This is a genomic window from Curtobacterium sp. MWU13-2055 (assembly GCF_023242305.1).
Taxonomy (GTDB): Bacteria; Actinomycetota; Actinomycetes; order Actinomycetales; family Microbacteriaceae; genus Curtobacterium.
Map to the genome: position 1 here is coordinate 167,783 of NZ_JALLIO010000005.1, position 81,917 is coordinate 249,699.

Consider the following 81,917-nt stretch of genomic DNA (forward strand, 5'->3'; position numbering starts at 1 on the left):
CCGGCTGTCAGGATGGGGGCATGTCCTCCGACGACCGGCCCGTACGCCCCGGCCGTCCGCGGGCCGTCCCGAACGCCGACTCGGCGCTCAGCCCCCGCGACCAGATCCTCGACGCAGCCGCTGCCCTGTTCGTCGAGAACGGCATCAGCGCGACCTCGACCCGGGCCATCGCGGAGCGGGTCGGCATCCGGCAGGCCTCGCTGTACTACCACTTCGCCGGCAAGGACGACATGTTCGTCGAGCTCCTGACGACCTCGGTCCGGCCGAGCCTCGAGGTCGTCCGCGGCCTCGAAGCCCGGGTGCCCTCGTCGGCATCGGCCGCCGGTGCCCTGGCCGCGCTCGTCCTGATCGACGTGGAGACCCTCGCCCGCACCCCGCACAACATCGGCACGCTCTACCTGCTGCCCGAGGTGCAGGGCGAGCGCTACGACGGGTTCCGCGCCGAGCGGATCGAGCTGCGGGACGCCTACGGGCGCCTCGGGTCGCTCGCCGCCGACTCCGACGTCACCGTCGCGATCCCGCCGGCACGGCTCGGTGGGATCCTCATCCAGCTCGCCGAGACCGTCATCCAGCTCCGCCGCGTCGGAGGTGTCGAGGAGGCCGACCGCGACGCCATCGTCGCGACCTGCCTGCGGGCGTGCGGGCTCGACACCACTGCCGTGGCGGATGCCCGCCGCGAGGCCGAGTCACTGCTCGCCGCCGTCACCGTCTGACCAGCTCTTCCGTACGTCTCCGTCGCCCCATCTGGAGGTTCTGCCATGACCGCGCTCTCCCCCACCGCACACCGTCCGCTCGCCGACGCCCTGCTCCCCCGCACCGCGGTCGTGAGCACGGCACTCGTCCTCGGCGGCGCACTGCTCACTGCCGGCGCCGCACAGGTGTCCGTCCCGCTCTGGCCCGTCCCGATCACCGGGCAGACGCTCGCCGTCCTCCTGGTCGGCAGCGCCCTCGGTGCTCGCCGCGGTGCCCTGTCGATGCTCGTCTACGCGCTGCTCGGAGTCATCGGGCTGCCGGTCTTCGCGGGTGGCTCCGCCGGGTTCGGCGTGCTCGTCAGTCCCTCCGGCGGGTACATCGTCGGGTTCATCGCCGCCGCTGCCCTGGTCGGGTGGATCGCCGAACGCTTCGGCGACCGCCCGCTGCGGAACTCGGTGCTGTCCTTCGCGCTCGGCACCGTCGTGACGTTCGCCATCGGCATGGGCTGGCTCGCGGTGTCGCTCGGGCTCGACCTGCAGCAGACGCTCGAGTTCGGGCTGTACCCGTTCGTCCTCGGCGGCGCGGTGAAGGCGCTGCTCGGTGCCGGTGCCATCTCGCTCGGGTGGACGGCGGCGGTTCGGCGACGCGTGGCTGCGCGGGACGCAGGCCGCTGAGGCGCATTCGGCGGGCCACCGTGTTAGGTTGTGCACAACATGATTGCGCACAGCCGATGATCCGGTCCGCCGGCATGCTCCTCGCCCTGCACGGAGCAGGCACGTCGATGACGCGTCCCCTGCCGGTCCGGGCGCACCGGATGCAGGAACGCGGTTTCGTGCCCGGCCTCCCGCACGCACTCCTGGTGCCGCTGCTCGAGATCGCAGCCGGCGCAACCCTCGCGCAGGGCGCACGTCCGTGGACCACGGCTGCCGCTGCCGCAGCGACGGCACTCGGAGCGGTGCGCACCGGCCTCGACCTCGAGGACCGCACCGTCACCGTAGGAACCGTCGCCGCCGCAGCGCTGGCCGTCTCCGGCGCGACGGCGGTGGCCCGCGCGCATCGCGTCGGCCTGCTCGCGGCGACCGGTGCAGTGATCGTGTTCGAACTCACCCGCCGGCGTCGCATCCGCAGCGTCGGTTGACGCACCGCTCCACCCTCCCCTGTGAAAGGCACGTGCCCCTGATGACCTCCCGCCGCCGCACTTCCCGCTCGACCAAGCCCCGCACCGTCGTCCGCATCCTGCTGGGCGCCGCCATGACCTGGGCCGGCATCAGCCACCTCACCGTCGCACGCCAGGAGTTCCGGGCCCAGGTGCCGGAGTTCGTCCCCCTGGACCCGGACGTCACGGTCCTGGCGTCGGGCATCGCCGAGATCTCCCTCGGCGCCGCCCTCGTGCTGCTGGTCCGTCGGCAGGCCACCGTCGGGTGGGTCGCAGCGGTGTTCTTCACCGCGATCTTCCCGGGCAACATTGCACAGTGGATGCACCACCGGGACGGCTTCGGCCTGGACACGAACACCAAGCGGTTCGTCCGGCTCCTGTTCCAGCCCGTGCTGATCGCCGTCGCGTTGTGGGCGACGAACGCAGTCCGCAAGCGGCGCTGAACCCGGCTGCAGAGCGCCCCGGTCGCTCACGCCCTCGAGGGCGATCGGTGCTGCACTTGGAAATGCAGAAAACCCCCGCGTGAACGGGGGTTTTCTGAGAAGTGGCGGTACCGGTGGGATTTGAACCCACGGTGGAGTTGCCCCCACACATGTTTTCGAGACATGATCCTTCGGCCGCTCGGACACGGTACCGGGAAAGAGTTTACACGATCCGGGAGGCCCGCCACGCCACCCGACGTCGGCTCGCCCTCCACAGGCGGTCACCCCTACGGCTCTTCCCACACCCACAGGCCGCCCACGTCGTCGACTCGGCCTGCGGGCGTACCGTCCACGGCATGAAGACCCGCACGCTCATCGCACTCCTGACGTCCGTCCTCGGTGGGGCCGGTGTCCTCGGGGCAGCCGCCGTCGGGGCCCGGGCCGGCGTCAAGGGCCAACGGGCGGCTGCGCAACGGGTGGTCGACATGCTGCCGATCCACGCCGACTGGTGGCACGAGCGACAGCAGCACGAGGGGCAGCTCCTGTACGTGGCGATCGGCGACTCGGCGGCGCAGGGCGTGGGCGCAACGGTGCCGTCCCGCGGGTACGTGGGCCTGTTGGCGCGACGGATCCGGCACCGTTCCCACGAGTCGGTGCGGGTCGTGAACCTGAGCGTCTCGGGCTCGACGACCTGGGGTGCCAAGCGCGACCAGTTGCCGAAGCTCCGGCAGTACACACCCGACATCTGCACGGTGTCGATCGGGGCGAACGACATCGCGGACTTCGACCCGGACAAGTTCGAACGGAACATCCGGGCGATCTACGGCGCGGTGCCGTCGCACGCCGTGGTGTCCGAGCTGCCGTGCATGTTCGTGCCGGACCGTGAGCGCAAGGTGGCGGTGGCGAACGAGATCGTGCACCGTGTGGCCGCCGAGTTCGGGCTGACCGTGGCGCCGCTGCACACCATCACGAAGCGGGTGGGGGTCCGCCGCACGTTCTTCAACAGCTACGGCGACCTGTTCCACCCGAACGACCGGGGGTACGAGGTCTGGGCGAGCGCGTTCGAGCCCGCAGTGGACGCTCGGGTCGACACGGTGGCGGCGATCCGCCACTACCTGTCCGCGCGTGAGGCGGAGAACCTCGGGCGTGAGGCCGGGGCCGTCGCGAACGCTCGTGCCGAGCAGGACACCGACGGCGCCGAGGCACTCGACCACGCCAACCGGCCGAGTCCCGTCGAGCGGATCCGCAACCGGGTGACGGGGTCGGTCGCCCTGCCCGACGAGCCGGTGCACCGCTCCGGCGATGTCGGCGGCACGGCCTAGCCTCGACGACATGGCGCGCCCGCAGTCCCTCTACCGATGCACCGAGTGCGGCTGGACCAGTGTCAAGTGGGTCGGCCGGTGCGGCGAGTGCCAGACCTGGGGCACGGTCGAGGACTCCTCGGCGGTCTCGGCCAGCACACGTGGCACCGCGGCCGTCGCCGTCACGGGTGCCCGAGCGGCACGGCCCATCACCGAAGCCCGCGGCACGACGGTGCAGCGCTGGCAGACCGGCATCGGCGAGTTCGACCGCGTGCTCGGCGGCGGGGTCGTCCCCGGCGCTGCGGTGCTGCTGTCCGGCGAACCCGGTGTCGGCAAGTCCACGCTCCTGCTCGAGGTCGCTTCGCGCGCGGCGTCGTCCGGCAAGCGCGTCCTCTACGTCAGCGCGGAAGAGTCGGTCGACCAGGTCCGGCTCCGCGCCGAGCGCACCGGGGCGATGCACGACGACCTCTACCTGGCGAGCGAGGTCGACCTCGGCGTCATCATCGGCCAGATCGACCAGGTCAAGCCGGACCTGCTCATCGCCGACTCCGTCCAGACCATCTCGTCCAGCTCGATCGACGGCATCGCGGGCGGGACCTCCCAGGTGCGCGAGGTCGCCTCGACCCTGATCCGCATCGCGAAGGACCGCGCCCTCCCCGTCCTGATCGTCGGCCACGTCACCAAGGACGGCACGATCGCCGGGCCACGCCTGCTCGAGCACCTGGTCGACGTCGTCTGCCACTTCGAGGGCGACCGGCAGACCGCGCTCCGCTTCGTCCGGGCTCTGAAGAACCGCTTCGGCCCCACGGACGAGGTCGGGTGCTTCGACATGGGCGGCGACGGCATCCACGAGGTCCCCGACCCCAGCGGCCTCTTCATGTCCAAGAACGCGACCCCGGTCTCCGGCACGTGCGTGACCGTGGCGCTCGAGGGGCGTCGGGCGCTCCCGGTCGAGGTCCAGGCACTCATCGTGCCGAGCTCCGCGCCGCAGCCCCGTCGGGTCGTGAACGGCGTCGATGCCTCACGCGTGGCGATGCTGCTCGCGGTGCTCGAGCGCCGAGCCGGCCTCAAGCTCTCCGATGCCGACGTCTACGTCTCGACGGTGGGCGGCATGAAGCTCACCGAACCCGGCGCCGACCTGGCGATCGCCCTGGCCCTGGCGAGTGCGGCACGTGACCGCCCGTACCCGCACACGCTCGCGGCCGTGGGCGAGATCAGCCTGGCGGGCGAGATCCGTCCGGCCACGGGCACGAAGCAGCGCGTGAACGAGGCCACCCGCCTCGGGTTCACGACGGTGCTCGGCTCGGACTCCGGTCATCTGCGCGAAGCACTGCGGGTGGCGTTCTCGATGACGCAGTCAGCTCGCGAGCGCGAGCTCGACCGCGCGTTCTGAGCCGACGGCGCACCACGGACAGCCTGACGGCCCACCGCGGACAGCCCGACGGCCAGTCCTAAGCGCGCAATGCGGCCAGCAGGTCCCCCGGGGTCGCCTGCATGGTGTTCGGCCCGGCGATGTCGAAGAACACGCCCTCGAGCATGTCGAGGTGGGCGGCCAGGAACTCCTCGAGCCGAGGCCCGTCGTAGACCATGACCTGCCGGATCTTCTCGTCCGGCACCATCGCCGTGTAGGCGTCAGCCGACGAGAACAGCAGCAGGATGCGCTTCTCGGAGCCTTCGCGCCCGAACACCCGCACCTGCATGTCCTTCTTGCCGGTCACGAGCCGGGGGACGATCACGATGTCGTTGCGCAGCGCGAACGCCACCGCAGCGACGTCCTGCTTCGCGAGGGCTTCCTCGAGCTGCTCGCTCCGGAAGCGCTGTTCCTTGTCTGCCATCTGATCAATTCCACCAGATTTTCGCCGTTCCGTGACGCACGGGTAGCCAGTCGGCCCTGAGCACGCTAGCCTGATGGAACCGCTTCGGCGGCGCTCAACGTTCGGGCGAGGTGGTTTGCCCCTCAACTCGGACTACCAGGGTCACTGGCCATCAGGCCTGACCCCGAACCCGTCCCGCCGGCACCTGCCCGCGTGGCGCATCACCCCCGTCGACGTACGTCGGGGCTCCGCAGGTGCGATCGCACCATGGCGGAACGCAAGAAAGCTAAGGAAACGCCATCATGGCATCTACCGGTACCGTCAAGTGGTTCAACAACGAAAAGGGCTTCGGCTTCATCGCCCCGGACGACGGAAGCGCTGACGTCTTCGCGCACTTCTCCGCGATCGCCGGCAACGGCTACAAGTCGCTGGAGGAGAACCAGAAGGTGGAGTTCGACATCACCGAGGGCCGCAAGGGCCCGCAGGCGGAGAACATCACCGTCCTCGGCTGATCACATCAGCTTCGAACGGCCCCGTCGTCCTCTGGACGGCGGGGCCGTTTGCTGTTCCCAGGGTCGTTCCTGCTCCGAGAACCAGGTTCCCGCTGGCCCGAACCGCGCACCCCCGCGCGACGCCCGGGCTACTGCAGGATGAACTGCACCGAGGCCTTCGACTCGAGGTTCCCGACCGCGACCTGCAGGTGGTAGCTGGCCCCGTCGGCCGAGACCGCCGGGCGGGACGCATCGCACGTCGTGGTGGACGACCGGGTGCGGTCCCAGGCGATCGCGGGCGTGGTCAGAGTCTGCCCGGACTTGATCGTGACGTCCTGGTTCGTGCCGCCGGTCTGGCAGTCCTTCGACGACCAGTACTGCTCCTCGCCCGAGCTGATCGTCAGGACCTGCTGCGCTGACCCGAGGTCGAGGTGGCACGAGTTCGTGCCGGTGTTCTTGATCGACATGGCGATCTTCGGGTCTTCGGTGGGGCCGTACGCCTCCTTGTCGAGCACGGGCGTCAGGACGACCTGGTCCTTGCTGCACGTCGACCCGTCGGCAGCGCCGGACCCAGACGCCGACGCAGATGCCGACGCCGAACGGGACGGGGCAGCGGACGAAGCACCACCGGCCGAAGCCGAAGTCGAGGCGGACGGCGAGGACGTGGGCGCTGCCGTCGGCGTCGACGCGCTCCCTCGTCCGACGACGATGAGCACGACCACCACGATGATGATCACGAGCGCGCCGAGCACAGCTGCACGACGGCGCCAGTAAACGACCGGCTTCTCGGGCCCGACGGGGTGGCGCAACGACGACATGCGCACAGGGTAGACAACCGCGGATGCCCGGTGCGGGACCCCCGCCGGGTGCCGCGCGAAAGCGTCAGAGGATCTTCAGCATGCGGGTGTTGCCGAGGGTGTTCGGCTTGACCCGGGCGAGGTCGAGGAACTCCGCGACCCCTTCGTCCGACGAGCGGACCAGCTCGGCGTAGACCGCCGGTTCGACGACCTGCTCGCCGATCTCCAGGTAGCCGTGCTTCGCGAAGAAGTCGACCTCGAACGTCAGGCAGAAGATCCGCGCGACGCCGAGTTCACGGCCGTCGTGTTCGAGCGCCTCGAGCATCCGGTGTCCGACGCGCTTGTGGATCCAGTCGGCGTCGAGGGCGAGCGTGCGCACCTCGGCGATGTCGTCCCAGAAGACGGCGAGGGCACCACAGCCGATCGGGACGCCGTCGGGACCCTCGGCGATCCGGAACTGCTGGATCGAGCCGTACAGCGCGACGTTCTCCTTGCCGAGCAGGATGCGCCGATCGACGTAGGGGGCGATGAGCCGCTGGATGTGCGGGACGTCCGAGGCGAGTGCCGGACGCACCAGGATCCCGTGCTCGTCACGTTCGTGGAACGCGTGCTTCCCGTGCTCTGTCATCCCGACAACCATAGCCGCGCGTGGACGAGCGGCAGCCGACCGCTCCGGGGGACATCCCGCTGTACTGCGCCCAGGCGCGGCCGCCTACCGTCCACACCATGCCTCAGATCATCGAAACCGTCGACGTCAACGTCCCCGTCTCCGCAGCGTACGGTCAGTGGACCCGCTTCGAGGAGTTCCCGCACTTCCTCGACGAGGTCGAGAAGATCGTCCAGGTCGACGACAAGACCACCGACTGGACCGTGAAGGTCGCCGGCCAGGAGCGCGAGTTCCGCGCCGTCATCACCGAGCAGCACCCCGACGAGCGTGTCGCCTGGACCGTCAAGGACGGCGAGACCGACCACGCCGGCGTCGTCACCTTCCACAAGCTCTCCGACGACGAGACGCGCGTGACCGCGCAGATCGACTGGGAGCCGTCCGGCTTCCTCGAGAAGCTCGGCGCTGCGGTCGGCGTCGGTGGCCACGCCATCAAGAAGGACCTGCAGAACTACAAGGAGCGCGTCGAGTCGGCTCCGACCGATACGGGCTGGCGCGGCGACGTGCAGGCGTGATCACGGCCTGACACGTCCGCACACGGACAGACGGGAGGCCCGGTGCCAGCTGGCACCGGGCCTCCCGTCTGTCTGGTGTCGGGTCCTAGGACTCGATCTCACCCTGGGGCGCGTCGGTCGCGGTCTCAACCGCGGCTGCGCCGGCGAGGACCTCTTCGCGGCCCGGCTGACGCCCGGTCTCGAAGTGGAACGCACCGTCGACGAAGTCGACCTTGACGTGGTCACCGGCGGTGAGCTCACCCTGCAGGATGTGCTCGGACAGCTGGTCCTCGACCTCGTGCTGCATCGCGCGACGCAGCGGGCGTGCACCGAGGGACGGGTCGAACCCGACCTTGATGAGCTGCTCCTTGGCGGGGAGGGTGAGCTCCACCGTCATGTCGCGGTCGAGCAGACGGTCGGCCAGGCGCTTCACGAACAGGTCCACGATCTGCAGCAGCTCGGGCTGCGACAGCTGCGGGAACACGATCGTGTCGTCGACGCGGTTGAGGAACTCCGGCTTGAAGTGCTTCTTGAGCTCCTCGTTGACCTTGCCGCGCATGCGGTCGTAGCCGACGGCCGAGTCACCCTCGACCTGGAAGCCCACCGGGCCACCGGCGATGCCCTGCGAACCGAGGTTCGTGGTCATGATGATGACGGTGTTCTTGAAGTCGACCACGCGGCCCTGACCGTCGGTGAGACGGCCTTCCTCGAGCACCTGCAGCAGCGAGTTGAAGATGTCCGGGTGGGCCTTCTCGATCTCGTCGAACAGGACCACGGAGAACGGCTTGCGGCGCACCTTCTCGGTGAGCTGGCCGCCCTCCTCGAACCCGACGAACCCGGGAGGGGCACCGAACAGACGCGAGACGGTGTGCTTCTCGCCGAACTCCGACATGTCGAGGGAGATCAGTGCGCCCTCGTCGTCGAACAGGAACTCGGCGAGCGCCTTGGCGAGCTCGGTCTTGCCGACACCCGTGGGCCCGGCGAAGATGAACGAGCCCGAGGGGCGGTTCGGGTCCTTCAGACCGGCACGGGTCCGGCGGATGGTCTTGGACAGGGCCGAGATGGCCTCTTCCTGACCGATCACGCGCTGGTGCAGTGCCTTCTCCATGAAGACGAGACGCGAGGTCTCCTCTTCGGTGAGCTTGAACACCGGGATGCCCGTGGCCTGCGCCAGGACCTCGGCGATGATGCCCTCGTCGACGGTGCCGGACGCGGCGACGTCACCGGCACGCCACTGCTTCTCGAGGCGGAGACGCTCACCCAGGAGCTTCTTCTCCTCGTCGCGCAGCGAGGCGGCCTTCTCGAAGTCCTGCTCCTCGATGGCGGCTTCCTTCGACCCACGGACCGTCGAGATCTTCTCGTCGAACTCGCGGAGCTCCGGGGGCGCCGACAGGATCGAGAGGCGCAGGCGTGCGCCGGCCTCGTCGATCAGGTCGATGGCCTTGTCCGGCAGGAAGCGGTCCTGCACGTAGCGGTCCGCCAGGTTGGCGGCCGAGACGATCGCACCGTCGGTGATGGACACCTTGTGGAACGCCTCGTACTTGTCGCGCAGGCCCTTGAGGATGTTGATCGTGTGCGGCAGCGACGGCTCGTTGACCTGCACCGACTGGAAGCGACGCTCGAGTGCTGCGTCCTTCTCGAAGTGCTTGCGGTACTCGTCGAGCGTGGTGGCACCGATGGTCTGGAGCTCACCGCGGGCGAGGAGGGGCTTGAGGATCGACGCGGCGTCGATCGCACCTTCGGCAGCACCGGCACCGACGAGCGTGTGGATCTCGTCGATGAAGACGATGATGTCGCCGCGGGTGCGGATCTCCTTCGTGACCTTCTTCAGGCGCTCCTCGAAGTCACCGCGGTAGCGGGAACCGGCGATGAGCGATCCGAGGTCGAGCGAGTAGAGCTGCTTGTCCTTCAGCGTCTCGGGCACGTCGCCCTTGACGATCGCCTGGGCGAGCCCCTCGACGACGGCGGTCTTGCCGACGCCGGGCTCACCGATCAGGACGGGGTTGTTCTTGGAGCGGCGGGACAGGATCTGCATGACCCGCTCCATCTCCTTCTCGCGCCCGATGACGGGGTCGAGCTTGCCGTCGCGCGCGGCCTGGGTGAGGTTGCGACCGAACTGGTCGAGGACCTGCGAACCCTGCTGCGCGTTCTGCTGCTGCTCGCCGCCGACGGCGACCGCTTCCTTGCCCTGGTAGCCGGACAGGAGCTGGATGACCTGCTGGCGGACCCGGTTGAGGTCGGCGCCGAGCTTCACGAGCACCTGGGCTGCGACGCCCTCGCCCTCGCGGATCAGGCCGAGCAGGATGTGCTCGGTACCGATGTAGTTGTGGCCGAGCTGCAGCGCCTCGCGCAGGGACAGCTCGAGCACCTTCTTGGCACGCGGCGTGAACGGGATGTGCCCGGTCGGCTGCTGCTGACCCTGGCCGATGATGTCCTGGACCTGCTCGCGGACGGCGTCGAGCGAGATGCCGAGCGACTCCAGCGCCTTGGCAGCAACGCCCTCGCCCTCGTGGATCAGGCCGAGGAGGATGTGCTCGGTGCCGATGTAGTTGTGGTTGAGCATCTTCGCTTCTTCTTGAGCGAGGACGACAACACGACGGGCTCGGTCGGTGAATCTCTCGAACATGTGCTCTCCCTTGGCCCTTTCTGACGGAGCCGACAGCTGGTCCGGTCTCGTCTGAGTCCGGTCACGTACTCCGAGAGTAACCAGCGCTCCCCGTGCGGGCTGCCCCTGTTCGCCGTGGGCGTGACCTCACTGCGCGATGTGCGCAGTGAGCGAACGGAACAGACGACGGGAGGCCCGTGGCGGCGTCCGCCACGGGCCTCCCGTCTCCTTCCCCGGTCGCGTGTCAGGCACGGCGCGCTGCCCGGCGCAGGGCGCGCCGGAAGCGGCGCGGCTCGACGCCCAGGGCGTCGAGGACGTCGTGCGCCGAGCCCATGAAGGGGTCGTCGACGCCGTCGAGGATGGCCAGCACGACGTGCACCGGGCGGACGCGCTCGGCCGGACCGGCGAGGACGGCTGCTCGTGCGAGGACCCGGGCGGCCGCCGGGGTGCAGGCGACCCGGTCGTGCTCGTCGGGGCACGCGGCCCGCGCACCGACGAAGACGCTGATCTCGGAGCGGACGGCTTCGGGGCTGACCCCGTGCGCCTCGAGGACCGGGCGGAACCGGGGCATCCCGTTGCAGAGCGTGACGGCGGCGAGCAGGAGGTGCTCCGCGTCGACGAAGCCGAAGCCCGTCTCGTGGGACTCGAGGTCGGCGAGCAGCACGATCTCGCGACCCAGCCGGACGGTGAGGAGGGCGACGGACAGCTGAGCGATCTGCATGTATTCAGAATATCGCATGCGATGGCAATTGAACAGCCCTCGGTTCAGCGCGGCTCGGTACCATCCGGTCATGGATCAGCCCGTCGTCGGCCTCGTCGTCCACCCGACCAAGAACGTGCAGGAGTCCGTCACGACCCTGCAGCGATGGAACGCGTCCGGCCGGGGCGAGCTCGTCGCCCGCCGAGCCGACGCACAGCGGATCGGCGGGGGCATCACCGCGGTGGAGGACGACGACTTCACCGCACGCGTCGACCTCGTCGTGGCCCTCGGCGGCGACGGCACCATGCTCGGCGCGATGCGACTCGTGGCGAAGCGCCCGGTCCCGGTGCTCGGCGTGAACTACGGCAACGTCGGGTTCCTGGTGGAGATCGAACCGCCCGAACTCGAGGCAGCGCTCGACCGGCTGTCGGCCGGCGAGTACCAGCTCGAGCCGCACCACGCGCTCGAGGCCCGGCTGTCCTGGAGCGGCGCACGCACCGACTACCTGGCGTTCAACGACCTGACGATCGTGCGGCGCCCCGGTTCCGGTCAGGTGTCGGCGGACCTCAGCGTCGGCGGGCTCGGCTACGGCTACTACCGCGCCGACGCCATCGTCGCCGCGACCCCGGCCGGCTCCACCGCGTACAACTACGCCGCGGGTGGCCCGGTGCTCTCCCCCGCGCTCTCCGGGTCCGTCGTCACCCCGGTCGCCCCGATGGCGGGCATCGACCGCGCCGTGGTGCTCGCCGCCCGCGAGCGCTACCGGTTCGACATCGCCGAGGGCACCAGGAGCGCCGCACTCGAGGTCGACGGACTCGTCGTCGGCGAGGTCGCCACCGGAGCGCAGATCGACGTCCGCCTCCGCAAGGACGCCGGCAGCGTCGTGCGACTCGACGCCGAGCGGCACGGACGCACCGGTCGGGTGAAGCTGAGCCTGCTCGACCTGCCGGTACGACCCGACCAGCTCATCGAGCTGATCCCGAGCGACCTGCGGCAGAAGCTCGGGCGCGAACTCGACCAGTAGCGGTCCGGGCAGGCGTCCTCTCCCGCGAACGTGAATGGCCCGCTCGAGCAGTGCTCGAGCGGGCCTTCCCATCACCCCACCGGATCGTCTTCCCACAGACCGACCCGGGTTCCCCTGCCGACGCGAACGCCGGCCGAAGCCTGCTGACCTCAGTCGGTCAGGTACAGCTGCATGTCCTGCGAGACCGCCTTGGCGAACAGACGCAGCTTGGCGCGCGACTCCACCCGGCTGACGGCCTGGCGGGTCGTGTGCACGATCTTCGAGATCTCGTCGAGCGTCATCGGCTTGTCGTCGTCGAGGCCGTAGCGCATGCGGATCACGTTGGCTTCCTCGCTCGGCAGCTCGGCGACGATCGAACGGATGTCGCGGTGCAGGAGCGTGGTCTCGGTGAGCTCGTTCGGGGACGCAGCGTCCTCGTCCTCGATGAAGTCACCGAGCTCGCTGTCGTCCGAGTCGCCGACCACGGTGTGGATCGAGACCGGCTCGTGCGAGCGGCCCTTGAGGTCGACGAGCTCTTCCACCGTCATGCTCAGCTCGGCGGCGACCTCGTCGGGCATCGGCGCACGGCCGAGGTCGACGGTCAGGTCGCGCTCGGTGCGGGAGATCTTGTTGATCAGCTCGACGGTGTGGACCGGGATGCGGATCGTGCGGGCCTTGTCGGCGAGACCACGCGAGATCGCCTGGCGGATCCACCAGGTGGCGTAGGTCGAGAACTTGTAGCCCTGCGTGAAGTCGAACTTCTCGACCGCACGGACCAGGCCGAGGTTGCCCTCCTGGATGACGTCCATGAACGGCAGGCCGCGCTGCGAGTAGCGCTTCGCGATGCTGACGACCAGGCGGAGGTTCGAGGTGATCATGCGCTCCTTGGCGCGCTCACCGTCGCGGACGAGCCAGCGGAGTTCACGCTGCAGGGTCTTCGCGAGGCCCTTCTCGGTCGCGAGCTTCTCTTCCGCGAACAGGCCGACCTCGATGCGACGGGCGATCTGCGCTTCTTCCTCGGCGGTGAGGAGCGAGAGGCGACCGATGTGGCGCAGGTAGTCGCCGACCTGGTCGACGGAGGCACCGCGGACGCCGGCGAGCTGCTCGTCGGCGTCGACCTCGGTGTCGAGGGAGGTCGTCGCGGACTCGGCGCCCTGGGTCTTCGATGCCGCTGCCTTCTTCGTGGTGGCGCGGCGGGTGGTGCTCGGTGCAGCCGGTGCGATCGTCATGGTGTTGCTCCCTGCGTTCGGCGGTGATGGCTTCGTGCGGTGGTGCTGGGGGTGTTGCTTCTGGGTGCTGCTTGGGGTGTTCACGAGTAAAGCGGTCCGGAGGTGTACCCCACAAACCGATCGGAATGATTCTCAGGCATCTCCGTGCTTCGTCATCGAAACCGTCCCCCGTGGGGTACAGCGATGCTGCCAGTGTGGTCCCCCGAACTGCCGCGGATCAAGGGTGTGACGTGATGTTTCCGGCGTTGCAGGAGTGTTTCTCACGCGTTTCCGAACCTGTACCCCGCACCGCCGCGCCTTCCGGACATGCAAAAGGGGTACGTCCGGCCGGATCGATGCGATCCGGTGGTCGTACCCCGAAAACCGAGTGGGTGGGGGTCACCAGGAGGGTTCGAGCCACCCGTCCCGGCGCTTGGACGCCTCGAGGTCGGCGTCTCGGTCGAACTCGTCGTACTCGCTCTCGATGTCACCGACGAGGCTGCGACCCGTGAAGGGATGTGTGGTTGCCATGCGGACGATGCTCACCCCGGCGCGCGACGGCGAGGTGAACGGCGCGTGACCGGTCGAGGGCGCACAGCCGTCGAGCGGGCACAGCCGTCGAGGGGGCGCGGACGTTGAGGGGGCGCGGACGTCGAAGGCCGCCGCCCACGATGGGGCGACGGCCTTCGGACAGGACTGGGTCGGGCGGCGCTACTCGGCCGAGGCCGGTGCCGGCGCGGGGACGCCGTGCTCCCGCTCGAACCGGGCACGCTCCTCGGCCTCGACCTTGGCGTACGCGGCACGCTCGGTGCGGTCGGCCCGCATGATGGCGCGCATCACGAACCAGAAGATGAGGCCGACGACGATGGTCGGCGTCAGGGCGAAGATGATCCCGGTCACGACTCCATGCGGCACCGGAGCATCGTACCCCGGGGAACCGGGACTTACTTCACCAGGGGGAAGAGGATCGTCTCGCGGATGCCGAGGCCGGTGATCGCCATGAGCAGGCGGTCGACGCCCATGCCCATACCACCCGACGGCGGCATCGCGTGCTCGAGAGCCCGCAGGAACTCCTCGTCGACGCGCATCGCCTCGGGGTCGCCGCCGGCTGCGAGCTTCGCCTGCTCGACGAAGCGCTCCCGCTGCACGACCGGGTCGACGAGCTCGGAGTACGCCGTCGCGAGCTCGAAGCCGCGGACGTACAGGTCCCACTTCTCGACGATGCCCGGTCGGGTGCGGTGCTCGCGGGTGAGCGGCGAGGTGTCGACCGGGAAGTTCATCACGAACGTCGGGCGGTCGAGCGAGTCGATCACGAAGTGCTCCCAGAGCTCTTCGACGTACTTGCCGTGCGTGGCGTGCGCGACCTCGACGCCCTCGGCAGCGGCGAGCTCCTGCAGCTCGGACAGTGGGGTCTCCGGGGTGATCTCGCGACCGGCTGCCTCGGACAGCGAGCCGTACATGTCGATGCGCGGCCACTCGCCGCCGAGGTCGTACGTGCTGCCGTCGGGCAGGGTGACCTCGAGCGAGCCGCCGGTCACGGCCCGCGCAGCGCGCTGCACGAGCTCCTGCGTCAGGTCGGCCATCTGCTCGTAGTTGCCGTACGCCTGGTACGCCTCGACCATCGCGAACTCGGGCGAGTGCGACGAGTCGGCACCCTCGTTGCGGAAGTTCCGGTTGATCTCGAACACCCGGTCGATGCCGCCGACGACCGCGCGCTTCAGGAAGAGCTCGGGCGCGATGCGCAGGAAGAGCTCGGTGTCGAACGCGTTCGAGTGGGTCACGAACGGCCGAGCCGAGGCGCCACCGTGCTGGGTCTGCAGCATCGGCGTCTCGACCTCGAGGTACTCGTGCTCGGTGAAGGTCTGGCGGAGCGAGGACATCACGGCGGCGCGGGCGCGGACGGTGGCGCGTGCTTCGTCGCGGACGATGAGGTCGAGGTAGCGCTGGCGGACCCGCGTCTCCTCGTTCAGCTCGTTGTGCAGGTTCGGCAGCGGCAGGATCGCCTTCGCCGCGATCGCCCACTCGTCGACCATGATCGACAGCTCACCGCGGCGCGAGGAGATCACACGGCCGTGCACGAACACGTGGTCGCCGAGGTCGACGAACTCCTTCCAGCGAGCAAGGGACTCGTCTCCGACCTCGGCCAGGGACACCATCGCCTGGATGCGGGACCCGTCGCCGGACTGCAGCGACGCGAAGCAGAGCTTGCCGGTGTTGCGCGAGAACACGATGCGGCCGGCGACACCGACGACATCCTGCGTCTCCTCGCCGGTCTCGAGGTGCGCGTACTGGTCGCGGACCGCCGGGATCGTCGTCGTGATCGGGAGCTCGGCGGGGTACGCCTCGATGCCGGACTCGAGCAGCTTCGCCCGCTTGTCGAGCCGGACCTGTCGCTGCTCGCTGGTCTCCTGCTCGGCCAGTGCGGCGGCGTCGGCGATCGCGGTGTCGGTGGTGGCGGTCTCGTCGGTCATGCGGGTGCGGCTCCGATGGTCGTGGGGGTCGGGGAAATGCTACCCGCGCCGCGAGCCCGCCCCCGAACCGTGCCCGGGCGGGTCCTCTCGACTGGTCACGACTCCCCGCCGGCGCGGCGCCGACCGGTCACGTTCCGTCGGCCGGAGCGCTGCGGGCCGACGGCTCGTGACCACTCGGCGGAACTGAGCGGGGAGTCGTGACCGACCGCCATGCCCCTACAGCGTGGACTGCCCGTCGGCGGCCGTCAGTGCGTTGTCGACGGCGGAGCGGACGAGCGCACCGAGCACCCGGCCGGGGTGGTCCACACCGATGCCGGAGAGCGTGCCCGCCGACTGGTCCACGATCGCCGTCGAGAAGCTCACGGCGGCGCGGACGGCGTCGGCGTAGGCCGGCCGGTCCCCCTCGGCGATGACGAACGGCTCGGCGCCCATCTCGACCACCAGGGCCTGCGCGATGGGCAGCACGGGCGAGGGAGCGGTGACCGCGCAGTAGGCGTCACGGAGCCGCGACAGGTCGACGCTGGTGCCGGTGAACGCCATCGCGGGGTGGATGGCGAGCGGGATCGCGCCGGCCGCCATCGCGGGAGCGAGGATGCCGACGCCGTGGTCCGGGCTGGTGTGCACGACGAGCTGTCCGGGCTGCCAGATGCCGGCGTCCGCCAGGCCCTGCACGAGCGAGGCCAGCTGGTCGTCCGGCACCGCGAGCAGCACGAGTTCGCTCCGCTCGACCAGGTCCGGCGTCGCGAGCACGGGAGCGCCGGGCAGCATCGCCTCGGCACGGTCACGGCTCTCGGCGGACACGGCGGTCACCCCGACGACCGCGTGCTCCGCGTTCGCGAGTGCGGCGCCGAGCACGGGTCCGACCCGTCCGGCACCGACGACGCCGACGCCGAGGCGCCCGGCCCTCATCGGACGGCCCCGGTGGGCGGGACGTCGCTCCACCCCGGTCCGGGAGGCACGGTGCCGGGCCGGTGGTCGCCGTCGGGTCCGGCAGGGGCTCCGGTCCCGGGCCACGGAACGTCCGCAGCGTGCCTGGCGGACTCGGGACGGGCCTCCCGTTCGCGCCACCGGTGGGACGTGTCGACCGCAGCGGCCTCGACGGCGCGCTGGGTGGTCTCGGACCACAGACGCTGCGCGTCCCGCGCGTCGAGCGCACCGACGCGGGCCGAGACGGGCCCGGCGACGGTGTGCACGTGGACGGCGGCGAGCCGCAGGGCACGCTCGAGCGGACCCTGCTCGACCTTGACGCTCTGCACCCGGGGCAGCGGCACGATGACGAGCGATCGCCAGACGGCACCGAGCCGGAGCAGCACCGCGCCCTGCACGAACCGGTACCCGTTGCGCCGGAACGCGAACGGCCGGAGCCAGGCGCCGCGGCGCGGGGAGTGCACGAAGCCGCCCTGGTCGCCGCTCGTGGTGAGGCTGTCGTCGACGACGCTGACGGCCTCGGCGGAGCCTTCCCGCAGGGCCTCCTGCGAGGCCTCGGGGCCCGCGACGACGGTGCCGACCAGGCCGGGCAGGATGATGTCGAGGACCTCGCGGACGTCGGCCGCGGTGCCGACGGGCAGCACGATGGCGGAGGCCTGCTGGTTGCTCGACGCCCCGTTGCCCGCGTTCGTCGCCCGGTTGATCCGGACGTCCCACCAGCCGAACGGGCGCCAGAGCAGCGGCTGCGCGACGCTCACGGCGTGGATGCGGCCGGGGGGCAGTGTCTCGTTGGAGGTCGACACGAGGCCGAACCCGATCCGGATGCCGTCGCGGGTCTCGGCGATCGTGTACTGCAGCGACCGCGAGAACTTGCGGACGTAGTAGCTGCCCGCACCGATCACGGCGGGGAACAGGCCGAACAGGATCCCGTACTCGCCGGTGAGCGCGACGCTGACGATCATCGCCGCCACGGCCAGCAGGATGAAGACGGTGGTGCCGGAGAGCAGCATCGACGCGATCAGCCGGCCGGGCTTCACCTTGACGATCCGGGTGGCCTGCACCGCGGCAGCGTCGAGCTCGGGCGAGAACATCTCGTCGACGCGGTCCTGCAGCACACCGTTCGACCCGCGCGCCGGACCACTGCCACGGTCGTCGTCCTTCGCACCCGAGGCGAGCACGAGGATGCGCAGCCGCAGGTCGTCGGCGGCCTTCACCCCGAGGTACGCGAGCTGCACGTTGGCATCGTTGCCAGCCTGGGCGATCTCGAGCTTCGCCGTGCCGAACACCCGCGGGATGAGCGGACGCGAGATGTTGATGCCCTGGATCCGGTCGAGCCGGGCCTTGCGGTGGTTCCGGAACAGCACGCCCGAGCGGACCTCGACGATCTCGCCGGTGACCCGGAACTCGTGCATCCGCCAGGACAGGTAGAAGAGCCCGATCAGCACGAGCAGGAACACCGCGACACCGAGCAGCACCCAGCCGACGACGCCGTGCTCGTAGACGTAGCGGACGGGGTCGCCGTCCTGCTGCTCGCCGCCGGGGATGAAGAACTCGACGAGCTGGTCGCGCAGGCTGTTCAGCACGTAGCCGAGGATGACGATCAGGAAGATCCCGCCCTTGAGCAACGGGGTCAGCGGGTGCAGGCGGTGCCACTCGCCGTCGGTCAGTGGCGCTGCGGCAGCGGCGTTCCCGCGCGTGGGCGGGGCGGGCGGCGGCGGGCCGGGTCGGAAGGTCACCGCGACCCCCTACAGCCCGGCGCGGCGGGACTCGGCGAGCTCGACGAGCCGGTCGCGCAGTTCGTCGGCGTCGGTCGCGGGGATGCCGGGGATGCGGACGTTCGTGGCGGCCGCGGCGGTCACGAACTTCAGCTCGCTCATGCCGAGCGCCCGGTCGAGCGGACCGCGCGCCACGTCGACGAGCTGCATGCGCCCGTACGGCACCGCCGTGAAGCGCTGCCACATCAGGCCGCGGCGGACCACCAGGTCGTCGTCGCGCAGGGCGTAGCCGATCGCACGGACCCGGCGGGGCGTCAGCGCCGCGGTGACGAGCGTGATGACGAGCACCACGATGCCGACGAGCAGCCAGACCGTGCCGGCGCCCGAGCCGAAGCCGTCGTTCACGATCCCGATCAGGACCAGGCCGGCGGTCACCACGAGGCCGATCACCAGGGTCGTGATGAGTTCGGTCCACACGAGCTTCGCGGACACCCTGGTCCAGTCGATGCCGGTCAGGCCGAGGCCCGGCTCGTCGAGTCGTTCACGCGCCATCGCGGGCCTCCAGTGGGTGTGCTCGGGTCAGTTCGCCGTCGTGCGGGGTGCGCTCGGGTCAGTTCGCCGTCGTGCCGTTCCGGGGGTCGCCCGGCTCGTCGTCGTCGCTCGGAGGAGCGATGCACATGCGCTCTGCCACGAGTGCGCAGACCGTCAGCACGATCCCGCCCCCGACGACGACCACGTTCGGCAGGGTCGAGCCTAGCGAAGGCGTCACCGAGCGGGTCAGGAGGTACACGACCAGCCCGATCGCGAAGCCGCCGAACAGGACGCCGCAGATGCTCGAGGCCTTCGCCAGCACCACCACGCGCGTGGCGTAGAGCGGGTCGACCGGGCGCTGCCGGCCCGCGCCCTCGCGGGCGTGCCGGCGGACAGGACGCGCCATGAGCACGACGGCGACGCCGATGAAGGCGAGCGTGATGCCGAGCGGCACGGCGAGCAGCAGCGTCGGCGACTGTCGCGACGCGAGCACCGCGTCGAACGCGAAGCCCGCCACCGCGGTCACGACGGCGATGCTGAACAGGGTGGAGAGACGGGTCGGCTTCACGGCTGGGTCACGTTCCCTTCGGCGGTGGCCCGGGAGGCGCGGGGTACGTCCGCGAACAGGCGCGGCTCGTCGACGCGCTCGGTGTCGTCCCCGACTGCGGCGAGCAGGTCGGCCACCGGTCCGGCGCCGGGCAGTACGGCCGCGGGGTCGGCGTCGAGCCACGGTGCGAGCACGAACGCGCGCTCGGCGGCACGGGGGTGCGGGACGGTGAGCGTGGCGGTGTCGATGCGCAGGTCGTCGACGGCGACGACGTCGAGGTCGAGGGTCCGGTCGCCCCAGCGGACGTCGCGGGTGCGGCCGTGCTCGTCCTCGATGCCGTGCAGCGCGTCGAGGAACGCCTGCGGCTCGAGGTCGGTGTCGACGACCACGACGGCGTTGCGGTACCGCGGTTTGGTGTCGTCGCGGCCGTCCAGGGTGACGGCGACGGACTCGACCTCGTGGCTCGACGCCACCGGGTGGACCCCGGGCAGCGCGGCGACCGCTCGGGCGGCGGCGCGGAGGGTGCTCCCCCGGTCGCCGAGGTTGGCGCCGAGCGCGACGACGACGCGGCTCACTCTTCTTCCTCGTCCGGCACGGTCGCCCCGCGGGCACGGCGGATGGTGATCGAGACGTCCGTGAACGGCACGGTGATGGGTGCCTGCGGCTTGTGCACGGTGACCTCGGTCGCCAGGGCCGCACGGTGGGTGAGCACCGAGGCCGCGATGCGCTCCGCGAGGGTCTCGATCAGGTCCACCGGGTCGCGTTCGATCTCGGCGACGACCTGCTCGGCGAGCACGCCGTAGTGCACGGTGGCGTCGAGGTCGTCGCTGCCCGAGGCCGCGCGGGCGTCGAGCTCCACGGCGACGTCGACGACGAAGTCCTGACCGTCGGCTCGTTCGTGGTCGAAGACCCCGTGGTGGCCGCGGGCGCGGACCCCGACGAGGCGGATGGTGTCGTTCACGAGCGAGCTGCCCTCCAGGCGTCCCAGACGTCGAGCACGGCACGGGTCGGTGCCGGGTCGTGCACGCGCACCCCCCACGCGCCGCGTTCGGCGGCGAGCAGGCTGATGGCGGCGGTGGCGAGGTCGCGGTCCTTCGGCGGGGCGCCCTCGGGGCTGCCCACTCCGTCCAGGAACCGCTTGCGTGATGCGGCGACGAGCACCGGCAGGCCGATCGAGGCGAACCGCTCGTAGCCGGCCAGGATCTCCCAGTTCTGCACGCCCTGCTTGGCGAAGCCGAGGCCCGGGTCGATCACGACCTGCTCCTGGCGCACCCCGAGGACGATGAGCTCGGCGACCCGCATCTCGACCTCGCGACGGACCTCGTCGACGGCGTGCACGTACTCGGCGTTGCGGTACATCCGGTCGCTGTGGCCACGCCAGTGCATGACCACGAACCCGGCCCCGGTCGACGCGACCACGCGGGCCATGTCCGGGTCCGCCAGGCCGCCGGACACGTCGTTGACGATCGCGGCGCCGAGTTCGACGGCCCGTTCGGCGGTCGAGGCGTTCATCGTGTCGACGCTCACCGGGATGCCCTCGGCGACGAGCTGCCGGACGACCGGCAGGACGCGCTCCTGCTCGACCGGCACCGGCACGCGCTCCGAGCCCGGCCGCGTCGACTCCCCACCGACGTCGATGAGGTCGGCACCCGCGGCGACGAGGTCACGCGCGTGCTGCACGGCGGCGTCGTAGGCCTGGTGCAGCCCGCCGTCGCTGAACGAGTCGGGCGTCACGTTGAGGATGCCCAACACCCGCGTGCGGTCCGGTGTCGGACCGCCGCGGGTGTCGAGCCGACGAGCACGTCTCGTCGGCAGGTCGGTCATGCCGGCCCCCTACGCCGGGGCGATACCCGGGTTGCCGAAGGGGCGACGACGGGGCTTCGAGGTCGACTCGCTGTCCGACTGGTCCGCTGCGGTGGCGGCGGCCTGCCCTGGCACGTCGATCGCGGGCAGGTTGCTCACCGGACGCTTGTCGCTGGAGAGCCACTGCGGGCGCTCCGGCAGCTTGCGGACGTCCTTGAAGATCTCCACGAGCTCCGGGGCGTCGAGCGTCTCCTTCTCGAGGAGCTCACCGGCCAGGCGGTCGAGGATGTCGCGGTTGTCGTTGAGCACCTGGTAGGCCTCGTTGTGCGCGGCCTCGAGCAGCGCACGGGTCTCGGCGTCGACGGTCTGCGCGATGTTCTCCGAGTAGTCGCGCCCGGTCCCACCGCTCATGTCACGGCCGACGAACGGCTCGCTCGACCCGGAACCGAGCTTGACGGATCCGACGGCCTGGCTCATGCCGTACTCGGTGACCATCTTGCGGGCGGTGCCGGTGGCCTTCTCGATGTCGTTCGAGGCGCCGGTGGTGGGGTCGTGGAACACGATCTCCTCGGCGACGCGTCCACCCATTGCGTAGGTGAGCTGGTCGAGCAGCTCGTTGCGGGTGACCGAGTACTTGTCTTCGAGCGGGAGCACCATCGTGTACCCGAGGGCACGGCCACGCGGCAGGATCGTGATCTTGGTGACCGGGTCGGTGTGCCGCATCGCCGCTGCCGCCAGGGCGTGGCCGCCCTCGTGGTACGCGGTGATCAGGCGTTCCTGGTCGGACATGATCCGGGTCCGACGCTGCGGGCCCGCCATGACGCGGTCGACGGCCTCGTCCAGCGCGCGGTTGTCGATGAGCTGCGCGTTCGACCGGGCGGTGAGCAGCGCGGCCTCGTTCAGGACGTTCGCCAGGTCGGCGCCGGTGAAGCCCGGCGTCTTGCGGGCGAGCAGCTCCAGGTCGACGCTCGCGGCGAGCGGCTTGCCCTTCGCGTGCACCTCGAGGATCTGCTTGCGGCCGGCCATGCCCGGGGCGTCGACACCGATCTGACGGTCGAAGCGGCCCGGACGCAGGAGCGCGGGGTCGAGCACGTCGGGACGGTTCGTCGCGGCGATGAGGATGACGTTCGTCTTGCCGTCGAAGCCGTCCATCTCGACGAGCAGCTGGTTGAGCGTCTGCTCGCGCTCGTCGTTGCCGCCGCCGATGCCGGCACCACGGTGACGACCGACGGCGTCGATCTCGTCGATGAAGACGATGGCCGGCGAGTTCGCCTTGGCCTGCTCGAAGAGGTCACGGACACGGCTCGCACCGACACCGACGAACATCTCGACGAAGTCCGAACCGGAGATCGAGTAGAACGGCACCCCCGCTTCGCCGGCGACGGCGCGGGCGAGCAGGGTCTTGCCGGTTCCGGGAGGGCCGTACAGCAGCACGCCCTTCGGGATCTTGGCGCCGACGGCCTGGAACTTCGCCGGCTCCTTCAGGAACTCCTTGATCTCGTGGAGCTCCTCGATCGCCTCGTCGGAGCCCGCGACGTCGGCGAACGACACCTGCGGGTTCTCCTTGTTGTTGATCTTGGCCTTCGACTTGCCGAACTGCATGACCTTCGAGCCGCCGCCCTGGGCGCTCGAGAGCAGGAACCAGAACAGTGCACCGATGATCAGGAAGGGGAGCAGGACGCCGAGGAGCGACAGGAACCAGTTGCCCGTGTTCACGTGGTCGTCGTAGCCCTTGGGCAGGTTGGCGTCGTTGACGGCCTGGATGACCTCTTCGCCACGGGGCGTGGAGTAGTAGAACTGCTCCTGCTTGTCGCCGTCGCGGGTGATCATGTCGACCCGCTGCTCGGTGGAGTTGACGATGACGGAGGAGATCTTGCCGTCGGCGAGCTGCTCGAGGCCCTTCTGGGTGCTGACCTCGGTCGTGCTGCCCTGGCTGATGACGCTCCAGCCGATGAAGATGCCCGCCAGCGCGATCAGCACGTAGAGGTACGGGCCGCGGAAGATGCGCTTGAAGTTCATGTGATCCGGGCGCGAGTGCCCGACACCTTTCTCTGCCGAAGTTGCGTGCAGGTCAGCATACGGCCGCGATTCTGTGGCGAGAATGGGTGTCCTCTGCGGGCGAACTCAACCCGAGGCAAGTACCCCCTGGACGGGTTACGAGTACACGTGCGGCGCCAGGACGCCGACACCGCGCAGGTTCCGGTAGCGCTCGTCGTAGTCGAGGCCGTAGCCGACCACGAACTCGTCGGGGATGTCGAAGCCCACGTACTTGACGTCGACCTCGACCTTGGCGGCCTCGGGCTTGCGCAGCAGGGCGACGATCTCGACGCTCGCGGCACCGCGGGACTGCAGGTTCTGCTTGAGCCAGGACAGCGTCAGACCGGAGTCGATGATGTCCTCGACGATGAGGACGTCGCGGCCGTGCAGGTCGGTGTCGAGGTCCTTGAGGATCCGCACCACACCGGACGACTTCGTGCCGGAGCCGTACGACGACACCGCCATCCAGTCCATCCGCGCCTGCATCTTGAGGTGCCGCGAGAAGTCGGCCATCACCATGACGGCACCCTTCAGGACACCGACGAGCAGGGGGTCGCGGCCCGCGTAGTCGGCGTCGACGACCGCCGCGAGTTCGGCGAGCTTGTCGTCGATCTGCTCGGGGGTGAAGAGGACTTCGGACAGGTCTGCCTGGACGTCGGAGAGTTCCACCGGTCCAGCCTAACCGGCACTGAACGACAGGCGGTCACCGGATCGCGACGCCCGGACGCCCGGCAGGTCGATCGGCCCCTGTCCGCTCCAGTCCGTGACGAGCCGGCAGACCTCGAGCGTCTGCACGCGCGACAGCGTCACCCCGAACTCGCTCTCCACCGCCAGGCGCACGAGTCGCTGCCGGAGCGCCGGCGGGTTCGCCCCGAGCGCCCGGACGGACAGCGAGATGCCGGCCTCGGAGTGCTCGGCGATGTCCTCCGCCATCTCTTCGGCGAAGTGGTCGAGTGCTGCAGAGTCCTCGCGCAGCTGGTCCGCCGTCCGCGCCAGCGCCTCGGGCACGCCGGCACCGAGTTCGCGCTCGAGCACCGGCATGAGGGTGTTCCGCACGCGGACACGGGCGTAGGCGGGGTCGTCGTTCTGCGGGTCGTGCCACGGCGCCAGCCCGGCGGCGGCGCACGCCTGCCGCGTCGCGTGCCGACGCACGGTGAGCAGCGGGCGGCCGTAGGCCGGCCCCTGGTCGCGCCGTGCGAGCGGCAGCATGCCCGACAGACTGTCCGGCCCGCTGCCGCGCAGCAGGCCCAGCAGCACCGTCTCGGCCTGGTCGTCCAGGGTGTGTCCCAACAGCACGAGAGGCGACCCGGTGGCGGACGCGACCGCGGCGATCGACGCGTGGCGGGCCTCCCGGGCGGCGCCCTCCGGACCACCGTCGGAGCCGACCGCGACCCTGCGGACCTCGACCGGGTCCAGACCCAGCTCGGATGCCTGCCGGGAGGCGCGGCTCGCGACCGCCTCGGAGCCCGCCTGGAGCGCGTGGTCGACGACCACTGCCCCGGCTCGGAGCCCCTGCTTGCCCGCCTCGAACGCGGTGGCCGCGGCGAGCGCGAGCGAGTCCGGTCCGCCGCTCAGCGCGACCAGCACGAGGTCACCCGCGGTGACGACGCCGTCGTCGAGCGCGGTGGCGAGCAGGTCGCGGACCGCCAGGCGGGTCTCGGCGACGGCAGGGTCCAGCCGGGGACGCGGAGAGTTCACCCGGTAACGTTAGCCGCGCTCTCGGGACCACCGACAGCCCCACCGACACACCAGGAGTACAGACATGGCCGCGTACGACGTCGTCGTCGAGATCCCCAAGGGCAGCCGCAACAAGTACGAGGTGGACCACGAGACCGGTCGTGTCTACCTCGACCGCGTGCTGTTCACGTCGTTCGTCTACCCGACCGACTACGGCTTCTTCGAGAAGACCCTGGCTGACGACGGCGACCCCGTGGATGCGCTGCTGCTCCTCGAGTTCCCGACGTTCCCCGGTGTGGGCGTCAAGGTCCGTCCGGTCGGCGTCTTCAAGATGAGCGACGAGGCCGGCAAGGACGAGAAGGTCCTCGTGGTCCCCGCGAAGGACCCGCGCTGGACGCACATCCAGGACATCTCGGACGTCGACGAGCAGACGAAGGCCGAGATCGCGCACTTCTTCGAGCGCTACAAGGACCTCGAGCCGAACAAGTGGGTCAAGGCCGAGGGCTGGGGCGACGCCGCCGAGGCCGAGGCGATCGTGCAGGCCGGCCAGAAGGCCTACGTGCCCGCTGGTCACTGACGCTCCTCTGGCACAGAACGGCGCCCGCTCTCCATCCGGAGGGCGGGCGCCGTTCTGTGTTCGTGGGGTGCGGTGCGGGTTCGGGCGGTGCGGGGGGCGTACCTGGTGGGAACGGGCGTACCTGGTGCTCTGATCCGGGCAGGTATGCCCGATCCCGCTTGCTACCGCAGCCGTTCTGGGAACGATCGGGCTGCGGGCTACAGGGAACCGCTCGGGCGGGCGACGTACGGCAGGAGCTGGCTCGGCGTCCAGACCGCCCGCTCGACCACGCCGACGCCCGGTCGGGCCGCTTCGACCATCATCCCGTTGCCGGTGTAGATCGAGTCGTGGTAACCGCCGGAGGCGGTTCCGTTCGACGAGTAGAAGAGGATGTCGCCGGGCTGGCGCTGCGAGAGCGGCACGAGGCGACCGATCGAGCCGAAGTAGTTGTACTGCCAGACGACGTTGTGCCCACCGGTCGCGATGCCCTGCGAGCTGTACGCCATCATCACGAGACCGGAGCAGTCCCAGGTGCTCGGGCCGGCACCACCGAGGACGTAGGGCTTGCCGAGCTGCCCGCGGGCGTACGAGATCGCACCGGCGGCCTTCGAGGGGCTGCTCGGGGCGGGTGCCGGAGTGCTGGGCGCCGGGGTGCTCGGCTTCGACGGCGTCGGCGTGCTCGGCTTGGCGGGAGCCGGGGCAGGAGCCGGAGCCGGCGCCGCCGGCGTGCTCGGCTTCGACGGGGCGCTCGGGCGCGACGGGGTGGTCGTGCCGCTACCGCCGCCGGTGCTCGGGTTGGTGGTCGAGGTGTTGCCGTTGCTGGTGCCGCCGCTGGTGCCGTTGTCGGTGCTGGTGCCGCTCGCGCCGCTGCCGCTGGCCGTGCCGGTGCCGCTGCTGCTCGTCTGGGCCGCCAGGGCGGTCTCGGCCGCCTTGGCCTGCTGCGCACTCCAGTACGCGCTCTCCGTCGCGACGCTCGTGCCCTTGAGGTACGCGAGCTGGCGGAGGACCTCGTCCTGCTGGTCCTGCTGCTTCTGCACCCGGGCCTGGGCGTCGGCGGAGACGTCGTTGGCGGTGGCGAAGGCGGTCTTCGTCGCCTCGGTCGCCTTGCTCAGCGCCGTCGTGGCGACGGACTGCTGGTCGGCGAGCGAGTCCACGGTCTTCTGGTCGGAGCGGGCCTGGGCGAGGATCGTCGCCGACCGCTCGGACAGGTGCGACATCGTGCCGACCCGGTAGAGCAGGTCACCGGAGTCCGAGGCGTCCGTGAGCATCGTCGTCGACAGGTCGCCGCCGCCCGTGCGGGACAGCTCGACGACGAGCGCGGCCACCTGGCCCGCGGAGTCGTCCGCCTTGCCCTTGGCCCGCTTCGACTGCGCGGACAGGTCGGCGAGGGTGTCCTTCGCCTCCTGCTGCTGCGAGGCGGCGAGGGCGTACGCCTGCCCGGCCTGCTGCTCGACGATGCCGGCGCGGTCCGCGGCGGCCTGCAGTGAGGTCAACCGGTCGCTCAGCTCGTCCACCGTCTGCTGCGCGTCGGCGGCATCCGACTTCGCGGCCTTGACGTCGTCCCAGGACGGTGCCGACGGCGCGGCCTGGGCGGGTCCGGCGATGACGACCGACAGTCCGATGCCGAGCACGGCGACGGTGGCGATCCCGCAGGAGAACGAGCGAGCGGACAGGGTCATGGCGGGGTCAACACATCCCGGCTGCGCTGATGCTCATACCGAGATCCCCCGCGCTGCCATGAAGGGGACCGGGTCGACGGCAGCACCGTTGATCCGGGTCTCGAAGTGGAGGTGGCACCCGGTCGACCAGCCGGTCGAACCGATCTTGGCGATCTGCTGCCCGGCGGTGACGTGCTGGCCGCTGGCGACCATGATCCCGCCGTCGACGATGTGGCCGTAGGCCGTCGAGATGCCGCCGCCGTTGTCGAGGATGACCTCGTTGCCGTAGCCGCCGCCGTTGCCCGCGAAGGTCACGGTGCCGTCGTGGGCCGCGTAGATCGGGGCGTAGCAGGCGGGAGCGAGGTCGACCCCGGCGTGCAGTGCCGTGTAGTGCGTGTACGGGTCGACGCGGATGCCGTAGCCGCTGGTCTGGAAGCCGCCGGCCGGACGGACCCACCCGGCAGAGTTGGCCGTCCCGCCACCGGTACCACCCTGGCTCGTGGCCGCGGCCTTCGCGGCTGCCTTGGCCGCAGCAGCGGCGATGCGGGCCTGTCGGGCCTTCTCGGCGGCGACGCCCTTGCGGTAGTCGGCCTCGACACCGCGCTGCTTCGTGGTGAGGGCGGTCAGCTGGGCCTCGAGCCGCGACTCGTTGTCGTTCTGGGCGTCGACGGCGGTCTGCGCCGCGTCGGCAGCACCCTGCGCCTGCTGCATCTTCGACTGGGCCGCGTCGGCGAGGTCGCCCAGCGCCGCCTTGGCCTTGTCCGCCTTGTCGGCCTGCGCCTGTGCGGTGCCCCGGTCCTGCGACGCCTGCGAGTAGATGCCGTCGGCCTGCTCGCTGAGCTTCGACATGGCGCCGAGCTCGTAGAGCAGGTCGCCGGAGTCCGAGGGGTGCGTGAGGATGTCGGTCGTCACGTCGTTGGCGCTGGCCCGACCGAGCTGCGCGGCGAGCTGACCGGCCTGCTCCTCGGACTGTGCGGCGGTCTGCTCGGCGTCGTCCGCCTGGGACTGGAGCGTCTTCTGCTCGAGGGTCGCCTCGTCGTACTTGTTCTGTGCAGCCTGGTAGGCCTCGCCGGCGGCCTGTGCGGCCTTCTGCTTCGCAGCGGCCTCGGACTTCAGGGTCGAGATGAGCGACTTGATCTCGGTGACCTTCGCCTGCTGGGCACTCGTCGAGGACTTGGCCTTCTGCACCTCGGACCAGCTCGGGTAGCTCGCGGCACTGGCCGACGTCGCCGGGGCGAGGACCGCGAGGGTGCTGCCGGCGAGCACGACAGCGACCGCGGCGGCGACGAGGCGGCTGCGGTTGCGGAGGGAGAGCGAAGGTGAGGTCGACATGTATCTCGATTTCGTAACAGCGCGGCAAGGCTCACGCACGTAACACTGTTAACAGACGCAACAGTAACAACAGGTGTCGCAGCCCCACAGCCCCTCGGACGAGGGGCGTGGAGCCGGTGACGATGCTCGCACCGCAACCTCGACGCCCGGTGCCGGGCGGGCGCGACACGCCGGGGATTCCGCGGGAACGCGGCCCGATTTGCGAAGCCCCGGGGGCATCCGTATGCTTGTCCATCGGTAGCGCGAAGCACCACTTGCGGCCCTATCGTTTAGTGGCCTAGGACACCGCCCTTTCACGGCGGCAGCACGGGTTCGAATCCCGTTGGGGTCACTCTCCGAGTGAGCGAGCAAGTAGTACTGAGCAACACCACAGCAATTCAACATGGCCCTGTAGCGCAGCTGGTTAGCGTGCCGCCCTGTCACGGCGGAGGTCGCGGGTTCAAGTCCCGTCAGGGTCGCCACGGCTGGATAGCTCAGTTGGTAGAGCGTTCGACTGAAAATCGAAAGGTCCACGGATCGATGCCGTGTCCAGCCACCGGTGAAGGCCCCCTGCTTCGGCAGGGGGCCTTTTCCGTTGTCTGAGCCGTCTGGCCCGGGTCGGCGCTAGGCCTCGCGGGTCTTCGGGCTGCTGTCGTTGGTCTTCGCCGGGTCACGCTCGACCACGGCACCGAGGGCATCGTCGATCCGGCTCAGCAGCTCCGCCGGGATCGTGACACCCGCAGCGCCGGCGTTGTCGCGCACCTGCTCCGGACGCGACGCCCCGATGATGGCGCTCGCGACGTTCTCGTTCTGCAGTACCCAGGCGACGGCGAGCTGTGCCATCGACAGGTCGAGCTCCTTCGCGATCGGCTCGAGCTCCTGCACCGAGGACAGCACCTCGTCGCGCATGAACCGCTTGATCATGTCCGCGCCGCCCTTGTCGTCGGTGGCACGTGAGCCCTCGGGCAGCGGCTGACCCGGCTTGTACTTGCCGGTCAGCACGCCCTGGGCGATCGGGGACCAGACGATCTGCGAGATGCCGAGCTCCTTCGAGGTCGGCACGACCTCTTCTTCGATGACCCGCCACAGCGCCGAGTACTGCGGCTGGTTCGAGATGAGCTGGAACCCGAGGTCCTTGGCCAGCGAGGCACCGGCACGGAGCTGCTCCGCGGTCCACTCGCTCACGCCGACGTACAGGACCTTTCCCTGGCGCACGATGTCGGCGAAGGCCTGCATCGTCTCCTCGAGCGGGGTCTCGTGGTCGAAGCGGTGCGCCTGGTACAGGTCGACGTAGTCGGTCTGCAGGCGGCCGAGCGAGCCGTCGATCGACTCGAGGATGTGCTTGCGGGACAGCCCGGTGTCGTTGTGCCCCTTCGGCCCGGTCGGCCCGAACACCTTGGTGGCGATCTCGAGCGACTGGCGACGCTCCCCCTTGAGGGCTTCGCCGAGGACGGTTTCCGCGCCGGTGTTGGCGTAGACGTCGGCGGTGTCGAACGTCGAGATGCCCACCTCGAGGGCGGCCTTGACGCAGGCGATGGCCGCGTCGTTCTCGACCTGGGATGCGTGGGTGAGCCAGTTGCCGTAGGTGATCTCGGAGACCTTGAGGCCCGAGTTGCCGAGGTAGCGGTACTCCATGTGTGTGTCACTCCTGTCGTGGCCGCGTCGATGCGGCTCGACCCGTGACGGTAGTCGGCCGGGACGGTGCAGGATCACATGGGACGACGGCGCAGGGCTGCGCCGCGGAGAGCGAGGGAGCATCCATGACCGGAGCGAGCGTGTTGTTCATCGGCGGGAGCGGCGTGATCAGCGCCTCCTGTGTGCGGGAGGCGACCGAACAGGGCCACGACGTCACGGTCCTGAACCGGGGGACCACCGGGGGCAGGCCGATCCCGGAGGGTGTGACGCGCCTCCAGGCCGATGTGTCGGACCGCAGCGCCCTGGCGGACGCACTCGGCGACCGCCACTTCGACGTGGTGGTGAACTGGGTCGCCTTCACGGCAGACCAGGTGCAGGCCGACATCGACTTCTTCGCGGGACGGACGCGGCAGTACGTGTTCATCAGCTCGGCCTCGGCGTACCAGACGCCGGCGACGCACCTGCCGATCACGGAGTCGACGCCGCTGAAGAACCCGTACTGGCAGTACTCGCGCGACAAGATCGCGTGCGAGGACCTGCTCATGGAGGCGTACCGGGGGCAGGACTTCCCGGTGACGATCGTGCGGCCGTCGCACACCTACGACGAGACGAAGCTGCCGCTCACCGGCGGCTGGACTGCGGTGGCGCGGATGCGCGCCGGCAAGCCGATCATCATCACCGGTGACGGCACGTCGCTGTGGACGCTGACGCACAGCCGTGACTTCGCGGTCGGGTTCACCGGGCTGCTCGACAACGCGTCGGCGATCGGTGAGGCCTTCACGATCACGAGCGACGAGGCGCCGACGTGGAACGCCATCGCGCACGAGATCGCGGCGGCGGCGGGGGTGTCCGACCTGCAGATCGTGCACGTGCCGGCGGACGCCATCAACGCCGTGGACCCGGAGTGGGGTGCGGCGCTGCTCGGCGACAAGGCGAACAGCTCGGTGTTCGACAACAGCAAGGTCCGGTCGCTCGTGCCGTGGTACCGGCCGCGGACGCCCTACCGGCGGGGTGTGCGTGAGGTCATCGCCTGGTTCGAAGCGCACCCCGAGGAGCAGGTCGTCGACGAGCGCCTCGATGCGCTCATGGACGAGTTGGCGGCGCGCTGGGCGGTGTGAGCCGCACTTGGTGAGCAGAAATGGTCGGGTGCCGTGTGGCGACCCGACCATTTCTGCTCACGAAGCGAGCGCGTGGCGCCGAGCGCCTGGCGCCGAGCGCCTGGCGCCGAGCGCGCGGCGCCGAGCGCGCGGCTCAGGCGCGCGCGGACAGGACCGACGCGAGCGTGCCGATCGCCGTGCGCAGCTCGTCGTCGGTGACGACGAGCGGCGGAGCGAAGCGGATCGTCGAACCGTGGGTGTCCTTCACGAGCAGCCCGCGGTCGGCGAGGTCCTTCGAGATCTCCTTGCCGGTGCCGAGCGCGGGGTCGATGTCGATCCCCGCCCAGAGTCCGGCGACGCGGTGCGACACGACCCCCTTGCCGAGCAGGTCGTCGAGCAGCCCGCGCAGCAACGGTTCGCCGTCGAGGGCGCGCTGCTGGAACGTGCCCTCGCCGAGCATCGCCACGACCTCGGCGCCCACGGCAGCGGCGAGCGGGTTGCCGCCGAAGGTCGAGCCGTGCTCGCCGGGACGCAGCACGCCGAGGACAGCGCGCGAGCCGACGACCGCGGACACCGGCACGATGCCGCCGCCGAGTGCCTTGCCGAGCGTGATGAGGTCGGGACGGACACCGACGCGCTGCACGGCGAGGGTGTGGCCGGTGCGTCCGAGGCCGGACTGGATCTCGTCGGCGATGAACAGTGCTCCGAACTCGTCGCAGACCTCCCGGACTTCCGGGAGGTACGACGCGGGCGGGATGACCACGCCGCCTTCGCCTTGGATGGGTTCGAGCAGCACGGCGACGACGGTCTCGTCCATCGCTGCGCGCAGGGCAGCGGCGTCGCCGTACGGCACCGTGCGGAACCCCGGGGTGTACGGACCGAAGTCATCGCGGGCCGAGGGGTCGTCCGAGAACGAGATGATCGTGGTGGTGCGGCCGTGGAAGTTCCCGGACGCGACGATGATCGTCGCGCGGTCCGCGGGGACCCCCTTGACGCGGTAGCCCCAGGCGCGGGACACCTTGATCGCGGACTCGACGGCCTCGGCACCGGTGTTCATCGGCAGGACCATCTCGGTCTCCGTCAACGCCGCCAGTGCCGTGGCGAACGGCCCGAGCTGGTCGTTCACGAACGCGCGACTCGTGAGCGTCACCCGGTCGAGCTGCGCCCGGGCCGCGTCCAGCAGCCGCGGGTTGCCGTGGCCGAAGTTCACCGCGGAGTACGCGGCGAGGCCGTCCAGGTACTGCTTGCCGTCGACGTCGGTGACGGTCGCTCCGGCACCCGACGCGATGACGACGGGCAGCGGGCTGTAGTTGTGCGCGAGGGCGCGGTCCTCGACGGCGAGCGCCGCCGCGGTGTTGACCCCGAGCGACGCTGCCGCCGACATCAGCTGACCCCGAGCGAACGCGCGACCGAGGTGCCGGTGCCGACCGGGTGCAGGTCGAGCGTGCAGCACTTCACGCCGCCACCGCCGAGCAGGAGCTCGGACAGGTCGACGCCGATCGGGTTGTAGCCCTTCTCGCGCAGCTGTTCCGCGAACCGAACAGCCCGCGCGGCGATCACGACGTTGTACCCGTCGGAGTAGGAGTTCAGGCCGAGGATCGCGGCGTCCTCCTCCGTGGCGATGATCGCGTCCGGGAAGCGCTCGCGCAGGATCGCCAGCGACGGCTCGTCGAAGGCGCTCTCCAGGTACGCGATGTTCGACCGGCCGGAAGCGTCGGGCTCCGGGTCGAGCACGGCGATGGCGGTGTCGAGGTGGTAGAAGCTCGGGTTGATGAGCTTCAGGGTGACGACCTCACGGCCGTAGATCGTCGCGAGCTCGTCGTGCGAGGTGCTGTCCGACCGGAAGCCGGTGCCGGCGAAGATCGTGTTGCCGATGAGCAGGAAGTCACCCTCGCCCTCGTTGGTCTGCTCGGGCTCAGCGACGGTCAGGCCGGCCTGACGGAACCAGTCCATGTACGCCGGGCCCTCGGGCTGGCGCTCCGGGTACTGGAACTTCGCGCCGTAGGCGATGCCGTCGAGCACGAACCCGCCGTTGGCCGCGTAGACCATGTCCGGCAGGCCGTCGATCGGGTCGATGTACGAGATGTCGAAGCCGAGCTGCTCGTACACGTCGACGAGCGTCTGCCACTGGGCGACGGCCTTCGACGTGTCGGTCGGCTCCTCCGGGTGCATCCACGGGTTGATCCGGTAGCTCACCGTGTAGAAGTCCGGCTTGCACATCAGGATCGTCCGCTTGGTGGCGGTACGGGCCGGTGCATCGGTGGTCGAGGGTGCGGTGTTCGACATCAGTCCTCCTGAGAAGGGACCGGGGCCCGAGCCTGCCAGGAACCGAAACGGAACGAAGGAGAGGTGCTCCGGCGAGATGCAGGCTCACTCGCCGTAGCGGACCAGGTCGACGCCACGTCGATCCTGACACAGACCGTCCGGCAAGTGCAGTACCGGGAGCGAAGCGCCGTGGCACCCGTTCGGGTGACGCACGTTTCGTGCGTCCGAACCGCCGACCTCGCAAGAAGTCCGCGTACGATGGGTGCAATGGATTCGCTCGACCACCGCATCCTGGATCAACTCCGGGACAACGCCCGCGCCGGCTACGGCGACATCGGGTCGGTGGTCGGACTCTCGGCATCGGCCGTCAAGCGCCGCGTCGACCGACTCGTCGGCGACGGTGTCATCCAGGGCTTCACGATCAAGGTCGACCCCGCTGTCGAGGACCGCGGGACCGAGGCCTGGGTCGAGCTGTACTGCCGCGGCACCGTCTCCCCCGACGAACTCCGGGCCCTGCTCGACACCGTGCCGGAGGTCATCGACGCCGGCACGGTCACGGGGAGCGCCGACGCCGTCGTGCACATGCGCTCGAAGGACCTGTCCGCGCTGGAAGAAGCGCTCGACAAGGTCCGCCTCGCACCGCAGGTGGACCACACGCGGTCCGCGATCGTGCTCTCCAAGCTGGTCAGTCGCGACACCGCGTAACGTCCGGCAGATGGCACGGAACACGACCGGGAGGCGCGGATCACCGCCCACGGGATCGCGTCCCGCCCGTCGGCTGGTCACCGCTGCGGGCCTCGCCTACGTCGCGAACTGCCTCTGGGGCACGGCCGTCGCCGTCCGGTTGATCCGGACGAGGAAGCTCCGCGTCGTGCACCACGGTCTGTTCGTCGTGACGGCGACGCTCACCGGGGCCGCCGCGACGACGCCCTTGTGGACCCGTGACCGTTCGGCGCTGTTCCTGCTGCCCGCACTCGTCCCGCTCGCGCTCGCGCCCCGCACGAACCCGCGCTCCGGAGCACACTGGAAGATCGCGGTGGCCGCTGCGCCGTCCTACCTGGGGGCGCTGTTGGTGCGGCGTCGACCGTGACGACGAGACACGAGGGGAAGCAGTGGAGCTCTTCGAGGCCATCCGACGCCGCCGGACCACGAACGGGGCGTTCCTGCCCGACCCGGTGTCCGAGGAGCACCAACGGCTGCTCATGGAGCTCGCCGGCCGGGCCCCGTCGCAGCTGAACAGCCAGCCGTGGCGCTTCGTCCTGGTCGAGGAGCGCGACACGATCGACCGCGTCGCCGCGATCAGCGGCAGCTCGATGACCCGCACCATGGCCGAGGGGACGTTCTTCGAGCGGTACAAGCCGTACTTCCGGTTCTCGCAGGCCGAGATGGACGAGCGGCGCGACGGCATGCTGTTCGACAAGCTGCCCGGACCACTCCGGCCGTTCACGAAGCAGGTGTTCACGAAGCGCGGGCAGCTGCTCATGAACACGCTCCGGGTACCGCAGAGCCTGGGTGAGGAGAACCGGAAGCTCGTCGCCGGCTCGCCGCTGCTGCTCGGCGTGATGCTCGACCGCCACGAGTACCGGAAGGAGGAGCTGTCCGGCTTCTACTCGGTGTTCAGCATGGGCGCGGCGATGGAGAACATCTGGCTCGCGATGACCGAGCTCGGCCTGGGGATCCAGTTCGTGTCCTTCCCGATGGAGACCCCCGGCGCGTGGGCGGAGATCGAGGGACTGCTCCGGGTGCCCGAGTCGCTCGAGCTCATGGCCGTCTACCGGATCGGGTACCTACCGCCCGAACGGCGCCGCCCCGCGATCGACTGGACGTCGAGCGAGCGGAAGCGGCCGTCGCAGTACGTGTTCCGCGGCACCTGCGACACCCCGCAGCAGGGGTGGGACGACGCGCCCGTCGCGGGCCACATCGAACCGGAGGCGACCACGTCGTGACCGACACCCGACCCACCCAGAGTGCCCCGGGCCTCCCGGGAACCGCCCCCGGCCTGCCGGGCCGCCCCTGGATCTCGCAGGACTGGCTCGACGTCGTCTTCGTGCACTGGCGCGTCGACGTGTCGGCGGTGGCCCCGCTGCTGCCAGCTGGAACGCGACCCGACACGATAGCGCTCGACGGGACGGACGACGGGGTGACCACCTGGGTGGGCCTCATCGGGTTCCGGTTCGAGGACACTCGGTTCCCGCCCCTCGGGGCGCTGGGGCGGACCGGCTCGATCGGCGACTTCGTCGAGGTGAACGTCCGCGTCTACACGGTCGACGAGCAGGGCCAGCACGGTGTCGTGTTCCTGTCGCTCGACGCCGGCAAGCTGCTGCCGACCCTCGGCGCACGCGTGGCCACCGGGCTGCCCTACTGGTGGGCGGACGCCGAGTCGCGGAGCGGCGGCGGCCGCGTCGGGTACGCGATGCGGCGGCACGGGACGCACCTGCGGTCGATGCTCGACGTCCGCGTGGGCGAGGTACTGGACGAGCCAGGGCCGCTCGAGACGTTCCTGACCGCGCGGTGGGGCATGCACGTGCACCGGGCCGGGCGGACCCGGTTCTGGCCGAACGAGCACGACGCGTGGCCGTTGCACCGGGCCTCGGTGGTGTCGTTGCGGGACGACCTGGTCGGCGCCGCCGGGCTGCCGTTCGGGTTGACAGAGCTCGAGCCGGACTCGGTGCTGTACTCGCCGGGGGTCACGACGCGGTTCGGTCGGGGGCGCTGAGCGGGTCGTCGGCCGGCGGCTCCGGTCCCGGTCGCTGTTCTGGTCCCGGTTCCGGTTCGCCGGCGTCCGCCGCCGCTCCGTTCTGGTCGGGGTCGGCCGTCCCAGAGGCGGCTCGCCACTGCAGGACCGCAGTGACGACAGCGACCGGGACGATGACGATGCTCCACCCGATCCACCGCGATGAGTGTGCTTCGTCGACGCTCGGGACCGTCAACGCCACGACCGCGTACACAGCCGACACGACCGCGACAGCAGCCGACGCCGCCGAACGCCCCCACAGCTCGAACCGCGTCGGCTCGTCCCGCCGCACCGTGTACAGGCCCGTCGCGGCAGCCAGGTAGCCGATCAGGAGCGTCTGCGCGCCCACCGCGAGGGCGAACACCGCCAACGCGACTCCGGCGGCGCTCCAGACGACGACACGCGTGCGGTGCAAGCGCCAAGCCGTCGTGCAACTCGGGTACCAGTACGCCCGTCGTCCGGCGAACGCGAGCACGACCGCGCCGACCAGCCCGACGACACCGACGAGGACCGCGACGGGCAGGGCGGGACGCTGCAGCCAGATGCCGATCGCCACGACCGCCAGCCCCCCGACTGCCTGGGCCATCGGAGGGCCCCACCACTGCTCGGGGAGGATCGGCGCCCGGCGGATCCAGCGCGGCTGCGGCTCCGCGTCCGGCTCGGGTTCCACCGGGTCGTCTCGCGTGTCCACGCGACCATCATGCTCGCCACCGTCCGCAGGCACGGGCCGTCGGGGGACACCGGCTGAGTGGTGCATGGTCGGCCGCAGGTACAAGTGAGCCATGACTCGAGTGGCAGTGGTGACCGGTGGATCCGCAGGACTGGGGCGTGCGACCGTCCGGGAGCTCGCCGCGCGGGGGTGGGACGTCGCCGTCCTCGCCCGTGGACGGGACGGCGTCGACGCCGCGGTCGCCGAGGTCGAGGCCGCGGGGCGTCGCGGGCTGGCCCTGGTCGCCGACGTGTCCGACCGCGAGGCCGTCGAGGCCGCGGCCGACCGCGTCGAGCAGGAACTCGGGCCGATCGACCTGTGGGTGAACGGCGTGATGGTCGGGGTGTTCGGAAAGTTCCTGGACACCGCGCCCGAGGACTTCGAGCGAGCGCTGCACGTCACCTACCTCGGCTTCGTCAACGGGACCCGTGCCGCGCTCTCCCGGATGGTGCCCCGCGGCCAGGGGCACGTCGTCCAGGTCGGTTCAGCACTCGGCTTCCGGGGCATCCCGCTGCAGGCCGCGTACTGCGGCGCGAAGCACGCGATCGTCGGGTTCACCGAGTCCGTCGTCTCCGAGCTGCTCGAACAGGGCAGCAAGGTGAAGGTGTCGCGGGTCGACATGCCCGCCCTGAACACGATCCAGTTCGGCTGGGTGAAGTCGAAGCTGCCGCACCACCCGCAGCCGGTCGCCCCGATCTTCCAGCCCGAGGTCGGTGCCCGCGCGATCGCTGCCGTGGCCGAGCGGCCGCGCCGTCGCACCTGGGTCGGCGAGTCGACCGTCTACACGATCCTCGGCAACCGGATCAGCGGGCGTTTCGCCGACTGGTACGCCGCCAAGACGCTCGTCTCCGGGCAGCAGGCGCCCGACAAGGACGGACAGGAGCTGCACGACAACCTGTACGAGCCGGTGCCGGGCGACCACGGCGCGCACGGTGTGTTCGACGAGTCCGCGCACGCCTGGTCGCCGCAGACCTGGTGGGTGGAACACCGACGGATCGGAAACGGCATCATCGGGGCGGCGCTCGGCGCGGCCGGGGCCGTCGCACTCGTGGCCGGACGACGACGATGAGCCGCCACGGATCGTCGGTGCGGGGTGCAGCCGTCGTCGAGCTGTGCCGGGCCGGACTCGGCCTGTGGCACCTGGGCCGAGCGGCTCGTGGTCGCGACCAGGCCGTGCTGCACGGCGTGCTCGGCGTCCGGCAGCTCGTGCAGGCTGCCCTCGTCGCACGCACGGGCACCCGGAACGCACACACGCTGAGCGCCGCCGTCGACGCGGTGCACGGCGTGACGATGGTGCCGCTCGCCCTCGACCCACGACGCCGCCGGTTCGCCCTGCAGCAGGTGTGGATCGCCACGGTGCTCACCGTCGCCGAGGTCGCCGTAGTCGGCCGGCACTGACGGCTGGCGGCGCTGACGTCCGTCGGCGCTGACGCCTGTCGGGGGTGCTCGGTAGCGTCCGGGGCATGGGTACCACCTACTCCGTCGCGTCCTCGCTGGACGGCTTCGTCGCTGCACCGGACGACGACCTCGACTGGCTGCTGCAGTTCGGCTTCGAGCCGTTCCAGGAGCACCACGACCGGTTCTTCGCGGGCATCGGCGCGATCGTCATGGGCTCGACCACGTACGAGTGGCTGCTCGAGCACGACGACACGTGGGCGTACCCGGACCTGGCGACGTGGGTGTTCACCACGCGTGACCTGCCGGTGCCGGACGGCGCCGACGTGCACTTCGTGTCGGGCGAGGTCGCGGACCACCAGGCCGACCTCGAACGGGCCGCCGGCGAGCGCGACGTCTGGGTCGTCGGCGGCGGACTGCTCGCGGCGCAGTACCAGCAAGCAGGGCTGCTCGACGAGCTCCGCGTCACCGTGATGCCGGTGGCGCTCGGCGCCGGTGCGCCGCTGCTACCGGTCGCGGCACCGACCCCGGTGTTCGAGCTGGTCGGGACGACGCCGTTCACCGGCGGTGCCGTCGAGCTGCACTACCGGTCCGCAGCCACCCCGGCGTAGCGTCCGAGCCATGAGCGACAACGAGCAGACCGAGCCCGTCATGGACGGCGCCAACGAGGCCACGAACCACGAGAAGCTGCATGGCCTGATCGAACAGGTCGACCACGACCACCACGGCGAGGGCTCCGGAGCGATGGCCGACCACCTGCGTGACCGGATGGACGAGACCGGCGTCGAGGACGAAGAAGCAGGCGACACCGAGGACTGACCCGAGCCGGGGACGTCAGACGCGCAGGTCAGCGAAGTCCGCGTCGACGTCCCCGAACCGGTGCGCGGTGATCGAGACCGACTGTTCACGGATGAACGGGAGCATCTCGATCAACCCGGCCTCGACCACCGGCGCGTCGTGGATCGCGACGTCGATGCTCGCCCCGAGGGCCTCCTCGAGCGCCAGGGCATCGCCACCGATGAGCCGGATCCGAGCTCCGGGGCCGCCGAACGCCGTGTGCACGGGTCGGTCCTGCCCCTGCGCGAGCATGTCCCCGAGTGCGTCGACGGGTTCGTCGTCCTCACCACTCGTCCAGTTCGCCTGGAACACGGCGCCGGACGAAGCGCGGGCGTGGAAGTCCTGGTCCGACTCGACCAGGTGGTCGACGACGTCCAGCGGCGACCGACTCGAGGCCAGCAGCTGACTGAGCGGGCCGGGCAACGGGCGGGCGGTGCTGAGCAGGACGTGGGCGCGTGCAGCCGTGGCGGCGACGAGCGCGCGGACCAGGTCGCCCGCCGAGGCGTCCTCGGCCTGCCGCACGATGACGGACTGCGGTCGGTGGCGCAGCACGTTCCGCTGCACCACGAGCCCCGACAGGTCGTGCGAGCCGCCGTACAGCTCCTCGCGCGCACGGACGTCGCTCAGCGCACCGGCCCGCACCTGGTCGAACTCCTCGAACGACAAGCCGCTGCGTGCGGCCTCGATCACCGAGGTCACGCGCGGCGGGAGACCGTGCAGCTGGATGCTCTTGTGCACCGTGCGCGGCACCGGTTCCCACCGGCCGAGCGTCGCGACGTACATCGGTCCGCCCGCCTTCGTGCCGGTGCCCACGGACGACCGCTTCCAGCCGCCGAACGGCTGCCGGCCGACGACCGCACCGGTGATGCCGCGGTTCACGTACAGGTTGCCGGCGCGCACGCTCGCCAGCCAGTCCGCCACCTCGTCGGCGTCGAGCGAGTGGATCCCCGCCGTCAGGCCGTAGTCCGTGCCGTTCTGGATCGCGATCGCCTGCTCGAGCGTCTCGGCGCGCATGATGCCGAGCACCGGGCCGAAGTACTCGGTCTGGTGGAAGTCGCTGCCCGGGCGGACGCCGTCACGGATGCCGGGTGACCAGAGCCGCCCGGAGTCGTCGAGGGCCGTCGGCTGCACGAGCCAGGACTCCCCCGGCCCGAGCTCGGTGAGCCCTTGCCGCAGCTTGCCCTCGGGCTCGGCGATGACCGGGCCGACCTGGGCGGTGGGGTCGTCGGGCCAGGCGACCCGGAGCGTGCGCGTGGCGTCGACGAGCTGCCGACGGAAGCGTTCGCTCTCGCCGACCGTGCCGACCAGGACGACCAGGGACGCCGCCGAGCACTTCTGACCGGCGTGGCCGAAGGCGGACTGCACGATGTCCTGCACCGCGAGGTCGATGTCGGCGCTCGGCGTGACGACGATCGCGTTCTTGCCGCTCGTCTCGGCGCTGAGCGGCAGTCCGGCGCGCCACCAACGGAACGACCGCGCGGTGTCGGCCGAACCGGTCAGGATGATGCGGTCGACGGCGGGGTGCCCGACGAGGTCTCGGCCGAGTTCGTCCTCGGCCAGGTCGACGAGCTGCAGCAACGAGTGCGGCACCCCGGCGTCCCAGAGCACGTCGGCCAGCAGCGCACCACTGCGCTTCGCCTCGGGTGCCGGCTTGAGGACGACTCCGCTGCCCGCGGCGAGCGCCGCCAGCACCCCACCGGCGGGGATAGCGACGGGGAAGTTCCACGGCGGCACGACGACCGTCAGGCGTGGCGGGACGTAGCGGGCACCCTCGATGTCGCCGAGGCGGCGGGCGCGCTCGGCGTAGTAGTGGGCGGCGTCGACGGCTTCGGTGACCTCGGTGTCGGCCTCGGAGAACGTCTTGCCGGTCTCCGCCGCCATCACCTCGATCAGGTCGGCGCGGCGGGTCTCGAGCTCGTGCCCGATCAGGTCGAGGAGCTCAGCACGGTCGGAGGGGTCCTGCCGCCCCCAGTTGACGCCGGCCTGCGCGGTGCGGGCCATGATCCGTTCGAGCTTGGAGCGGTCGGCCACCTTGGCCCCGCGGATCGTCTGCGCGCCGAGCTGCGAGCGCGGTACCCGGCGCAGGACGTCGAGCGCCCACGAACGGTTGGCGGGGACGGCGGGGTCGGTGTCCGGGGCGTTCCGGAACGCGTCGCGCAGGACGGGTTCACCGAGCGCCCGGTGGCGGTCCTGGGTGCGGTGCGTCGCGTGCACCGGCTCGTCGAGGGCGGCGACCGAGGCCAGGTACCGGCCGTGTTCACGGTCGAACACGCTGGCGTCGTGGTCGATGTCGGACGCTGCGGCGATGAAGTTCTCGGGGCTCGCGCTCTCCTGCAGCCGGCGGGCGAGGTACGCGATGGCGGAGTCGAACTCGTCCGGCTGCACGACGGGCGTGTAGAGCAGGATCTGGCCGACGTCGGCCCGGACGGCGTCGGCGTGCGTGGACGCCATGCCGAGCAGCATCTCGACGTCGACCGCGTCGGTCACCCCGCGACGCTGGGCGAGCACCCACGCGGTCGCCAGGTCGAACAGGTTGTGGCCGGCGACCCCGATGCGCACGGCGTCGGTGCGCTCCGGGGTCAGCGCGGCGTCGAGCAGCCGCAGGTAGGCGGAGTCGGTCTCGCGCTTGCTGCCCCAGGTCGCGAGCGGCCAATCGTGCACGATCGCGTCGACGTGCTCCATCGCCAGGTTCGCGCCCTTGACGAGCCGCACCTTGATCGGAGCGCCACCCCGGGCCCGGCGTTCCTGCGCCCAGGTCGTCAGGGACTCGAGCGCCCCGGCGGCATCGGGCAGGTAGGCCTGCAGCACGATGCCGGCCTGCAGCCCCGCGAACTCGTCACGGTCGAGCAGGGTCCGGAACACCGCGAGGGTGACGTCGAGGTCGCGGTACTCCTCCATGTCCAGGTTGATGAACTTGGCCTGGCCCCCGGACGCCAGCGGAGCCGCCGCGAGCCGGTACAACGGCACGAGCCGGTCGACGACCCGCTCGACCGTCTGGTCGAACGCCCACATCGACATCTGCGGCACGACCGAGCTGACCTTGATCGACACGTAGTCGACGTCGTCGCGGGCGAGCAGGTCCATCGTCCCGTGCAGCCGACGGTCGCTCTCGGCGCTGCCGAGCACGGCTTCGCCGAGCAGGTTCACGTTGAGCCGGGTGCCCGGTCCACCGACCTTGGCGAGCGCCGGACCGAGCTTCGCCGTGCTCGCGTCGATCACCAGGTGGCCGGTCATCCGGCGCAGGATCCGCCGTGCGGTGGGGATGACCGCCCACGGCGCCATCGTCGCGAACCCGCCGCCCAGCGTCACCGCGCCGCGCAGGTACCAGGCGAGGAAGTCGGGGACGTCGCGGCTGACCTGTTCGAGGTTGCGGGCCGCGACCCGGGGGTCTTCAGGGCGGATGACCTTGTCGACGAAGCTGCGCGTGAAGTCGAGGCCACGCTCGTCGCGCAGGGCCTCGGCGAGACGGGCGGCACCGGCGTCCGGCTTCGCCCCGGCGGACGCCGCCAGCCACTTGCGGACCAGCGCAACGGCGTCGTCGGTGCAGTCCTGGAGGCGGGCGCTCGGCATGCTCCGATCGTATGCCGCACCTCCGACCTCACCTTGGAGCGCGCCGCACGTCGGCTCGGAACCGTCCTGGGGGATGACGTCAGCCGAAGACCCGGATCAGTTCCGGCAGCAAGAGCAGCACCGGCAGCACCGTGAAGACGGAGATGACCGCGCCGACGACGATGCCCGTGATCGCGAGACCGCGCCCGGCCTCGCCTGTCCGCCGCAGCTGCGGCAGCGCGATGAGCCCCACGACGACCCCGCCGATGGGCACCACGAACCCCAGCACGAGCGCGATGATCGCCAGGGTGTTCGTCGGGCGGACCGGTGTGATCGGCGGCTGTGCGTACGGGTTCGTCATGCGGGTTCCTGTCTCGTCGCGCCGAGCGCTGCACGGCCCGGTCATCGTACGGGCCGGACGGATCGCTCCGCAGCGCCCCGTTCGGGTCATCCGGACGGATGAAAGACGCGGCGGCGGGGTCGGCCGGCCCCCGCGGTGGATACGCTGGTCGGCATGTCGACGCAGGGCAACGATGGCCACGACTGGGCGACGTGGGACGCCTACCACGACGTCTGGCGACGCCTCGACCGAGCGCTCGACCAGGCCGTCCAGACTGGCGCCGGCATCTCCATCCCGGAGTTCGAGATCCTGATCGGGCTGCAGCGCGAGCCGGACCACCGGCTGCGCGTCCGCGACATCGCCGCCGGCATCGGTTGGGAGAAGTCGCGCGTCAGCCACCAGGTCACACGGATGGTCTCCCGCGGCCTGGTCGGACGCGCCGACTGCCCGACCGACGGCCGCGGCAGCTGGGTGGAGATGACCCCCGACGGCCGCCGTGCGGTGCTCGCCGGCATCCGCGCGCACACCGGTGCGCTGGAAGACCTGTTCTGGAGGCCCGTGGGGACCGACGCGGACACCCTCCGGTCCGTCAGCGCGCGCGTCCAGGACGCGATCGGCCCCGACGTGTCCGACGAGGCCGTCTCGGGCTAGCTGCCCCCCGCGCCTCCGCCGAGGTTCCACGACTCGCCGCACGGGGAGCGCCGAGGTTCCACGAACGCCCTCTTGCCGCGCCGAGGTTCCGAAATCTCGGAACCTCGGGACCCGGACTCGGTCGTCACGCACCGCCGCCCCGCGCGCGCCGTTCAACACGGTCCCCGGCGATGGCTCTCCCGCGCGCTTCCGCCGAGGTTCCACGACTCGCCGTCCGGGGAGCGCCGAGGTTCCACGAACGACGCTGTGCTGCGCCCAGATGCCGAGATTTCGGAATCTCGGGGACTCGGGGGCGGGCGGGCGGGGGCGGGCGGGGCGGTCAGAGGTCGACGACGGCGAGGGCTCCCTGTTCGCCGCGGAGCCGCACCTGCACGCTCGCGATGTCGTCGCGCGGGATGTCCGTCGACGCCGACAGTCCCTTCGCGTCCTCGCCGGCGGCCGTCCACGAGCCGACGATCTGCGCGGAGCCGTCGGACCGCACCACGACGAGGTCGTACATGACCGAGCCGTCCGCCGCCCACTCCTTGCCGCCGTACGAGCAACCCCAGTCGAAGCGGGTGCCCCACTGTTCGCCGCTGACGGCCAGGTCGACGTCGAGCCCCTGGGCGCCGGTCATGTCGTAGCGGTCCGCAGTCGCCGATGCTGAGACATCACGACCGGCCTGCACCGAGCCGCGGTCCCCCGCCGTGCCGACGGCGAGTCCGCCCAGGACGGCAGCGACCACCGCGAGCCCCGCGGTGGCGGCGACCCAGGCCCGGCGACGGCGGCGACGGTGTCGAACGCGGTGCGTGACGGAGGCGAGGGTGCTCTCGGAACCGGTGTCGGGCCTCCCGTCCGGTTCGGCGATCTCGATCGCCTGGTCGGCCGGCAGCTTGGCGAGCAGACCGGGCAGGCCGACCAGCTCGGCGACGGCGGCCGTGCAACGGTCGCACGTCTCCAGGTGCTGCTCGTACTCGAGCCGCTCGTCCGGGCTCAGGGACCCGAGCACGTACGCCGCGTCCCACTCTGCGTACCGGTCGTCGCTCATCGGGTCACTCCTCGTTCCTGCAGTGCGAGCCGCAGGGCTCGCAGCCCGTAGTGCAGCCGCGACTTCGCGGTGCCCTCGGGGATGTCGTGTCGTCGTGCGATCTCCGGCACCGTGTGGCCGAGCCAGTAGGCGTCCACGACCACGCGGCGGTGGTCCGGGGAGAGCGATGCGAGCGCGTCGGCCACGACGATGCGGTCGAGCACGGCGTCGGTGCGGTCCGACTCGGCGCGGTCGACCGGGTGTTCGGTGCCGAACTCCCGGCGGTTCCGAGCTGATCGCGCGTCGTCGACGACCAGGTTCCGCGCGACCGTGAACAGCCAGGCGCGGGCGCTGTCCGGCGCGCGTTCCAGCACCGCTGGGCGCTGCCAGGCGCGGACCATGGTCTCCTGCACGACGTCCTCGACCGCCGAGCCGTCCCGCGTCAGGTGCCGGACGTACCGGGTGAGCGCGTCACCGTGCTCGCGGTACAGCGTCGCGAGCAGCTCGTCGGCGGAACGACTCGACACGGTCACTTCTGCAGGTCGAGGGAGAACTCGACGGAGCCCTTCCCGTCCACGGTGACGAAGCCGAGCGAGGGAGCCTTCACGCCGTAGTCGGCGAAGGTGATCGGTACCGAGCCGGCGACCTGGACGGTGCCACCCGTGCCGACCGCCACCTGCGCGTCGGCGGTGACGGCCCTCGTGACGCCGTGCAGGTCCATCGTGCCGGTCAGGGTGACGTCCTGCGTGCTGCCGTCGAGCGCCTTCGAGACGTCGACGAGCTTCGTCAGCGTGAACGTCGCCGTCGGGAACTTGTCCGTCTCCAGCGCGGTGTCCCGGAAGTAGGCGTCGCGCGCGGACTCGGGGGTGGAGATCTTCGCGACCTGGACCGTGACCGTCGCCGTCGCGAGGGAGCCGCCGTCGACCTCGGCGGTGCCCTCGACGTCCTTCGTGCGTCCGACCACGTTCACATCATTCCCCTGCAGCACCTCGTGCACCCGGTAGCCGGCGTACGAGGTCTTCGTGCTGGTCCAGGTGCCGTCGGCGTCCGCCGCGTCGAGGCTGGCGGACGACGTCGCCTGCAGCGAGGGTGCGGCGGCGGCCTGTCCGTTGACGGTGTTCGCGTAGATGGACGGACCGGCGATGACGGCGGCGGCCGCGATGACCACGACGCCGGTGGAGATGCCGATGATGACCTTGGTGCGTGTGCGGAGTCCCATACCCGGTCAACGAGGTGGCAGGCTGGATCGTTCATCGTCGACGGGACGACGATGGCGGAGGAGGTCGATGCACGTGGAACTGGTCATGCTGCTGGTGGCCGTCGGCGTCTCGATCGCCACGACGGTCGTCGTGCTCCGGCGCACGCGGGATGCGGGATGGGTCCGGGACGCTCAGCTGACGATGAACGCGAGTCCGGGCTGGACGGTGCTCTCGCTGGTGTTCCACGGGCTCGGAGCCGCAGCGGGGTTCGTCATCGGTGCGGTCTTCATCAGTGGCGGCCACCCGGCGGCCGGATGGGTGTTCCTGTGCCTCGGCGGAATGCTCGGTGTGCTCGTCGGAGTACAGATCTGGGTCGCCCGACGGCCGTTCCCACCGGACCCATCGATCGACGGCCCCGGTCGCTGAACGCGGGACGCGGTCGCTCGGCGCGCGAACGTCCCCGACACTAGAGGGGACAGCACCCGAGCCCGGCCGTGCTCGAGTGCCCGCCCACCACCAGCAAGGAACACACCAGATGCCCGAACTCCCCGTCGTGTTCGAAGTCGGCTCGCTGATCGCGATCGTCGCGATCCTGCTCGCCGACCTGCTCATCGTCGCGCGCCGGCCGCACGTGCCGACGCTGCGCGAGTCGGCGACGTGGGTGGGCGTCTACGTGGGGCTCGCGCTGGTCTTCGCGGTCCTGATGCTCGTGTTCGCGGGCGGCGACTCGGCGGGTGAGTTCCTGGCCGGTTGGCTCACCGAGTACAGCCTGAGCATCGACAACCTGTTCGTCTTCGTCATCATCATGGCGCGGTTCTCGGTGCCGAAGAAGATCCAGCAAGAGGTGCTGATGCTCGGCATCATCATCGCGCTCGTGCTGCGTGGCATCTTCATCCTCGTCGGCGCCCAGCTCATCGAGAACTTCTCGTGGATCTTCTACATCTTCGGCGCCTGGCTGATCTGGACGGCGATCCAGCAGCTCCGCGGCGAGGACGATGCCGACGACCAGAAGGACAGCTTCATCGTCCGGCTGCTCCGCCGTCGCGTGCGCCTCACCGACACGTTCGACGGCATGAAGTTCCGGACCACCCACGACGGCGTGCGGCACTTCACCCCGCTGCTGATCGTGCTGATCGCCATCGGCACCACCGACCTGCTGTTCGCACTCGACTCGATCCCCGCGATCTTCGGCATCACCGAGAGCCCGTTCATCGTGTTCACCGCGAACGTCTTCGCCCTGATGGGCCTGCGGCAGCTGTACTTCCTGCTCGGTGGCCTGCTGGAGCGGCTCGTCTACCTGAAGTACGGCATCGCGGTGATCCTCGCGTTCATCGGTGTGAAGCTCGTCCTGCACGCGCTGCACGACAACGAGCTGCCCTTCCTGAACGGTGGCGAGCACATCGAGTGGGCACCGGAGATCAACACGTGGGTCTCCTTGATCGTGATCATCGCCGCGATGGCGCTGTCGACCCTGGCCAGCGTCGTGCGGATGCGCCACGACGGCGTGGAGGCGAAGGACGAAGAACCCGCTCGCACCTCGGACTGACGGAAGGTGCTCTGAGCGGCAGCAGGCCGGGCGCGGGAACGTCCACCAGCTGCCCGTGCCAAGGTCGACGGGTGCACAACAACGACACCGTCGTGATCGCCGGCTGCGGCGACCTCGGGACCGAAGCCGGTCTCCGCTTCGCGCGCCAGGGACACCACGTGATCGGCCTCCGACGCCGCGCCGAACTGATCCCGGCCCCGATCACCGGCCGCAGCGCCGACCTGCGGCACGAGGTCCCCGAGATCCCCGCCGACACCACCGTCGTCGTCGTGGCCTTCGCCGCGGGCAGCCGTGACGTCGACGAGTACCGCGCCACCTACGTCGACGGCCTGCGGAACGTGCTCGACGGCATCGACGCCTCGGACGCCGATCCACGCCTGCTCGTGGTGTCGTCGACCGCGGTGTACGACGTCGACGACGGCAGCGAGGTCACCGAGGACACCCCGGCGCACGGTGCGACCCCGACCGCCGAGGTCCTGGTCGAGGCCGAGGCACTGCTGCGCGACCGTGCTCCCGACGCCGTGATCGTGCGCCTGTCCGGGGTGTACGGCCCGGGCCGCGAGCGCCTGATCGACCAGGTCCGCTCCGGTTCGGCCCGCCTGGCGCCGGGGGTCTCACCGCACACGAACCGGATCCACCGCGACGACGCCGCCGCTGCGCTCGTGCACCTGGCGACCGTGGAGGACCCGGCGCCGACGTACCTCGGCACCGACGACGAACCGAGCCGCCTCGACGACGTGCTGCGGTTCCTGGCCGACGAGCTCGGCGTTCCCGAGCCCGTCACCGGTGACGGCGGTGCCCGGCAGTCCGGTGGTGACAAGCGCTTGTCGAACGCGCTGCTCCGGTCCACCGGCTGGGCGCCGCAGTACCCGACGTTCCGCGAGGGCTACCGCGCCGTGCTGGCCGGCGAGGGCGTCCGCCACCCCTGACCCGGCGCGACACCGGTTCTCCGACAGGACACCACGTGATCACCTGGTGTCGTGTCGCGAAGAGGGTGCGGACGAAAGCGAGCCGCGGGCGCGACCGCTCAGTGCCCGCGGTGGTCCTGGATCGTGAGCCGCGGCCCGAACGACGGCTTCCGGAACCCCGAGCCGCCGATCAGCCGCACGACCCGCTCCCGGTGCCCCCGCCACGGCTCGAGCAGCTCGAGCATCCCGTCGTCGTCGACCGGTCCCCCGGTCAGCGCCCACCCGACCAGCGCGGGGACGTGGAAGTCCCCGACGCTCGGCGAGTCCGGGTCGCCATGGGAGCGCTGCGCGGTCTCGGCAGCCGTCCACTTCCCGATGCCGGGGATCGACTGGAGCCGCGCCGACACGACCGAACCGCCGCGACCGAGCGTCAGCGTCCGTTCGAGCGCCGGAGCCACACGCACCGCGCGCATCACCGTCGCCGACCGTCCGGGCTCGATGCCCGCCCTGTGCCACTCCCAGCTCGGGATCCGCGCCCACTCGTCGGCCGTCGGCGGCACGATGAGACCGTCCGGCGCGGGACCCGGCGCGGGCGTGCCGTACCGACGGAGCAGGTACCGCCACGCGCCCCACGCCTGCCGCGAGGTCACCTTCTGCTCCATGATCGCCGGCACGAGCATCGCGACGACGGTGTTCGTCCGGAGCAGCCGGAGTCCGGGCTGCCGGTGTCGGGCGGCAGCGAGGAACGCGTGCCCGGAGACGTCGAACCCGTCCCAGTCGTCGCCGCGACCGAGCAGCTCCGGCGCGTGCTCGACCGCCCACGCAGCACCGTCGCCCCACGCCGAGACCGCGATGGTGTCGCCGGACGGCCGGATCGCCACGGCAGCGGGGCCGGTGGGCGTCCGCAGGGCGAGCCACACGACCGACCCGACCACCTTGTAGGCGGGGTCGGCGGAGCCGCGCTGCAGGGGCCGCAGGGTCGACGTGACGTTCACCGGGCCTCCCGGTCGGTACACGGTGTCGACGCGAGACGCACCGCCGGACGCACCAGCGGACGACGAGGCGGAGTCGACCAGGGTCACACCGGGATGGTAATGCGCAACCACCGTCAGTCATGATGGTCGCAGTCCCCCACGACCCCCACCCGCACCACCCGACGACGGAGTTCCCATGCGCATCGGCATCCTCACCTCCGGAGGCGACTGCCCCGGTCTGAACGCGGTCATCCGCGCGATCGTCCTCAAGGGCATCGCCATCCACGGCCACGAGTTCGTCGGGTTCCGGGACGGCTGGCGCGGCGTCGTCGACGGCGACATCGTCCCGCTCGGCCGCAAGGACATCCAGGGCATCGCCAAGCAGGGCGGCACGATCCTGGGCACCAGCCGCACGAACCCCTTCGAGGGCCCGAACGGCGGCGTCGAGAACATCTCGAAGACCCTGGACCGCCACGGCATCGACGCCATCGTCGCGATCGGCGGCGAGGGCACGCTCGCCGCGGCGAAGCGCCTGACCGACGCCGGGCTGAAGATCGTCGGCGTCCCGAAGACGGTCGACAACGACCTGGGCGCCACCGACTACACGTTCGGCTTCGACACCGCCGTCGCGATCGCGACCGAGGCGATGGACCGCCTCCGCACCACCGGCGAGTCGCACTCCCGCTGCATGGTCGCCGAGGTCATGGGCCGGCACGTCGGCTGGATCGCCCTGCACTCCGGCATGGCCGCGGGCGCGCACGCGATCCTGATCCCGGAGCAGAAGACGAGCATGGAGCAGATCGCGAAGTGGGTGCGTGCCGCCTACGACCGCGGGCGCGCACCGCTCGTCGTGGTGGCCGAGGGCTTCGTCCCCGACCACGAGGACAACGCGCACACCGAGCGCGGGCTCGACGCCTTCGGGCGTCCGCGGCTCGGTGGCATCGGCGAGCGCCTCGCGCCGCTCATCGAGGAGATGACGGGCATCGAGACGCGCGCCACGACCCTCGGGCACATCCAGCGCGGTGGCACGCCGACCGCGTACGACCGGGTGCTGTCGACGCGGCTCGGCCTGGCGGCCATCGACTCGGTGGTCGAGGAACGATGGGGCCGGATGGTCGCCCTGAAGGGCACCGACATCGTGCACGTCTCGTTCGACGAGGCGCTCGGCGAGCTGAAGACCGTGCCGCAGGCGCGCTTCGACGAAGCCGCCATCATGTTCGGCTGAGCGCTGGCCGGGGCGCTGGCCGGGGGCGCTGGCCGGGGGCGTACCTGGCCGTTTCGGGCGTACCTGGTCGTTTTTTCCGGCCCGGTACGCCCGGTTCCGCCAGGGATCGCACGCGTTCTGGGAAAGAACGGACCGCTGGCCGGGAGGCCCGGGGTAGCGTCCGGCGCATGACCCGCGCCGTAGTCGTGTCCAGTTCAGCCCCGCCCACCGTCGCCGACGTCGACCTGCCCGATCCGACCGAGGGCGAAGCCCTCGTCGACGTCACGTACTCGAGCGTCAACTACAAGGACGGCCTCGCCCTCGCCAGGAACCCCGGCGTCGCGCGGGTCGACCCGCTCGTGCCCGGCATCGACGTCGTCGGGACCGTGTCGGCGCTCGGACCGGGTGTGCACGACGTGTCGATCGGCGACCGCATCGTGCTGAACGGTGCCGGGCTCGGCGAGACCCGGCACGGTGGTTGGGCCCAGCACGCGGTGGTGCCGTCCGGTTCCCTCGTGGTCCTGCCCGAGGCGATCGAGGACTCGTTCGCGGCGGCGATCGGCACGGCGGGGTTCACGGCGATGCTCAGCGTGCTCGCGCTCGAACGGTTCGTCGAGCCCGGTGCAGGGCCGGTGCTCGTGACCGGAGCGTCCGGCGGGGTGGGGACGGTGGCGATCGCGCTGCTCGCCGCGCGCGGGTACGAGGTGACCGCGTCGACCGGCCGGAGCACCAAAAACGAGGCCTCCCTCCGACGCCTCGGCGCGACCGAGGTCGTGGACCGGGGTGCCCTGTCCGAGCCCGGCAAGCCGATGCAGCGTGCCGCGTGGGCCGGGGCGGTCGACAGCGTCGGCGGGGCCACCCTGGCGAACGTGCTGGCCGGCACCCGGTGGGGTGGAGCCGTCACGGCGTGCGGGCTCGCGCAGGACTCCGCCCTGCCCACGACGGTGCTGCCGTTCATCCTGCGTGCGGTGTCGCTGCTCGGCATCAACTCGGTGGACGCCCCGCTGGAGCTCCGGCGTCGGGCGTGGGAGCGGTTGGCGACCGACCTCGACCCGGCGCTGCTGGCGGGCGTCACCCGGACCGTCACCCCGGAGCAGGCGATCGAGATCGGCGCCGAGGTGGTCGCCGGTCGGGTGCACGGACGCACGGTGGTCGACGTGCGGGGCTGATGTTCTGGGATGCTGTTATTCCGCAAACGATTGCATATTGACACGTTAGGGTTTGGATACCAAACGTCCGTGACACGAGGAGTCCGTCATGCCGGTACCCAAGTCGACCGTCGAGAACTCGCCGCGCAAGCTGCTCCGCGACGTGGTCCTCGAGAAGATGTTGGCCGCGATCCAGGACGGCACGCTGCAGGCCGGCGAACGGCTCAACGACGACGAACTGGTCCAGTGGCTCGGCGTCAGTCGCACGCCCATCCGTGAGGCGATCGCCAAGCTCGTCGACTACGGCTTGGTCGAGATGGAGGCGAACCGGTACACCCGGGTCGCGTCGCCCACCGCCAAGCAGTTCGACGACACCATCCAGGTGCTCGCCGGTGTCACGGAGCTCGCCGCCCGCTGGGCCGTCCCGAAGCTCGACGACCCTGCGGCCACACGCCTCGTCGACACGCTGGAAGCCCTGCGCACAGCCGCCGAGCAGGAGCGGGCCGGCGACGTCTCGACACAGGTCGGCGCGGTCGTCACCCAGTTGATCGGTGCAGCGGACAACGACCTGCTGGTCCAGCTGTCGACCTCGCTGCTGCCCCGCGCGAACTTCCTCGCACTGACCCACCAGAGCGGCATGTTCTGGGACGTCAAGCACTTCGTCGACCCGCTCCGCGCGGCGATCTCGAAGCGCGACGGCGAGGCAGCGGCCGCGGTGATCCGTTCGCTCAGCAGCACCGTCGAGGAGCACACCGTGCAGGCCCGCGCGTTCGTCGCCGAGGGCGGCGCGCTGGCGGACGGCACCGAACGGCGCTGACGTCGGCCACGATGGAGTCGTGACCGACACCGACCAGTTCCGCGCCGCGGGCGCCCAGTTCCGCGCCGACGGCGTCCTGCTCCGTGCCGAGGGCGTCCGTGTGACGCGCTCCGGCCGCGACCTGCTGCACGACGTCGACCTGACCGTCCGCCGGGGCGAGCACTGGGCGCTCCTCGGACCGAACGGCGCCGGCAAGTCGACGCTGCTCGCGGTGCTCGGGGCGACGGGCCACCCCACCGCCGGCACGGTCGAGGTGCTCGGCCGACGGCTGGGTCGCGTCGATGTCCGCGAGCTGCGTGAGCACATCGGGCACGTCGACCCGCGGCACCGGATGCTCTCCCCGCTCACGGTGCTCGAGACGGTGCTGACGGGCCTGACCGGCACCACCGACCTCATGATGCGGTGGGAGCCCACGGCCGCGCAGGTCGCACTGGCCGAGCAGCACATCGCCGACGTCGGGCTCGCCGCACGACGCGACGCACGCTGGCCCGTGCTGTCCCAGGGCGAACGCGGACGGACCCTCATCGCCCGGGCGCTGATGTCCGAGCCGCAGTTGCTGCTGCTCGACGAACCAGCGACCGGGCTCGACGTCGCAGCGCGCGAGCACCTGCTCGAGACCGTCGACGCGCTGCGGCACCGACACCCCGAGCTCGGCAGCGTCATGGTCACGCACCACCTCGAGGACCTGCCGGTGTCGACCTCGCACGCGATGCTGCTCCGTGACGGTGCCGTGGTGGCACAGGGCACCGCGGACGAGGTCATCACGTCGTCGGCGGTGTCGCACGCGTTCGACTTCCCGCTCGCGATCCTGCGCTCCGAGGGCCGCTGGGCAGCTCGCCGTTCCGCCTGACGCGTCGCGTGGGCCGGACAGGCGCGTTGCGGCGCTCCGGCCTGTGCTTGGATGGTTGCTCAGGTGTCCGCGGCCCGTTTCGGGGAGGGACCCGATGCCGGATGACGGTGTCAGGCCGCGCACCGCAACGAGGGGGAACACCATGACGAACACGCCGCCGCCCTACCCGGGGTCCGAGCCGCAGCCGAACGCCGGCCCACAGCAGCCCGGTCCGCAGCAGCCGGGCCAGCAGCCCTGGGCGCAGCAGCAGCCCGGCCAGCAGCCGTACGCGCAGCCCGCTCCCGCCGGCGCTCCGTACGCCCCGCCGCCCAAGCAGTCCCGTGGCAAGCGCGTCCTCATCTCACTGCTCGGCGTCGTCGTCGCCGTGGTCGTCGCGTTCCTGGTCCGCCAGGCGCTCACCGCCGCGTTCAGCGACTCGACGGAGGAGAAGGTCTCGAAGGCCGTCGTGCAGATCCGCGAACAGAGCGACCTGCCGAAGCAGGTCGACTCGGTGACGTCGTGGACGGGCGTCGAGGCCGAGGGCAACGCGATCCACTACGACTACACGGTGTCGTCCAGCGTCGACCCGGCGTCGATCACCGAGAGCGCCATCCGCGACTCGGTCGGCCCGACGCTCTGCTCGAACAGCGACACGAAGGACCTCCTCGACGAGGGCGTCGACATGCGGTACACCTACGCGTTCGACGGCACCTCGAAGACGCTCGACACGACCTTCACCAAGGCCGACTGCTCCTGACCCGTCGAGGGTGGGGCGGTGCTGTCCCCTGTCCCGCCCTCGTCGGTCCGGTCGGTACGCGGTTGTGCGTGGTGCGGTGTGCACCGTACCTGGTGCGACGTGCTGGGCTGCGATGTGCACGGCTCTCGCCATGGCGCTGCCCACTGCGCCGACAGGTGACCGGGTTGCCCGCCGGTCGTCGGGTCCGTACCCGCCCCGGTCCGTCTACCGACGCACCGCCCCGCTGTTCAGTCGACCAGGGTGACCTCCCAGTTGGTGCGCTGGACGACCGCGTCGAGTTCGCGGATCTCCTTCGCCAGGGCGTCGGCCCGAGACCGGAGCTCGGCGGTCGGCAGCGCGGCGAACGTGCGGAGTTCGCTGCGGAGCTGTCGGTAGCCGCCGTTCGTACCGGCCGTGGCGTCCGCCGCTCCGGTGACGAGCGCGTGCCGCAGCCGGAGGGCATCGCGTCGGGCGAGCAGCGCGGTGACGGTCTGCCCGGACGCCACGGTGGTGCTGGCGTTCGTCGCGTTGATGCGGGCGAGCAGGACCTCGAGCGCGTCGATCGACCGTTCGGCCTCGGCGAGGAGCTCGCGGGCGTCCTCGTCGGGCTCCTCGCCCTCTTGGTAGCGGGCGTTCGCGGCGATGCGGCCGCGCAGTTGCTCGATGCGCTTCTGCAGGTCGGCGCGCTCGATGAGTGCCTCGGCGAGTTGCATGTGGCCAGTCAACCAGCCGACGCCCCGGTACGGCGCGCGCCAACCCCTCCGCCGTCGCGACGGCTACCGCCTACGCCGCCGCGGCGGCCGCTGCCTTCGCCGCGGCGGGCAGGGCGTCGAGGATCCGTCCGACGGCCCGGTCGTCGTGGGCGGCCGTGACGAACCACGCCTCGAACACGCTCGGCGGCAGGGTCACCCCGGCGTCGAGCATCGCGTGGAAGAACGGCGCGTACCGGAACACGTCCTGTGCCCGCACGTCGTCGTAGTTCCGCGGTGCAGTGTCCGTGAAGGCGAACGAGAACAGGTTGCCGGCGCGCTGCACGGTGTGGGCGACGCCCTCGGCCGACAGCGCGTCCGACGTGGCCGCGGAGATGACCGAGGCCGTGCGGTTCAGTGACTCGTACACCGACGGCGTCGCGGCCCGGAGCGTGGCGATGCCGGCGGCGACCGCGAGCGGGTTGCCGGACAGGGTGCCCGCTTGGTACACGGGGCCGAGCGGGGCGAGGAAGTCCATGACCTCGCGTCGGCCGCCGAGCGCGGCGAGGGGCATGCCGCCACCGATGACCTTGCCGAACGTGATCAGGTCGGGCTTCCACCCGGCGCCGTCGGGGACGACCTTCGACGCCTCGAGGCCCCACCAGCCGGCCGACCCGACGCGGAACCCGGTCAGGACCTCGTCGACGATGAGCAGCGCCCCGTGCGCCTGCACGATCTGCGCGAGCGCGCGGTTGAACCCGCGCTCGGGAGCGAGCACGCCCATGTTCGCCGCGGCGACCTCGACGATGACGCCGGCGATGCGCTCGGAGTGCTCGTCGAACGCGCGGCGGACGGCGTCGAGGTCGTTGTACGGCAGCACCAGGGTCTGCGCCGCGGTCTCCTCGGTGATGCCCGCGCTGCCCGGCAGGGCCAGGGTGGCGACACCCGAACCGGCCTCGGCGAGCAGGGAGTCGGAGTGCCCGTGGTAGTGCCCGGCGAACTTCACGAGCAGGTCGCGGCCGGTGTAGCCGCGGGCCAACCGGATCGCCGTCATCGTGGCCTCGGTGCCGGTCGACACCATGCGGAGCTTCTCGATGGGGCCGTCGCCGTCGACCGACACCCGCTGCTTCACGAGCTCGGCGAGCTCGGTCTCGCCCGGGGTCGAGGCGCCGAAGGACAGTCCGCGCGCGGCGGCCTGCTGCACGGCCTCGACGGTGCCGGGGTGCGCGTGTCCGAGGATCGCGGGCCCCCACGACGCCACGAGGTCGACGTACTCGCGTCCCTCGGCGTCGGTGACGTACGCGCCCTTCGCCGACACCAGGAAGCGCGGGGTGCCGCCCACCGATCCGTAGGCACGGACGGGCGAGTTCACGCCGCCGGGGATCGCGTTCTTGGCGCGGCCGAACAGCTGGTCGTTCGTGGTCATTCGGGGGCCTTCCCGGTCGAGGCGATGCCGGCGACTGCGGCGGTGGTGCCGGAGGTGCGGAGACCGGCCTCCTGGTTGAGCTTCCGCGCGATGTCGACGGCGAAGTAGGTCAGGATCGCGTCGGCGCCGGCACGCTTGATGCCGATGAGCGACTCCATCGCGGCGGCGTCACGGTCGATCCAGCCGTTCTGCGCGGCTGCCGTGATCATCGCGTACTCGCCGGAGATCTGGTAGGCCCAGACCGGCACGGGCGACGTCGCAGCGGTCTCGGCGAGCACGTCGAGGTAGCTCATCGCCGGCTTCACCATGACGACGTCGGCACCCTCGTCGACGTCGAGCGCGACCTCGCGCAGCCCCTGCCGACCGTTGGCGGCGTCGATCTGGTAGGTCCGCCGGTCGCCGACGAGCGACGACGACACGGCCTCGCGGAAGGGGCCGTAGAAGGCGGAGGCGTACTTGGCCGCGTAGGCCAGCAGCGCGGTGCCGGTGTGCCCGGCGACGTCGAGCGCGTCACGCGCGGCGGCGATCTGGCCGTCCATCATGCCGCTCAGGCACACCAGTTCGGCGCCAGCCTCGGCCTGCGCGACGGCCATGTCGCGGTACCGCAGCAGGGTCGCGTCGTTGTCGACGGAGCCGTCCGCCGCCAGGACGCCGCAGTGGCCGTGGTCGGTGAACTCGTCGAGGCACAGGTCGGACTGCACGACCAGGTCGTCACCGACCTCTTCCTTCGCCACGCGGATGGCCACGTTGAGGATGCCGTCGGGGTCGGTCGCGCCGGAACCGGTGGCGTCCTTCGTGGTCGGGACGCCGAACAGGTTCACGCCGCCGATCCCGACCTCCGCGGCCTCGACGAGTGCGCGACGGAACGAGTCGAGCGAGTGCTGCTGCACGCCCGGCATGCTCGAGATGTCGACGGCGTCGGTGGCGCCTTCGCGGATGAACATCGGCAACACGAGCTCGGCTGGGTGCAGCCGGGTCTCGGCGACGAGCCGTCGCATCGCGGGGGTGGCGCGGAGTCGACGGGGGCGGACCTGGGGGAAACGGCCGGTCACGGGTGGCCTTCCTGTTCGGGGGCGGTGGGGTTCAGGGCCTCGACGACGGCGTCGAGCAGGGCTTCTGCGGACCGGGTGGGTCCGACGACGTGGACCGGCAGTCCGGCCGCGCGCGCGTCGGCGGCGGTTCCGGGGCCGATGCAGGCCACGAGGGTGCGGGGGTCGAGCGGGGTCATCCGGCGGGCGATCTCGCGGGCGACGCTGCCGCTCGTCACGAGCACCGCGTCGGGCACCGCGTCGAGGGTGATCGGCTCGTCGCCGGTCCCCACGGTACGGTACGCGACCACGTCGTCCACGTCGATGCCGCGGGCCCGCAGCCCGTCGACGAGGGTCGGCGCGGCGATCTCGGAGCGCGGGAAGAGCACGGTGCCGTCGGTGTCCGGCAGTGCCTCGACGAGGGCAGCGGCCGAGGCCTGCTCCGGCACGAGGTCGACGACCCAGCCCGCAGCACGCGCGGCACGGGCGGTCGGCTCTCCGACCGCCGCAACGCGGACACCGTACGGGAGGCCCGCCATGCGTTCTGCGAGCACCGTCACGGCCGTCGCACTGGTCACCACCACCCACGCGTACCCGGCCACGCGGGCGACGGCACGGTCGAGCGGGCCGCCGTCGAGCGGCGGCTCGGTCGTGATGAGGGAGACGACCCGCGGGTCGAGCCCGCGCTGCCGAGCCGCCGTCGCGACGCGCTCGCCCCACGCGCCACCCCGGGGGATGACGACGACGGGAGCGGGCGTGTCCGTGACGGGCTCTACTTCACCGAGTCGGCGAGGTCCGCCAGGTCGCCGGCACCGTTCTCGAGCAGCTCGGCGGCCACGCGGCCACCGACCTCGAGTGCTTCGGCGAGACGGTCCTGCGCGGATCCCTCGAGCACGGCCGCGTGCGACGCCGTGCGGTACTCGGCGCCGTCGGGGCTGTAGACGGTGGCGGAGACGAGCAGGAGCTCGGCGTCCACGACCGCGGTCGCACCGATCGGGGCGGAGCAGCCGGCCTCGAGCTTCGCCAGGACCTCGCGCTCGGCCGACACCGTCAGGCGGGTCGGGGCGTGCTCGATCTTGCGCAGCGCGGCGAGCAGGTTCGTGTCGGTCTCAGCAGCACGGGTCTCGATCGCCAGCGCGCCCTGCCCCGGAGCACTCGGCCAGAAGCCGAGGTCGAGCAGTTCGGTGGCGGCCGACAGGCGGTCGATGCGGGTGAGCCCGGCGGCGGCGAGCACGACGGCGTCGAGGTCGTCGTCGACGCGACCGAGCCGGGTGTCGATGTTGCCGCGGATGTCGATGACGTCCAGGTCGGGGCGCTTCGCCTTGAGCTGCGCGACGCGACGCGGTGAGCCCGTGCCGACCTTCGCACCCTCGGGCAGGCTCTCGACGGTCGCGCCGTTCCGCGCCACGAGGACGTCGCGGGCGTCGGCACGCTTCGGCACGGCCGCGATCGTCAGGCCCGGGTACGGCGCGGTCGGCAGGTCCTTGAGCGAGTGCACGAGGACGTCGACCTCGCCGGCGACCAGGGCTTCACGCAGGGCGCTGGCGAACACACCCGTGCCCCCCAGCGACGCGAGCGAGGCGCGGTTCGTGTCGCCCTCGCTCGTGACGGTGACGAGCTCGACCGGGCGACCGGACGCCGCTGCCAGGCGGTCGGCGACGTCCTGCGACTGCGCGACCGCGAGCCGGCTGGCGCGGGTGCCCAGCCGGATCGGGGTCGGTGCGTCGGTCACGGAGCGACGCCGGCGGCGGCGGGCTTGAAGCCGGCGCGGACGTTCTCGCAGCAACCCGGGCGGCAGACGTCGTACCAGGGGCCGATGTCGGTCAGGTGCGGACGCTCGCTGGTGGGGGTGCCGTTGACGCGCTCGAGCACCAGGTCGACGAGACCGGAGACGTAGGCCGGGTCGACACCGGGGGTCTGCGTGCGGACCGACCAGAAGCCGAGCTCCTGCGCGGTCTCGGTGGCTTCCTCGTCGAGGTCCCACATGACCTCCATGTGGTCGCTCACGAAGCCGAGCGGGACGATGAGCACGGCGCGGGTCGAGCCGCCCTTGAGCTCCTCGTTCATGTAGTCGTTGATGTCGGGCTCGAGCCACGGCTGCGTCGGGGGGCCGGAGCGCGACTGGTAGACGAGCTTCCAGGCGGGCTTGGACGTGCCCTGCAGGTGCGCGTGCTCGGGCTGCTCGAGCAGCTCCGCCCACGCCTGGTCGAGGACGACCTGCGCGACGGCGAGGTGCTGGGCCTCGTAGGCGCCGTGCTCGTCGAAGCCGCGGTAGTCCGGGCCTGACTTCGCAGCGTCGGTCGACGGGATCGAGTGCGTCGAGAACAGCACGTGCAGCTCGGTCGCGACCTCGAGGCCGTCGTTCTCGGCGATGGCCTTCGCCATGCCGTCTCGGACGCCGTCGACGAACGGGCGGACGAAGCCGGGGTGGTCGAAGAACTGCCGGATCTTGTCGATCTCGATGGTGCCGAGCAGACCGGTCTCGTCGAGCACGCGTGCGTAGTCCTCGCGGTACTGGCGGCAGCTCGAGAACGACGAGTAGGCGCTCGTGGCGATCGCGATGAGCTTGTTGTAGCCCTTGTCGGCGGCCTCGGTGAAGGCTTGCTCGAGGTAGGGCTCCCAGTTGCGGTTGCCCCAGAGCACCGGCATGTCGATGCCGCGCGATGCCAGCTCGGCCTCGAGCGCCGCCTTCAACGCGCGGTTCTGCGCGTTGATCGGGCTCACGCCACCGAAGTGCCGGTAGTGGTGCGCGACCTCTTCGAGTCGCTCGTCGGGGATGCCGCGGCCGCGGGTGACGTTGCGCAGGAAGGGGATGACGTCGTCCTGGCCCTCGGGGCCACCGAAGCCGGCGAGCAGGATCGCGTCGTAGGCGGTCGGGACCTCGACGTGCTCCGGGCCGGAAGCGGCCGCGGGGGTGGCGGCGAGGACGGGCTGACCGTTCGTGATCAGGCTGGTGTCGGTCATGACAGCACCTCCGGGAGTTCGGCGGTCGTCACGCGACGACCCGTGAAGAAGGGGACCTCTTCGCGCACGTGCAGACGGGCCTCGGTGGCCCGGAGGTCGCGCATGAGGTCGACGAGGTCGACGAGCTCGGGGCTCTCGAGCGGCAGGATCCACTCGTAGTCGCTCAGGGCGAAGGTGGCGATGGTGTTCGTCAGGACGCGGCGGTACTTCGCACCAGCGATCCCGTGGTCGCGCAGCATCTTCGAGCGCTCGTCCTCGGGCAGGAGGTACCACTCGAAGGAGCGGACGAAGGGGTACACCGTGATCCACGCCTCGGGGTCCTTGCCACGGAGGAACGCGGGCGTGTGCCGCTTGTTGAACTCGGCTTCGCGGTGCATCGCCATGACGTGCCACACCGGCTCGGTGTCCTGGAACAGCCCGGTGCGGCGGATCTCGCGCAGCACGGCCTGGATGACCTGCGCGTCGTCGCCGTGCAGCCAGATCATGACGTCGGCATCGGCGCGGAAGCCGGAGACGTCGTAGAAGCCACGGACGGTCACCCCGCGCTCGGCGGCGGACGCGACCACGGCGTCGAGCTCGGCCACGGCGTCGTCGCCGACGCGGTGGACCGGGCCGAGTGGCCTGCGGAACACGGCCCAGAGGGCGTACGCCGTCATGAGGTTGGGATCGATCCCCGTCGCGGGGTCGGTCTCGTGCGGAGGGGTGTGCGCGGATGCAGGAGCGGGCGCGTCGGAACTCATGGGTCCTTGTCCTATCGGTTGCCAGGGTTGTGGCCGCCCCGCACCCGGTGGACCGCGCTCGGGCGGTCTACCGCCGTCGGAGCACCATCACGACGATACCCCCGACCACCGCTACTCCGGCTGCGAGGCCGGCCAGGTACGGGACCGGCTTCTCGTCGATGCCGCGCTTGACCTTCGACGCCGCGATGCCGATCTGCTTCGGCACGTTGAGCTTGTCCTCGATCGCGTCGAGGGTGTCGAACAGCTGGGCGCGGGTCGCGGCGACGCGGTCTGCGAGATCGTCGTGCGGATCGGTCACGGTTCCTCCGTCGGTGGTGCGGCTGTCGGGGCTCAGAACCGGCCGCCGACGTCCGGCTTGCGGCTGCCGTACTGGCTCGGCGGAGTGGGCTTCTTGCCCATCCCCTTCACCGCGTTGATGTCGTTCTTGACGCTGTCGATCGTGCGCTTCGGCGTGATCGGGAGGCCCTTCTTCAGGCGCTTCCAGCCGATCCACCCGAGGATGGCGGCGACGATCAGCATCACCACGGCGATCACGATCGCTGCGAGCCAGGCCGGCATCACGGTCGCCAGGCCCATCACGGCGGCGGTCAGGAACACGCCGATCGCGTAGAGCACGATGACGAGTGCACCGACCAGCAGCCCCGCGGCGAGCCCGAAGATCTTGGCCTTCGTGAGCATCTCGGCCTTGAGCAGGTCGATCTCACCCTTGACCAGGCCCTTGACGAGCTTCGGGACGTCGCCCACCAGACCGAACAGCGAACGCGACTTGCGGTCGCGGGTGTCGGTCATGAGGTGGTGGTGTCCTTCTTCTGGCCGACCTTGCGGACGGCCTTCTTGGTCGTCTCACCGATGAACTCGGCGACGTCCGGGGTCTTGTCGGCGATGAAGTCCTCGGCGACGTGCACGCCCTTCTGGACGCCGTTGCTGTTCCAGACCTTGCCGCTGACGGTCTTGATCTGCTCGTACCGCGCCCGTCCGGCTCGCGATCCCAGGACGTACCCGAGTGCGGCGCCGGCGACGAACAGGAGCTTTCCGCGCATGTGCGATTCCTCCGTTGGTTCAGTGTGCGGTGGTCATGCGCCGAACGGAATACGTCCGACGGTCTCACCAACAGTAGCCCCCGGGCGGTCTGGGGTCCGCTCAGGAATCCAGGATCTGTCCAGCGGCGGTGCGGGCGGCCGCGATGATCCCGGTCAGGCCACGTCCGGAGCTGGCCTCGCCGATGCCGACGACCCCCTCGGCCAGCCCGGCAGCGGTCAGGTCCGGACCGTGCCAGCGGACGCGCGCAGCGCCCGCGACGTGCGTCGCCGTCAGGGGGACGCCGAGCAGCGTGGCCGCGTCGTGCAGCGCTCGGGTGCCGACGGGTCCGTCCGGGTCGACCGGGAGGCTCGTGGCCGCGTCGTCGGGACCGCTCGCGCCGTGCGCGCTGGTCGCGTCGGCGGGCGTCGCGTAGCTCAGGCGCAGCACGTGGCGGCCGGCAGCCGCCTCGGCGAGCCACGGCCACTTCACCGTCGCGTGCGTCAGGGCCTTCGCCGACACGGCCCGCGCGTCCGGGTGCACGAGCATCCCGGTCCCGCGGGGGGCTGCGTCGAGCTCGGGCTGGTCGACGACGAGCGTGACGAGTTCGATGCCGGTCCGGTCCGGCGCCGCGGTGCGCTCGGGATCGGGCACCGACGACAGGGCGTGCTGGGCGGGCAGGCGTTCGACCGCGCCGTCGGCGGAGACGACCTCGACCGCGTGCGCCTCGATCCGGGTCGCCCGGGTGTGCAGCCGGACGTCGACGCGGTAGGTCTCCATGTCGGCGACGAGTTCGTCCACGAGCCGGACGATCCCGCCGCGGATCCCCTGCACCGGGGTACCGGCGGCCGCGCGGGCCCGGAGTGCCAGGACCGCGCGGGCCAGCGAGCCCTCGCGGAGCAGTGCCGCACGGAGGCCGGGAGCCACCCGCTCCGGGTCGAGCTGGTCCGGGTGGGTGGAGTGCACCCCGCCGGCGATCGGGACGACCAGGTCGTCGAGGACCCGCTCCCCCATGCGCCGCCGGACGAGTTCGCCCAGGGACTCCGCCTTGGCGCCGACCGGTCCGGGCAGCAGCGAGTCCATCTGTGCGCGGAGCCCGCCCTTCTGCCCGACGACGGCGAGCACGTCGGCGGCCATCGGGGTGCTCGGGATGCCGAGGAGCCCGGTCGCGGGGATCGGCGACGTCCGGCCGTCACGGGTCATCAACCAAGCACCGCGCGGGTCCGGGGCGACGACGTCGTTGCCGAGCCCGAGTTCGATCGCCAGGCGGCCGACCGCGTCCGTGCGGGTCGCGAACGAGTCCGCCGCCATGTCGAGGTCGAGGCCGCCGACCGTGTGCCGCCGGATCATGCCGCCCAGCACGCCGGACGACTCGACGAGCACGACGTCCGCGCCGCCCTTCGCCAGGTCACGGGCCGTGACGAGTCCGGCGATCCCGCCGCCGACCACGACGACGTCGGTCACGCGGCAGACCCGTCACCGAGCGAGTGGACCAGCTCGACGACGCGCGTCAGCACCGTCGGGTCGGTCTCGGGCGGCACACCGTGGCCGAGGTTCACGACGTGGGCGCGGGCGGCGCCACCGCGGCGGACGACCTCGCGCACGTGCGCTTCGAGGACCTCCCACGGGGCCGCGAGCATCGCCGGGTCGATGTTGCCCTGCACGCTGACGCCGGTGCCGACGCGGCGGACGGCCTCGTCGAGCGGGAGCCGCCAGTCGACCCCGACCGCGTCGACGCCGACCGTGTCGGTGCCGAGCGTGGTCATGTCGGCGAGGACCTCGCCGCTGCCGACGCCGAAGTGGATGCGCGGCACGCCCAGGTCGGTCACGTGGGACAGCGCCTGCGCCGAGTGCGGTGCGACGTACCGGACGTAGTCGGCGCGCGACAGGGACCCGACCCACGAGTCGAAGAGCTGCGCGGCCGAGGCCCCGGCGAGCACCTGGGCCCGGAGAAACGCCCCCGACACCTCGGCCGCCCAGGCCAGCAGCCGCGACCAGGTCTCCGGCTCCGCGTGCATGAGGGTGCGTGCCCGGATGTGGTCCTTCGACGGGCCGCCCTCGACCAGGTACGCGGCGAGCGTGAAGGGTGCGCCTGCGAACCCGATCAGCGGGGTGTCGCCGAGCTGCTCGACCGTGCGGGCGACCGCCTGCCGGATCGGCTCGAGGGCCGCCGGGTCCAGCGGCTCGAGGGCGTCGACGTCCGCCGCGGTGCGGATCGGTGAGCCGAGCACGGGGCCGCGACCGGGGACGATCTCGACGTCCACGCCCGCGAGCTTGATCGGCACGACGATGTCGCTGAAGAAGATGCCGGCGTCCACCCCGTGCCGGCGGACGGGCTGCAGCGTGATCTCCGACGCCATCTCGGGGTCGAGGCACGCGTCGAGCATCGCCGTGCCCACCCGGAGCTCGCGGTACTCGGGCAACGACCGACCGGCCTGCCGCATGAACCAGACCGGCAGCGTCTCCGGACGGTCACCCCGCAGGGCCCGGACGAGGCGGGACCCGCTCGTCCGCCCTGATGCCAGGGGGTGGGAGTCGGGGAGGGATGTGGTCGTCACGTCGGTCACCGGATGATTGTCCCATCGAGCGCGTTACCATTGGCTACGTGCTCATCTGTCTCACGGCGTCGCATCGCAACGCCAGCTTCGACCTCTTGGAGCGACTGAGCATCGCTGCCCCGGCCGCAGCAGGCCACCTCGTGACGGATTCCGACGTTCTGGACGGCGCCGTCGTCCTCGCCACCTGCAACCGTTTCGAGGCCTACCTCGACATCGCTGGCGACGACCGCGACTCCGCCGTCGCCGCCACCGTGCAGGCCGTGGCCGCTGCGAGCGACCTGGACGCCACCGAACTGCGTGATTCGGTCAACGTGCTCGGCGGCAAGGACGTCGTGCAGCACCTGTTCGCCGTGTCGAGCGGACTCGAGTCCGTCGTCGTCGGCGAGACCGAGATCTCCGGCCAGGTCCGCCGCTCGCTCGAGGACGCCCGGAGCAACGGCACCACCACCTCGGACCTCGAGCGGCTGTTCCAGGAAGCCGCCCACACCTCGCGCGGCGTCAAGACCCGCACCCGGATCGGTGCCGCCGGTCGTTCGCTCGTGCGCCTCGGCCTGCAGCTCGCGTCGTCGCGCGTCACCGACTGGGCGCACACCCGCGTGCTGCTGATCGGCACCGGCAGCTACGCGGCCACCACCATCGCGGCCCTGCGCGACCGCGGTGCCGTGCACATCCAGGTGTTCTCGCCCTCGGGCCGTGCCGCCTGGTTCGCCGCGAAGCACGACCTCGTCGCCGCCCGTGACCTGCGCCACGCGATCGGCACCAGCGACGTCGTGATCACCTGCACGTCGAGCGAGCTCCCGGTCGTCGCACCGGCCGACCTCGACGACGGCATCCGCCGCATCGTCATCGACCTCGGACTCCCCCGCAACGTCGACCCGGCTGCCGCCGGTGTCGACGGCGTCGAGCTGCTCGACCTCGAGACGATCAGCCTGCACGCCCCGATCTCCGAGCTGAACGCCGAGTCCGAGGCCCGCGCGATGGTCGACGACGCCGTGTCCCGATTCCGGGCGCAGGCGCTCGAGCAGTCCACCACCCCGGCCCTCGTCGCCTTCCGCAAGCACGTGTTCGACATCCTCGACGACGAGATCGACCGTGCGAAGCGCCGCGGTGACGCCGACGGCGAGTCCGCCGAGCACACCGAGCGCGCCCTCCGGCACCTGGTGGGCGTCCTGCTGCACCGCCCGTCGGTCCGGGCCCGCGAGCTCGGCCGCGCCGGCCGTGGCGAGGAGTTCGTCGGGGCCATCGACGCCCTGTTCGGCGTGCGACCCGAGCCCGAGGCAGAGCTGCCGGCGCCCGTCGTCCCGCTCGCCGACCGCACCGCCCTGGACCCGACCGTCTCGAAGCGCGCCGACGAGGCGGACGCGAGCTGAGCCTCCCGGCCGACACGACCCAGCCACCCACGCTGCGGGTCAGCGCGCTCCTGCTGGTGCGGGACCGACGCGTCCTGATGGTGCGTGCGCGAGCGCGCGACGTGCTCTACCTGCCCGGCGGCAAGGCCGAGCCGCACGAGACCGACCTCGACGCCGCCATCCGCGAAGCACACGAGGAGACCGGCCTGCGGGTGACCGCCGATGACGTCGACCCGTTCGGTGTCGTCCTCGAGCCGGCCCACGGGCAGGCGCCAGGCACCATGGTCGCGATGACCCTGTTCCTGGTCCGACCAGGAGGCCCGTTGGACTCCGCCACGCCCGTCGCCTCGGCAGAGGTCGACGAGGTCGAGTGGGTCACCTCGGCGGACGCCGGTCGCTGCCCGCCAGCGGGCGTGGAGACGCTCCGCCGCCTGGTGGCGGCGGAGCGCATCGACTAGTCGTCAGGCCTGGTCCTTGTCGACGTAGTGACCGGTCTCGCCGTCCTGCGTCGGTTCGGCCTCGCCGGGGATGTCCGACTCGACGTACTCGCCGTCGGGTCCGCTCGACTCCGGGCGGGCCTCGCCCGGGATGTCGCTCGCGACGAACTCGCCGACGGGTTCCGTCGTCGTGACGCGCTCCTCGCCGGGGATGTCGCTGTCCGTGAAGGCACCTGCGCGGGTCTCGACCCCGTCCGCGCGGCCCTCGTCGCCACGTGCCTGTTCGTGCTTGCCCGTCATGTCCGACCTCCGCTGCTCGGGTTCCTTGCTCCGGAGTGTGCTCGCGGTCCCTGGATGCCGACCGAACCGCGATCTCCCGGTGGTGGTTGCCTGTGCACCATGCAACGCAGCAGTCGATCGAAGTTCCTGCTCGCCGTCACCGGGCTCGTCGCAGTCGGGGCGTTGGCGGGTTGTGCCTCCGGCGGGGAACCCTCCGCCACCGAGACGGTGACCGCACCCGCGCCGTCGCCGTCCGCGTCGTCGTCCTCGTCGGCGTCGTCGTCGTCCGCGACCCCGTCGTCCGGCTCGTCGGCGTCAGCCGGCACCGGTTCCGGGTCTTCCGGGTCCGGGTCGTCGGGGTCCGGGTCGTCGGGGTCCGGGTCGGCCGCTGGCGGTCGCTGTGCCGCGTCCTCGCTCGCCGCCAGCATCGAGCCGGGCAGCGGCGGTGCGGCCGGCAGCGTCATCGTGCACCTCGCCCTGCAGAACACCGGCTCGACCACCTGCACCCTGCAGGGCTGGCCGGGCGTCTCGTTCGTCGGCGGCGGCAACGGCACCCAGATCGGTGCTGCAGCGACCCAGGAGAAGAGCTCACCGCACCCGACCGTGACCCTGGCCGCCGGGCAGACCGCCGTGGCGCCGCTCAAGATCGTCCAGGCCGGGAACTACTCCAAGGCCGACTGCTCGCCGAAGACCCCGGACGGCTTCCGCGTGTACCCGCCCGGATCCAAGCAGTCGCTGTTCGTGAAGGACGCTGACTACCAGGCGTGCTCGTCCGCCGATGCGTCGCTGCTGTCCGTGCAGGCGCTCGTGCCGGAGGGGCAGGCGACGTCGTAGCGGGTGGGTGACGGCTGGCTCGTCAGGCAGCCGGATCGCCGTGATGCCCTTGGAGGGCACCTCCGGCAGTTCACCGGACGCCCGGCGGCGGTGTAGATCTCGGCCTGCCCACCTCGGGCCTCGTGCACGATGGACCGATGACCTTCGCCATCAGGGACGAACGACCGGGGACCGACGAACTCGTCACCCTCTACGACGCCGTCGGGTGGACCGCGTACACGCAGGACCCCGCCGCTCTCGCCAGGGCGATCGCTGGCTCCCACACCGTGCTGACCGCACGCGACGACGACGACCGCTTGCTCGGGCTCGTCCGCACGGTGTCCGACGGCGTGACGATCGTCTACGTCCAGGACCTGCTCGTGGTGCCGGAAGCGCACCGGTCCGGCGTCGGCGGCGCGTTGCTCGACGCCGTCCTCGAGCGGTACGCGGGTGTCCACCAGACGGTCCTGCTCACCGATGCGGAGCCAGGTCAGCGCGCGTTCTACGAGTCACGTGGCTTCGTCGAGGTCCACGACGTCGCCGCGCAGCCGTTGCGGTCGTTCGTGGTCCTCCGCTGAGCACCGATGGGTCTCACGACCGATACCGCACTGCGACGGCCCGTTCCTAGACTCACGGCATGGGGGCTCGAAGACGAACACGGTCCGCGGCAGCGATCGCGACCACACTCGGGGCCCTGCTGGCACTCGCAGCGTGCACGATGCCACCGCCGCCGCACGGGTCGGAGTCGGCGCTCGCGGACCTGATCGCGGACGTCGATCGGCTGCCCGGCGTGAACTCGACCGAAGGTGAGATCCGCCAGTTCGACGCCAAGGACGACCCGGACCACTGGCTCACGTCGCTCCAGGTCACCGCGGACACCGCCGACCTCGCCGTCGCCGAGCGGGTCCGGCGGACGGCCGAGCGCGGTGTCACCGGCACGACGCTGCAGGTGACACTCGACGTGCCGTCTGCGCGGAAGACCGCTCCGGTCAGCCTCGATCCGATGGACCGCAGGGTCGTCGGCCTGGCCGGTCGGCTGCGCACGCAGACCTTCGTGCGACAGCTGTGGATGACCCCGACCGGTTCGAGGATCGGGCTCGTGCGGGACGTCAGCTTCAGCGATGCAGCGAAACGTGTGCGGACGATCACCGGTCCAGAGCCGACGAACACGAGTACGACGAGGACGACGACCTTGAGCCGCGGCGACGTGTCCGTCGACGTCACGGCCACGCACCCCGGCCGGGCCCTGATGCGCATGATCGACACACTCGCCGACGACCACCACGTGGAGCGCCTCTACTACTCGCCCGGGACGACGTACGCAGACGCGGCGCGGGCCCCCGACGACGCTTCCGGCCTCCCGGCAGTGGCCGATCGGCCGTCCCTGTCGATCGGCGTGCGTCCGCTCGGCGACGTCGCCGAGACCCTCGCCGCGACGACGGACGAGGCAGCCGATGCACACCGCGCACCGCGGACCGCCTTCGACCTGGGCAGCGGCGCGGTCAGTGGGTGGCTCGGGCTCCCCCTCGACGCACCCAAGCCGCGGGATGCCGGTCCGGACGGCGACGCACCGACGAGTCCCACGCCGACCCCGTGGGTCCCTGCAGACGTCGACGACCGCGCCACCGTGCTCCGCGCGTTCCTCGAGCGGTCAGCAGCGGCCGCCGGGGTCCCGGCGACCGTGACGACGGGCACCGAACAGTGCGCGACGTCCGGGTCGTCCGACCTGACCGGCACCCGGGCGACGGCGCTCAGCGTGGTACCCGTGTTCGACGTGGTCGACGACGCCCAGGAGCCGTTCGACGCCGTGACCGCGCTCTGGACGTCCGAGGGCCTCGGGGTCAGTGACCGCGCGATGGGCCGCGACTCCTGGTCGTCTTCCTCCGGCGCAGACCCGGCCACCGCCAGCATCCGCGGCACCGTCGACGGGTTGAGCCTCACCGCCGAGTCGGCCTGCGTGCCGCCACCCGACGCAACGTCCGAGGGGAACTGAGCGACCCGGTCAGCGGCGCGCCGGGGCGTGCACTGCCTCGAGCAGTTCGGTGCCCATGGTCCGCAGTGCCTCGATGACCGCGAGGCGCCGCTGCAACGTGGCGTCGTCGAACGTCACCGTCACGGCGTAGCTGACCGACGACCCCGGGCCGCGGAGGATCCCGGCCTCGGCGCGGACGCCCGTGCTCGAACCCGTGACCGCGACGACCTGCAGCCCGTGGTCGAGCGCACGGTGCGCCAGGGGGTCGAGGCCGAACGAGCCGGCGACCAGGTTCAGATCGCTCGCCAGCGACAGCCAGCCGAGCACCCGGTTCGAGACCGCTTCGTCCACGACCTCGCCGAGCGCCAGTCCGCGCATCACCCACGCGAGCTCACCCGTCGGGGCCACCGAGGCATCCGGGGCGTCGTCCGGACCACGACGGTCGCGCACCCGGTCGATCAGCGCGGTCCGCTCGATGCCGAGCGACTCCGCACGCTCGCGGACGGCGTCGATGCCGACCGTCGACAGCAGTGCGTTCATCGCCCAGGTGTCACCGGTGGCGCCGACCAGGGTCGCCAGGTCGGGCACCTGCATCGTCGGTTCCTGCAGGAACTGCCACAGCCCGGCGCCGGTCGCGGTGTCCCGTGCCATGCGCTGGAGGCGGTCGCCGTGCAGGCGTCCGTCCTCGAGCTGTGCCGCGACCTCGATCAGCAGCAGCACCCTGCCGAGGCTCGCGACGGGCTGCACGACGGTGTCGTCGATCGCGAGCAGGGCCTTGCCGGTCGAGGTGTCGATCACCGAGGCGCTGACGCCGGCGCCGTCGAGGGCGAGGGCACCGAGGGCCTCGGTCGTGGCGCCGAAGCGGTCGTCCGGCCGACCGCTGTGCCGACCGCGGGCCCGACCGCCACCATCCGAGCGGTCCTCCGGCCGCCGACGGCGAGACGACCGAGCCGCGTCCGGCTCCACCATCACCAGATCGCGACGCGCTCGGCGGGGTCGAGGTACATCGCGTCCTTCTCGGTCACGCCGAACGTGTCGTAGTAGCCGTCGATGTTGCGGACGACCTGGTTGCACCGGAACTCGTTCGGCGAGTGCGGGTCGATCGACAGCAGGCGCGCGGCTTCCTCCGGACGGATCGCCATCTGCCACGCCTGCGCCCAGCTCAGGAAGAACCGCTCGGCACCGGTCAGGCCGTCGACGACCGGGGGCTCCTGACCGTCGAGCGACAGCAGGTACGCCTTCCACGCGATCGACAGGCCACCGAGGTCGCCGATGTTCTCGCCGATCGTCAGGGCACCGTTGACGTGGCCGTCCGGCACCTCGGTCGGGACGAGCGCGTCGTACTGGGCGATGAGGGCCTTCGTGCGCTCCTCGAACGCCGTGCGGTCGGCCTCGGTCCACCAGTTCTCGAGCTTGCCGTCGCCGTCGTACTGCGAGCCCTGGTCGTCGAAGCCGTGCCCGATCTCGTGGCCGATGACGGCACCGATCGCACCGTAGTTGGCGGCGGCGTCGCGGTCGGCGTCGAAGAACGGGAACTGCAGGATCGCCGCGGGGAACACGATCTCGTTGAAACCGGGGTTGTAGTACGCGTTGATCGTCTGCGGGGTCATGAACCACTCGTCGCGGTCGATCGGCTTGCCGATCTTGCCGAGCTCGCGGTCGACCTGGAACGACGCGACGGCGCGGACGTTCGCGACGAGGTCGTCGGGCACGACCGGCAGCGCCGAGTAGTCGCGCCACTTGACCGGGTACCCGATCTTCGGCGTGAACTTGTCGAGCTTGTCGAGGGCACGCGCACGGGTCTCGTCGGTCATCCAGTCGAGCGCCGTGATGCTCTGCCGGTACGCCTCGACCAGGTTGGCGACGAGGTCGTCCATCGTGGCCTTCGAGGTCTCGTCGAAGTGCTCCTGAACGTAGATCCGGCCGACGGCCTCGCCCATCGCGCCCTCGACCAGGGAGACGCCGCGCTTCCAGCGCTCGCGCTGCTTCGGCGCCCCGGTGAGGGCGGTGCCGTAGAACGAGAAGTTCGTGGCCGAGAACGCGCTCGTCAGGTACGCGGCCGAGCCACGGATGACCTGCCAGCGCAGCCAGTCCTTCCAGACCTCGAGCGGCTGGTCGCGCAGGAGCTCGGCAAGGCCCGTGATGAACGACGGCTCGCGGACCACGACCGTCTCGAACGCGCCGGCCGGTGCGTCGATGGCCTGCCACCACGTCTGCAGGTCGATGCCCTCGGCGAGCGCCGCGACCTCGGCCCAGGGCAGCTTGTTGTAGGTCTTCTGGCTGTCGCGGGTGGTGACGTTGTCCCAGTGCTTCGACGCCAGGGCCGTCTCGAGCGCGATGACGTGCTCGGTGCGGTCGCCGCCGTCCTCGAACCCGGCGAGCGGGAACATCGCCGCGACGAACTCGCGGTACTTCGTCCGGATGTCGGCGAAGCGCTCTTCACGGTAGTAGGACTCGTCGGGCAGGCCGAGACCGGACTGCTCGAGGAACACGACGTAGGACTCGGGGTCGCCCGGGTCGTTGTCGACGAAGAGCTGCAGGAAGCTCGGCAGCCCCAGGCGCTCGAAGCGTCCGACGGTGGCGATGAGCTCGGGCACGGACTCGATGGCCGTGATCTCGGCGAGCAGCGGCTCGATCGGCGCGGTGGCGAGCTCTTCGAGCCGTGCTTCGTCGGTGAAGGACGAGAAGAGGTCACCGACCTTGCGCTCCTCGGTGCCGGGGGCGGCCTGCTGCGAGCGCTCGATGATCGCGCGGACGGCGAGTTCGGCGGCCTCGGCCAGCACCGTGAACGAGCCGTAGCGGGCCTTGTCGTCGGGGATCGGCGTCTCGGCGATCCAGGTGCCGTTCACGTGGCGGTACAGGTCGTCCTGGGGGCGCACCGCGGGGTCGAGTTCGTCAGTGTGGATGCCGGAGGCACGTGCGACGTCGGTCATGCCGTCCACGATAGCCACCGACGCCATGTTCGAGCGGAGTCAGTCGCGGTGGGCTGCGCGACCACGCAACCGGCGGGCCACGACGAGCCCCCCGAGGCCGGACGCCAGGAGTGCAGCGGCGATCCGTACGGGCACGCTGGGGTCGGTTCCCGTGTACGCCAGTTGCTTCGCCGAGACGACGGTGATCCGGCCCGCTGCCGCGTGCTGCGCCGTCGGGTGGGTACCGGTGGACACCTCGGGCCTGGAGCCCGTGCCGTGACCGGGGCCCTGGCCGGGCTCCGGCCGCGGCGTCGGGTGGACCGGGAGCTTCGGCAGCACCAGGCGGAGCGCGCCTTGTTCGACGCCGTCCACCCGCTGTCGCGCGATGACCACGTCGCCCGGCAGCAGCGTGCGCGGGACCGTGAGTTCCCAGCCGCGTCCGATCGACGTCGCGATCGGGTGTCCGTCGGCGCTCTCGATCGCGGTGCCGTCCTCGGCCTCGAGCGCGACGACCCCACCGATCTCGCCGGTGCCCGCGAGCCGGACGGACCCGTCGGCGAGGACGTCGACCGTGCCGGTGAGTGCGAGGGGGATCGTGACCCGTGCTTCGGTCGCGCCGAGCTCGGTCGCGCCGTCGAAGGTCGTCACGGTGACGGAGTAGAAGCGGGCCGTGGCCGGGATGGGCAGCTCGACGGACCACGAGGTGTCCGCCGCGGTCGTCGCCGTCACCGGGCGGCCGTCGGGGTCGAGGACCGGCCCGTCGGCGTCCGCGAACCGCAGCGTCGTCCCGACCGGTGCCCGTCCGGCGATCGACACCCGTTCCGTCTCACGCGAAGCGGTCGCGGTGGACACGATCGCCGCACCCGAGACCGTGTACACGTCGTCGACACCGCCGTTGTGCGTGCCGTCGAAGTACTGCCACGCTTCGATGTGGTGGTCGCCGAAGGCCAGGTCCCGCAGGGTGGAGGACCAGGCACCGTCCGCATCCGCATCGGTCTCACCGACGGTCTCCCCGTCGTCCTTGATCACGATGTGCGCCCTGGGGTGCCCGGAGCCGTCGAGGGTGATCGTGCGGGCGAGGCCGTCGACGGTGGCGAGCATCTCCGGCGGGGTGAGCACGAGGACGTCCACCGGGACGTCGACCTGTCGTCCGGTCACCTGCGAGGTGACGTGCAGCACGCGTGCGCCCGATCGCACCCGGACCGGGGTGTTCCAGGCCCCGTCAGGGCCGGCCTCGGTCCACGTGGTCTCGACGCCGTCGCCCGTGATGCCCACGCTGCCCCCGGCCGGCCCGGTCCCGACGAGTGTGACGACACCCAGTCCGTGGTCGATCGACCGCACGCCGGCGGTGAAGTCGGCCCGCGGTGTCTGCCGCGTCGCGGCGGCACTGGACCCGTTCGCGGCGCTGGCCGAGGTGGCCGCCAGGACGGGCGACAGCGCGACCGCTGCGACGGCGACGGTCGCCAGGGCGCGACGTGCTGGGGAGATGGACGGGGACGACTGCGGCATGGTGCTCCTCCGGTGGTACTCCACACACCATATACAAGTTGTCCACAGGTGGGAACCGCGGGACGTCACGGGCCCACGGCTGCCGGTACGGTCATCGCATGGGACTTCCGTGGAAGCTGCACGGCGACGGCAAGACCGTCTCCGCGACGACGATCGTGGCACCGGACGAGCGACTGACCTGGGGCCGGACGATCGGTCTCGGCGTGCAGCACGTCGTCGCGATGTTCGGCGCCACCTTCCTGGTGCCGCTGCTGACGGGCTTCCCGCCGTCGACGACCCTGCTGTTCAGCGGCATCGGCACGATCCTGTTCCTGCTCATCACCGGCAACCGGCTGCCGAGCTACCTCGGGTCGTCGTTCGCCTTCATCGCACCGATCGGTGCTGCCACCAAGATCGGCGGCATCCCCCTCGCCCTGTCGGGCATCATCGTCGTCGGCGCCCTGCTCGCGATCGTCGGGCTCGTCGTGCACCTGGCCGGCGCCGGGTGGATCGACCGCCTGATGCCGCCGGTGGTGTCCGGCGCGATCGTCGCCCTGATCGGGTTCAACCTGGCACCTGCGGCGAAGAACAACTTCACCGCGGCCCCGGTCGTCGCGGTCATCACCCTCGCCGCGATCATCCTGGTCACCGTCCTGTTCAAGGGGCTGATCGGTCGCCTGTCCATCGTCATCGGCGTGCTCGTCGGCTACGTGGCGGCTCTGATCGGCGGCCAGGTCGACTACTCGAAGGTCGGCGATGCCGCCTGGATCGGCCCGCCGACGTTCACCGCTCCCGCGTTCGACCCATCGCAGCTCGCGATCTACCTGGCGTTCGTGCCGGTCGTGCTGGCGCTCGTCGCCGAGAACGTCGGCCACGTGAAGGGTGTCGGACAGCTCACCGGCCGCGACCTCACGCCCCTCACCGGCCGGGCGCTCTTCGCCGACGGCATCTCCACCGTGCTCGCCGGTGCCGGCGGCGGCTCCGCCACCACCACCTACGGCGAGAACATCGGCGTCATGGCCGCCACCCGCGTCTTCTCCACCGCCGCGTACTGGGTCGCCGCGATCGCCGCCGTCCTGCTCGGCCTCTCCCCGAAGATCGGTGCGGTCATCTCCTCCGTCCCCGCCGGCGTGCTCGGCGGCGCGACCACCGCCCTGTACGGGCTGATCGGTGTCATCGGCATCCGGATCTGGGTCGAGAACCGGGTCGACTTCTCGAAGCCGAAGAACCAGCTGACCGCTGGCATCGCGCTCATCATCGGCATCGCGGACTTCACGTTCGCGTTCGGCCAGGCGAGCTTCGGCGGCATCATCCTCGGCACCATCGCCGCGATCGTCGTCTACCACCTGATGGACCTGATCGGGCGGGCGCGCGGCACCGACGAGGCGACGCCCGTCGCATCCGAAGACGCGCACGCCGCCACCGGCGGTGTCCCCGCCGAACCACGCGCCGACTGACGCGAGTGGTCGGCCGGAACGCGCGTCCGGCCTGACGACGTGGGACCACCGGACGGGAGGCCCGTGGCAACGCCGCCACGGGCCTCCCGTCCGTCACGGCGCGGGTCGGAGATCCCGCGTCACGCGCGGAACGGACCGACGCCGCTGGCCCTGCCCTGTCTGCTCACGAGGGCAAGTCAGGCGCCGGATAGGCGTCCCACCCGCCGCTGCCACCGCCGTCGCGTGCTTCGGCAGCAAGCTGGCGGCGGATGTAGGCGCCGAGGTAAGGCAGAGAGAACTGCACGTACCCGTGTCCGGCTGCGTGGACGTACCCACTGTCGATGAGGCGCTTCTTGTAGACCTGCACGTACGCATCGGACACGCCCATGCGCTTGACGATGTCGGCGACTTTCGTGCGGTCGTCGTCCTGGGCCATTGCGTCAAGGAATTTCTGATCGACATCGGAGAGGTCGCCGTAGACACGGCTGATGACTCGACTCTCGACCGCCCTGATGGCTTTGTCGTGGGCGACGCTGGCGTCGGCGAGGGTGATGGTGGGTGCTGTGGAGTTGTTCCGCCACGCGTAGTCGCCAGCGAGCTGCACAAGGTAGGGGTAGCCCTGGGAGAGGGAGACGAGCTTGGTGAGCGCTTCATCTTCTACGCGCCGACCACCGACGCGCGCTGTCTCGGCGAACACCCGCCGCGTCTCCGGTGCGGTCAGGCGCTCGAACTCCACCTCGCGTGAGCGTCGCAGGAAGGTGGTGTGCTCTTCTGCGAGAAGTGCGTCGAGGCTCACCTTCACCCCGGCGAACACGACCATGATCTGCGCACCGTCACGGAGTGCGTGCGAGATCTGCAGAGCGAAACGGCTCAGTTCACGGAGACGGACCTTGCCGGAGGACACCTCGTCGATGGTGATGAGGATGCCCCCGCTCGTTCCGAGCGCAGAAGAAAGGGCGGTGAGGTCGGAGCGCAGCTGCGGCTTCACACTGCGGTGCCGATTCACGTACTCGATGTCCGCGCTGAACTCCCATACCCCGAACGAGGTCAGTCGCGCTCGACTCGCCGGGGTCATGTCGTTGATGAGGGTAGGGATGGTTGAGTCCATCACCCGTCCCATGAGCCCCGCACTGGCGTCATCGCTGATGACCAGCCAACCAGCGTCACGGGCATGATCTTCGAGGGTCGTCATGAACGAGGTCTTGCCAGCACCACGCAGTCCAGAGACGAGGACGGAGTGGTTCTCGCCGAAGTCGAGCGTGTCGAACACGGCACGGAGATCCGTGAGCTCTTCCCTGTGCCCGCCGAAGATGACAGGCTTCCTGCCGTAGCCCGGTGTGAACGGGGACGGTGCTGTCTCGACCATCGGGGCCTCCGAATCGTATTTATTTTATTCTATTCGCGAACAGCGTCCGACACCAGGACTCCTCGCGACGGTAGGCCCCCTGCCCGCCCTGCGGCCACACTCACCTCGCTTGCCGACACGACGGGTCCGCATCGCCGCCAGAATGGGCCGGTGCCCCGACCGACGCGACCCGCATTGACCAGCGAACGGCGTGCGGTCGATCGCGACATCGTGCGGCTGGCGGTACCCGCGCTCGGCGCGCTCGTGGTCGAGCCGCTCTTCCTGCTCACCGACACCGCACTCGTCGGCCACCTCGGTGCGACACCCCTGGCGGCCGTCGGACTCGCGAGTGCCGTGCTGTCGACGGTGACCGGGCTGCTGGTGTTCCTGGCGTACTCGACGACTCCGGCCGTGGCGCGCGCGCTCGGCGGTGGTGACCGTCGCGGCGCAGTCCACGCCGGCATCGACGGGATGTGGCTCGCGCTCGTGCTGGGAGTGGTCCTCGCGCTCGTCGGGTGGCCGCTCGCCGGGCCGCTCGTCGACCTGTTCGGTGCGTCGCCCGACGTCTCGGCGGCGGCGACCGCGTACCTGACGGTGTCGCTCATCGGGCTGCCCGGGATCCTGGTCGTCACCGCCTCGACCGGGCTGCTGCGCGGGCTGCAGGACACGAAGACCCCGCTCGTCGTCGCGACCATCGGGTTCGTCGCGAACGGGCTGTTGAACGCCGTCCTGATCTACGGGGCGGGGTGGGGCGTCGAGGGGTCCGCCGCCGGCACCGTCATCGTGCAGTGGGCGATGGCGATCGTCTACGTCCGGATCGCGGTGCGCGCCGCGCGATCGTCGGGAGCGCCGCTGCGGCCCGGCGCCTCGGGCGTCGTCCGGGCGCTGCGGTCCGGGGCCTGGCTGTTCCTGCGGACCGCGTCGTTGCGGATCGCGATGCTCGCGACGGTCGGGGCCGCTGCCGGGCTCGGGACCGCGGGACTCGCGACCACGCAGGTCGGGCTGACGGTGTTCTCGACCCTGGCGTTCGCGCTCGACGCCCTGGCCATCGCCGGGCAGGCGCTCGTCGGGCACGGGCTCGGGGCGGGGGATCCTGAGCGGGTACGGCTGGTGACGCGACGGCTCGTGCTGCTCGGGATCGTCGGTGGGGCGCTGCTCGGGGCGGTGACCCTGGCTGTCAGTGGTGTGCTCGGTCCGGTGTTCTCCGACTCGTCCGCCGTGCGGGACGCGCTGCCGCTCGTGCTGGTGCTCATCGCCGTCGGGATGCCCGTGGCCGGGTACGTCTTCGTGCTCGACGGGGTGCTGATCGGGGCCGGGGATGCGCGGTACCTGGCGATCGCGGGAGGCGTGAACCTGGTCGTGTACCTGCCGCTGCTGTGGTGGGCCGGCGGGACGCTCGCCGGGTTGTGGGCGGCGTTCGCCCTCGGGTACATCGGGGTCCGGGCGGTGACGCTCGGGGTGCGCGCGCATCGGCGTGGATGGGTGGAACAGGCGTTGGCGCGGTGAGCGAGTCTGGTTCTTCCAGCGGGGCTTCTGTGCCTGTGGCTCCGTCGTCTTCTGTGGCGTCGTCGGCCGTGCTCGCCACGGTCGGGATCGGGGTGCAGGGCGTCGCGAAGCTGCTCGTGACCGTCGTCGTCGGGCGGGTGTTCGGCACCGAGACCCTCGGGCAGACCACGGCGCTGTTGTCCCTGTCGGTGTTCGTCGCGCTGCTCTGGCCGAACGCCGCGGGCAACACCGCCTCTCGGTACCTGGCGATCGCGTTGCGGGGTCGGCGGTCGGACGCCGCGGTGAACAGGGTGCTCGGGCTGTCGATGCTGGTGTCGACCGTGGTGCTCGCCGCGGTCACCGTGCCGATCGCGGTCGCCTGGGGCAACGGCCCCGGCATGGTGCTCGGTGGTGTCGGGGTCGTCGTCGGCTACGGCCTGTACTGCTACGCCCGCGGAGCGCAGCTCGGCTACGGCCGGGCACCGCGGGTCGCGCTCTGGGACTCGGTGACGAGCGTGCTCGCGCTCGGGATGCTCGTGGTGGCGTGCGTCGCTCGGCTCGAGCCCTTCGTGCTGCTGCCGCTGGCCATCGGGTACACGGTGTTCGCGATCGCGTGCTGGCCTCGGGGGAACGACTTCGGCCCTGCGGCTCGTGAACCCGCTGCCGGGGCGCTCGGGTTCGCGGCGTGGAACGTGCTGGCGGTGGTGACCTCGAACGGGTTGCTGCAGTTGACGATGATCTCGGCGCAGGTGACCTCGTCGGCGCACGAGGCCGGGGTCTACGCGGCGGCGTTCACCCTGGCGACGCCGGCGTCGATGCTCGGGCAGGCGTTGGGGCAGGTGCTCGTACCGGCGTTTGCGCACCGGACGGATGGTGGGTCCTTGCGGTCTCGCGGAGCGCTGATGCTCGTCGTCGGGTTCGCCGCTGCTTCTGCCGTCGTGTTCGGTCTGGTGGCGCTGCTCGCCGGGTGGTTCCTGCCGATCGTCTACCCCGCCGAGGGGGCTGCTGCCGTGGCTGACCTGCGCTACTTGATGGTCGGGGTGTGGGTGTTCACCGTCGGGCTCGTGCCGGCGGCGCTGTTGCTCGCATCGGGGCGGTCACGGCAGGTGGCGTTGGCCTCGGTCGCCGGGTTCGTCGTCGGTGCTGGGCTCATGGCGGTGCTCGGGCCGGTGGCCGGCGTCGCGGGTGGGACGACGGGGTTCTTGGTGGGGAGTGCTGTCAACCTCGTGGCGGTGGTGGGGCTCGGGGTGCGGCGGCGCTGATTCCTCCGCACGTGGTGGGCGTCGGTGGAACGCCTCGTTTGACGTCCCGTCATTCGGAATCGTTTCGGACCACCTATCCGAGAACGCCCCCATCAGGAAGCACGGGGCTCGAGGGGGGAGCTGGACCGCTGCGCACGAAGTCGCGGTAGTCGACCCGCTATCGGTCCACCATTGCCGAGCTTGATCGAACGGCCTGGATCAGCGCGGGGCACGTATCAGTGTCGCGAGGACGGCATTCGCGCCTGTGGGACGCGCGGGGCCATACTGCCGAAGCAGCCACCGCAACATCGCACCGCCGGCGGCACCTGCGGCACCTACCGCTACGGCTGTGGCGAGTTCAGCTTGTGCTGACACGGCAGCTGCGGTTCCGACGCCCACCGCACCATCCACGATGAAGTCGCTTCCGGCATTACGGAACGACGCGCCGAAGCGTGACTGACTAAGCGAGCGTTTCACGTCCTGGATGGCAGGGACGAGCGTCTCCCTCACCCGATCTTGCAGCGTGTCCAGATCGTCGTTCTCGGACGCGCGATGCAGCTCCTGCAGCTTCAGTCGCCACGCTTCAAAGTCGTCTGATGACGCTCGTATCGCCACCGCTTCGGTGAGCGGAGTATCAGCGGTTGGAACCGCGACACGGCTGACTTCTCGAAGCATCGAAGCCGGAAATGCCTTCACTGAGTCGTTGTACCTCGCCCGCAGCAGCCCCAACGAGGCTCCGTTCGCGGGAACGTATTGAGCGGCACCGGCGTGAGCGACCGCGATGGTCTTCGCCAGGTAATACAACGGGGGTGCGAACTGCGTTGGCCGGTCCGCCCGTACCACTGGGAGGTTCATCTCAAGCTTCATGCCACGGATGCTGTCCCATGTGTGCAACTCGCTGTCGTCGGCGCTGTCGAGGAACCGCTGCAGAGTCTCGTTTCGACTGTCGATCCGGACCGCCGTTGCGAGTTGCTGCGTCGTTGCCCGGATCGTCGGCCACTGACTCCTGAGAACGATGATCCCAGCACGGATTGGCTTGTCGAGCACGTAGAGGTTGTTCACGATCGCGGCGAAGCGCTTTGCGGCCGCGGCAGCGTCGGCGCGTATTCGGTCGTAGCGGAACGGGTCGAGCCACATCTCGGGACCAGTAGCGACTGTGTCTGCCTGCCCGTCTGGTCGTCGGTACCGCGTTGCCCACAGCGGAGGAAGCCCACGGCCGTCCGAGAAGAAGTCCGCGAGCGGATCAAGTACCAGCAGTCTCGGGTAGTAAAGCAACGCGTCGCTGAGTTCCTGCCGCAGCAGTTGCTCACTCCAGAATGAACCGAGGAACCCGCCGAGGAACGAGGCGCGCGGCTGATCGTCGCTGGGTGTGCCGTCGAGATCCGGTTGCGCGTTCCAAAACTCGGTCAATGTATCGCGAATTTCGTCCAGCTCGCTCGTACTCAGCCGGTGCAGGGCTCCGTCCCGAACCCGCTGGCCCACGGCGTTATCCAGCGCATCCAGGATCGTTACGGGCGGCATCAGTGCGGGCATCTTGGACCTCCTCAAGCGGTGCCTACCGTAGCGGTCCACACCGACATCACCGATCAAGGCCGCAAAGGAGCGCACGTGCAATCACGGCCGATACCCGCCCCGCCTAATGGTTCAACCTCGTCGTCATCTGACGTGGCCAATGTCGGTTAGCCGATCGGTTAGCGGTCACTTCCGCCGAGATGTCGAGGGCTGGCGCCCTCTCTAGGCGGATAGCCTTCGGGACATGCCGCCCGAACAACGTCCGTCAAAACACGTAGTTTTCCCCGCGACAGCGCACGCTTTGTTCGCCGGTGCCCCTAGCTTCGTTGACCCGGCAGCTGAACGGCGACAACCCTGCGTCGTCCCGTCGGAGAGCATCGTGCCGCCTCTGGGAGACGGGGAGCGCGACGTCTGGCTCATCGAATGGCAGGTCGCGGAGGACGCTTTCGACGTCGCCGTCGGCGAGCAAGTTAGGTGGGACGTCGTCGACGCGGACCCGATTCGTCTCGGCCACTTCGGAGGCCGACGCACGGTGACCGAGGAACGCAACACCGATGCTGAGCAGCTTGGTGCCGGGCCAGAGCGCCCAATCGCCGGCATCGTCACTCGAATCGACCAGGTGTCGGTCCGGTACGGGCCGTCCGCGAACGGCTCGGGGCAGGAACCAATCCCAGGCTCTGCGATGCAGCACGCGGCGCGAACGTTGACCCCGCGAATCCCGCACGATGGGACGATCGTCGGCTGGGTCGTCCGCATCCGGCTCGACTGAAGTCGACTGGGGTCGCGCCCGGTAGAGCCCGAGTCAGCCGCCTCGAGTTCTCGTGGTCTGAGGACTCCGGACCTTCCCGTCGCAGGTGCTTCGTGATCACTGAGCCATCCTCAATCGAGACGGGCTCCGTCAAAATACACGACCCTCGAACAGGTTACATTTCCCACAACAAATATTACGATGCGGTAACGGGGTACGGGGTTCCAATCTCCTCGTCGGAGGGCGCCGAATAGCTTGCACAGACCGGGAACCACCCGGAGCGCTCACCAGCCGCACATTGCTGGTTCTCCACCCTGC

General features: G+C 70.8%; 86 protein-coding genes and 4 tRNA genes. 40 read left to right on the top strand and 50 right to left on the bottom strand.

Going from position 1 to position 81,917, the window contains the following annotated elements; all coding sequences use genetic code 11:
- Positions 1-20 precede the first annotated feature (20 nt).
- From M4960_RS12450 to M4960_RS12465, 4 genes are read left to right on the top strand one after another with little or no spacing between them, the layout of a single operon-like run.
- Positions 21-713: a TetR/AcrR family transcriptional regulator gene (locus M4960_RS12450; RefSeq protein WP_248704405.1), complete on the top strand. Its 693-nt coding sequence runs from the start codon at positions 21-23 to the stop codon at positions 711-713.
- Positions 714-758: 45 nt separating this feature from the next.
- A complete protein-coding gene (locus M4960_RS12455; RefSeq protein WP_248704406.1) occupies positions 759-1,367 on the top strand; it encodes a biotin transporter BioY in 609 nt (202 codons plus the stop codon).
- Between the two features lie 56 nt (positions 1,368-1,423).
- Positions 1,424-1,831, top strand: a complete 408-nt coding sequence (locus tag M4960_RS12460) for a hypothetical protein (RefSeq protein ID WP_159572856.1) — start codon at positions 1,424-1,426, stop codon at positions 1,829-1,831.
- 41 nt (positions 1,832-1,872) lie between these two features.
- Positions 1,873-2,292, top strand: coding sequence for a hypothetical protein (locus tag M4960_RS12465; protein WP_248704407.1), 420 nt, complete (start codon positions 1,873-1,875; stop codon positions 2,290-2,292).
- Between the two features lie 102 nt (positions 2,293-2,394).
- Here M4960_RS12465 and M4960_RS12470 read toward each other — a convergent pair.
- Positions 2,395-2,484, bottom strand: a tRNA-Ser gene (locus M4960_RS12470).
- 143 nt (positions 2,485-2,627) lie between these two features.
- Here M4960_RS12470 and M4960_RS12475 point away from each other — a divergent pair.
- Positions 2,628-3,593 (top strand): SGNH/GDSL hydrolase family protein, encoded by a 966-nt coding sequence (locus M4960_RS12475; RefSeq protein WP_248704408.1) that lies wholly within the window; start codon positions 2,628-2,630, stop codon positions 3,591-3,593.
- Positions 3,594-3,603: 10 nt separating this feature from the next.
- A complete protein-coding gene (radA, locus tag M4960_RS12480) occupies positions 3,604-4,965 on the top strand; it encodes a DNA repair protein RadA (RefSeq protein ID WP_248704409.1) in 1,362 nt (453 codons plus the stop codon).
- A gap of 58 nt (positions 4,966-5,023) precedes the next feature.
- Here radA and M4960_RS12485 read toward each other — a convergent pair whose 3' ends face one another.
- The gene (locus M4960_RS12485) at positions 5,024-5,407 is read right to left on the bottom strand and encodes an SseB family protein (protein WP_133938701.1); all 384 of its coding nucleotides are present in this window, start codon (positions 5,405-5,407) and stop codon (positions 5,024-5,026) included.
- Positions 5,408-5,688: 281 nt separating this feature from the next.
- Here M4960_RS12485 and M4960_RS12490 point away from each other — a divergent pair, with 281 nt between their 5' ends.
- Positions 5,689-5,898, top strand: coding sequence for a cold-shock protein (locus M4960_RS12490; protein WP_017887662.1), 210 nt, complete (start codon positions 5,689-5,691; stop codon positions 5,896-5,898).
- A gap of 128 nt (positions 5,899-6,026) precedes the next feature.
- Here M4960_RS12490 and M4960_RS12495 read toward each other — a convergent pair whose 3' ends face one another.
- Together M4960_RS12495 and M4960_RS12500 are read right to left on the bottom strand one after the other, a co-directional pair.
- Positions 6,027-6,695, bottom strand: coding sequence for a hypothetical protein (locus M4960_RS12495; protein ID WP_248704410.1), 669 nt, complete (start codon positions 6,693-6,695; stop codon positions 6,027-6,029).
- 64 nt (positions 6,696-6,759) lie between these two features.
- Positions 6,760-7,302: an amino-acid N-acetyltransferase gene (locus M4960_RS12500; RefSeq protein WP_173170102.1), complete on the bottom strand. Its 543-nt coding sequence runs from the start codon at positions 7,300-7,302 to the stop codon at positions 6,760-6,762.
- Between the two features lie 98 nt (positions 7,303-7,400).
- Between M4960_RS12500 and M4960_RS12505 the strand changes: the two genes are divergently transcribed.
- Positions 7,401-7,853, top strand: coding sequence for an SRPBCC family protein (locus M4960_RS12505; RefSeq protein WP_123294553.1), 453 nt, complete (start codon positions 7,401-7,403; stop codon positions 7,851-7,853).
- An 85-nt stretch (positions 7,854-7,938) separates the two neighbouring features.
- On the opposite strand, the gene M4960_RS12510 is transcribed toward M4960_RS12505, so the two are convergent.
- Both M4960_RS12510 and M4960_RS12515 read right to left on the bottom strand, forming a co-directional pair.
- Positions 7,939-10,458, bottom strand: coding sequence for an ATP-dependent Clp protease ATP-binding subunit (locus tag M4960_RS12510; RefSeq protein ID WP_123294552.1), 2,520 nt, complete (start codon positions 10,456-10,458; stop codon positions 7,939-7,941).
- Positions 10,459-10,681: 223 nt separating this feature from the next.
- On the bottom strand, positions 10,682-11,158 hold the full coding sequence (locus tag M4960_RS12515; RefSeq protein WP_248704411.1) for a Clp protease N-terminal domain-containing protein: 477 nt from the start codon (positions 11,156-11,158) through the stop codon (positions 10,682-10,684).
- A 70-nt stretch (positions 11,159-11,228) separates the two neighbouring features.
- On the opposite strand from M4960_RS12515, the gene M4960_RS12520 reads away from it, so the two are divergent.
- Complete coding sequence (locus M4960_RS12520) at positions 11,229-12,161, top strand: NAD(+)/NADH kinase (RefSeq protein ID WP_111086944.1); 933 nt, start codon at positions 11,229-11,231, stop codon at positions 12,159-12,161.
- A gap of 149 nt (positions 12,162-12,310) precedes the next feature.
- Here the strand turns inward: M4960_RS12520 and M4960_RS12525 are convergent, their stop codons facing one another.
- The 14 genes from M4960_RS12525 to tilS form a co-directional block, all read right to left on the bottom strand.
- Positions 12,311-13,369, bottom strand: coding sequence for a sigma-70 family RNA polymerase sigma factor (locus tag M4960_RS12525; RefSeq protein WP_248704412.1), 1,059 nt, complete (start codon positions 13,367-13,369; stop codon positions 12,311-12,313).
- Between the two features lie 378 nt (positions 13,370-13,747).
- The gene (locus M4960_RS19420; RefSeq protein ID WP_258373406.1) at positions 13,748-13,879 is read right to left on the bottom strand and encodes a hypothetical protein; all 132 of its coding nucleotides are present in this window, start codon (positions 13,877-13,879) and stop codon (positions 13,748-13,750) included.
- Between the two features lie 180 nt (positions 13,880-14,059).
- Positions 14,060-14,263, bottom strand: a complete 204-nt coding sequence (locus M4960_RS12530; RefSeq protein ID WP_111086942.1) for a hypothetical protein — start codon at positions 14,261-14,263, stop codon at positions 14,060-14,062.
- Between the two features lie 29 nt (positions 14,264-14,292).
- Entirely contained in the window at positions 14,293-15,819 is a 1,527-nt protein-coding gene (gene lysS, locus M4960_RS12535) for a lysine--tRNA ligase (RefSeq protein WP_131922009.1), read from the bottom strand.
- 216 nt (positions 15,820-16,035) lie between these two features.
- A complete protein-coding gene (locus tag M4960_RS12540) occupies positions 16,036-16,728 on the bottom strand; it encodes a Rossmann-like and DUF2520 domain-containing protein (protein ID WP_165901135.1) in 693 nt (230 codons plus the stop codon).
- Entirely contained in the window at positions 16,725-18,482 is a 1,758-nt protein-coding gene (locus M4960_RS12545; protein WP_248704413.1) for a PH domain-containing protein, read from the bottom strand. The genes M4960_RS12540 and M4960_RS12545 overlap by 4 nt, the downstream gene beginning before the upstream one ends.
- Positions 18,483-18,491: 9 nt before the next feature.
- Entirely contained in the window at positions 18,492-19,013 is a 522-nt protein-coding gene (locus tag M4960_RS12550; protein WP_248704414.1) for a PH domain-containing protein, read from the bottom strand.
- Positions 19,014-19,071: 58 nt separating this feature from the next.
- The gene (locus M4960_RS12555) at positions 19,072-19,560 is read right to left on the bottom strand and encodes a DUF3180 domain-containing protein (RefSeq protein WP_248704415.1); all 489 of its coding nucleotides are present in this window, start codon (positions 19,558-19,560) and stop codon (positions 19,072-19,074) included.
- Positions 19,557-20,114: a 2-amino-4-hydroxy-6-hydroxymethyldihydropteridine diphosphokinase gene (folK, locus tag M4960_RS12560; protein WP_248704416.1), complete on the bottom strand. Its 558-nt coding sequence runs from the start codon at positions 20,112-20,114 to the stop codon at positions 19,557-19,559. The genes M4960_RS12555 and folK overlap by 4 nt, the downstream gene beginning before the upstream one ends.
- A complete protein-coding gene (gene folB, locus M4960_RS12565; protein ID WP_248704417.1) occupies positions 20,111-20,500 on the bottom strand; it encodes a dihydroneopterin aldolase in 390 nt (129 codons plus the stop codon). The genes folK and folB overlap by 4 nt, the downstream gene beginning before the upstream one ends.
- On the bottom strand, positions 20,497-21,363 hold the full coding sequence (gene folP / locus M4960_RS12570) for a dihydropteroate synthase (RefSeq protein WP_208320996.1): 867 nt from the start codon (positions 21,361-21,363) through the stop codon (positions 20,497-20,499). The genes folB and folP overlap by 4 nt, the downstream gene beginning before the upstream one ends.
- Before the next feature lie 9 nt (positions 21,364-21,372).
- Positions 21,373-23,361, bottom strand: coding sequence for an ATP-dependent zinc metalloprotease FtsH (gene ftsH / locus M4960_RS12575; RefSeq protein ID WP_123294542.1), 1,989 nt, complete (start codon positions 23,359-23,361; stop codon positions 21,373-21,375).
- A 135-nt stretch (positions 23,362-23,496) separates the two neighbouring features.
- Positions 23,497-24,048, bottom strand: a complete 552-nt coding sequence (gene hpt / locus M4960_RS12580; protein ID WP_111086933.1) for a hypoxanthine phosphoribosyltransferase — start codon at positions 24,046-24,048, stop codon at positions 23,497-23,499.
- Between the two features lie 9 nt (positions 24,049-24,057).
- Complete coding sequence (gene tilS / locus M4960_RS12585; protein ID WP_123294541.1) at positions 24,058-25,077, bottom strand: tRNA lysidine(34) synthetase TilS; 1,020 nt, start codon at positions 25,075-25,077, stop codon at positions 24,058-24,060.
- A 64-nt stretch (positions 25,078-25,141) separates the two neighbouring features.
- Between tilS and M4960_RS12590 the strand changes: the two genes are divergently transcribed.
- Complete coding sequence (locus M4960_RS12590; RefSeq protein ID WP_123294540.1) at positions 25,142-25,633, top strand: inorganic diphosphatase; 492 nt, start codon at positions 25,142-25,144, stop codon at positions 25,631-25,633.
- A gap of 197 nt (positions 25,634-25,830) precedes the next feature.
- On the opposite strand, the gene M4960_RS12595 is transcribed toward M4960_RS12590, so the two are convergent.
- Both M4960_RS12595 and M4960_RS12600 read right to left on the bottom strand, forming a co-directional pair.
- Positions 25,831-27,291 carry an NlpC/P60 family protein gene (locus tag M4960_RS12595; protein ID WP_248704418.1) on the bottom strand — a complete coding sequence of 487 codons (1,461 nt, stop codon included), beginning with the start codon at positions 27,289-27,291 and terminating at the stop codon, positions 25,831-25,833.
- Positions 27,292-27,324: 33 nt separating this feature from the next.
- Positions 27,325-28,602 carry a M23 family metallopeptidase gene (locus tag M4960_RS12600; RefSeq protein WP_123294538.1) on the bottom strand — a complete coding sequence of 426 codons (1,278 nt, stop codon included), beginning with the start codon at positions 28,600-28,602 and terminating at the stop codon, positions 27,325-27,327.
- A gap of 258 nt (positions 28,603-28,860) precedes the next feature.
- Between M4960_RS12600 and M4960_RS12605 the strand changes: the two genes are divergently transcribed.
- From M4960_RS12605 to M4960_RS12615, 3 genes are all read left to right on the top strand, one after another.
- Positions 28,861-28,933, top strand: a tRNA-Glu gene (locus tag M4960_RS12605).
- A gap of 53 nt (positions 28,934-28,986) precedes the next feature.
- Positions 28,987-29,063, top strand: a tRNA-Asp gene (locus tag M4960_RS12610).
- Position 29,064: 1 nt separating this feature from the next.
- Positions 29,065-29,137: transfer RNA gene (locus tag M4960_RS12615), tRNA-Phe, on the top strand.
- 68 nt (positions 29,138-29,205) lie between these two features.
- Here M4960_RS12615 and M4960_RS12620 read toward each other — a convergent pair.
- A complete protein-coding gene (locus M4960_RS12620; protein WP_248704419.1) occupies positions 29,206-30,216 on the bottom strand; it encodes an aldo/keto reductase family protein in 1,011 nt (336 codons plus the stop codon).
- A 125-nt stretch (positions 30,217-30,341) separates the two neighbouring features.
- Between M4960_RS12620 and M4960_RS12625 the strand changes: the two genes are divergently transcribed.
- Entirely contained in the window at positions 30,342-31,334 is a 993-nt protein-coding gene (locus M4960_RS12625) for an SDR family oxidoreductase (RefSeq protein WP_248704420.1), read from the top strand.
- Positions 31,335-31,467: 133 nt separating this feature from the next.
- On the opposite strand, the gene rocD is transcribed toward M4960_RS12625, so the two are convergent.
- Together rocD and ddaH are read right to left on the bottom strand one after the other, a co-directional pair.
- Positions 31,468-32,697: an ornithine--oxo-acid transaminase gene (rocD, locus tag M4960_RS12630; protein WP_134195521.1), complete on the bottom strand. Its 1,230-nt coding sequence runs from the start codon at positions 32,695-32,697 to the stop codon at positions 31,468-31,470.
- A complete protein-coding gene (gene ddaH / locus M4960_RS12635) occupies positions 32,697-33,599 on the bottom strand; it encodes a dimethylargininase (RefSeq protein WP_123339207.1) in 903 nt (300 codons plus the stop codon). Before ddaH ends, rocD begins: the two co-directional genes overlap by 1 nt.
- A gap of 246 nt (positions 33,600-33,845) precedes the next feature.
- Here ddaH and M4960_RS12640 point away from each other — a divergent pair, with 246 nt between their 5' ends.
- Genes M4960_RS12640 through M4960_RS12655 form a run of 4 tightly spaced genes read left to right on the top strand, consistent with a single transcriptional unit; the run spans position 33,846 to position 36,294 of the window.
- Complete coding sequence (locus M4960_RS12640) at positions 33,846-34,283, top strand: Lrp/AsnC family transcriptional regulator (RefSeq protein ID WP_111083794.1); 438 nt, start codon at positions 33,846-33,848, stop codon at positions 34,281-34,283.
- Positions 34,284-34,293: 10 nt separating this feature from the next.
- Positions 34,294-34,668, top strand: a complete 375-nt coding sequence (locus M4960_RS12645; RefSeq protein WP_132099294.1) for a hypothetical protein — start codon at positions 34,294-34,296, stop codon at positions 34,666-34,668.
- A gap of 22 nt (positions 34,669-34,690) precedes the next feature.
- Positions 34,691-35,524 (top strand): nitroreductase family protein, encoded by an 834-nt coding sequence (locus M4960_RS12650; RefSeq protein WP_248704421.1) that lies wholly within the window; start codon positions 34,691-34,693, stop codon positions 35,522-35,524.
- The gene (locus M4960_RS12655; protein WP_248704422.1) at positions 35,521-36,294 is read left to right on the top strand and encodes a YqjF family protein; all 774 of its coding nucleotides are present in this window, start codon (positions 35,521-35,523) and stop codon (positions 36,292-36,294) included. Before M4960_RS12650 ends, M4960_RS12655 begins: the two co-directional genes overlap by 4 nt.
- Here the strand turns inward: M4960_RS12655 and M4960_RS12660 are convergent.
- The gene (locus M4960_RS12660) at positions 36,266-37,003 is read right to left on the bottom strand and encodes a hypothetical protein (RefSeq protein ID WP_248704423.1); all 738 of its coding nucleotides are present in this window, start codon (positions 37,001-37,003) and stop codon (positions 36,266-36,268) included. The genes M4960_RS12655 and M4960_RS12660 overlap by 29 nt on opposite strands.
- Positions 37,004-37,094: 91 nt before the next feature.
- On the opposite strand from M4960_RS12660, the gene M4960_RS12665 reads away from it, so the two are divergent.
- The 4 genes from M4960_RS12665 (at position 37,095) to M4960_RS12680 (ending at position 39,235) form a co-directional block, all read left to right on the top strand.
- Positions 37,095-38,090, top strand: a complete 996-nt coding sequence (locus M4960_RS12665) for an SDR family oxidoreductase (RefSeq protein ID WP_248704424.1) — start codon at positions 37,095-37,097, stop codon at positions 38,088-38,090.
- Positions 38,087-38,419 (top strand): hypothetical protein, encoded by a 333-nt coding sequence (locus M4960_RS12670; protein ID WP_248704425.1) that lies wholly within the window; start codon positions 38,087-38,089, stop codon positions 38,417-38,419. The genes M4960_RS12665 and M4960_RS12670 overlap by 4 nt, the downstream gene beginning before the upstream one ends.
- A gap of 65 nt (positions 38,420-38,484) precedes the next feature.
- Positions 38,485-39,027, top strand: coding sequence for a dihydrofolate reductase family protein (locus M4960_RS12675; protein WP_123294528.1), 543 nt, complete (start codon positions 38,485-38,487; stop codon positions 39,025-39,027).
- A 10-nt stretch (positions 39,028-39,037) separates the two neighbouring features.
- Complete coding sequence (locus M4960_RS12680; RefSeq protein WP_123294527.1) at positions 39,038-39,235, top strand: hypothetical protein; 198 nt, start codon at positions 39,038-39,040, stop codon at positions 39,233-39,235.
- A gap of 15 nt (positions 39,236-39,250) precedes the next feature.
- Here M4960_RS12680 and M4960_RS12685 read toward each other — a convergent pair whose 3' ends face one another.
- Positions 39,251-42,823 carry a bifunctional proline dehydrogenase/L-glutamate gamma-semialdehyde dehydrogenase gene (locus tag M4960_RS12685; RefSeq protein WP_248704426.1) on the bottom strand — a complete coding sequence of 1,191 codons (3,573 nt, stop codon included), beginning with the start codon at positions 42,821-42,823 and terminating at the stop codon, positions 39,251-39,253.
- Positions 42,824-42,902: 79 nt separating this feature from the next.
- The gene (locus tag M4960_RS12690) at positions 42,903-43,163 is read right to left on the bottom strand and encodes a DUF4190 domain-containing protein (RefSeq protein ID WP_173170048.1); all 261 of its coding nucleotides are present in this window, start codon (positions 43,161-43,163) and stop codon (positions 42,903-42,905) included.
- A 153-nt stretch (positions 43,164-43,316) separates the two neighbouring features.
- Here M4960_RS12690 and M4960_RS12695 point away from each other — a divergent pair, with 153 nt between their 5' ends.
- Positions 43,317-43,793 carry a MarR family winged helix-turn-helix transcriptional regulator gene (locus M4960_RS12695; RefSeq protein ID WP_248704427.1) on the top strand — a complete coding sequence of 159 codons (477 nt, stop codon included), beginning with the start codon at positions 43,317-43,319 and terminating at the stop codon, positions 43,791-43,793.
- 319 nt (positions 43,794-44,112) lie between these two features.
- On the opposite strand, the gene M4960_RS12700 is transcribed toward M4960_RS12695, so the two are convergent.
- From M4960_RS12700 to M4960_RS12710, 3 genes are read right to left on the bottom strand one after another with little or no spacing between them, the layout of a single operon-like run.
- A complete protein-coding gene (locus tag M4960_RS12700) occupies positions 44,113-44,820 on the bottom strand; it encodes an anti-sigma factor (RefSeq protein ID WP_248704428.1) in 708 nt (235 codons plus the stop codon).
- Positions 44,817-45,332 (bottom strand): sigma-70 family RNA polymerase sigma factor, encoded by a 516-nt coding sequence (locus tag M4960_RS12705; protein ID WP_123294523.1) that lies wholly within the window; start codon positions 45,330-45,332, stop codon positions 44,817-44,819. The genes M4960_RS12700 and M4960_RS12705 overlap by 4 nt, the downstream gene beginning before the upstream one ends.
- Entirely contained in the window at positions 45,329-46,018 is a 690-nt protein-coding gene (locus M4960_RS12710) for a YceI family protein (protein WP_248704429.1), read from the bottom strand. The genes M4960_RS12705 and M4960_RS12710 overlap by 4 nt, the downstream gene beginning before the upstream one ends.
- A 67-nt stretch (positions 46,019-46,085) precedes the next feature.
- Between M4960_RS12710 and M4960_RS12715 the strand changes: the two genes are divergently transcribed.
- The 3 genes from M4960_RS12715 to M4960_RS12725 all read left to right on the top strand — a co-directional run bounded on the left by M4960_RS12715 (position 46,086) and on the right by M4960_RS12725 (position 48,473).
- Positions 46,086-46,424 carry a hypothetical protein gene (locus M4960_RS12715; RefSeq protein WP_248704430.1) on the top strand — a complete coding sequence of 113 codons (339 nt, stop codon included), beginning with the start codon at positions 46,086-46,088 and terminating at the stop codon, positions 46,422-46,424.
- 109 nt (positions 46,425-46,533) lie between these two features.
- Positions 46,534-47,544: a TerC family protein gene (locus tag M4960_RS12720; protein WP_123294520.1), complete on the top strand. Its 1,011-nt coding sequence runs from the start codon at positions 46,534-46,536 to the stop codon at positions 47,542-47,544.
- Positions 47,545-47,615: 71 nt separating this feature from the next.
- Positions 47,616-48,473: an NAD-dependent epimerase/dehydratase family protein gene (locus M4960_RS12725; RefSeq protein ID WP_248704431.1), complete on the top strand. Its 858-nt coding sequence runs from the start codon at positions 47,616-47,618 to the stop codon at positions 48,471-48,473.
- Between the two features lie 98 nt (positions 48,474-48,571).
- On the opposite strand, the gene M4960_RS12730 is transcribed toward M4960_RS12725, so the two are convergent.
- Entirely contained in the window at positions 48,572-49,534 is a 963-nt protein-coding gene (locus tag M4960_RS12730; protein ID WP_248704432.1) for a DNA-3-methyladenine glycosylase, read from the bottom strand.
- Between the two features lie 88 nt (positions 49,535-49,622).
- Between M4960_RS12730 and M4960_RS12735 the strand changes: the two genes are divergently transcribed.
- From M4960_RS12735 to M4960_RS12755, 5 genes are all read left to right on the top strand, one after another.
- Positions 49,623-50,651 carry a 6-phosphofructokinase gene (locus tag M4960_RS12735; protein WP_111083779.1) on the top strand — a complete coding sequence of 343 codons (1,029 nt, stop codon included), beginning with the start codon at positions 49,623-49,625 and terminating at the stop codon, positions 50,649-50,651.
- Positions 50,652-50,818: 167 nt separating this feature from the next.
- On the top strand, positions 50,819-51,799 hold the full coding sequence (locus tag M4960_RS12740) for an MDR family oxidoreductase (RefSeq protein WP_248704433.1): 981 nt from the start codon (positions 50,819-50,821) through the stop codon (positions 51,797-51,799).
- Between the two features lie 88 nt (positions 51,800-51,887).
- A complete protein-coding gene (locus tag M4960_RS12745) occupies positions 51,888-52,595 on the top strand; it encodes a GntR family transcriptional regulator (RefSeq protein WP_248704434.1) in 708 nt (235 codons plus the stop codon).
- 19 nt (positions 52,596-52,614) lie between these two features.
- Positions 52,615-53,445 carry an ABC transporter ATP-binding protein gene (locus M4960_RS12750; RefSeq protein WP_248704435.1) on the top strand — a complete coding sequence of 277 codons (831 nt, stop codon included), beginning with the start codon at positions 52,615-52,617 and terminating at the stop codon, positions 53,443-53,445.
- Between the two features lie 142 nt (positions 53,446-53,587).
- Entirely contained in the window at positions 53,588-54,181 is a 594-nt protein-coding gene (locus M4960_RS12755) for a hypothetical protein (RefSeq protein ID WP_111083775.1), read from the top strand.
- Between the two features lie 227 nt (positions 54,182-54,408).
- Here the strand turns inward: M4960_RS12755 and M4960_RS12760 are convergent, their stop codons facing one another.
- The 12 genes from M4960_RS12760 to hemE all read right to left on the bottom strand — a co-directional run bounded on the left by M4960_RS12760 (position 54,409) and on the right by hemE (position 64,582).
- Complete coding sequence (locus M4960_RS12760; RefSeq protein WP_123339224.1) at positions 54,409-54,873, bottom strand: DIP1984 family protein; 465 nt, start codon at positions 54,871-54,873, stop codon at positions 54,409-54,411.
- A 70-nt stretch (positions 54,874-54,943) separates the two neighbouring features.
- Complete coding sequence (gene hemL / locus M4960_RS12765; protein ID WP_248704436.1) at positions 54,944-56,275, bottom strand: glutamate-1-semialdehyde 2,1-aminomutase; 1,332 nt, start codon at positions 56,273-56,275, stop codon at positions 54,944-54,946.
- Positions 56,272-57,327, bottom strand: coding sequence for a porphobilinogen synthase (gene hemB, locus M4960_RS12770; protein WP_279388204.1), 1,056 nt, complete (start codon positions 57,325-57,327; stop codon positions 56,272-56,274). The genes hemL and hemB overlap by 4 nt, the downstream gene beginning before the upstream one ends.
- On the bottom strand, positions 57,324-58,187 hold the full coding sequence (locus M4960_RS12775) for a uroporphyrinogen-III synthase (protein WP_308222013.1): 864 nt from the start codon (positions 58,185-58,187) through the stop codon (positions 57,324-57,326). The genes hemB and M4960_RS12775 overlap by 4 nt, the downstream gene beginning before the upstream one ends.
- On the bottom strand, positions 58,076-59,035 hold the full coding sequence (gene hemC, locus M4960_RS12780) for a hydroxymethylbilane synthase (RefSeq protein WP_123339228.1): 960 nt from the start codon (positions 59,033-59,035) through the stop codon (positions 58,076-58,078). The genes M4960_RS12775 and hemC overlap by 112 nt, the downstream gene beginning before the upstream one ends.
- The gene (locus tag M4960_RS12785; RefSeq protein WP_159573714.1) at positions 59,032-60,267 is read right to left on the bottom strand and encodes a ferrochelatase; all 1,236 of its coding nucleotides are present in this window, start codon (positions 60,265-60,267) and stop codon (positions 59,032-59,034) included. Before M4960_RS12785 ends, hemC begins: the two co-directional genes overlap by 4 nt.
- A complete protein-coding gene (gene hemQ / locus M4960_RS12790) occupies positions 60,264-61,007 on the bottom strand; it encodes a hydrogen peroxide-dependent heme synthase (RefSeq protein WP_248704437.1) in 744 nt (247 codons plus the stop codon). Before hemQ ends, M4960_RS12785 begins: the two co-directional genes overlap by 4 nt.
- Positions 61,008-61,074: 67 nt before the next feature.
- Positions 61,075-61,305, bottom strand: coding sequence for a DUF3618 domain-containing protein (locus M4960_RS12795; protein WP_111083767.1), 231 nt, complete (start codon positions 61,303-61,305; stop codon positions 61,075-61,077).
- A 32-nt stretch (positions 61,306-61,337) separates the two neighbouring features.
- Positions 61,338-61,796, bottom strand: a complete 459-nt coding sequence (locus M4960_RS12800; RefSeq protein ID WP_248704438.1) for a phage holin family protein — start codon at positions 61,794-61,796, stop codon at positions 61,338-61,340.
- On the bottom strand, positions 61,793-62,047 hold the full coding sequence (locus M4960_RS12805) for a hypothetical protein (protein ID WP_017887727.1): 255 nt from the start codon (positions 62,045-62,047) through the stop codon (positions 61,793-61,795). The genes M4960_RS12800 and M4960_RS12805 overlap by 4 nt, the downstream gene beginning before the upstream one ends.
- Positions 62,048-62,147: 100 nt before the next feature.
- Positions 62,148-63,488, bottom strand: coding sequence for an FAD-dependent oxidoreductase (locus tag M4960_RS12810; RefSeq protein WP_248704439.1), 1,341 nt, complete (start codon positions 63,486-63,488; stop codon positions 62,148-62,150).
- A complete protein-coding gene (hemE, locus tag M4960_RS12815; protein WP_134195489.1) occupies positions 63,485-64,582 on the bottom strand; it encodes a uroporphyrinogen decarboxylase in 1,098 nt (365 codons plus the stop codon). The genes M4960_RS12810 and hemE overlap by 4 nt, the downstream gene beginning before the upstream one ends.
- A gap of 47 nt (positions 64,583-64,629) precedes the next feature.
- Here hemE and M4960_RS12820 point away from each other — a divergent pair, with 47 nt between their 5' ends.
- The gene (locus tag M4960_RS12820; protein WP_123294506.1) at positions 64,630-65,952 is read left to right on the top strand and encodes a glutamyl-tRNA reductase; all 1,323 of its coding nucleotides are present in this window, start codon (positions 64,630-64,632) and stop codon (positions 65,950-65,952) included.
- 32 nt (positions 65,953-65,984) lie between these two features.
- Positions 65,985-66,389 carry an NUDIX domain-containing protein gene (locus M4960_RS12825; protein ID WP_260097337.1) on the top strand — a complete coding sequence of 135 codons (405 nt, stop codon included), beginning with the start codon at positions 65,985-65,987 and terminating at the stop codon, positions 66,387-66,389.
- A 3-nt stretch (positions 66,390-66,392) separates the two neighbouring features.
- On the opposite strand, the gene M4960_RS12830 is transcribed toward M4960_RS12825, so the two are convergent.
- Entirely contained in the window at positions 66,393-66,668 is a 276-nt protein-coding gene (locus M4960_RS12830) for a hypothetical protein (protein WP_123294504.1), read from the bottom strand.
- A gap of 99 nt (positions 66,669-66,767) precedes the next feature.
- Between M4960_RS12830 and M4960_RS12835 the strand changes: the two genes are divergently transcribed.
- The 3 genes from M4960_RS12835 to M4960_RS12845 all read left to right on the top strand — a co-directional run bounded on the left by M4960_RS12835 (position 66,768) and on the right by M4960_RS12845 (position 69,453).
- Positions 66,768-67,481, top strand: coding sequence for a DUF4232 domain-containing protein (locus M4960_RS12835; protein ID WP_123294503.1), 714 nt, complete (start codon positions 66,768-66,770; stop codon positions 67,479-67,481).
- Between the two features lie 137 nt (positions 67,482-67,618).
- On the top strand, positions 67,619-68,038 hold the full coding sequence (locus tag M4960_RS12840; RefSeq protein ID WP_248704440.1) for a GNAT family N-acetyltransferase: 420 nt from the start codon (positions 67,619-67,621) through the stop codon (positions 68,036-68,038).
- 59 nt (positions 68,039-68,097) lie between these two features.
- Complete coding sequence (locus M4960_RS12845; protein ID WP_248704441.1) at positions 68,098-69,453, top strand: hypothetical protein; 1,356 nt, start codon at positions 68,098-68,100, stop codon at positions 69,451-69,453.
- Positions 69,454-69,462: 9 nt separating this feature from the next.
- On the opposite strand, the gene M4960_RS12850 is transcribed toward M4960_RS12845, so the two are convergent.
- Genes M4960_RS12850 through M4960_RS12860 form a run of 3 tightly spaced genes read right to left on the bottom strand, consistent with a single transcriptional unit; the run spans position 69,463 to position 73,853 of the window.
- Positions 69,463-70,401 carry a serine hydrolase gene (locus tag M4960_RS12850; protein WP_123294500.1) on the bottom strand — a complete coding sequence of 313 codons (939 nt, stop codon included), beginning with the start codon at positions 70,399-70,401 and terminating at the stop codon, positions 69,463-69,465.
- Entirely contained in the window at positions 70,401-72,365 is a 1,965-nt protein-coding gene (locus M4960_RS12855; RefSeq protein WP_131880858.1) for a M13 family metallopeptidase, read from the bottom strand. The genes M4960_RS12850 and M4960_RS12855 overlap by 1 nt, the downstream gene beginning before the upstream one ends.
- Positions 72,366-72,404: 39 nt before the next feature.
- Complete coding sequence (locus M4960_RS12860; RefSeq protein WP_248704442.1) at positions 72,405-73,853, bottom strand: hypothetical protein; 1,449 nt, start codon at positions 73,851-73,853, stop codon at positions 72,405-72,407.
- Between the two features lie 98 nt (positions 73,854-73,951).
- Here M4960_RS12860 and M4960_RS12865 point away from each other — a divergent pair, with 98 nt between their 5' ends.
- Positions 73,952-75,289 carry a uracil-xanthine permease family protein gene (locus tag M4960_RS12865; RefSeq protein WP_248704443.1) on the top strand — a complete coding sequence of 446 codons (1,338 nt, stop codon included), beginning with the start codon at positions 73,952-73,954 and terminating at the stop codon, positions 75,287-75,289.
- A 163-nt stretch (positions 75,290-75,452) separates the two neighbouring features.
- On the opposite strand, the gene M4960_RS12870 is transcribed toward M4960_RS12865, so the two are convergent.
- The gene (locus M4960_RS12870) at positions 75,453-76,634 is read right to left on the bottom strand and encodes an ATP-binding protein (protein ID WP_123294496.1); all 1,182 of its coding nucleotides are present in this window, start codon (positions 76,632-76,634) and stop codon (positions 75,453-75,455) included.
- Between the two features lie 174 nt (positions 76,635-76,808).
- Between M4960_RS12870 and M4960_RS12875 the strand changes: the two genes are divergently transcribed.
- Together M4960_RS12875 and M4960_RS12880 are read left to right on the top strand one after the other, a co-directional pair.
- Positions 76,809-78,119, top strand: coding sequence for an MATE family efflux transporter (locus M4960_RS12875; protein WP_248704444.1), 1,311 nt, complete (start codon positions 76,809-76,811; stop codon positions 78,117-78,119).
- 68 nt (positions 78,120-78,187) lie between these two features.
- Positions 78,188-79,360, top strand: a complete 1,173-nt coding sequence (locus tag M4960_RS12880; protein ID WP_248704445.1) for a lipopolysaccharide biosynthesis protein — start codon at positions 78,188-78,190, stop codon at positions 79,358-79,360.
- Positions 79,361-79,558: 198 nt separating this feature from the next.
- Here M4960_RS12880 and M4960_RS12885 read toward each other — a convergent pair whose 3' ends face one another.
- Positions 79,559-80,872, bottom strand: a complete 1,314-nt coding sequence (locus tag M4960_RS12885) for a hypothetical protein (protein ID WP_148058391.1) — start codon at positions 80,870-80,872, stop codon at positions 79,559-79,561.
- 223 nt (positions 80,873-81,095) lie between these two features.
- Between M4960_RS12885 and M4960_RS12890 the strand changes: the two genes are divergently transcribed.
- The gene (locus tag M4960_RS12890; protein ID WP_131878667.1) at positions 81,096-81,620 is read left to right on the top strand and encodes a DUF6578 domain-containing protein; all 525 of its coding nucleotides are present in this window, start codon (positions 81,096-81,098) and stop codon (positions 81,618-81,620) included.
- Positions 81,621-81,917 lie beyond the last annotated feature (297 nt).

What these genes read in the sequence shown, in the direction of transcription:
- M4960_RS12450 (WP_248704405.1), top strand. Translation starts at nt 21, where the DNA reads ATGTCCTCCGACGACCGGCCCGTACGCCCCGGCCGTCCGCGGGCCGTC.
- M4960_RS12455 (WP_248704406.1), top strand. Translation starts at nt 759, where the DNA reads ATGACCGCGCTCTCCCCCACCGCACACCGTCCGCTCGCCGACGCCCTG.
- M4960_RS12460 (WP_159572856.1), top strand. Translation starts at nt 1,424, where the DNA reads ATGATCCGGTCCGCCGGCATGCTCCTCGCCCTGCACGGAGCAGGCACG.
- M4960_RS12465 (WP_248704407.1), top strand. Translation starts at nt 1,873, where the DNA reads ATGACCTCCCGCCGCCGCACTTCCCGCTCGACCAAGCCCCGCACCGTC.
- M4960_RS12475 (WP_248704408.1), top strand. Translation starts at nt 2,628, where the DNA reads ATGAAGACCCGCACGCTCATCGCACTCCTGACGTCCGTCCTCGGTGGG.
- radA (WP_248704409.1), top strand. Translation starts at nt 3,604, where the DNA reads ATGGCGCGCCCGCAGTCCCTCTACCGATGCACCGAGTGCGGCTGGACC.
- M4960_RS12485 (WP_133938701.1), bottom strand. Translation starts at nt 5,407, where the DNA reads ATGGCAGACAAGGAACAGCGCTTCCGGAGCGAGCAGCTCGAGGAAGCC.
- M4960_RS12490 (WP_017887662.1), top strand. Translation starts at nt 5,689, where the DNA reads ATGGCATCTACCGGTACCGTCAAGTGGTTCAACAACGAAAAGGGCTTC.
- M4960_RS12495 (WP_248704410.1), bottom strand. Translation starts at nt 6,695, where the DNA reads ATGTCGTCGTTGCGCCACCCCGTCGGGCCCGAGAAGCCGGTCGTTTAC.
- M4960_RS12500 (WP_173170102.1), bottom strand. Translation starts at nt 7,302, where the DNA reads ATGACAGAGCACGGGAAGCACGCGTTCCACGAACGTGACGAGCACGGG.
- M4960_RS12505 (WP_123294553.1), top strand. Translation starts at nt 7,401, where the DNA reads ATGCCTCAGATCATCGAAACCGTCGACGTCAACGTCCCCGTCTCCGCA.
- M4960_RS12510 (WP_123294552.1), bottom strand. Translation starts at nt 10,458, where the DNA reads ATGTTCGAGAGATTCACCGACCGAGCCCGTCGTGTTGTCGTCCTCGCT.
- M4960_RS12515 (WP_248704411.1), bottom strand. Translation starts at nt 11,158, where the DNA reads ATGCAGATCGCTCAGCTGTCCGTCGCCCTCCTCACCGTCCGGCTGGGT.
- M4960_RS12520 (WP_111086944.1), top strand. Translation starts at nt 11,229, where the DNA reads ATGGATCAGCCCGTCGTCGGCCTCGTCGTCCACCCGACCAAGAACGTG.
- M4960_RS12525 (WP_248704412.1), bottom strand. Translation starts at nt 13,369, where the DNA reads ATGACGATCGCACCGGCTGCACCGAGCACCACCCGCCGCGCCACCACG.
- M4960_RS19420 (WP_258373406.1), bottom strand. Translation starts at nt 13,879, where the DNA reads ATGGCAACCACACATCCCTTCACGGGTCGCAGCCTCGTCGGTGACATC.
- lysS (WP_131922009.1), bottom strand. Translation starts at nt 15,819, where the DNA reads ATGACCGACGAGACCGCCACCACCGACACCGCGATCGCCGACGCCGCC.
- M4960_RS12540 (WP_165901135.1), bottom strand. Translation starts at nt 16,728, where the DNA reads ATGAGGGCCGGGCGCCTCGGCGTCGGCGTCGTCGGTGCCGGACGGGTC.
- M4960_RS12550 (WP_248704414.1), bottom strand. Translation starts at nt 19,013, where the DNA reads ATGGCGCGTGAACGACTCGACGAGCCGGGCCTCGGCCTGACCGGCATC.
- folP (WP_208320996.1), bottom strand. Translation starts at nt 21,363, where the DNA reads ATGACCGACCTGCCGACGAGACGTGCTCGTCGGCTCGACACCCGCGGC.
- ftsH (WP_123294542.1), bottom strand. Translation starts at nt 23,361, where the DNA reads ATGAACTTCAAGCGCATCTTCCGCGGCCCGTACCTCTACGTGCTGATC.
- M4960_RS12590 (WP_123294540.1), top strand. Translation starts at nt 25,142, where the DNA reads ATGGCCGCGTACGACGTCGTCGTCGAGATCCCCAAGGGCAGCCGCAAC.
- M4960_RS12595 (WP_248704418.1), bottom strand. Translation starts at nt 27,291, where the DNA reads ATGACCCTGTCCGCTCGCTCGTTCTCCTGCGGGATCGCCACCGTCGCC.
- M4960_RS12600 (WP_123294538.1), bottom strand. Translation starts at nt 28,602, where the DNA reads ATGTCGACCTCACCTTCGCTCTCCCTCCGCAACCGCAGCCGCCTCGTC.
- M4960_RS12620 (WP_248704419.1), bottom strand. Translation starts at nt 30,216, where the DNA reads ATGGAGTACCGCTACCTCGGCAACTCGGGCCTCAAGGTCTCCGAGATC.
- M4960_RS12625 (WP_248704420.1), top strand. Translation starts at nt 30,342, where the DNA reads ATGACCGGAGCGAGCGTGTTGTTCATCGGCGGGAGCGGCGTGATCAGC.
- rocD (WP_134195521.1), bottom strand. Translation starts at nt 32,697, where the DNA reads ATGTCGGCGGCAGCGTCGCTCGGGGTCAACACCGCGGCGGCGCTCGCC.
- ddaH (WP_123339207.1), bottom strand. Translation starts at nt 33,599, where the DNA reads ATGTCGAACACCGCACCCTCGACCACCGATGCACCGGCCCGTACCGCC.
- M4960_RS12640 (WP_111083794.1), top strand. Translation starts at nt 33,846, where the DNA reads ATGGATTCGCTCGACCACCGCATCCTGGATCAACTCCGGGACAACGCC.
- M4960_RS12645 (WP_132099294.1), top strand. Translation starts at nt 34,294, where the DNA reads ATGGCACGGAACACGACCGGGAGGCGCGGATCACCGCCCACGGGATCG.
- M4960_RS12665 (WP_248704424.1), top strand. Translation starts at nt 37,095, where the DNA reads ATGACTCGAGTGGCAGTGGTGACCGGTGGATCCGCAGGACTGGGGCGT.
- M4960_RS12670 (WP_248704425.1), top strand. Translation starts at nt 38,087, where the DNA reads ATGAGCCGCCACGGATCGTCGGTGCGGGGTGCAGCCGTCGTCGAGCTG.
- M4960_RS12675 (WP_123294528.1), top strand. Translation starts at nt 38,485, where the DNA reads ATGGGTACCACCTACTCCGTCGCGTCCTCGCTGGACGGCTTCGTCGCT.
- M4960_RS12680 (WP_123294527.1), top strand. Translation starts at nt 39,038, where the DNA reads ATGAGCGACAACGAGCAGACCGAGCCCGTCATGGACGGCGCCAACGAG.
- M4960_RS12685 (WP_248704426.1), bottom strand. Translation starts at nt 42,823, where the DNA reads ATGCCGAGCGCCCGCCTCCAGGACTGCACCGACGACGCCGTTGCGCTG.
- M4960_RS12690 (WP_173170048.1), bottom strand. Translation starts at nt 43,163, where the DNA reads ATGACGAACCCGTACGCACAGCCGCCGATCACACCGGTCCGCCCGACG.
- M4960_RS12695 (WP_248704427.1), top strand. Translation starts at nt 43,317, where the DNA reads ATGTCGACGCAGGGCAACGATGGCCACGACTGGGCGACGTGGGACGCC.
- M4960_RS12700 (WP_248704428.1), bottom strand. Translation starts at nt 44,820, where the DNA reads ATGAGCGACGACCGGTACGCAGAGTGGGACGCGGCGTACGTGCTCGGG.
- M4960_RS12710 (WP_248704429.1), bottom strand. Translation starts at nt 46,018, where the DNA reads ATGGGACTCCGCACACGCACCAAGGTCATCATCGGCATCTCCACCGGC.
- M4960_RS12715 (WP_248704430.1), top strand. Translation starts at nt 46,086, where the DNA reads ATGCACGTGGAACTGGTCATGCTGCTGGTGGCCGTCGGCGTCTCGATC.
- M4960_RS12720 (WP_123294520.1), top strand. Translation starts at nt 46,534, where the DNA reads ATGCCCGAACTCCCCGTCGTGTTCGAAGTCGGCTCGCTGATCGCGATC.
- M4960_RS12735 (WP_111083779.1), top strand. Translation starts at nt 49,623, where the DNA reads ATGCGCATCGGCATCCTCACCTCCGGAGGCGACTGCCCCGGTCTGAAC.
- M4960_RS12740 (WP_248704433.1), top strand. Translation starts at nt 50,819, where the DNA reads ATGACCCGCGCCGTAGTCGTGTCCAGTTCAGCCCCGCCCACCGTCGCC.
- M4960_RS12745 (WP_248704434.1), top strand. Translation starts at nt 51,888, where the DNA reads ATGCCGGTACCCAAGTCGACCGTCGAGAACTCGCCGCGCAAGCTGCTC.
- M4960_RS12755 (WP_111083775.1), top strand. Translation starts at nt 53,588, where the DNA reads ATGACGAACACGCCGCCGCCCTACCCGGGGTCCGAGCCGCAGCCGAAC.
- M4960_RS12760 (WP_123339224.1), bottom strand. Translation starts at nt 54,873, where the DNA reads ATGCAACTCGCCGAGGCACTCATCGAGCGCGCCGACCTGCAGAAGCGC.
- hemL (WP_248704436.1), bottom strand. Translation starts at nt 56,275, where the DNA reads ATGACCACGAACGACCAGCTGTTCGGCCGCGCCAAGAACGCGATCCCC.
- M4960_RS12785 (WP_159573714.1), bottom strand. Translation starts at nt 60,267, where the DNA reads ATGACCGACACCAGCCTGATCACGAACGGTCAGCCCGTCCTCGCCGCC.
- hemQ (WP_248704437.1), bottom strand. Translation starts at nt 61,007, where the DNA reads ATGAGTTCCGACGCGCCCGCTCCTGCATCCGCGCACACCCCTCCGCAC.
- M4960_RS12800 (WP_248704438.1), bottom strand. Translation starts at nt 61,796, where the DNA reads ATGACCGACACCCGCGACCGCAAGTCGCGTTCGCTGTTCGGTCTGGTG.
- M4960_RS12805 (WP_017887727.1), bottom strand. Translation starts at nt 62,047, where the DNA reads ATGCGCGGAAAGCTCCTGTTCGTCGCCGGCGCCGCACTCGGGTACGTC.
- M4960_RS12830 (WP_123294504.1), bottom strand. Translation starts at nt 66,668, where the DNA reads ATGACGGGCAAGCACGAACAGGCACGTGGCGACGAGGGCCGCGCGGAC.
- M4960_RS12835 (WP_123294503.1), top strand. Translation starts at nt 66,768, where the DNA reads ATGCAACGCAGCAGTCGATCGAAGTTCCTGCTCGCCGTCACCGGGCTC.
- M4960_RS12840 (WP_248704440.1), top strand. Translation starts at nt 67,619, where the DNA reads ATGACCTTCGCCATCAGGGACGAACGACCGGGGACCGACGAACTCGTC.
- M4960_RS12845 (WP_248704441.1), top strand. Translation starts at nt 68,098, where the DNA reads ATGGGGGCTCGAAGACGAACACGGTCCGCGGCAGCGATCGCGACCACA.
- M4960_RS12850 (WP_123294500.1), bottom strand. Translation starts at nt 70,401, where the DNA reads ATGGTGGAGCCGGACGCGGCTCGGTCGTCTCGCCGTCGGCGGCCGGAG.
- M4960_RS12855 (WP_131880858.1), bottom strand. Translation starts at nt 72,365, where the DNA reads ATGACCGACGTCGCACGTGCCTCCGGCATCCACACTGACGAACTCGAC.
- M4960_RS12860 (WP_248704442.1), bottom strand. Translation starts at nt 73,853, where the DNA reads ATGCCGCAGTCGTCCCCGTCCATCTCCCCAGCACGTCGCGCCCTGGCG.
- M4960_RS12865 (WP_248704443.1), top strand. Translation starts at nt 73,952, where the DNA reads ATGGGACTTCCGTGGAAGCTGCACGGCGACGGCAAGACCGTCTCCGCG.
- M4960_RS12870 (WP_123294496.1), bottom strand. Translation starts at nt 76,634, where the DNA reads ATGGTCGAGACAGCACCGTCCCCGTTCACACCGGGCTACGGCAGGAAG.
- M4960_RS12885 (WP_148058391.1), bottom strand. Translation starts at nt 80,872, where the DNA reads ATGCCCGCACTGATGCCGCCCGTAACGATCCTGGATGCGCTGGATAAC.
- M4960_RS12890 (WP_131878667.1), top strand. Translation starts at nt 81,096, where the DNA reads ATGCCGCCCGAACAACGTCCGTCAAAACACGTAGTTTTCCCCGCGACA.